Genomic DNA, 115,343 nt, shown 5'->3' on the forward strand with positions numbered 1-115,343 from the left:
TAACAGCTCGGCCGGGACTCACCGTGTGGCGAGGCGCATATCGGTCAACAGCCGGCGCCGTTGGGGTTTTCGATGCAGTTGTCGGCGTAGAGGGATGTCTCGGAGGTCCAGATACTCATCAAGTGCGGGTCTGAGGGCACCGCCGCCTCGCCCGCAACCGGCCGCCAAGGGCCACCGTCGACCGAATAATCGCCGGCGAAATACGTCACCAGCGACACGTTATAGTCACCGGTTTCGGTATACCGGTGGCTGGTGGCCGTTTCGGTATTCATCGCACCGACATCCAGCTTCGTCCCGCCGGTGGTGGTGGTTTGTCCCGTCCCGTCGCCGTAATTCCACCGGTAGGAGACAGGCCACGCCCGCAACCGAATCTGAGCGTCCTCGAATTCGAAGGTGAACTGCTGCTCCTCGGCAACGGCATACACATTGCTGTGCGCGTTCTTCAGCCCGAAATGCTCCGGCTGCGACACAATCTGAGCCGCCACAATGGGCTGGCTCTCAAACTCGCGCAGAGTAATCACCACCGGCTCATCCCCGGCTGAGTCACCACCGGCCGGCGGCTCCGGAGGCTGACCCGAGTACAGGCAATCCTGCCGCCCCGTCGGCGTCTCGGTCGGAGGACTCGTACTGGTATCGACCTCAATCCACTGGACCAAAATGCCGTCCTCGCCACCAGTGCACCGGGCATCGAGCTCCACACACGTCGCCGGATCCAGATAATCACCGACATTCGCCGTACACACCCGCTCGTAGACATAACGGACGCCATCAGCGGGCGACGACGCCACCTGGTCCCCAATAGTGTCTCCATTTGGCTTGGTCCCTGAATCTGGCTTAGCCCCCGAAGGCTCACTGGGCATAACGCTCCAGCTCACATTGGACGCATTTGCGACGCCACCGTCCTCAATCCCTGCGGACGTTCCATTGCTTCTCGCGTTTGCAGGTGAGGCCGAGAGCAGAGCAGTGGTGAGCAACAATCCACCAATAACAGCCTCGACAGCCGGTCTTCCCCCCTTGGACATGACTTAGGTACCCTCAGGAGAACCGAAATCGAGCATTATCCAATGATCCTCATGGTAGAAGGCGATAACGGAAAACAGTTTTGCCGAAACCGGTTCAGATTCCCCAACTTCCTTCCCGCTTGAATCAAAGTATGTAATTGAATCCTGCCGGACACGCGCGAAGGAATTAATCGAGCCCGCTGTGTTCTCCTCAAACTTCGTGAAGTGGTCGACAAGCGTCAATGTCCCTCCCTTCATCCATCCGCCAGGAGAGTATTGTTCTTGAATGCGACCAGTAATATTGGTGCATGTCTTACATCCTGGATCGGTAACAGCCCAAAACTTCTTCCAGTCATTCGTCACGTACCCGTAGCTGAAGAGTTCGAGCCACCATTTAGTGAACGCCTTAAGTCCGGCCTTGGTGTTCTTATCGGCCAGCGCCGGCTTTTCGGGCACCGGGATGTGGGCTGCGGGGCCGGTCGAGGATGCAGGCGTAGGTTCCGGGGTTGTGGGAGTCGGAGTTGACGTAGGCGTAGGTGTCATCGACCCGGACGGTGACGCGGACGTAGATTGAGAACTCTCTGGCGGCGTCGTCGGGTCCTCTGCCCCACTCGCCTGGCAGCCCGCCAGCGCCAGGGCAACGACGAGAGCGGATGACGCGATCGACATTTTGCACGTGGAAGATCTACGAGACTGGGCCATGAAAGTCCTGGTTCGATGGGCGCTGGCAAATGAGTAGTACTCAGACTAACCCGGCACCAGCCCCAGGAGAAGACTTATCCACAGGGCTACCGCAACACCACTGTCTTGCCGCCGGCCAGGATCACCCGTCCTTCGCAATGCCATTTCACCGCGTTGGACAGCGCCTTGCATTCGGTGTCGCGTCCGGCCGCGGCCAGGTCGTCCGGGCCGTAGGTATGGTCGACTTCGACGACTTGCTGGGAGATGATCGGTCCTTCGTCGAGCTCGCTGTCCACGTAATGCGCGGTCGCGCCAACGGTTTTCACGCCGCGCTGGTACGCCTGATGATACGGTTTCGCGCCCTTGAAGCTGGGCAAAAATGAGTGGTGAATGTTGATGCATTTGCCGCTGAGCCTGGTGCTGAGTTCGTCGCTGAGCACCTGCATGTAACGGGCGAGCACCACGAGTTCGATGTCGAGTTCGTCCAGCACCTCCACCAGCCTGGCTTCGGCTTCGGGCTTCGTGTCGCGGGTGACGGGGATGTGGAAGAACGGGATGCGATGCCATTCGACCAGAGATGCATGGTCGCGATGATTGGACACGACGCCGGCAATCTCGACGGGCAGTGCGCCGGTGGTTGCCTCATACAGCAGGTCGTTGAGGCAGTGCCCATATCGGGACACCATGATCAGGATCCGCCGTTTGGCTCCGGCCGGCTCGAGTTGCCAGCGCATGCCGAATTGCTCCGCCACGGGCGCAAACGCCTCCCGCAGATCCTCGGTTCCGGCGGGCCGGGCGTCTTTCGCGGAGGCCATGTGGACCCGCATATAGAATCGGCCGTTGATGCGGTCGCCGAACTGCTGGTTATCGATGATGTCGCAGTTTTGCTCCACCAGGAAGCCGGAGACGGCGTGGACGATCCCGGGGCTTTCGTCGCAGTCGAGGGTGAGGACGTGTTCGACGTCGGCGGGGCCGTCCGCACGGGATGTCGCCTGGGCGGGGCGACGGTGCAGGTGATCAATCGGGGTCATCTCAACACTCGTTCATCTCAACACTCGTTCGTCTCAACACTCCGTGACATTGACGGCGAGACCGCCGCGGGAGGTTTCCTTGTACTTGGACTTCATATCGGCACCGGTATCGGCCATGGTCTTGATCGCCTGGTCGAGGGAAACCGAGTGCCGGCCGTCGCCTTTCATGGCCAGCCGCGCCGCGTTAATCGCCTTGGAACTGGCGATGGCGTTCCGCTCGATACACGGGATCTGCACCAGCCCGCCGACCGGGTCGCAGGTCAGCCCAAGGTTGTGTTCAATCCCGATTTCGGCAGCGTTCTCCACCTGCTCCACACTGCCGCCAAGCACTTCGCACAGCCCGGCCGCCGCCATCGAACAGGCCGAACCAACTTCGCCCTGGCACCCTACTTCGGCCCCGGAAATGGAGGCGTTCTCCTTGTACAGGATGCCGATGGCGGCGGCGGTGAGCAGGTAGCGCAGCACGCCGTCGTCGTCGGCCCCGTCAATAAACTTCGCGTAATAATGCAGCACAGCGGGCACGATGCCGGCAGCGCCGTTGGTAGGAGCCGTCACCACGCGTCCGCCGGCCGCGTTCTCTTCGTTGACCGCCAACGCGAACAGGTTCACCCAGTCCATCGCACGGATGGGATCCAGCTCGTCGGCCTGCTCGGTCAGTTGCCGGTGCAGTTTCGCTGCCCGCCGCGCAACCTTCATTCCCCCGGGCAGCGTGGTTTCCTCGGTGGTGCAGCCGTTGGTGACGCATTCACGCATCACGTCCCAAATGTGCAGCAGCGCGGCGCGGGTCTGATCGTCGGGGCGCCAGGCCCGTTCATTGGCCAGCATCAGTTCGCTGATCGACAGGCCGTTCTGCCGGCAATGCCGCACCAATTCGGCGGACGTGGTGAAGGGATACGGCAAGGGTGTGTCGTCGTCGACGATTTTGTCCTGCTGCGCTTCCGCCTCGGTAACGACGAACCCGCCGCCGATCGAGTAGTAGATCTCCTCGGCGAGCAGCCCGCCATCCTCGTCGAAGACGCTGAACTTCATCCCGTTGGGGTGGGCCGGAAGCGACTTGCGCCGGTGCAGGACGACGTCGGCAGACCGGTTGAAGCGCACCGGCTGGGTTCCGGCCAGCGACAGTTTTTCCTCGTCGCAGATCTCCCGGACGACGTCGTCGGAGCCGTCGGCCTCCACGGTTTCGGGAGCTTGTCCGGTCAACCCGAGGATGACCGCCTTGTCGGAGCCGTGCCCGAGGCCGGTGGCGCCGAGCGACCCGAACAGCTCGGCCTTAACCCGCTTGACGGTTCCGAGCCCGCGGCCGGCCGCGACCGATTCCACGAACAGCTTGGCCGCCCGCATCGGCCCGACCGTGTGACTGGACGACGGGCCGATGCCGACCGAATAGAGGTCGAGCGCGCTCAGTGCCATCCCGGATCACTCCCCGATTGTGAGTGCGCCGGCAGCGGTTCTGCTGCGAACTCGGCCATTCCGTCCATCAGCCAGCGGCCCAGATGATCGGCAAAAGAAGACCTGGGCAGTAACCGGTAGGTCGGAGCGTCGTCGGTCTGCCACAGCACCACCGGCACGGCGCCGACTGCGGTGGATACCGCAGTGCCCGGGGTGAAGGCCCTGGGGTGCAGGTCGACTGCGCAGCTCTTTTCCAGCACGGCGCGGGCCGATGGTCCGGACAGCTCCAGGGTGGTGCGGTTGGCGGAAAGGTCGACGACGGATCCCGGCGCATCGCCGAGCCGTTCGGTGAGCTGGTCCACCAACGGTGACGCAGCGTCGTCGGTAATGACTAAAAACTCGTCGGGGCCCTGCCACAACACCGTGTGGCCTGCGCCGTGGGTGGTCTGCCCGCAGACGGCCGGCAGCGGTGCGCCGAGCACCTCGCTGAGGGCGGATGCGGCGGCCGATGCAGGATCGACCCGCAGCCCAATCATCGTCACGTACGGTATTTCCCGCAGGCGCACCGCCCGGGAACCTGTTACTTCCGCGGCCCGGAAGGCCTCGTGCAGGTGCTCCACCGGACTGTGCCGCCGCTCAGTCGGCCCGCTCGAGGCAGGGACCTGGATGTTGTCCTCCAACAATGTACTAGCCATCGCGCTTGCTTCCTTCCCGGTCGTACAGCACCGTGTCCGTTACTTCCACTTCCATCAACGTTCCATTCACCGGAGCGACCACCTGCCGGCCGATCCGTTCCCGGCCGCCCTTGATCAGCGCCAGCGCGAAGGACCTACCCAGCGCTTCACTGTGGTAGCTGGAGGTGACGTGTCCCAGCATCGGCACCGGCGCCTTTTCGGGGGTGATTGGCGTTCCTTGTTCGACCAGGTGCGCCCCTTCGGGCAGCCGGAAGGTCTTGTCCGCGGGCAGCAGGCCCACCAATTGTTTGCGGTCGCCGCGCTGCTGGTCCAGCCGCGCGTAGGACCGCTTGCCCAAAAAATCCTTCCGCTTGGAGACCACCCATTCCATGCCGGCGTCCTGCGGGGTGACCGTTCCGTCGGTGTCCTGCCCGGCGATGATGAAGCCCTTCTCCGCGCGGAGCACGTGCATGGTTTCCGTGCCGTAGGGGGTGATGTTGAATTCCGCCCCGGCCGCGGTCACCTGCTCCCACACGTCCAGCCCGAACCAGCCGGAGACGTTGATCTCGAAGGCCAGTTCGCCGGAGAAGGAGATCCGGCAGATCCGCGCCGGAATCCCGGAGGCCAGCGTGGTGTGCCGGAAATGCATGAACTCGAAGGCTTCCTGCGACACATCCAGGTCCGGTGCCAGCTTGGCGATCACCTCACGGGATTTGGGCCCGACGACGGCAACGGTCGACCACTGTTCGGTCACCGACGTGCACATCACGTCCAGCTCCGGCCATTCGGTCTGCAGCCATTCCTCCAGCCATTCCAGCACCTTGGCGGCGCCGCCGGTGGTGGCGGTCATGAAGTACCGGTCCTCGTCGACCCGCAAGGTGACGCCGTCGTCGAACACCATCCCGTCCGTGGTGCACATGACGCCGTAGCGGCCCTTGCCCCGGGGCAGTTTCTTGAAGCCGTTGGTGTAGATCCGGTTCAGGAACTCGCCGGCGTCGGCACCGGCGATCTCGATCTTGCCCAGCGTGCTGGCATCCTGGAAGCCGACCGAAGTCCGGGCCGCGCGGCATTCGCGCCACACTGCGGCGTCCATGTCTTCCCCGGGCTGCGGGTAATAGCGCGGACGCTTCCACTGGCCGACGTCCTCGAACACCGCGCCATGGTCCAGGTGCCAGGGGTGCATGGAGGTCAATCGGGCCGGGTCGAACAGGTCTCCACGTTCCCGGCCGGCGAGTGCCGCGAACGGCACCGGCATGTAGGGGGCGCGGAAGGTGGTGGTGCCGACCTGGCCGGGCCCCTGCCCCTCCAGCGCTTCGGCGATGACACCGATGGCATTGACCGCCGACGTCTTGCCCTGGTCCGCGGCGGTGCTCAGCGAGGTGTAGCGCTTGACCAGTTCCACGCTGCGCATTCCGGCGCCGGTGGCCCGGAGCACGTCGGCGACGGTGGAGTCGCGCTGCAGGTCGATGAAGTGCGTGTCCCAGCCGGCCGGTTCGCCGTCCAGCGCGGGGGTGAGCCACAGCGGCCGGGTGGGCGAAGCATCGGCGGCCGGGTCCGCCAGCACCGGCCATTCGGCCTGGCCGAAGCCGGTCTGCGCGGCCGCGGCGGCGCCGGCGAGTGCGCCGTCGTTGACGCATCCGTCCAGTGCGTAATTGCCCCGGGCAGCCCCGACGACCTGCTGGTCCTCGACCTGGTCCGCAGGCACGAATCCGACCAGCGTCTCGTCGAAGCGAAGCTTGCCTTGCCGCTGGCTGTGCAGGTGCACCACCGGGCTGAATCCGCCGGAAACGGCGAGCAGGTCGCATTCGATCTGCTCAACCGGACCGGCGAGGCTGCCGTCGTCGGCCAGGCCACTGACCGTGACGCCGGAAAGTTGCCCGCCGGCAGCGTCCCCGTCACCGGCGGTCGGGTCGGCGGCGTCGGTGTCCACGACGGCGGAGCCGGTGAGGATCCGCAGTCCCTGGACCTGTTCAGCGGCGGCGCGGGCTGCGTCCGACAGTTCGGGACGGGCGTCGACGACGGCGGCCACCTCCACTCCGGCGCGGGCCAGGTCGGTAACGAGCCCGTAGACGCTGTCGTTCGTCGTCGTCACCACTGCCTTGCGCCCGGCGGCGACGCCGTAGCGGTTCAGGTAGCTGCGCACGGCCGAAGCGAGCATGATGCCGGGACGGTCGTTGTTGGCGAACACCAGCGGGCGTTCGTGGGCGCCGGTGGCGACGATGACCTGCCCGGCACGGATGTGCCAGACCCGCTGCCGGGAGACATTCGCCGGGGCCTGCTCCCCCAGGTGGTCAGTCCGGTTTTCGACGGCGAGCACAAAGTTGTCGTCGTAGCTGCCAAACGCCGTGGTGCGGTGCAGCACGGTGCATTCTTCCGCTGCGTCCAATGCGTTCCGCGCCGTCTCGATCCACTCCGGAGCACCGGCCCCGTCGATCGTCTCGTCCGGCGAGGCCAGCAGCGACCCGCCCAGCTCCGGCTGGTCGTCGACCAGGATCACCCGGGCATCCGTCGCTGCGGCCGCCTGTGCGGCGGCCAGCCCGGCGGGACCTCCCCCGATCACGAGCACGTCGGTGTGCACGTACTTCTTGTCGTAGAGGGAGTCGTCCTCGGCCGGGTCCAGCCGGCCCTTGCCGGAGAGCAGCTCCATGTCCAGGCCGTCGATGGCCTCGACCATGGACGACTGCAGCATCGATTCGGCCACGCCGGTTTTCCCGGGCCTGTCGACCCGGATCAGCGCGTTCGGCTCGGCCACGCCGTCGGCGAAGATGCCGCGCGGCCGGCCCAGGTACAGCGAGGGGGCAGCTTCGGTCCGGCCGGAAGCCAGCATGGCCGAGGCAACGGTATCTCCGGGGTGTGCGTCGAGCTTTTCGCCGTCGATGCTCAATTGCAGCGCCCTGCTGCGGTCGATCCGGCCGCCGTCGGGGACGCGGTGTGCGTTGCTCATGCCGAGACCTCCTTGGTGTCGGGCTGTGTCTGCGGCTGTGTCTGTGGCGCGGCCCAGCCCATCGGGTAGGTGGTGATGATCTTGTAGCTGTAGGTGTCGCGCACGGCGTTGAACCAGCGCCGGCACCCCAACCCGTGCATCCAGCGCTCGGCGAATTCGCCCAACGGATTGTCGCGGTAGAAGAGGAACCCGGCCCACTCGGCGTCGGTCAACTCGTCGGGGTTCGCCGGGTAGGGCACATGCGCCTGGCCCCCATAGGTGAATTCGTCTTCGTTGCGCGGGCCGCAGTGCGGGCAGTCGATCAAAATCATCTTTGGTCCTTTTAGCTTTAGTGGGCGACGGCGGCGGCGCCGTGCTCGTCGATCAGGGCGCCGCTGACAAACCGATCCAGGGCGAAGGGTTCGTTCAATTCGTGCGGCTCGTCGTGGGCAATAGTGTGGGCGAACGTGTAGCCGGCCGCCGGGGTCCCCTTGAACCCGCCGGTGCCCCAACCGCAGTTCACGTAGAGGTTGTCCACCGGCGTCTTGCCGATAATCGGCGAGGCATCCAGGGTGACGTCGACGACCCCGCCCCAGGTGCGCAAGACATGTGCCCGGGAGAACATCGGGAAGAGCTCGACGGCGGCAGCCATCTGTTCCTCGATGACGTGGAAGGAACCGCGCTGCCCGTACCCGTTGTACGAATCCACCCCGGCGCCGAGTACCAGTTCGCCCTTGTGCGCCTGGGAACAGTAGACGTGGACGTGGTTGGACATCACCACGGTGGGGTGCACCTTTTCGTGCAGCTCGGAGACCAGTGCCTGCAACGGATGCGACTGGATGGGCAGCCGGAATCCGGCCATTTCGGCCAGCAGCGAGCTGTGCCCGGCGGCGGCCATCCCGACCTTGCCGGCGTTGATCCGGCCCAGGTTGGTTTCGACGCCGGTGACCCGGTTGCCGTCCTTGATGAACCCGGTGACTTCGCAGCCCTGGATGATATCCACGCCCATCGCATCGCAGGCCCGGGCGAAGGCCCATGCCACATGGTCGTGCTTGGCGATGCCCGCCCGCGGCTGCCAGGTGGCGCCCATCACCGGATAGCGGATGTTGTCGGAGGTGTTCAGCACCGGGCAGATCTCTTTGATCTCGTCCGGCTCCACCCAGTGCGAGTCAACGCCGTTAAGCTGGTTGGCGAAGACCCGGCGGGTGCTGTCGCGCACTTCCTGCAGGGTGTGGGCCAGGTTCAGCACCCCGCGCTGGCTGAACAGGAAGTCGTAGTCGAGTTCCTCGGGCAGTCCCTCCCACAGGTTCAGCGCGGTGTTGTAGATCGCCGCGCTCTCGTCCCAGAGGTAATTCGAGCGGATGATGGTGGTGTTGCGGGCCATGTTGCCGCCGGCCAGCCAGCCGCGCTCCAGGATGGCGATGTTGGTCATCCCGTGGTTCCTGGCCAGGTAGTACGCGGTGGCGAGTCCGTGTCCGCCACCGCCGATGATCACGGCGTCATAGGAGGATTTCGGCTCGGCATTGCGCCACAGGAATTCCTTGTGCTCGCCCAGCGAATCGTGGCTCATCGTGGTGGTCATTTTCCGGCTCCGTCCTGGTAGAGGGGGAACTGGCGTGCCAGGTGCTCCACCCGGCCGCGCAGGGGCGCAAGTTCTGCCGCTGTTAGCAGGGCGCTTCCGACGTCGTCGTCCGTGCCGGCCGCGCCCGCCGCCATGGCCAAGGCGGTGGCCAGGATGTCGGCGACCTCGGTGAACTCCGCGTCGCCGAATCCCCGGGTGGCCAGCGCCGGGGTGCCGATCCGCAGGCCCGACGAGACCATCGGCGGCCGCGGGTCGAACGGAATGGAATTGCGGTTCACCGTGATGCCGATGGCGTGCAACAGGTCCTCGCCCTGCTTGCCATTGAGCGCCGAGTTTCGCAGATCCGCCAGCACCAGGTGGACGTCGGTGCCGCCCGAGAGAACCGTGATGCCGGCGTCGGCCACGTCGTCGGCGAGCAGCCGGTCGGCGAGGATCCGTGCGCCGTCGAGCGTGCGCCGCTGGCGCTGCCGGAACTCGTCCGAAGCTGCCAGCTTGAACGCCACTGCCTTGGCGGCGATCACGTGCTCCAGCGGTCCGCCCTGCTGGCCGGGGAACACGGCACTGTTGATCTTTTTGGCGTATTCGGCCTTGCTGAGAATGACTCCGCCGCGCGGGCCGCCAAGGGTCTTGTGCGTGGTGGTGGTGACGACGTCGGCATAGGGCACCGGACTGGGGTGCAGTCCCGCGGCCACCAGCCCCGCGAAGTGGGCCATGTCGACCATCAGGTACGCTCCGACGTCGTCGGCGATCTGCCGGAAGCGGGCGAAATCCAGCTGCCGGGAGTAGGCCGACCAGCCGGCGACGATCATCCGCGGCCTGTGCTCGCGGGCCAGCCGCTCCACCTCGTCCATCTCCACGCGATAGTCGGTTTCATCCACGTGGTACGGAACCACGTTGTAGAGCTTGCCGGAGAAATTGATCCGCATCCCGTGAGTGAGGTGGCCGCCGTGGGCCAGATCCAGGCCCAGGATGGTGTCGCCCGGATCGAGCAGCGCGAACATGGCTGCGGCGTTGGCCTGGGCGCCGGAATGCGGCTGCACGTTCGCTGCCTCGGCGCCGAACAGCTCCTTGATCCGGTCGATGGCCAGCTGCTCGACGACGTCGACATGTTCGCAGCCGCCGTAGTAGCGCCGGCCCGGATAGCCTTCGGCATATTTGTTGGTCAGCACCGATCCCTGGGCGGCCATCACCGCGGCCGGGGCGAAGTTTTCCGAAGCGATCATCTCCAGCGTGGTCTGCTGGCGGTTCAGCTCGGCGTCGATCGCGGCAGTGATCTCCGGATCCGCGTCCGCCAGCGTCCGGCCGAGCCCAGCTGCCTCGGTGGGAACCTCCGGCAGAGGCTCGGTGTGCAGGGCCGTACTCATGAAACCTCCCGTTGAAATATGTTTAGTAAACTATTGATATATCAGATTGATAGCTACGATATGCTTAAGCTCACACGGGAGTCAATGGTGACGGAGAAAAATATCCCGCCACGCTCGATGGAAGGCGATGACGGCAGCATCATGAACGAGGCACCAGACTTACTTGAGGCGCACGACGTCGGACTCTCCATGGCCGAAAGTGCGTACCGGAAGGTGCGCGACAAGCTGATCACCCTGGACATCCGCCCCGGAGCGCCCATCAACGAGGCGGAGCTGGCCACCGAACTCGCGATCGGCCGCACCCCGCTGCGGGAAGGGCTCAAGCGGCTGGAGCGCGACCACCTGGTGGTCTCCTACCCCCGCCGCGGGACCTTTGCCACCATGGTGGACATCACCGAACTGGCCCAGATTTCGGACATCCGCCTCTCGCTGGAGCCGCTGGCCGCGCGGCGCGCCGCCGAGGACGCCACGGACGAGGCACGCGACGAACTGAGGCGGCTGGCCGCATCGATCGCGGAACTGGACGGCGACTCCTCGGACCCGCGGGCGCTGATGCGCTTCGACATTGCCGTACACCGCGCCATCTATCACGCCGCCGGCAACCCGCACCTGGAAGACGTGCTGATCCGCTACGACAACCTCGCCGTGCGGATCTGGTTCCTGGTGCTCAACAAGCTGCCCCATGTCTCCGCGCACATCACCGAACACGCGGAACTGCTCCACGCCATTGCCGACGGCGATGCGGACCGGGCCGCCAAACTCACCCGCCAGCACGTGGCAGACTTCGAAAACTCCATCCGCACCGTGCTCTAAGGCGAACCCGCGGAAAGCACCGCCACGCACCAGGAAGGACCGGGGGAAGTCTCCATCAACACACATAAAATGTGACGTAAACCATCCCTGTTGGTAGACTCGGTTTACGGAGTTTACAAGGTGGGATTGCGGTGGAAGCAGGAGAAGGCGGCGAGTGGGTCGCCGCTGCGGGAAATGAAGGAAACGCCCTCCGACAGTCAGGCGAAACCGTCGACGTATCCAGCGCGGACGGCTCCAACGGTGTCGACTCGTTCCTCAGCGAACTCCGACTGTCCCTGCAGAGACAGGGCAAGACTCTTAGAGAAGTCAATGTCAAAGTATTGGCTGAATCATTGGCACGTGGCTTGCCGGCCGACGACGAGACAAACCAGCTCTTGAACAAGGTCGGCCCATACTACGACACCCGGGGGCTACAGGAGTGGCTGAGACTCAGCAGGCAAGCCCTTCGGAAAAGGGCGAAAGCCCATAAACTGCTTGCCTGCAAAACCGACGACAACGTACTGCTCTATCCAGTGTGGCAATTCCTGGATGACGGGAGCGTCCTCCCCCACTTGGACGAGGTGCTGACGATTTTGGCCTCCGGTTCGCCGGAGGCGCCCTGGAGTTGGGGCGCATGGCTCACCGCCGTTGTGGATGACGAGCTCGACGGTAAATCCGCAGCCCAGTGGCTTCGGGACGGTTACGACCCAGAAAGTGTAAAAGCGCTGGCGCGGGAAGATGCTGCAAGTTGGGCCGCTTGAGCGGCGATCCGGGACTGGCAGAACCCCCGCCGGACTTGACGGGATTTCCATCGGTGGCGTTCGAGCCAACAATGGAGCTTTATCGGGCAGTTACGCCGGGACGGGGCGCGTGCTGGTTTGGCTCAAACGGATCGCAACGCTTTGACCTCCGCCCTCCGAGAGGCACCTGCTATGCCGCAACGACTATCGAAACCGCAATACGCGAGAAGATGCGGCGCCGGATCCTTGGCCACGGAATCCCTCCAGATGTCATCCCCACCATCGAAGTCCATCGCATTCACCTGCCTCGGCCAGGCGAATATGCGAACACTGCTCATGCACATGCCGTACGCCATGGCGCCAATAGAGAGCTGTCCGCCTCCACTGACTACGAGCTCACCCGGCAATGGGCAGAAGCGTTCGCTGCCGCCCAATTCGACGGCATCTTCTATGCCTCCCGGTTCACCTCCGAAATGGCTTGCAATTCCGTTGCAGTTTTCGGCGATGCGGGCGAAACAGATGATGGATCCGAAGAGGTCTTGAAAGGCCTCGACGCCATTCACGCCGCTGGTATGCAAGACATGCTCACCCCGCCAATACGCTCAAGGCAGGCCGCAATTCGCAGACCGCCACCGATCTGAGGTTTGTCATGGCCCCCTGCAAGGGCCGTGGCTGTGCTCTACAAGAGTTCTGAGGACGCCCCCTGCATCCTTGACAGTTATCCACTGACCGGATGAGGGTAACTGATACGCAACCAGAGACAGGCGGTCATGACAAGGCGAACGAGCCGGGTGATCAACCGAGCGCGACCCGTCGCGCGCACCTTGGCATGCACCATCTGCTTCGGCATTGCCGGATTGGTCTGGTCCACGCCCCGCTTTCACGTCCATCGGCTGCGCAAAGCCGCGACGTGCACCACCTGCGCCTCCCACCGGCGCATGCGGGCAGGTGTGATCTATGTGGTCGCGCTGCTCCTGCTCGCGGGGGCAAGCGCCCGCCCGCTGGAGGCGCTCTCGCCTGAGATCCCCTGCGGCAGCCGCATCACCCGGGACGGGGAGATCGAGCAGGAGCCCCGGCTGCGAATCTCGCCGCCACCGGTGTGGAACGCTGCCCGTCACGTGCTGGTCGCGCCCATCAGCGGCGTGGGACTCCTCGCCGGACGCGCTCTCGGTATGGAGCCATGTTCCAGGCCGCCCATGCTGGTGATGTTCTGGCCGCCACCACGCACCAGTGCCGGCGGCACGATGCTCGGCGACGTGTTCGTCGCATGGATGCCCGGCAGTCCGGCCAGCAGCCAGGCGTACGGCATCGGGAATGAAGGTACGTACATACGCTACGGCCCGAACATCGCCCAACGCCGCATCAAAGAGCGGCAGCTGAGCGTGCACGAGTCGCGACATGTGAACCAGTGGGCGGTGACCAACTTCCTGGCCGGCCCGGCCGCGTTCCCGGTTGCCTATGCCGTCGACGGTGTGTTGTTCCCCGGTTCGCGTAACCATTTCGAACGAGCCGCTGGTTTATCTGACGGGGGCTACCCGCCGGCGCCGGACAACTGGCCGGCCCCGCTTTGGCCGCAGACAGCGGCCCTTGCCCTCCTCGTGCTCATCATCCTGCGGCGCCGAATCCGCTGGCTCGCTCGCATCGTCGTCGCGGGCCGCTCACAGCTGAAGGCGCACGCGCCGCGGCACTGCCCGGTCCACACCCGCGGCTGGTCGGCCGTGCGGGCCTCCCGGCACTAAACAGCGAAAAATACCTCGCTGGCGCTGGGGCAACGGTGCTAGCGTAGTTGCAACAATGTCGCAGCAACTGCGCCCCTGTCGACGGCGGTCATGCTGCAGCAGCCCGGCTCACGCAGGAGGCAAGATTGAGCGTCGGAGTGCTCCGCGGCAGCACCGCGGCCCGGTCGGATTCCGCTCAGCTGACCGCCGGGATGCGCCGCCGTACCCACGTCTGGACTACGTGCCTGCTGCTCGCCGTCGTCGTCAGCGCGGTGCTGTGCATCGGCATCGGTCCTGCCGACATCGACCCGGTCACCGTGCTGGCGATCATCGGCCACCACGTGGGGCTGCCGCTGGACGGCGCGCTAAATGGTGTGCAGCTCTGGACGCCCGCCCAGGACGCCATCGTGTGGGGCCTGCGCACTCCCCGGGTGCTGCTGGGGCTTGCCGTAGGCGCGGCGCTGGCCATCTGCGGCGCCGCCTTGCAGGCCATGGTCCGCAACGTGTTGGCCGATCCCTACGTGCTGGGCATCTCCTCGGGAGCATCGACGGGCGCGGCCGGCGCGATTCTGTTCGGCTATGCGGCCGGGGCCGGACAATACGCCCTGCCGGTGAGTGCCTTTATCGGCGCGCTGCTGGCGTCGCTGCTGGTCTTCGCGCTCGCCCGCACGAACGGGCAGGTCACCTCCGTGCGCCTGCTGCTGTCGGGCATCGCGATCGGCTACGCGCTCTCTGCCGCGACCAGCTTCCTGATCTTCATGTCCGACGACGTCGCCGGCGCCCGGTCGGTGATGTTCTGGATGCTCGGCTCGCTGACGCTGGCCCGGTGGGGCGCGCTGCTGGCGCTCGTGTTCATCGTCGTCGTGCTCAGCGCGGGGTTTATGTATCTGTGGGCTCCCCGGCTCGATGCGCTCACTGCCGGCGATGAGACAGCGCGGACGCTGGGGGTGCGGCCGGACACCACACGCATCCAGCTGCTGCTCGTCGTCTCGCTGTGCACCGGCCTGGCCGTGGCCGCCTCGGGGGCGATTGGTTTCGTCGGCCTGGTGGTGCCGCATCTGGGCCGACGCATGGTCGGCGCCGCCCACGCCCGCCTGATTCCGGTGACCGCGCTGCTGGGTGCCGTGCTGCTGGTGTGGGCCGACGCGCTGGCACGGGTGCTGATGGAGCCGCGGGAGCTGCCGATCGGCATCATCACGGCCCTGGTCGGTGCGCCGTTCCTCATCGTGCTCATCCGCCGGATGACGGCGCAGCGGGCTTAACCGTGATCCGTATTCCGTTCGTCGTTAACGAAAGGTCTGCCATGCGTTTCTTCGGTCGGCGTGCCGTGCGCCCGGCGCTGCCAACCACTGCCCTGCTGGCCACCGCACTGCTGATGGTTTCGGGCTGCTCCGGTGCCGGTCCGAAGCAAAACCAGCATGACCGGGAGGCAGCATCCGCAGGATTCCCTGTCATAGTGGAGAACTGCGGCACCGAGGTCACTTTCGAGGCGCCGCCCGAACGCGTCATGCTGCTGGAGAGCGCGCCGGTGACAATACTCGACGGTATCGGTGTGTTCGACCGGGTCGTTGCCCGCGCCGGTTCCTTCCCGCCGGGGTATTACGATGCGGGGCTGTCCCAGGCAGTCGAGTCGGTACCGTCGGTGTCGGATGAACTCAATGCTTCGGGGCATCTGATGATCTCCCAGGAGGCAGTCATTGGCCAGACTCCCGACCTGGTGCTCGGGCTGCCCGAAGGCTTCTCGCGCCAGTCGCTGTCCGCGGCGGGAATCAACGTGCTCACCCAGGAGCTCTACTGCCCCGGCGGCGCCGACGGCGCCGACGAGGCAACATTCGCCACGCTCTATGACGAGATCAGGCGCTACGGGGTGGTCTTCGACCGCCGCGGCGCGGCCGCCGGGCTGATCAAGGACCTGAAGTCCCGGGTGGAAGCGGTCAAGCAGCGCACCGCAGACGGCAAGGACCTCACGGCCGCCGTGCTGTATCCCACCGTCGGAGGCGGCCCGCTCTACGCCTATGGCAGCGCCAGCATGGCACAGCCGCAACTCGAGGCGGCCGGGCTGGCGAACGTATTCGCCGACTCGGACGAACGGGTCTTCGAAGTACAGGCCGAACAGCTCATCGCCGCCGACCCCGATGTGCTCATCCTGCTCTACCAGGGCCGGGAGCAGGGCACGAAGCGGGCCGTCACGTCGCTGCCGGGGGCGCAGACCATCGATGCGGTGGCCGAAGACCGGATCATGACACAGCTGTTCAACTTCACCGAACCGGCCTCCCCGCTGACCGTGAAGGGCCTGGAGATGATTGCCGAACAGCTTGACCGGAGCACCGGCTGATGCTCTCCGCCGCCGGTATCTCACATGCCTACGGTTCCACGCCCGTGCTGCGCGATGTCTCGCTCACCGCCCGCAACGGGGAGATACTCGGGCTCATCGGTCCCAACGGCAGCGGCAAGACCACACTGCTGCGCACGCTCTATGGTGCCCTCACCCCGGACACCGGCATGGTGACCTTCGACGGCGTCGATGTCCGCACGATCTCCGCCCGGCAGATCGCCCGGCAGATCGCCGTCGTCGTCCAGGAGCCTGCGGGAGACCTGATGCAGACCGTCGCCGACACGGTGCTGATGGGACGGACCCCGCACCGCGGCCTGTTCGCCCGGCACTCGGCTCGGGACGAGAGGCTCGCCGTCTCAGCCCTGGAACGGGTCGGGGCACTGCATCTGGCCTCCCGCGGCCTCGACGAGCTCTCCGGCGGCGAGAAGCAGCGGGTTCTGATGGCCCGGGCGCTCGTGCAGCAGGCGCAGTGCCTGCTGCTGGACGAGCCGACCAACCATCTGGACATCAGCTACCAGCATCAGGTGCTGCAACTGGTCCGGGAACTGGCGCTGACGACCGTCGTCGTACTTCACGACCTCAATCTCGCCGCGCGATACTGCGATTCGATCGTGCTGCTCTCAGCCGGGAACGTCCACGCCACCGGCACGCCGTCCGAGGTGCTCACCGCCGACACGGTGAAATCGGTCTACGGCGTCGAGGCCGACGACGTGCTGGCGGCGGATGGAACGCTGCAGCTACTCTTCCGCGGACAAGGATGACGCTGCACGGCAGGAGTCGCAGGTGCCCATGATCGAGCTGCGGTTGGGGTCGAAAGCGAACCCGCGCTGCCGCAGCATCCGGTCCGCTGCATCGTCGAACACGTCGGAGGGCAGGGCAATGACCTTCTGGCACACCACGCAGTGCCCATGGAGGTGGGTCGACGTCGCCAGGTGGTAGGCGGTCGCGCCTCCGGGCAGTTGCCGGTGCGCCACGATTCCCGTCGCGGCGAACAGCTCCAGGGAGCGGTAGACCGTTGCACGATGGACCCCGTCGTCGTCCGTCCGGGCGGCGACATCGTCGGCCGTCAGGTGCTCGGCGTGTGCTGCCAGCAGCTGGAGTATCCGGCGGCGGCCTGCGGTGACCCGCTCGCCGTGGGCACGCAGCTCCTGGATCGCCCGGCCGACGAGGACATCCGCGTCTTCGGCGTGATGCTCGACGTGCCTGTTCACCGTCAACGTTCCCCGTCCCGGTCGCCGATTTATTCGTGCGTGTGGACGTACCCGCCGTCTTCGTCGGCGTGGAAATGAGGCGCCATCGGACCCGGATCGGTCGGCACGTGCTCTCCGCTATGGTACTTGCCCTTGAGCTGGCGGACCCAGTCGCTGAGTTCATCGATGCTCTGCTGCCGCTTGCGGGACAGCGCCAGCACCGGTTTGCCGTCCCGGGCCGCCGTCGCATCGGCAACCATCTGCTCGACGTCAACGTCGACATATTCGGCCAGGTCGATCTTGTTGATCACCAGCAGGTCCGCCCGTCCGATCCCGGGGCCTCCCTTCCTGGCCACGTCGCCGCCGCCGGCGACGTCGAGCACGAACAGCTGGGCGTCGATCAGCGATGGGGAAAAGGTGGCAGTGAGGTTGTCACCGCCGCTTTCGACCAGCACGATATCCAGCGGCGCGAAGTCCTGTTCCATGTCTTCGACGGCCAGCAGGTTCATGGTCACGTCGTCGCGGATGGCGGTGTGCGGGCAGGCGCCGGTCTCCACGGCACGGATGCGCTCGGCAGGCAGCACCCCTTCGGCGCGCAGGAACCTGGCGTCCTCGTCGGTGTAGATGTCGTTGGTGATCACGCCGATCCGGTACTCGTCCGACAGCGCGCGGCACAGGGTCGCGATCGTCGAGCTCTTCCCGGTGCCTACCGGGCCGGCCACGCCAATGCGCAGCGAGCGGGTCTGTGGCGCCGACGTCGGACTCGGTGCGGTTTCTTCAGCAGTCATTTCTTCTCCTCGGTTATTGGGTCGTTGGTCTTGCCCCGGACGGGGGCCGCGTCGAAACCGCCGCCGGGAAATGGCGGCGGCCCCGGGCCTACCGCGACCACGGCGGGCCCAGCCGGTTGAGCACCTCGTCCAGCGCATGCGAGAGGGCGAGGCTGTCCGCCGCGACCGCGCTGGCCTGGACGACGTCGTCGTCGAGGCCGACGCCGACGGTGTTGGCCTCGATCAAGTCGGCACGGTTGGTGCCGATCCCGGACGCCGGGTCGACGATCAGCATATTGCCCACGGCTTTGCTCCGGTCCGCCACTGAGGGGCTGTCCCATCCCTGGTACCGGTCGCCGAGCCGCAGATTCTGGTCATAGATGGGTCGATCGTCACGGACTACCCGGACGTGCTGGGCGATATTGCCTGGAGCCTCATTGTGCCGGCCGACGATCAGTTCCTCGCGCAGCAGGAACCGGGCGCTGGCCGCCAACGACACGCGGATGTCCTGCCGGTGGTCGCAATTACGCGCAGCGATGACGGGCTCGGGCAGCCAGATCAGCGTGGCGCCGTCGTCGACGCGCACCGTGAAAGTAATGACCGACTGTTCGCCGCTGGTGCCCGGCAGCGCCAGGGTCGCCGAAATCTCGTTGAGCACCAGCACCGCACCAGGCCCCACATACACGTCCAGCGACAGCCGGTCGCCGCCCAGGGGCCCGGCCGTTCCCGCGGACACCGAGACCCGGCCTGCTGCCGCGGCACCGTGGGCCCACGGTTCGAAGCCTTTGGGGTGGGTGGGGCGCAGCACGAACTGCCCCTCGGAGCGCAGCCGGGTCAGCCGGTTGGCGGCCCCGTCGACGTTCTGGCAGCTGACGGCCGCTCGGGCGGTCATGGCCGCGGCGTCGACCGGCGCGGCTGCCGGCGGGGCATGGGCCCCTGCCGTCGCGTCCGGATGGCTCTCACGAAGCAAAGAGGCGCACCTCCTCGGCGGCATGGTGCTCGGCGACGACGTCGGACAGTGGTGCGCCGAAGGCGGGCAGCGTGGCCGGGTCGGCATCAGCGTACGTGGCGGCGTCGCCGGCGATCGTGTCGAGCAGCGGGACGAGTTCGGCCAGCGCGCGATGGGCGTCGAACGGATCCACGCTCATCAGTTTCACCACCGCCATCGCCGGTCCCATCAGCGTCTCGTGCAGCACACCGCGCGCCGCGTCGTCCGGCTCAAGGTCCAGCATCGCCGCGGCCGCGCCGAAGGCCACCGGATGGTTGAGCCGGCGTGGCAGGCGCTGTTGCAGCTGATGCGGGTGGATGGCCGTCATGGCCCGCAGCAACTGGCGTCCCAGTGTCCGGGACACCTGCCGCAGCGCCGGCGACGGGGTCCGCGCCTGGAACTCATCATCGAGGACGGAGACGTCCTCGAGCCGGTCGCCGAGGCACGCGCCGCAGGCAGCAGCGGCGAAGGCCGCGGCGACGGCCCCGCTGGTGGTGGCCCGGCCCGTGAGGAACCGCTTCAGGTCTTCGATGTCATTGACACGGCCCATCCTGATCGCCGATTCCAGGCCGCCGGAATGGGCATATCCTCCTGCGGGAAGCCGCCCATCGGACAGCAGCAGCAGCGCCTCAGTTCCGCGTGCCATTCAGAAGAGGAAGTACCGCTGGCCCATGGGGACCTCGGCCGCGGGCTGATGCTCGATCAGCTCCCCATCGACCGTGACCCCATAGGTGTCCGGATCCACCTCGATCGATGGCATCGCGGAGTTCTGCGGCATATCGGCCTTGCCCCGGTCCCGGACGTTCTCGACGGCGACCAGGTCACGCTCCACATTCAGCCGGTCGGCCAACCCGTCGTCGATCGCGGCCTGGGCGACGAAGGCCACGCTGGTGGCCGACGCCGTCGGGCTGTGGTGGTTGAATCCGGGCCTCGGCAGCACCGGTTGCGGCGTCGGGATCGACGCGTTCGGATCTCCGAGCGCAGCCGATGCGGCCATACCGCCCTTGATGACGGTGTGTGGCCGGATCCCGAACAGCGCAGGCTGCCACAGCACCAGGTCAGCCATCTTGCCGACTTCGACCGAGCCGATATGTGGTTCCAGGCCGTGGGCGACTGCCGGGCAGATCGTGTATTTGGCGACGTACCGACGGGCCCGGTTATTGTCGGCCCGGTCGTCTCCGGGCAGGGAGCCGCGCAGCCGCTTCATCCGGTGCGCCGTCTGCCAGGTGCGCAGGGCGACCTCCCCGATCCGGCCCATCGCCTGGGCATCGGAGGACATGATCGACAGCGCGCCGACATCCTGGAGCACGTCCTCGGCGGCGATGGTCCCGGCCCGCACCCGGCTTTCGGCGAACGCCAGGTCGTTGGGCACCTGCGGGTTGAGGTGATGGGCAACCATCACCATGTCGAGATGCTCATCGACGGTGTTGACCGTGAAGGGACGTGTCGGGTTGGTCGATGCCGGCAGCACGTTGGACTCCGCGGCGATACGGATGATGTCGGGGGCGTGGCCGCCGCCCGCACCTTCGGTATGGTACGAGTGGAAGGTCCTGCCGTCGACGGCCCGCAGCAGGTCTTCGACGAACCCCGCCTCGTTGAGGGTGTCGGAGTGGATGGCCACCTGCACGCCTGAGTCATCGGCCACCCGCAGGGCGGCGTCGACCGCGGCCGGTGTGGCGCCCCAGTCCTCGTGGACCTTGAAACCACCGGCGCCGCCGCGCAGCTGCTCCCGCATGGCTTCCTCGGAGACGGTGTTGCCGCGTCCGAGCATCAGGTAGTTGACCGGAAGCGGTTCCATGCTCTCGAACATGCGCGCCAGCCACCATGAGCCGGGAGTGGCCAGCGTGGCCTTCGATCCCTCGAAGGGGCCGGTGCCGCCGCCAACCATCGTAGTGGTGCCCACGGCCAAGGCCAGGTTGAACATATCGGGACCCACGTAGTGGACGTGGGTGTCGATGGTGCCGGCCGTGAGGATCGTGCCGTTGCCGGCCATGATCTCCGTCGACGGGCCTATCACCAGGTTCGGGTCGATGCCGTCCATGGTGTCCGGGTTGCCGGACTTGCCAATGCCGCAGATCCGCCCGTCGCGGACGCCGACGTCGGCCTTAATGATTCCCCAATGGTCGAGAATGACTGCGCCGGTGATGACCAGGTCCGGTGTGCCCTCGGCGCGCGTCGCGCAGGACTGGCCCATCGACTCGCGGATCGACTTGCCGCCGCCGAAGACGGATTCGTCGCCGCCGCCGGAGAGATCCTCGGTGACCTCGATCAGCAGATTGGTGTCGGCCAGCCGGATCCTGTCCCCGGTGGTCGGCCCATACGAGGAGACGTACTCGGACCGTGAAATCCTAACCATCAAGCGCTCCTTTGCAAAGACCCCGCAACCCCCACACGATGCGGCGCCCGCGGATCGGAACCAGCTGTACTTCGGCGACTGCACCGGGTTCGAACCGCACGGCGCCGCCGGACAGGACGTTGAGCCGTTGGCCCCACGCCGTGTCGCGGTCGAATTCGAGGGCAGCGTTGACTTCGGCGAAGTGGAAGTGCGATCCGACCTGGATGGGGCGGTCGGCGGTGTTGGCAACGCGCATCGTGGTGGCCTCAAGGCCTTCGTTGATGGCGACGTCGTCGGGCGCCATCAGGATCTCGCCCGGAATGATCGGGGTCGTGTCCTCCACCTCAGGGCCGCTGCGCAGCGGGGCCTGCCGTTCGCCGGTGCCCGGCCTGCGCGGCTCGCTGGGGCTGTGGGTGCCCGAGGAGTGGGAACGCTCGGCATGGGAGTCGAACGAGGACCGATCGGGGCTGTCCTGGTCGGGATACTCGCGCCCCGGATAATCCGACGGGTGCGTGGCGTCGAGTGGTTGATTTTGGTCCTTGCCTGCTTCGCTCATTGGATCGGTCCTGTCACTGTCACGAGCTTGGTTCCGTCGGGGAAGGTGGCTTCGATCTGGACCTGGGCCAGCATTTCGGGCACGCCGTCCATCACATCACCGCGGGACAGTATGGTGCGCCCATGCTCCATCAGGTCCGCGACCGATTTCCCGTCGCGGGCGCCCTCGTAGAGCGCGGACGATATGACGGCTGTCGCTTCCGGCAGATTGAGTTTGAGCCCGCGCTCCCTGCGCTCCCAGGCGAGGTTGCTCGCGAGGTAGATCATGAGTCGCTCTTGTTCGTGCTGATTGAGGAACACGCACACCCCTTGATCACTGAGATTGGTCAGCCAGCTGACTTATTCAGACGCTACCAGTTTCCTCCCTCCAAATCACCGGCTCGCTGAATTTCCCGGATGCCCCGGGTGGAACCCTGACCTATGGCAGGCCTCGTCCGCTCACGGTTGACGCCTTGGCCGCCCGGGCGGCCTGTGCGGAGCCGAAGTCCGAGAAGTCCGCGTGGCCTGGAGGACCCCAGATCATCAGGATCCGCAGCGGCCCGTCGCCGGTATTGAGCAGGTCGTGCTCCGCCCCCGGGCGGGCCAGCACCGAATCGCCGCGGTCGACGTCGTAGACCGCGTCGCCAACGTGCATCCGGCCGGTTCCGTCGAGGACAAGATACAGCTCCTCCAGTTCACCGTCACCGGAGTGCGCGTGCCGGCCCTCGCTGCCGCCGGGGGCCAGTTCCCACGTCTGCACCGCCACGGGAAGCCGCGACTGCTCGAAGAAGTGCCACTGCATGGTCACCGGCCCATGGCCACCATGCAGGTCATATTCGAAGGTGTCCGCTCCTGCCCGTTCCAGCATGTTTCTCCTTCTTTCTCTGGTATCGCGTGAACCAGTTGTCACTTGTCCCGCAGCGGCGCCCCGCAGGTTTCCTTGGCGCACAGCACCGCGCTCAGTGCTATGGCCGCGGCTGCCATCAGGTACCAGCCGGGTGCGAGGCTGGTGTTCAGTACGCCGATCAACAGCGTGGCCATGAAGGGCGCCGTGCCGCCGAAGAGCGCATTGGACAGGTTGAAGCTGACCGCGAACCCGCTGTAGCGGATGGAGGTGGGGAACATTTCAGCCAGGAAGCTGGGCAGCGTTCCATCGTTCAGGGTCAGCATGGCTCCCAGTGCCATCTGGACCAGCACCACCACGGCGAAGCTTCCGGTGTCGAGCAGCATGAACGCCGGCACGGTGAAGACGATGAACAGCACCGAGGCGCTGATCAGCATTTTCTTCCGTCCAAAGCGATCGGAGGCATGCCCGGTCAGGAAAATGAAGCCAATGTAGGCGATCAATGCGAACGTGGTCGCCATAAAGGCCTGTGTGGAATCGAACCCGAGTTCCTGGGTCATGTACGTCGGCATGTAGCTGAGCAGCATGTAGAACCCGACGGCGTTGAGCAGCACTGCGCCGATGGCAATCAGCAGGGTCCGCCAGTGATTGCGGAACATGGCACGCACGGGGGCCTTGACGACGTCGTCCTCCTGGGCCAGATTGCGGAAGGCGGGCGTATCTTCCAGCCGGGTGCGGATGAACCGTCCGATAATGCCCATCGGCGCGGCGAGGAAGAACGGAATCCGCCATCCCCAGCTCTCCATGGCCTCGGCCGGCAACACACCGTAGAGCATCGCGGCCATCAGCGAACCGAGTAGCAGACCAGTGGCAGTGCTGGCCGGAACGACGGCGGCAAACAGGCCGCGCTTGCCTTTGGGCGCGTATTCGACCAGGAAGACGGAGGCACCTGCATATTCGCCGGCAGCGGAGAACCCCTGCACAATCCGCACCGCCAGCAGCAGCAACGGCGCCAGCACGCCGACGGCGGCGTAGCTGGGCAGCAGGCCGATGGCGAAGGTCGACATCGACATAATCAGGATGGACAGCGACAGCGCGGTCCGCCGTCCCACCTTGTCGCCAATATGGCCCCAGATAAAGCCTCCGGCCGGACGCACGATAAAGGAGACCGCGAACAACCCGAAGGTGGCCAGCAGAGCCGTCTCGCCGGCTGATTCGGGAAAGAATACGGCCGCTATAGTTGCCGCGAGGTAGCCGTAGACCGCGTAGTCGAACCATTCAACGAAGTTACCGATGAAGCTGGCAGCAACCACGCGGCGCCGGGTCTTCCCGTCCACGATCTCCGGTGCCTGCTGCGGTGCCTGCTGTGCCGCCTGCCCCGGATCATCCGCTTTCCGCCGATGCGCAGTCGCAGCCGTTGGAGTTGATTGTTCACTCATAGTTCTACCCATCTTCGGTGGAGTTGCAATAGTCGCAACTGAGTTGCACCAACCGTAGATGTGGCTCCCGTCACTGTCAATGGGTCAGGGCAGACAGTGCCGGGGCTTCACAGTGCAGAAGTGCAGGCTGGATCTGACGCGCAGGATGCGCCCATCAGGCAGGCGGGCCGGAGCAATCGAGCGCGAGGAACAGGCTGAAACCGGGCGCGGGCCACGTTGCCCGGTCGCCCGGCGTGAGACCTGTGAGGCCGGTCAGGCGGTGGCGAATCGCTGCGCGGAGCGGGCCTTATGCTTGGCCGCCTCCTCTTCGCGATTCTTGGGCGGGGCCGACGTCGTCAGCCGGCCGAGGAGGTCGGCAGTCACCGCTGCCACCTCCTCCACGGCGTCATCAAAGGCCTGCTGATTCGCCCGCGACGGCTTGGTACCGCCGCTGACCTTGCGCACATACTGCAGTGCGGCCGCGTGGATCTCTTCGTCGGTCGCCGCCGGTTCGAAGTTATGGAGTGTCCGAATATTCCTGCACATACACCAAGGCTAGGCACCGGGCGCAGCGAACGGAATAGATCCTTCACTCCATTCACCCGGCTATGTGCCGCCGAGCCGCTGGGTGACCTGACGGGCGGCGCGGACGCAGGCCTCGCCAATAGTTTTCACATTGTCCTCTTCGATCCGGAACTTGGGCGCCGGCGTCATCACGGCCGCCACGGTCGCCCCCCGGTGATCCTGCACCGGCGCCGCTATTCCCACTTCCTGGGGCGACGTTTCGCCGAAATTGACGGCATATCCGCGCCTGGACACTTCGTGCAGCCGTTCGAGATAGGCGTCCAGCTGGTCATCACCACCGGGAACATTGTTCACGGTGTGGTCCTGGAGCAATTCACGCGTCCGTTGTTCACCTTCGGCCGCCAGGAACACCTGCACGGAGGAACTGGAGGCGGTGTTGTAGCGGGTTCCCAGGTCGGAGGTGTGCTTCACCTCGAACCTGCTGGGCACCTGCTCCACGGAAATCGCCTCGGCGCCGTTCCACACCAGCAGCGCGCTGGTTTCGCCGGTGGTTTCGGACAGTTCCTGCAGCACCGGATAAGCGGCGCGCCGCACATCCATGTCGGCCAGCAACGGCCCGGCGAGCGCAATGATACCCAGTCCGAGCCGGTAGCGGCGGCTCGAGTCGCGCTCCACGACATTCTCCCGCTCCAGGGCGGCAAGAATTCTCGAGACAGTGCTCTTGTGCAGCCCGACAACCGGGGCAATCTCCGTCACACCAAGCAGCGGCGACGCGCTGCTGAAACAGCGCAGCACGGCAATGGTGTTCTCGATGACGGAGGTTCCGCGGGTGTCGGAACCGGTGCTGGGTGCGGCATCAGGCTGTGGATTCATAGTGCCATTCATCGTATCGGCATCCTGATTCGACCCACCTATTGACAGTGACCCCGATCACTCGTAATCTGATGCAACCGAGTTGCGGTGATTGCAACTTAATACCGAACTGCCCGGACTGAATGGCAGCCAGGATTGTGCGAATGTCGAAAGAGGATTAACAAACATGACAACCGTGGATGAACGCATCACCAGTGTTTCCGAGCTGGAGCGCCTCAAGGTGCTGCACAACGGCAGCAAGCAGCCGCTGACCTTCTCCGATTCCGAGTTCGAGCGCCGCCTGAGCGGGCTGCGCCGGATCATGGCCGCCAAGGACCTCGACGCCGTCGTGCTGACCAGCTACCACGGCATCAAGTATTATTCTGACTTCCTGTACACGACGTTCGGCCGGAACTACGCACTGGTCGTCACCGCCGAAGACTCTGTCTCCGTCACGGCGAACATCGACGCCGGCATGCCGTGGCGCACCAGCTACGGCGCGAACATCGTCTACACCGACTGGAAGCGCGACAACTTCTACTTCGGCCTGCAGGAGGCCCTGCGCGAGCGCGGCGTCAAGGCCCGCCGGCTGGGTGTCGAGGACGACTTCCTGCCGCTGCTGACGCGCCAGAAGATCCAGGGCGCCTTCGAGGGTGCGGAGCTGGTCGACGTCTCCCAGGACGCGATGCGCCAGCGGATGTTCAAGTCCGCCGAGGAGATCGAGGTCATCAAGCACGGCGCCCGCATCGGCGACCTTGGCGGCGAGGCGATCAAGGCCGCCATCCGCGAGGGCATCTCCGAGTACGAGGTCGCGCTGATCGGCACCGAGGCCATGGTCCACGAGATCGCGGCCACCTTCCCGGATCAGGAGGTCCGCGACACCTGGGTCTGGTTCCAGTCCGGCATCAACACCGACGGCGCTCACAACTGGGCGACCACCCGTAAGCTGCAGCGCGGCGACATCCTGTCGTTGAACTGCTTCCCGATGACCTCGGGATACTACACGGCGCTGGAACGGACCATGTTCCTGGGCCAGCCCGATCAGCGTTCCCTCGAACTGTGGAACATCAACGTCGAGGTCCATAACCGCGGACAGGAACTGATCAAGCCCGGCGCGGTCTGCAAGGACATCGCGGCCGAGCTGAACGAAATCTACGTCTCCCACGGACTGCTGCCCAACCGCACCTTCGGTTACGGACACTCCTTCGGCGTGCTCAGCCATTACTACGGCCGGGAAGCCGGCCTGGAGCTGCGCGAGGACATCGACACCGTGCTGGAACCGGGAATGGTCGTGTCCATGGAACCGATGATCACCGTGGCCGATGGCCAGCCGGGCGCCGGCGGCTACCGCGAACACGACATCCTGGTGGTCGGCGAGGAAGATGTAGAGAACATCACCAAGTTCGGCTACGGCCCGGAACACAACATCATCGAAGCCTAGAGCTGCAACGACGACGGCGGCAGCACGGCAACTGCCCAAGCTGCCGCCGTCGTCATAGCCGTCACAGCCGAGAACACCGGAGGCAAAAATGCCCGCCACCACGAACGTATACCTGGACGAACTCGACGCATTCACCTACCAGCAGCGGCTCTCCGCCAACGGAGGCGTGGTGCTTATACCCGCCGGTGCCATCGAGCAGCACGGGCCCCACCTGCCCCTGAACGTCGATGCGCTGCTATCCCGCCGGATGGCCGGCGCCACCGCGGAGCAGATGGACGGGCTGGTGGCCTCCCCCATCACCTATGGCTACAAGTCCCAGCAGCGTTCCGGCGGCGGCAATCACCTGCCCGGAACCACCAGCCTGGACGGGGCAATCGTCACAGCCATCGCCCGCTCCCTGACCGCCGAATTCGCCCGGCACGGCGCGCGGAAGCTCGCCTTCATTAATGGACACTTCGAGAACTACCAGTTCCTCTACGAGGGCGTGGACCTGGCCCTTCGCCAACTCCGCGCCGAGGGTGTGGAAAACCTGAAGGTCGTGTTGCTCTCCTACTGGGATTTTGTCGACGACATCACAATCAATGAGCTCTACCCCAACGGTTTCACCGGATGGGACCTCGAACATGGCGGCGTCCTCGAGACGTCGCTGATGCTGCACCTCTACCCGCAAATGGTCAACATGGACCGGGTGGAGGACATCGCCCCGGCCCAATTGCCCAACTACGACGTGCTTCCGGTCCGGCCGGAACTCACGCCGGCATCGGGGTGCCTCTCGTCCGCGGCCGACGCCACCGCCGACAAGGGAGAAATTCTGCTCAAGCGTGCCTCCACAGGAATGGCGTCGGCACTGCAGAAAGAACTAAGGAACGATCAACGATGATCCAAAACCAAAAGGAACAGGTGCCCGCCCGCAGCGACGCCCCGGGCCCCCACGAGCCCCAAGCCGACGCGCCCGATGGCGACATACTCGAAACCGAGCCGCCAGTTGCGAGGAAGCAGCGTGCCGTCGACGACACAATCATCAAATGGCTTGCCGTCATCGGCATCATCGCCATCCTGACCTTCGCCATCGTGGTGCCGGATGTGGCGGCATAGGCGATCAGCGCCGGGCGCACCTTCGTGACCGAATACTTCACCTGGTTCTTTGTGCTCTACTCGGTGCTGGCCCTTGGCATCTGCGGGTGGCTGGCCTTCGGCCGGTTTGGACGCGTCCGGCTGGGCGGACCGAAAGCGAAACCGGACTACAGCAAGTTCGCCTGGTACTCGATGTTGTTCGCCTGCGGGCAGGGCATCGGGCTGATCTTCTGGTCCGTGGCCGAGCCCATCATGCTCCAGGGCGGCAGCCCGCTCTTTTCGGGCAATGAAGCCAATACCGGCGACGGCGCCGTCGCCTGGGCCTATTTCCACTGGGGACTGACCGCCTGGGCCATGTACTGCATCGTGGCCATCTGCCTGGCCTATTCGCACTTCAATCTGGGCAAGAAGCTCACGTTCCGGGACGCTGTGGTGGACTTCTTCCCGGCCAAGTCCCGCCGCGCCGTCGGCCTCGTCCTCGAACTGCTTGCCATCCTGGCCTGCGTGCTCGGGCTCGCCACATCCTTTGGCTTCGCCACCTTGCAGTTCACCTACGGGCTGACATCCTTCACCGGGATCGAGTCAACGATGCCGGTGTGGATCGGCGTCATCGTCGCCTTCGGCGCCCTGACAGCAGTCTCGGTCTACTTCGGGATCAGCAAGGGGATGAAACGGATCAGCGAAATCAACTCCGTGCTGAGTATCGTGCTCGTTATCGCGGTGCTGGTCTTTGGCCCGCTGGTGTTCCTGGCCTCGACCCTGCTGCAAACCTTCGGGGTCTTCTTCCAGAACTTCCTGTCAATGAGCCTGTGGTCGGAATCATCGGTCGCGGCCGAAGGGATCAGCGCCTGGCAGGACAGCTGGGCCGGCTGGTGGACCGTCTTTATTTGGTGCTGGGTGATTGCCTTCTCGGCCTTCGTCGGCCCGTTCATCGCCCGCATCTCAAGGGGCCGGACCATCAAGGAATTCATCCTCGGAGTGACGGTGGTGCCGTCGCTGATCGTGATGGTCTGGATCGGCATCCTCGGGGGCGCGGCGCTGTACTACGACAATAACGACGACGGCGCGATCTCGGACGAGGTCGCCGAAAGCACGGAGAGCGGGTTGTTCGCCATGCTCGACTACGTGCCGGTGGTTGGAACGGTGCTGCTGGTCATCGCCACAATCTTGGTGGCCACTTACTACATCACCTCCCTGGACTCCGGGGTCCACGCATTGTCCAGCTTCGTGGCCTCATCGAAGAGTCCCAGCAAGGGCTTCCGGGTGCTGCTGGTGGCCAGTATCGCCGCCATCACCGTGGCGCTGCTGACGCTCGGCGGGGTTTCGGTCATTGGCACAGTGCAGACCGGAACCATCATCGGGGCATTTCCGCTGGCCTTTATCCTGATCATCATGTTCGTCAATCTGATCAGGCGGCTGCGGCGCAATGAGGCTATTCTGCGGGTGGCCCAGGACCAGGTGCAGGAGGCATCCGCGCCTTCAGACGCGCCCCGGGCACCAGGATCTGACGGCGCGGTTGGCTCGGACGGTGCCAGCCGTGAATGAGCATCATTTCGACGCCGCCGTGGCCGCCGCGCGGAGCAGCTACCAGGGCGGCGGGCTCCCCATCGGCTCGGCTTTGGCCCGGGGTGGACGACTGCTGGCCTCGGCGCATAACGAGCGGGTGCAGCAGGGCGATCCCACCGCGCACGCCGAAATCGCGTGCCTGCGGCAGGCCGGCCGGCAGAGCAGCTACGCCGACACTGTCCTGTACACCACCTTGGCGCCGTGCGCGATGTGTACGGGAGCAATCCTGCAGTTCAAGATCCCCACGGTTGTGATCGGCGAAGCCGAAACGTTCGAAGGTGACCTGGCCCGGCTGCGGCAGGCCGGAGTGGAAGTCACGGTGCTCGATAACCGCGAATGCATCGAACTAATGGGCCGTTTCATCGGGGAGCAACCACAGCTCTGGGCCGAAGACATCGGCGAGTAGCAAGCTCAAGGCCCTTGCCCCACCTCGTTACGTCCGTTCCGCAACTATTGCGGGACGGACGTAACTTTGCGCAATGAAACCAGCCCACCGCCGTCGTCGGCTATAGTGACAAACAGCTTCACGAGATGCGGCCCGCTCCCTTGGGCAACAAGCTCCGACTTGGCCGCACACCAACCCCATGTTCGACGGGTGGTTCGGATGACGAAGCGGCCTGCATCAACCGTTGCGGGCAAGAGCAACGTGCGAAAGGAGCTGGCCATGTCCAGCGAAACTTCCGTCCTCCCCCACCGTGATTCCGCGGACTACTGCATCGACCCGGCCGACCTGAACCCCGCTGAGCGGTCCACGCCGGTCCCGCGGCCCACGCCCACCTCATCGGCCCCTTCGGCTCCATCCGGCGCTTCGGCCACTCCGCCCGCGCCTGCGCCCGCCAAGCAGATCGGCGTGCTGCCCGCCGTGAACCTCTACAACGGGACGGTCGGTTTCGCGCTGCCCCGCGGATGGGCGGAGTATTTCCACCCGGAGCCGTGGCGGATCGAAGGCGCGTTGCGCCAAGCAGTCAAGCCGGCGCAATGGAGCCCCTACCTCGAGGTGCTGACCATCACGGTCGCCAGTGCTGAAAACCGCACGGGCGAGCCGGTGCATTTCAGCCTGGTTCCGCTAATACACGGACGGGCGGGCTGAACCGTGGAACAGGAGCTGGTTGAGTTCGCGGCGTCGAGCCGGACCGGCAGTTGCATCCTTCACTGGCCGGGCCACACCGTACACATCGCCCAGGCAAGGCGCGGGAGCACCGAAATTGCCGCCCCGGTGCACCCCAAGGTGGAACCTGACTGGGGAACTGTCCACTTCATAGTTGCCGGGACGCCGAAGCTCATGTGGAACCATGACGCCGGTCGGTTGAGCGCAGCCCTCGCCGCGTCCACCGGACAGGTCGCCTGGCGGCCACGAAACCGGTGCCTCGCAGTTCCCCGGATCGACGAGTCCGGGCTGTTCCGGTACACACTGTTCAGCCTCACCCCGCTCGAACACGCCGGGCTGTGCCGGCGCACCATCGAGGTATGAAGACCCGGGCCTGAGCCGCTGACCAGCCCCTGCCGGCGCCCTGTCCTGTAGAATGGAGACGGCGAAGGGGAGTAGCTCCCACTGCCTGAGTTCCGCCCACGGGCCGAATCAGGCGCAGAGGTCTGTCGACATACTGGCCGCCACGGCCCGGCAGCCCACCCGGCGGAACCGGGCGAGCGAGACCTTCGGTCAGAACGGGCGCACCTGCCACACGCGGTGCGTCACTGGCCGGAGTGCAGCATTTTGGCCAGTTTTGCCGATCAGGAGAAGCTGTGACCGAAACATCCCACCACGGACCGGAAGAGAAACCCCGTCCGTCCGACATTCGCCGCTGGCAGCAGTACCTGGCGGATGAACAGGCAGAGGCGGCCGTGTACCGCCATCTGGCCCGCAAGCGCACCGGCGAGGAACGGGCCATCCTGCTGGAACTGGCCGGCGCCGAGGGCCGGCACGAAGAGCACTGGTATCGGCTGCTCGGCGAACATGCGAACGCCACCCGCCGCCCCTCACTGCGCAACCAAGTACTCGGCTTTCTCGCCAAACGCTTTGGATCCGTCTTTGTGCTCGCCCTGGCCCAGCGCGCAGAAGGCCGCTCGCCTTACTTCGAGGACGACGACGCCACGCGCGCCATGGCGGCCGACGAACAGATCCACGAAGAAGTGGTCCGCGGTTTGGCCACCCGGGGGCGGAACCGACTGTCGGGATCCTTCCGCGCGGCAGTGTTCGGAGCCAACGACGGACTGGTCTCCAACCTCGCCTTGGTGATCGGGATGAGCGCCACCGGCGTGGGCAGCGGAATCGTCCTGGCGGCTGGCATCTCGGGGCTGTTGGCCGGTGCGCTGTCCATGGGCGCGGGCGAATACGTCTCGGTCCGCTCGCAGCGTGAACTGCTGCGAGCATCCCGCCCCACCCAGATCACGCTCACGGCGGCGAAGCAGCTGGACATCGACGCCAACGAACTGGTCCTCGTCTACCGTGCCCGCGGCATGACGCAGGAAGCGGCCGAACACCGGGCCGCCGAGCGCATGGGCGTGTACGACTGCGACTGCGATCCCAGCCTCTCACTGCAGGAACCCGAAGAGGAGGAGAATCAACAGGAGCACCAGGCCGTGGGCACGGGCTGGGGAGCCGCGCTGTCCAGCTTCTGCTTCTTCGCCTCCGGGGCGATCATCCCGGTGCTGCCCTACATTTTCGGCATGCAGGGCCTGGCGGCCGCCGTCGTCGCCGCAGCCCTGGTGGGACTGGCACTGCTGGCGACCGGCGCCGTCGTCGGCCTGCTCTCCGGTGCCCCGCCGGTCAAGCGGGCCTTGCGCCAGCTGGGGATTGGTTACGGCGCCGCAGCAGTCACGTATGTGCTGGGGCTGCTGTTCGGGGTCACTGTTGCCTGAGCGCGTAGGATTGAGCATCTAACCAGTCCTTGGGGGACAGATGACTGAAGGGCCGACGCCGCCGGCTGGCGATGATCACGGACGGCAGACACCCGGGGGGCCACCCGACGAGCCGGCCCCCGGGCAATTTGGCGTGCGCCGTTCCCCCTCCGGCAGGGTGCCACAATGGGCATTGGACGAAGCAGTCGGGTTCGAACGGCCGGAGCCCGACCACTGGCGTGACCACTCGCCGCAGCCGGCGCCGGCTTTCGGATACGCCCGCCCGCGTCGTCGGTCGCACTGGTTACGGAACATCCTCGTCCTGGCCACAGTGGTCTCGCTGGCCATCGGCGCCTGGTTCTATTCGGGACAGTCGCTGCTGCCGCAGCCCGGTGCCCCGGAGCAGGATCGCCCGGTGGCCGGGGGCAATCTGCTGGAGCCGGCTGATTCGGGCGCGACCAGCTTCCAGGTGGAACCGCCGCCGCCCGGGCAGGAAATGCAGGGCGAACCGCTGGGAACACCGGCCCCGCTGGCCGAACGCAGCGACTCCTACCGGTTCATGAATGCCGGACAGGGAGCCCAGGACTATGTTGCCTACGACCCCTGCCGCCCGGTGCACTATGTAGTCCGGGGTAAAAACATGCCCGACGACGGCATGCAGATGATCGAGGAAGCGATCGCCAGTGTCTCGAACGCCACGGGACTGCAGTTCGTCTACGACGGCATGACCACAGAAAACCCTGTCGACCGGCGCAACCTGGTGCAGAAGCAGCGGTACGGCGACCGCTGGGCTCCGGTGCTCATTGCCTGGGTCACCGAACAGGAGGAGCCGGACGTCGCCGGCGGGACGATTGGCCTGGGCGGCAGCTCATACGTCTCCACCGGCGGCTCGCCCACCGCCTACGTCAGCGGCTCCATGCTGCTGGACGCCCCGCAGATTGAGCACCTGACCCGGTTCCCCGGCGGATACTCACGGGCCCGGGCGATCGTGATGCACGAACTCGGCCATGTGGTGGGGCTGGACCATGTCAGCGATCCAGACCAGCTGATGTATGCCGAATCGAACCTCGAAGTGACCGAGTTCGGTGCCGGAGACCTGACCGGGCTGGCCAAGCTGGGACGCGGGGAGTGCGTACCGGCGCTGTAGGCGGGCCCTGGGGGCGATGCCCGCTTCTGCTGCGTTTCGGGATTCTCCATCCAGCGCGCGCATGGTGCAAAATCCCGAATCGCAGCAAGACCGGATTCGGAAGACTAATGATCCGATAGAATGTCAGGACATACTTACATCAGTTTTATTCTGGGGACTCAACCAGGAAGCAGGGAATACATGCCGGAACTGAACCTCGGCCTCGTCGGACTGGGCCGAATCGGCCAGATGCACGCCGCCAACATCACCTCCACTGCCGGAATCGGCACGCTCAGCGTCTTCGACCTCAGCGAGGAACAGCTGAGCAAGGCAGTTGCCGATTTTGGCGCGACGGCATACGACTCCCTGCAAGAGCTGATCGGCTCCGGCATTGACGGGCTGGTCATCGCCGCCGGAACCTCGGCGCATGCCAGCCTCATCCGGGCAGGGGTCGACGCCGGAATTCCGGTGTTCTGCGAGAAGCCATTGGCCCCCGCCGCCGAGGTGCCCGAGCTCCTCGAATACATCCGCCACCGGAATGGCGTGGTGCAGATTGGCCACCAACGGCGGCTCGACTCCGGCTACCTTGAGGCCAAACGTGCCTTCGAGGCCGGTGAGCTCGGATGGATCCACACCCTCCGTGCCGTGACCTGCGATGCCCGACCTCCTGCCATCGAGTTCCTGGCTACTTCTGGAGGCCTGTTCCGGGATTGCAGCGTCCACGACTTCGATATTCTCCACTGGCTCACCGGCCGGGAAATCACCTCGGTGTTTGCCCGCGGCAGCAACCGGGGCGACCCCCGGATCGGCGAAGTCGGCGACGTGGATACCGCCATGGCCATGATTACGTTCGACGACGGCACGCTGGGTTCGGTCACAGCTTCGAGGTACAACGGGGCCGGCCACGATGTACGACTGGAAGTGCAGGGGTCCGAATCGACCATGGTGGTCGGGCTGGACGAGCGCAGCGCGTTCCGTTCCGCCGAGGCCGACATCGGCTTCCCGACAGGGACATCCCACGCCGAGTTCATGAACCGGTTCGAAGATGCCTACCTCAGGGAGATGGAAGCATTCACTGAAGTGATCCGCGGAGTGCGATCCAATCCCTGCACGCCCGAAGACGCGGTTGCGGCCTCCGCCATCGCCGACGCCGCCCAGCAATCGCTGGAAACCGGACAACCGGTCGCGGTGCATCCAGTGGGACAGTAGGGCTGCCCGAAGCACCCTCCACTGCTAGCCTGTAAGTAAGTTTTCTTGTCCTATCAACCAAACAAACAGGTTGGCTCACAACACGTCAGGAGACGCAGATGTCCCTAGCTATGAATCTGCATATCGACCGCGGCTCACCGGTACCCCTCTATCACCAGGTGGTGCAGGGCATTGAGCACGCTATCCACAGTGGCGACCTGGAACCGGGCGCCAAGCTGCAAAATGAGATCGACTTAGCCAAGCACTTGAACCTTTCACGTCCCACCATGCGCAAGGCGATGGACGAGCTGGTCCGTTCCGGGCTGCTGGTGCGCAAGCGCGGTGTCGGAACCCAGGTGGTGGCCAACCAGGTCCGCCGTCCACTCGAACTGTCCAGCCTCTTCGATGACCTGAACCGCGGCGGCTCCAAACCGACCACCGATGTTCTCGCTTTCTCGCATACCGAAGCCGACAAGCACGAGCGGGAGTTGCTGCACGTGGAGCCCGACGCTTCCGTTTACCGCTTCACCCGACTGCGCAGCGTCGATGGCAAACCCCTGGCACTGATGGAAAACCAGGTGCGCGACGACATCACCGAACTCGATGAGGCAATGCTGAAGGAGCACGGGCTGTATGAACTGCTCCGCTCGGCCGGGGTGAATTTCCGCCTGGCCCAGCAACGCATCGGTGCGGTGATCGCCAACGAGTACCAAGCCGAGCAATTACAGGTCGAGCCTGGTGCCGCGCTGGTGACGATGGAGCGCACTGCTTTTGACGACACCGGACGCGCGGTGGAAACCGGACGCCATGTCTACCGCGGCGATTCGTACAGCTTTGAACTGACGCTGGTCGAGCGCTGAGGCGCCGGCCGAACGACCGATGGAAAGGGACACCACATGACCAACTGGTTCTACCCGGCGGGCACCGCCTCCGCCGAAGCATGGAACGTATCCCTGGGCGCCGACGAATCAAGCGCCCACGTGGATGGCTGGAAGCATACGGGCATCAGGGTCGGCGCGTTCGACGCCGGGCAGCAGACTGAGCTGGCCGCCTCCGCTGAGGAGCGCATCGTCATCCCGCTGAGCGGCTCGTTCACCGTGTCCACGGCCACCGGCACGCATCAGCTCGACGGGCGCGCCTCGGTCTTCGCCGGCCCGACCGACGTCTTCTATTCAGGCACCAGCACCGCCATCACCATCGGATCCGACGACGGCGGCCGGGTCGCAGTCGCGTCGGCACCGGCGTCGAACACGTACCCGGAACGGCTGATCAAGGCCGCAGACATCCCCGTCGAACTGCGCGGCGCCGGCAATTGCTCCCGCGAAGTGCACAACTTCGGCACCCCCGCGGCCCTGGAGGCCGACCGGTTCATAGTGTGTGAAGTCCTCACACCATCCGGCAACTGGTCCTCCTACCCGCCGCACAAACACGACGAAGAGGCCGAAGGCGAAACCCAGCTCGAGGAGATCTACTACTTCGAAACCCAGGTCGCCAAGGACTCCCCCGCACCGTCCGACGCCGATGCCATGGGCTACCAGCGGGTCTACGCTTCCGACGACCGGCCCATCGACGTCAACGCGGAAGTACGCACCGGCGACGTCGTCCTCGTGCCGTATGGCTGGCACGGTCCGGCCATGGCGACACCGGGATACGACATGTATTACCTCAACGTGATGGCCGGCCCCGGTCCGATCCGCAAATGGCTCATCAGCGACGACCCGGCACACGGTTGGATCCGCCGGACCTGGGAGGACCAGGACATCGACCCCCGGCTGCCCTTCACCGGCTGACGCCGGGACTGAAACCCGTCGGCTCCGCGGCAGCACCCCCTACGCGGAGCGCGGCGGTGCGGTGGATGAGCGTGCCACCAGATGGGGCGTGACATACTTTTCCCGCGGTTTGCGCTCCGGCGAATCCATCCGGGACAGCAGGAATCGGGCGGCCTCATCCCCCACCCGTTCGCTATGGTCGTCGACAGTTGTCAGATCCAGCAGGTGGGAACCAGCCAGCGGGGAATTGTCGTACCCGATGATGGACAGGTCCTCGGGGACACGGCGTCCTGCTTCCCTAGCGGCGGCCAACGCCCCCATCGCCATGGTGTCGTTGGAGGCGAATACCGCGGTCAGCTCCGGGAAGGAATCGAGCAGTTCCCGGGCGGTCCGATACCCATTCTCCTCGCTCGCACCGCCGCCGGCATGCACCATCGGCGCGTCCAGGCCGGCGGAATCCATGCATTCGGCGTACGCCCGGGCGCGCAGCCGTGCCGACTCGCCGTCGGCCGTCATATGACCAATGTGCCGATGCCCCAACCCCAAGAGGTGGTCGGTGGCCATCCGGCCACCGGCGAAGTCGTCGTCGGCCACCGCGTCGGAACCGGCCACCCTGCTGGCACGATTGCCGGCCATCACAACGGGGATGCCCTCAACCGGCCGCATATTTTCCGTTGGCTCGGCGGCGATCACGATCCCGTCGACGCGCAGGGAGATGAAACCGTCCAACGGCGAGGCGTCCACCTGCGAATTCAGCTCGCTGTCGACCACCGCGATCCGGAATCCGCGTTGCTCCAGGACGCCTTGCAGCCCGCGCAGCAGGTCCACGAACCAGAGGTTCCTGTAGTCGTCGATCACGACGCCGATGGTCCGTGTCGCTGCGCCGGCCAGGGTGCTGGCGGCCCTGCTGGGCTGGTATCCGAGCTTGTCGATGGCGTGCTGCACGGCCTCGCGACGGGATTCACTGACTCTCGGCGACCCTTGCAGCACCAGGGAGACCAGTGACTTGGAAACGCCTGCCGCCTGCGCCACGTCGTAAATCGTGGGGCGGCCACCTGCCGTGGAACTCATTGCCCCTTCACCACCGTTCCACCTTCCAAAACAAGAAAATGCTATTGACAGGACATTAACACGATCCTACGCTCGATGGAGCGCTCCAATCATGCGCTGCATCCAGATTAGTCGGTCCTTTGCATGCCGGCGCCCCCGTCAAAGGAGAAATACATGCCAGAAGGTATTGGAGTTGCGGTAATTGGCGCAGGCATGGCCGGCAAGGCCCATGCCTCCGCCTACCGCACCGCTCCCACCCTGTTCAAGCCGACGCTGCCCCCGGTACGCCTGGTGTCCATCGGCGACATCAATCCCGAATTCGGTTCGGCGGCGGCGCGGCGCTTTGGCTATGAACGCACGGATTCGTCATGGCAGGCGATTGCGGAGGCCGACGATATCGACGTCGTCAGCGTGGTGATTGCCAACTCGCTGCACCGCGAAGCCGTCGATGGGCTGCTCGCGGCCGGCAAGCATGTGCTGTGCGAGAAGCCGCTCAGCGACAATCTGGATGACTCCCGAGCCATGGCCGCCACCGCCGCGGCGTCGTCGGCCATCGCCCGCGTTGGATTCACCTTCCGCCGCACACCGGGAATCGCCTACATTCGCGAACTCATTCAAAGCGGCGTACTGGGCAAGGTGCTGCACTTCAGCGGACGGTACTGGACGGACTACGCCTCCGATCCGCAGGCTCCGATGAGCTGGCGCTATCAGGGCGCGGCCGGATCAGGGGCGCTGTCCGACGTCGGGAGCCACCTCAGTTACATCGCCGAGTTCCTCAGTGGCAGCACCGTCTCGGTGCAGGGTGGCCAGCTGAGCACGACCATCGGCAGCCGACCGAAGCCGCTCGGCGCCGTGATGGGCCATGACCATGCGGAGGTCAGCGACGAATATGCCGACGTCGAGAATGACGACTACGCGGCATTCTCCGCCGAATTCGAACACGGTGTCGGCGCGTTGGAGGTCTCGCGGGTTGCCGCCGGACACGCCAATTCGCTGAACTTCGAGGTGTTCTGCGAGAACGGCGCAGCACGTTTCGACCAGCGGCGCCCGGCGGAAATCGAACTGTTCCTCAATGAGGGCCCGTCCTCGCGGAATGGTTACCGCCAGGTCGTGCTGGGGCCGGAACACCCGTACCTCTCGGGTGGTCTGGCCATGGACGCACCCAGCACCGGTTTCGGCCAGAACGAGGCCTTCGCCTACCAGGCACGGTCCTTCCTGGATGAGGTCGCAGGAGTCGACGCCGCTGAGGCGCTGCCGGTGTGCGCCTCCTTCGACGAGGGAGTGCACAACATGGAAATGCTGGCAGCGGTCGCCGAATCGGCCCGCGCCGACGGAAAGAAGGTATCACTGTGAAACTCGGCGTCTACACAGCCATCCTGCACGACCGGCCGCTGCCCCAGGCCCTTGATGTAATTAAGTCCCTGGGGCTCGAAGCGGCCGAGATCAACTCCGGCGGGTTCCTGCCACCGGTGCACATTCCGATCGACGACATCCTCAGCAGCCAGTCCGCACGAGACGACTACCTGGGAATCTTCGCCGACAAGGGCATCTCCCTGGCGGGGCTGAATGCCAACGGCAATCCGCTTCACCCCAACCCGGCCATCGGGAAGCCGCAGGCGGACAGCCTGCGCCGCACCATCCGGGCCGCCGGTGCGCTGGGCCAGACCCGGGTGGTGACCATGTCCGGCCTGCCCGGTGGCGATCCTGCTTCGTCGGTGCCGAACTGGATTGTCAACGCTTGGAATTCCGGTGCGCTCGATGTGCTCGAGTACCAGTGGAATGAGGTCGCCGTCCCGTTCTGGCGGGAGATCGACCAGCTGGCCGCGGACAATGGCGTGAAGGTCGCCATCGAAATGCACCCGCAGAACCTCGTCTTCAGCCCTCCGACCATGCTCGAACTGATCGAACGGACCGGGGCGGAGAACATTGGCGCCGAGATGGACCCCAGCCATCTGTTTTGGCAGGGGATGGATCCCGTGGCTGCGGTGAAGCACCTGGGACCTGTGGTGTTCCATGCCGCGGCGAAGGATGTGAGGATCAACCGGAACGCGAATATCTACGGTGTGCTGGACAACCGGTTTCGGCGCCTCGGAGTCGATGAAGAGCGGACATCACTGGGCGGCCACGAATACGCTAACGAGTGGCCGAAAGACTCCGCCTGGGACTTCGTGGCGCTCGGGCGCGGCCACGACACGGCCTTCTGGACGGATTTCCTCCACGCGCTCCATGACGTGGATCCGGAAATGGCCGTGAACATCGAGCACGAGGATGTCTCCCTCGGCGCGATCGAGGGCCTCGAGGTCGCCGCGGGCGTGCTCCGGGAAGCTGCTGCTTCCGTGCGGCAATAGCAACAGACAGGCACGACGGCGGCTGCCGGCCAGTGATTGCGCTGGCCGGCAGCCAAGATCCGATACAATAGAAGAGCCTGAAAGATGCTGGCTGGTGTGGTTATTCCAGCCCTCGATACTCCCGAGATGAAGTCGCGCCACACGGCGCGAACCCGAGGCGCCCAATCCCTCAACGCAGGGTCGGCGGCGCCCCCGGTGAGCATCGATGGCGCCGTCGTCCCGGACAAGGAACGGACGATGAACAAGAAGAGTGTCTTTCTCTCCCAGGTTATTATGACCTTCATTATGGCCGCCACGATGTCGGGCATCATGGGCCTCATATTCGCGGGACCATCTATGGAGTGGCTGACCGGATGGCCCCGGCAGTTCATTATCGCGTGGCCCATCGCGTTCGCACTCACGATGGTCGCCTGGCCCGCGTCGATGGCACTGACCGGGACGATCCTTCGGTCCCGGGATGACAAGCATGCGACTGAAAATGCTTGACCGAAGTCGGCTGCATGCCTGTTCAGTGCGGGGCATGGAATGTAGTTCTTCGCCCCGGAGCTCCCCCGGGCTCAATCCGCGGAAGTGTGAAAGAGAGGGCCGCCAGCAAATCCTTTGCAGCGCTGACGCGGATCATCAAGACTTTCGATTTCCTCGAGGTAGGCCATCACACGACGTTGGACCGCGCCGTCAAGCTTCTTGTACTCACGATCGAACTCTACGGTGGTCTCAACATGCCACCGTGGGGTCACTGGTGCGTCTCAGCCTTCAACCCGGGCAATGGCCTGCTACGGCGGCCACCTGCCTCGAACGCGTCGATGGCCGAATCAGCTTCAAACGCATCCTCAAGGTCCGGCAAATACTCATGAAGCGCAGTCCGCACGTAGAAGCTCTTCGAGCGTCCTGTTCGCTGTGCGAGACCATCAAGGCGGGCTTCTTCCTCAGGCGTAAGCCGGATCGAGATAGTCATAACTGCACCTTCCTGAACATTCTAAGACAAGTTTAGACCCGCCAGTATGAGGAACCGTCGATCTGCGCTCAGCGCATAGGCCCGCACGCCGAGCGTCTGACTGGCCGATCCCTTAACCACAGACTCACCTCATCGGGTTTCCGCTCTTAGTTACCTGGTTCAGGTTTGACCGCCAGCACTGGAACGGGCGATTCCAACAGCAGCCGCTGGCTGACACTGCCCAGCAGTGCCTTCCCCACCCGGCTGCGGCGCTTCAGGCCGATCACCAGGCGGTCCGGGTGGTGAGTGTCTATTTCGTCGAGGACCGCGTCGACCGGGTCCCGGTCTTCGCGTCCGCTGCGATCGACCACTTGCACGTTCACGCCGTCGCCGGCCCCTGAAAGGTCCAGCGAACCGAGGGTGAGATTGACGGCGATCAGGTCCGTTGTCAGTGACCGCGCCTCGGCGACGGCCGACTCCAGGGCATTCGTGCCTTCGGGGCTGTCCGTGACGGCAACCATTACTGTCATTGTGCCAAGCCTTTCTCGAAGTATTGCAGCCGTTATCGTGAGTGCTCGTAGCGGAAATCATCCTCGAACTGCTCAAGGGTCTTGTGCCTGGTCTCAGGGACCATCTTATAGACGAAGAGGATCGCCAACACGCCGACACCGGCGAAGATGAAGAACGTCGAGCCGATTCCCAGCGCCTCCACCGTCGGCGGGAACGCGAACGCAACGATGGCGTTGGCAATCCAGAGCATGAACACGCAAACACCCATGGCGAAGCTGCGGATCTTGAGGGGGAAGATCTCGGATAGAAGCAGCCAGACGAGCGGCCCCATGGTGCCCTGCATGCAGAAGACGAAGGCGACGACAAATACGAGAATCAAATACGACTTGAACGTGCTCTCCGGGAGCAGCACCGACGACAGCCCCACCAGGATGTGGAAGGTGGTGGTGAGCATGAAACCGCCGAGAAGCATCTTGCGCCGGTCGATTTTGTTGATCAGCAAGATGCCGACGGTGATGCCCAGCACGCCGAACAGGCCGTTGAGCGTGTTGAAAATGATGGCTCCGTTGCCGGAGAATCCTGCACGTTCCAGCAGTTGCGTGCCGTAGTACATGATCGAATTGATGCCAGTCAGCTGCTGGAACACGCCGAGCCCAATGCCGATGATGATGAGCCGGCGGATCCACGGTACCGCCAGATCTGCCCAGCCACCGGTCTGTGCTTCCTTTTCCTCTTCGGCCAACGCGTGGACTTCTGCCATTTCGGCGTCGGCGCGCTCTGGGTCGCGCACTTGCATCAGCACTGCGCGTGCCTCGTCGTCTCGGCCTTGGGACAGCAGCCAGCGGGGGCTCTCTGGCATCCTCAGCATTCCGATGAACAGTGCGATAGCGGGCAGGAGCGCAACGGCCAGCATGTAGCGCCATACGGCGTCGTGCTCACCCCAGAACTGGAAGATCAGTGCATTGATCACGAAGGCCGCGAACTGGCCGGACACGATCATTACCTCATTACGGGTCACGAGGCTGCCGCGGCGTTCCACTGGGGAGACTTCCGCCAAGTACACCGGCACCGTCGCCGACGCACCGCCGACAGCCAGGCCAAGGATAAATCGGAACACGGCGAGCAGTTCCCAATTCGGCGCCAGCACGCAACCGAGGGTTCCCGCCATGAAAATCACCGCGAGCACCACGATGTTGTGCCGTCTGCCGTAGGCGTCCGAAAGCCGGCCGCCTGCCAGTGCACCAATGGCAGCACCGAAAATCAGGATGCTGACGACGAGACCCGTTGTAAAGTCCGTAAGCCCCAAATCCTGTTCCATCGGCCCAATGGCGCCGTTGATGACCCCTGTGTCGTACCCGAACAACAGGCCACCGAAGGTGGCGATGACCGCGACAAGCCCCAGGCGCTTGTTATGCGGTCCCGGAGTGTTCGGGGGCAATTTCAGATGTTGCGTTTGTCCAGCTTCCTGGCTCATGTCCGTCCTCCAATGAATCTTTCGCCGTTCGGGGTGCCGCCAGTTCAGCTCCGGTGGCCGGGCCGCGTCAGCCCGCCTGCTGCACCCGGCCGATGTAGTCGTTAATGGATTTCATTTGGTAGCGGGAGACCTCTTCGGCGTTTTCGTTTTCCGCGAAGACGCAGGAGGCCATCACCGTCTCTTCCCGATCCAGGAACCCGTTTTCGGCCAGCCCGGAGAAGAGCTCGTCGAAGTTCACATCCCCGTCGCCGACCTTCAGATGCTGATGCACCCGCGCCGGGCTGCCGGCCGGATTGGTGATGTACCGCAGCCCGTTGGAACGGTGATGATCCATCGTGTCGGCGATGTGGACCACCTGCAGCCGGTTTCCGGCAGCCCGGATAATGTCCAGCGGCGCGTCCTGCATGTGGAACGTGTGGGGCGCGACGTATGCCATCCCGATGTTCGGCGAGTTCACCCCGCGGATCACCCGCAGCGCGGCCAGGCCCTGCTCCACGTAGTCGTCGGGATGAGGGTCGATGGCAACCTGCATTCCTTCCCGCTCGATGACGGGCAGCAGCTCCTCCATCGAGCGGTAGAAGGCCCGCTCGGATTCTTCGGGCTGCTCCGGGCGGCCGCTGAATTCGGTGTTCATCTGGTTCACGCCCAGGTCGGCCGTCATCCGGATGGCGCGCTTCCAATACCTGACCGCGGCTTCCCGGGCATCAGGGTCCGGCCCGGACCAGCGCTGGACCGGGAGCACGGAGGCGATTTCGACGCCGGCCTTCCGGCAGGCAGCCTTCAGGTCTGCCACCAACTCGTCATCGGCCTTGGGGTGGTTGTAGAACGGAATGAAATCCTGGTGGGGCGTCAGCTGCAGATGCTTGTATCCAAGGTCTGCAGCGAGCTGCGGAAATTCCAGTAACCCGTGGGTGTGGTGGAAAGGGGTGGGGTCCAAAGCTATCTTCATGGCGATCACTCCACTGTGTTGCAGGTCATAGGGAAAAGTGGCTAAAAATGTGGGGCCGGCCATCGTGCTCAGCCGGCCCCATGGGGTCGTGATTGGTGTTAGCGGTACAGCGCCGGTTTCTGCTCCAGCTTGATGGAGACTCTCTCCCGACCGGCCTGTGCCTGCACGCCGGCTTCGCAGCATGCGGCCGTGGCATAGCCGTCCCAGGCACTCGGGCCGCCGATTTCTCCACGTTTGGCGGCGTCCACCCAGGACTGCACCTCGGCATCGAAGGCCGCCCCGAAACGTTGCTCAAAGCCGGGCGTGACTTGTCCTCCCCAGCGTCCGCCGGAGCGCACGTACGGACCGCCGTCGCCGCCGATGTTGACGATGCCGTCCTCGAAGGCGACCTGGGTGGTGACCTGGTAGCCGAACTTGGCATTGACGAAGATTTCGACGTCGGCCAGCACCCCGGACTCGGTCTCCAGCAGCACATGCTGGGGATCGTGCTGGCCGTTGGGCGCGCTGGATGTCTTACGGCCCAGCCGCACCTGCACCGAGGTGATTTCCTCGCCGCTGAGGTAACGGACGACGTCGAACTCGTGGACAACCGAGTCGTTGATCAGCATCTCGTTGGTGAATCCCTCAGGAGTTGCTGGATTGCGGTGGGCGCAATGGATCATCAGGGTCTCGCCCAGCTCCTTGCGGTCAATCATCGACCCCAGGGCGGCGTATTCGGTGTCGAAGCGGCGCATGAAGCCGACCTGGATCCGTTTCCGTCCGAGCTTTTCTTCGGCGCGCACCACGTTGTAGGCCGATGCGGAATCGGGGGTCAGCGGCTTCTCGCACAGGATCGGGATGTCCCGTTCCAGGGCCTTGTAGAGGATGTCCTCATGCAGGAATCCCGGCGTGGCAATGAGTACTGCGTTGATATCGTCCCGGGCAAAGGCCTCGTCTGCGGCGCCAAGGGCGACGGCGTTGTGGGAACCTGCCGGCAGCGCATCGATGGCGGCTTGTGCCCGCTGGAGATCGACGTCGACGACGGCGGCCACCTCGGCCCCGACGATCCGGTGGTGGAGGCGCTGGACGTGATCGGAGCCCATGCGTCCGGCGCCGATGATGGCGACACGGAGATTGTCGGTCATGGTTATCTTCCTTACTGGCTTCGGTGCTAGGCGACAGTGGTGCGCGAGCCGCAGCTGAGCAGATATGTGCGGGTGCGGTCGGCGATGGGCATCGGCACGTCGAAGGCGACCGGATACATGTCCTGTTCGACGATGCCGAAGATGGGCCGGTCCAGGGCCTCGGCAGCCTCGATGACGGCGCGCAGGTCGGGCAGCCCGTCGGGCGGTTCAACCATGACGCCGGCCAGGTTCGCCTCGGCCCAGGTCATGTTTTGCGCCTTGACCCGGGAGAGCACGTCCGGGTTGACCTGCTTCAGGTGCAGGTAGCCGATACGCTCGGGGTACTTGTGGATCAGGTCGAGGCTGTTGGCACCGCAGTACTCTGCGTGCCCGGTATCGAGGCACAGGTTGAGCACGTCCGGTGTGGACTCGGCGAGCAGGTGTTCGATGTCCTTTTGTGCTCCGACATGGGCGTCGGCGTGCGGATGGAACTGCTGCTTCAGCCCGTAGTACTCGGCAAGGACCTTGCCGAGCTTATTGTGCCCGGCGAGCAGGTCGCTCCACTGCTTGCCGTCGAGGTGTTCATTTTCGACTGCTTCACCGGTAACGTCGTCGCGCCACATGGCGGGTATGACGACAATGTGCTCACCGCCCATCGCCGCCGTCAGTTCGGCCACCCGCCGGGCCGGTTCCCACGCGGCATCCCACTGGTCCAGGCCACGGTGGAAGGCCGTGAAGACGGTGCCGGCGGAGACCTTCAGGTCCCGCTGGGCCAGCTCGTCGGCCAGCCGGGACGGATCGGTGGGCAGGTAGCCGTACGGGCCGAGTTCGATCCACTTGTGGCCGGATTCGGCGGCTTCATCGAGGAAACGTTGCCACGGCGTTTGCTTGGGATCGTCCGGGAACCAGACACCCCACGAATCGGGCGCAGTGCCGATAATCAGCTTGTTCTCAATCTCGTTCATGAGAGCTGGCTCCTAGTTGGAGGGGAAGTTGAAGGTGGCGTTGGAGGTGTGGGCTGGTTCGGGCCAGCGTTGGGTGATGACTTTGTTGCGGGTGTAGAAGCGAATGCCGTCGGGTCCGTAGATGTGCAGGTCCCCGAACAGGGAATCGTTCCACCCGCCGAAGGAGTGCCAGGCCACCGGTACCGGCAGCGGGATGTTGACCCCGACCATGCCGACCTGCACCGAACGCTGGAACTTCCGGGCGTAGGCACCCGAGGAGGTGAACACCGCGGTGCCGTTACCGTACGGGTTGGCGTTGATCAGCCCGATCGCCTCGTCCAGGTCCGCGGCGCGGACCACGACGAGGACGGGTCCGAAGATTTCCTCGGTGTAGGCACTCATGTCGGTCTTCACCCGGTCGATGACGGTGGGCCCGACGAAGAACCCCTCCTCATTACCCTCCACGACCAGATCCCGGCCGTCCACGACCAGGGCGGCACCATCGGCCTCGGCCTCACCCACAATCCGGGTGACCTTCTCCCGCGCGGCGGGGGTGATCACCGGGCCCATATCCGAACCCGGATCAGTGCCCTCAGCGACAGTGACGTTGTTCGCGCATTCGGCGACCTTCTCCACCAGGGCATCGGCGGCATCGCCGACCGCGACCGCGACGGAGATCGCCATGCACCGTTGGCCGGCCGACCCGAACGCCGCCGCGTTCAAATGATCCGCGGCCAGGTCCAAGTCGCCGTCGGGAAGGACGACGGCGTGGTTCTTCGCCCCGCCCAGGGCCTGGACCCGCTTACCATGGGCCGTGGCCGTCTCATGCACATACTTCGCGATCGGCGTCGAACCCACAAACGAGACACCGTCCACCTCCGGGTGGGTCAACAGACCGTCGACGGCCTCCTTATCCCCGTGCAGCACATTGAACACCCCGTCCGGCAGGCCCGCCTCCTGCCACAACCGGGCCATCAGCATTGAGGCCGACGGGTCCCGCTCCGATGGTTTGAGGATGAAGGCGTTACCGGTGGCGATCGCGACCGGAGCCATCCACAACGGCACCATCACCGGGAAATTGAACGGAGTAATACCGGCCACCACGCCCAGCGGCTGCCGGAACGAATACACATCAATACCGGTCGAAACCTGATCCGAATACTCACCCTTGAGGTGCTCGACAATGCCGCAGGCGAACTCGACGACCTCCAGGCCGCGGCCGATCTCACCGGCGGCATCGGAGAGGACCTTGCCATGCTCGGCCGTGACCAACTCCGCCAACTCATCCACATGGGCCGACAACAACTCCCGGAACCGGAACAACACCGCCGTCCGCTTCGACAACGACACCTCAGCCCACGCATCAGCAGCAGCACGGGCAGCCGACACCACACTCTTAATATCGTCCTGGTTCGCCAACCGCAACTCACCAGTGACCTGCCCCGTGGCCGGGTTAAACACATCCTGCGACCGCGACCCCGAACCAGCAGTCACCTCACCATTAATAAAATGCGCAATCGTACTCGCCATTTCGTTTCTCCTCACGTTCTTAGCCCAGCAGCGGGCGCTGTGTTGCCTTGTGGTCTGAATAGGTCTTGTATGCCTGTTGGGTGGATTCCAGTTCCGACGTTTCTGCCACCGGAACGTCCCACCAGGATTCCGAGTCCGGAGCGGGAATCAGCGGATCGGAATTGATGTGCACCAGCACCGGTCCATCGGCAGGATCCGAGGCCTTGGCCTGGCGGAGAGCCTCTTCGAAGTCGCTGATGGTGTTCTCTCCGGGTTCGACGCGGAGCACCTTCACGCCCAGCGATTCGGCGTTGGCAGCCAGGTCGACCGGTAGCGTGTCGCCGGCGTCGAAACTGTGCTGTTCCTCATCGAGGTAGCGGTACTTGGTGCCGAAGCGCTCCGAGCCCAGTTCCTCCGACAGGGAGCCGATGGACTGGTATCCGTGGTTCTGGATCAGCACCACGATGACCTTGATCTTCTCCGCAACAGCGGTGACCAGTTCGGTGTGCATCATCAGGTATGAACCGTCGCCGACCATGATGAACACGTCCCGGTCCGGCGCTCCCCTGCGGACCCCGATGCCGCCGGCGATTTCGTACCCCATGCAGGAGTAGCCGTACTCCACGTGGTAGCCGGACGGATCGCGGACCCGCCACATCTTGTGCAGGTCGCCGGGCAGTGAACCGGCGGCGCAGACGACGACGTCGCGTGGCTCGGAAATGCTGTTGACCGCACCGATGATTTCGGCCTGGGCCGGCAGTGGGGTGTGCCGGGTGCTGTGTGCGGCGTCGACGATGCCGTCCCACGTCTGCTTCTCGGCGGCCACGGCCTGTTCCAGGTCCGCGCCGGTGCGATAACCGTCCAGCAGACCGGTCAGCTTCACCAGTGCCTTGCGAGCATCCGCCACCACGGGGACCGAGGTGCCGTTCTTATAGGCGTCCAGCGGGGCGACGTTAATGTTGACGAAACTGACGTCGGGGTTGGCGAAGGCGGTGCGCGAAGCAGTGGTGAAGTCCTCGTAGCGGGTGCCGATCCCGATCACCAGGTCCGCTTCGGCCGCCAGCCTGTTGGCCGCCGTCGTGCCCGTTGAACCGATGGCACCCAGCGAGAACGGATGGTCCCACGGCAGTACTCCCACTCCTGCCTGGGTGGAGCCCACCGGGATTCCGGTGGTTTCGACGAAAGCGGCCAGCTGCTCGGTCGCGAAGGCGTAGAGCACGCCGCCGCCGGCGACAATCAGCGGCCGCTTGGCGGTCTTGATTGCTTCCGCGGCCGCTGCCAGGTCGGCCTCTTCCGGCTCGGGACGGCGGATCCGCCAGTCGCGTGCGGCGAGGAACTCTTCGGGGACCTGCATAGTTTCGGCCTGCACGTCCTGCGGCAGCGAGATCGTCACGGTGCCGGTCTCTGCCGGGTCCGTCAGCGTCCGCAGCCCATTGAACATGGCGGAGAACAACTGCTCCGGGCGGGTGACCCGGTCGAAGTATTTGGACAACGGCCGGAATGCATCGTTGACGGAGATGTCATAGGCATCCGGGCGTTCGAGCTGCTGGAGTACCGGGTCCGGCGCACGGGTGGCGAAGGTGTCGCTGGGCAGCAGCAGCACCGGCAGCCGGTTGATGGTGGCCAGCGCGGCGCCGGTCAGCATGTTAGTCGCACCGGGACCGATCGACGCGGTGACCGCATAGGTGGACCGACGGCGCTGCATTCTGGTGTAGCCCACGGCCTGGTGGACCAGCCCCTGCTCGTTGCGGCCCTGGTAATAAGGCATGGCCGCCGGATCCGCTGCCTGGTACTGCTTCAGTGCCTGGCCCACTCCTGCCACGTTTCCGTGCCCGAAGATCCCGAACATGCCGGGGATGAGCCGCTCGCGGTATTCCTCGCTGCCGATCCGGTCCACGGTGTACTGCTTGGACAGGAATTCGACCAAAGCCTGTCCCACTGACATGGTGCGGTGTGCCATTGTTACTCCGTTATTCCCTCTGCCTGGGCGTTGCCGCCGGTCGGATGGTGGTTGAGCAGTGAGGCGGCGGTGGCCACGGCGGCCGCCACGTCGCCGTCCCGGGGGTATAGCAGTGTGCGGCCGACGGTCAGCCCCTGGACCCCGGGAAGCGCCAGCGCCGCTTCCCAGCTGGCGAAGACGTCGTCGGGCGCGCCGGTTGGATCGCCGCCCAGGAGCACCGTCGGCATCGTCGTCGCCGCCATCACCCGTTCCATGTCGGCTACGACGGGCAGCTTCATCCAGGTGTACGCGCTGGTGGATCCAAGTGCGGAGGCAATGGCCACCGATTTAATCACGGCGTCGGTGCTCAGGTCGTTGCGGACCTTGCCGTTGTCCCTGACGGAAAGGAACGGCTCGACCATTGCCACGAGCTTTCGCGCTGCGAGTTCGTCGACGGCCCGCGCCGAAGCCTCCAATGCCGAAGCCGTGTCGGGGTCGTCCAGGCAGATCCGGGTCAGCATTTTGCCGCCGGTTGCGCCGATCCCGGCGAGCGCCTTCGCGGTATGGCCGGTGAAACGGTCGTCAATCTCGTTGACCAGTCCGGTGAGTCCGCCACGGTTCATGGAGCCAAAGATCAGCTTGCCATCGAGCGCACCCAGCAGCAGCAGATCGTCGAGAATGTCCGGGGACGCGAGGACGCCGTCCACGGCCGGGTTCGCCAGAGCGTTCTGCAGCCGGTCGAGCAGGTCATGCCGGTCGGCCATCGCGGCTGGATTGTCGCGCACCGCGAGCGCTCCCCGGGCCGGATGATCCGCCGCCACGATAAAGTTCTGGCGTCCAGGCAGGAGTCCTGGGTGCGGGCGCCGGCCCAAGGCGGCACGGCGGACCGCGTCCGGATCCTGCAACCGGATATCGCTCAACTCCCGGTAGCGCTGCGGGTCGGCCGCCTTGTTCACCACTGGATTTGCCGTCACGCCAGCACCGTGCGTCCGCGCTCGGCCAACAAGGCTTTCACCTCGTCGGGCGTGGGCATCGCATCGGCGCAGGAGAGCCGGGAGGCAACAATGGCGCCGGAGGCATTGGCATAGTCGAGCACCTGCTCCAGCGGCCAGCCGGAGAGTAGTCCATGGCAGAAGGCGCCGCCAAAGGCGTCGCCGGCGCCCAATCCGTTGACCGTTTCCACGGGGACGGGTGCGGAGATCACCCGCTCGTCCTTGGTCGCTGCCATCACTCCCTCGGATCCGAGCTTGACGACGGCGATTTCGACGCCGGCTTCCAGCAGCCGGTCTGCCTGCTCATCAGGAGTGCCTTGGCCGACGGCGACCGCGCATTCCGTGTCGTTGCCGATGGCTACGGTCACCTCGGGGAGGACATGGGCGACGGCGTCGCGGGCTTCCTGCTCCGAGTCCCAGAACATCGGCCGGTAGTCGAGGTCGAGGACGGTGAACTGGCCGGGTTGCAGATCCTTGCGCCGCCGGGCGGCATGGGCCTGAACGTGGGCCGCCCGGCTGGGCTCCTGCGCGAGTCCGGTGACGGTTGACCAGAAAATCCGGGCGCTGCGGATGGCTTCGAGGTCCAGCTCTTCGGCCTTGATTTGCCAGTCCGGGGCAGTGGGCGTCCGGTAGAAGTACAGCGGGAAATCTTCGGGCGGCTGGATGGCGCAGAACGTGACAGGAGTGGGCCAGACGTCCACCTCGGTGACGAAGCGGTCGTCGACGGCGAACTTGGCCAGCTCACGGTGGAGGTACGTGGCGAAGGGGTCCTTTCCGGTGCGGGTGATCACCGCGGAGTCGCTGCCGTGCCGGGCGGCAGCGACTGCTACGTTGGTCGGCGAACCGCCCAGATACTTCCGGAATGTCGCCACATCTTCCAAAGCCGCGCCGATCTGCTCCGGGTAGATGTCGACGCTGATCCGACCGATGGTCAGTACATCGTGGGCCACGTTGTCCGCCTCTCTCTTCTGCCATATCTGGTCCGGCAAGAGCCTCGGGCCCTGTGATCCGAAGCACAGAACCACTCTGCAATACCGGCATATGTCCTGTCAAATGTTTGTGCTGACATACTTACAACATAGTTCCGATTCAGAATACCGGCACGCCAAGCTCTCCGGTTACGTACTGGGCCCGGCCGAAACCGAAGGACCAGTCGCCGGGCGAGTTTTCGAGGTACCCAATGAATACATCCTCACCGGCGACTCCCACTTCCGAGAGCCCTGAGGCAATGCGCGCAAACAGCGCATTCTTCGCTTCCTGGCTCCGGCCGGCCTGGGTGAAAATCTGGATCATCACCACATCGTTGCTGCGCTCGAAGCCCAGCCCGGCATCCTGGGCGCGGAGCTGCCCTGCTGGATGCTCGGTGAGGATATGGAACAGGTCGCGCGACGGAATTCCGTACTCATCGACGATGGCCCCGTGGATCCGGTCGCTGACTGCCTCAAGCTCGGCGACACTGCGCCCGGCATTGATATCGATACGCACTAAAGGCATAGCATCCTCTCGATAGTTTGTCTTTACATGCTAACAAACTGTCGAACTGGCTTCCAGAGTGCGCATCCCTCTACTCCCGCACGGAACCTTCCAGCATCCCGCGGATGAAATGCCGCTGCAGCAGCAGGTACACGACGACGACGGGCAGCGCCACCAGCACGGCGGCGGCGGCCAGCAGCGCGGTTTCCTGCACATGCTGACCCTGGAAGAACGCCAGCGCCAACGGTGCGGTGCGCAGGTCCCCGTTGGGTGACATCACCAACGGGATCAGGAATTCGTTCCAGGTCCACATGAACGTCAGCACCACCAGGGTGACGACGGCCGGCCGTGCCACGGGCAGCAGCACCGAGATCAGCGTGCGGAAGGATCCCGCGCCGTCCAGGGTGGCTGCTTCAATCAGTGACGTGCTGGAGGCCCGGAAGCTGGCCCGCATCCAGAAGGTGCCGAATGCCACCGATTGGGCGATCTGCGGCAAGGCGATGGCCCACAGCGTGTTGGTCAGTCCTACGGCGCGGAAGTCGAAGAACAGCGGCACCACGATGGCCTCGGCCGGGACCATGATGCCGAGCAGGAACAGGTAGAACAGCACCTGGGATCCGCGGAAGGTCATGGTGCCGAAGGCGTAGCCGGCCAGGATGGACAACACGGCCGCGCTGACCACCACGATGGCGGCGACTGCAACGGAGGTGAGCATATAACTGGAGAAGTTGCCCTGTTGCCAGGCATCGACGAAATTGCCCGGATGCAGCCCCAGGAAACCTCCGCCGGCGTCGGCGCTTTGTGGCGCGAACGCGTTGGCCAGGATGATCAGCACCGGCCCCAGGGCCATCGCCGCGAACAGGAACAGCACCACGTAGTTCATCAGCCGTTCGGAACGTGAAATCATGCATCCTCCCGTTCGCCGATCCGGTTCACGGCCAGGTTGATCAAGAAGATCATCACCGTCAGCACGATCGCGATGGCCGCCGCGGACCCGACCTGGCCGAGTTCAAACGCCCGGCGGAACACTTCATAGGACGGCACCGACGTCGAATTGCCCGGGCCTCCGCCGGTCGTGACGTAGATCAGGTCGAACGTCTTCAGCGCCGCGATGATGGTCAGCGTCAGTGCCACCACAATCTCTCCGCGCACCGCCGGCAGGGTGACGGCGAAGAACTCCCGCACCGGCCCCGCGCCATCCAGCCGGGCTGCCTCATACAGGTCCCCCGGGATGCGGCTCATGCCGGCCAGCAGCAACACGGTCACCAGTCCGGTCTGCACCCAGGTTCCGATCAGTCCCACGGCGGGCAGCGCCAGCAGGTAGTCTCCCAGCCAGGGCCGCGCCAGCTCCTGGAGGCCGAGCGAGGTCAGCACCGAATTGAGGGTGCCGTCCGGGGCGTAGATCTGCCGCCAGGCGATGGCGACCACGACCAGGGCGATCACCTGCGGCAGGAACACAATGGTGCGGAAGGCGGCCAACCCGCGCACCCGGGCGCGTTGCAGCACGGCGCCGAGGGCCAGTCCGATGATAACGGGCAGCACGGCGTAAAAGAAGATCAGCACCAGGGCATGCACAAACGAGGCACGCAATTCAGGATCGGTCAGCACCTCAACGTAGTTGTCGAAACCAACGAAGGTCGCCAGCGACAACCCGTCCCACTCGTACAGCGAGATCTGCCCGGCACGAATCAGCGGATACAGCAGGAACGCCGCATAGGCCACAAAGGCCGGCAGCAGGTACAGATACGGCGTGAGTCCGGACCGTGAATTCACTGATGGGCGACGGCGACGGCGCTGCCGGGCCACGCCGGCCGCGGCGCCCAACTCAGCTGCCTGAGTTGATGAACTCTTCATAATCGGCTTGCGCCTTCTGCAGGAATTCTTTGGCGGTCAGGCGGCCGGCGATCAGCCCTTGCAACCCGGCTCCGAGGGTCTCTGCCATGGTGGGGGTTGCGTAATCGAGGTACGGCAGGATACTTCCCTCAGTGGTGACTTCGCCGTACACCTCGAAGACATCCTTCAGTACGCCTGACTCCGGCGCATAGGAGGCTGTGTCCAGCACGGGGACGTTGCCGGTGTCGGCGAGGACCTGCATTGCCTCATCGGAGGTGATGAAGTCGATGTATGCCGCGGCGGCGTCGGGATGGTCGCTGCCGCTGGTGATGGCGAAAGGCAGGCCGGTGCCACCGGTGGTGACCGGCGGGTCCCCGGCCTCGACCGGCGGCGGAGCCATGAAGCCGACATTGCTGCCCATTTCGCTGTCCAGCCCGGCGGCCAGCCACGAGCCGGCGACCAGGAACACGCCCTCGCCTGAGGCGAACTGGTTCCAGGCATCGTTGTAGGCCGTGCCGTTGGGAGCCTTGCCCAGGTAGCCTTTGGCGGCCCAGCGTCCCAGCTGCTTGGCGGCCTGGCGGTTTTCCGGCGTCGTCCAGGAGACGCCCTCATTGCCCAGCGCCAACGTCGTAATCACATCGACGGGCACGTGGGCTCCCTGCACCGGGCCAAACACGTGCAGCGCCGGCCACTGCTCCAGGTTGCCCAGATTGATCGGCACTTCCCCGGCCTTCTTCGCCGTGGCCAGGGCATCCTCGAACTCCGCCCAGGTCTTCGGCGGCTCGAGGCCCAGCTTGTCCAGTTTGCTCTTGGAATAGAAGATCCCCACGACTTCGCCCACTTGGGGCAGCCCGTAGAGATTGCCTTCACCGAAGGTTTTCCCGTCCGCACTGTAGGTCGAGTACTGCAGGATCGACTCCGGGTAGCGGTCCTTCCAGCCGTACGCTTCGGCGTACGGCTCCAGGCTGATGATCTGGTTGGCCTTGACGAAGGCTCCCATATCGGACCGACCGTTGTTGGCCTGCACGACGTCGGGAGCGTCTTTACCGGACAGAGCCAGCCGCAGGGTGGTGCCCAGATCATCGAAGGATTGGGAGTTCCGGTCGATGGTGACGTTGGGATATTTCTCTTCGAAGGCGGCATTGAGCCGGGTGATCTGCTTGTTCTGCCCGCCGCGCACCTCCTGGTCCCACACCGACAGGGTGATCTCGCCCAGGCTGGCGATATCGGTGGTGACCTCCGCGCCGCCGGCGGAGGTTTCCTGGCTCGATTCGATGTTCGACCCCGGCGTACAGGCTGACAGGGCCAGGGTGGAAACCGCCGCCAAGGACACGACCTTGGCGATGGGGCTGGGCTGGCGTTTCATTGGCACTCCTCGGTTTACTCCATTTCATTGTCGCGCAGAAACGCCGGACGATGGTGGATCAGCGCCAGTGTTCCGGCCACTGTACTCATGGCAACCAGCAGCGGGGCATAGAAAAACCCCGGGACCCGGCGATGCCGGCTCCCGGGGTTCTCTGTGCCCCGTTGGACGTCAGGACCCCTGGACGATATTGCGCAGCAGCTGGGCAGTCTCGGACGGCGTCTTGCCGACCTTGACGCCGGCGGCCTCAAGCGCTTCCTTCTTCGCGGATGCGGTTCCGGCGGATCCGGAGACGATGGCGCCGGCATGGCCCATCGTCTTGCCCTCAGGCGCGGTGAACCCTGCGACGTAGCCGACGACCGGTTTGGACATGTTCGCCTTGATGTAGTCGGCGGCGCGTTCCTCGGCATCGCCTCCGATTTCGCCGATCATCACGACGGCCTCGGTCTCCGGGTCGGCTTCGAATGCAGCCAGGGCGCCGATATGGGTGGTGCCGACCACCGGGTCGCCGCCAATGCCGATGGCGGTGGAGAAGCCCAGGTCACGCAATTCGTACATCATCTGGTAGGTCAGCGTGCCGGACTTGGAAACCAGCCCGATCGGTCCCTTGCCCGTGATGTTCGCCGGGGTAATGCCGGCCAGCGACTCTTCCGGGGTGATGATGCCGGGACAGTTCGGGCCGATGATGCGGGTGATCTGGTTGCCGTCGGCGTCGACCTTCGACTGTGCCAGTGCCCAGAACTCGGCGGTGTCCTGCACCGGTACGCCCTCGGTAATGACGACGACGAGGCCGATGCCGGCTTCGATCGCCTCCTCGACGGCGCTCTTGGTGAAGGCCGGCGGGACGAAGACGACTGACACGTTGGCGCCGGTTTCCTCCATGGCCTCGGCCACTTTGCCGTAGACGGGCAGTTCCGTCTCACCGTGGGTGACAGTGGTTCCTGCCTTGCGGGCGTTGACGCCACCGACAATGTTGGAGCCGGCCTTGAGCATCAGCGCCGTGTGCTTGGACCCTTCACCGCCGGTGATGCCCTGGACGATGATCTTGGAGTCGTTGTTCAAGAAGATTGACATGTGTTTGGTTCCTTAGATCTCGACCGGCTCGATCAGCGAGCGGAGAAAGCGAGCTCGGCGGCCTTGTCGGCGCCCTCGTCCATGGTTTGGGCCAGTGTGACCAGCGGGTGGTTGGCATCGGACAGAATCCGGCGGCCCTCTTCGACGTTATTGCCATCCAGCCGGACAACCAGCGGCTTGTTCGCCTCGTCGCCGAGGATCTTCAGCGCACTGACGATGCCGTTGGCCACGGCGTCGCAGGCGGTGATGCCACCGAAGACGTTGACGAACACACTCTTGACCTGGTCGTCATTGAGGATGACGTCGAGTCCTGCGGCCATGATCTCGGCCGAGGCGCCCCCGCCGATGTCCAGGAAGTTGGCCGGTGCCGCATCCCCGTGTTTCTCGCCGGCGTAGGCGACAACGTCGAGAGTGGACATGACCAGTCCGGCTCCGTTGCCAATGATTCCCACTTCGCCGTCGAGCTTGACGTAGTTCAGGCCCGCGGCCTTTGCCTTGGCTTCCAGCGGATCCGCGGACTCTTTGTCCTCCAGCTCCGCGTGATCTTCATGGCGGAAGGCGGCATTCTCGTCGATGGTGACCTTGCCGTCGAGGGCAATGATCGTGCCATCGCCGGTCTTCACCAGCGGGTTGACCTCGACCAGCGTGGTGTCTTCGGCGGTGAAAACATCCCACAGCTTGACGATGGTGTTGATGATTCCTTCGCGGACATCGGCCTCGAACCCGGCTGCCTCGACGATTTCGGCCGCCTTGGCCGCATCGACGCCTTTGCCGGGGTCGATGGCGATCTTCGCCAGCGCCTCGGGACGCTCCTCGGCCAGCTGCTCGATCTCCACGCCGCCTTCGACGGAGCACAGTGCCAGGTAGTTGCGGTTGGCCCGGTCCAGCAGGATGGAAAAGTAGTACTCCTCGGCGATGTCCGCGCCCTGGGCGATCATCACCTGATGGACGGTGTGGCCCTTGATGTCCATCCCCAGAATGTCAGTGGCATACTGGAATGCTTCGTCAGCGCTCTTGGCAACTTTGACGCCGCCGGCCTTGCCGCGGCCACCCACCTTCACCTGGGCTTTGACGACAACGACTCCGCCGATTTTTTCGGCAGCCGCTTTGGCTTCTTCGGGGGTATGGGCCACGATCCCAGCAAGCACGGGCACACCGTGTGCTTCGAATAGATCGCGTGCCTGGTATTCAAACAGGTCCACGGATTTACTGTCCTTCTACGTCGAAGTCGATGGTTAGTTCCACAGGGAACAATAGTTCAGTCTGGCGCGCAGCCGGTCCTACATTACCGCTTTCGTGAGTAACCACACAGTTCTATATGTTGTAGAAAAGCTGGTTCCTGCGCTAAGCAGCCGCGGCCGAGGCCGACTCTTAGCGGTGGGTTCCGGCAGCGGCGCGGTGCCTCAGGACCACAAAGGACGCAGCGCCCACCAGCACCAGCAGTCCCAGCAGCAATGGCAAGACCACCACTCGGGAGTCGGCCTGAGCAGCAGCGGCCTCCTCACCGGCGTCGTCGGCCAGCTGCTCCGGCGGAGCGAGTTGTGCACTGTCAGCGGAGTTAATCGGAACGGCCTCACCGTCGCTGAGGACCGTTATGGTCATCTGCTGCTTCGCCGTCGATCCGTACCGGTCGGTGCTGACGATGGTGAAGGTGTATACACCCGCGGCTTCCGGCTTCGGCGTGCCGGTCAGCACACCGCCATCCAAGTGCATCCCGGCCGGCAGGTTTCCGACTTGGCTGCCGCCATGTCCGGCACCAGCTCCGCCTTCGCTGTCGGCCACCGACTGGGTCACCGGTCCAACACCCTGCAGTCTCGACGATCCCCTCAGCACATCGGCCACCGAGATCGAGTCCCCCGCGGGCCAGGGGGCCGTCTTCAGGGACGGGTTGCCTCCGCCTGTTCCGCTCAATTCGGAACCGGCGACCGTATAGGTAAACGGCCCCGACCCACCGTCAGTATGCAATGCCACGGCCTTATATGGTTCGCCCGCCTGCGCCGGCTCCAGCGGCGGCATCTCGATGTCGACGTCACGCGCTTCGATCCTGATGGTGTAGCTCTGCATCGAACTCTGATGCTTCGTAAAGTACTCAACGGTGAACGAGTACGTCCCGACGTGCTGGGCGGTACCGGCAATTTCGCCGGTCTCCGAGTCCAGCATGAGTCCCGGCGGAAGTTCGCCGGAGACGACCCTGTACTTTCCATCCCCGTCGACGCCCTCCAGTTCGGCGGACACCTGGGATCCGGCGAGGACACTGGCGGTCTTGCTGCTGCCGGGCACCAGCACCAGCTTTTCCACCTTCGGCTCGGTGCCGGCGTCGCCTGACTTATCATTGCCGCCGCCCGACGGCGTCGTTGGCATTGTGGTCTCTGCGCCGCCCGGGCCGGCGCCCCCGCTGCTGCCGCCGTTGTCCGGGACCGGGGCGTCGGAGGGCACATCGACCGTTGGATAATCGGGCTCCGGGCTGTCGGATGGCGTCGGCTGCGGGGGTGGCGACGGCGAAGTCGGGCCGGTGTTCGTTCCGCCATCGGATGAGCCGGTTCCTGCACCACTTCCGTTGCCACCGTCTCCGCTGCCGCCGGTTCCACCATCGTTGGTGCCACTGCCGTCATCTGCAGGACTGTCGTTGCCGGTTCCATCATCGGCGGTGCCGCCGCCGTCACCGGTGGCGCCGTCGTCGTTCCCGCCGTCACTCGCACCGTCGTCGTTGGTGGAACCATCGTTGGTGGAGCCGTCGCCATTTGCGCCGCCGCCGCCGCCGTCGTTGCCGCCCTCTCCGGGCGTGCTGTCGGCGCCGCCATCCCCGCCCGGCTCCGTGGCCTGCCCGCCGCCGGATGTATCGCCTGGTGAAGGGGGCGAACTTTCCAAACCACCCACGGGGACGTTCACCGATTCGTCGCTCGAACTGGCGCCGGCGGGCGAGGCCATGGACGTCGCCGCGGCGGGCGCCGAGGCATGCCAAACGAGGCCCATTGCCATCACAAGAAGTGACAGCAAGATCGCATACCATACAGGCATGCGCTCCGCCGAGCGGTACATTGTCTTTCCCCTGTGCGAGTGAATTCCTGGTGCGAGGTGCCTGGAAAGGCGCTTCTTATTCAGTTGGTGCCGTTATATTCAGGTGGTGCTGGAGACTGACCCCTCGACCTTGCTCAGCGGCGCATACCGGAGCAAGAGACGCTTCTCCCCTTCGTCAAACTTTACCTTGGCGACGGTCTTGTCTCCAGATCCTTCCAAGGATATAACAATTCCATTACCAAAGCTGCTATGACTCACTTTATCCCCGGTTGTCAAGGCCGGGATTTCCTTGTTTGGCTGCACCCGCCCGGCCGCCGGTGCGGATCGGGCGCCTGAGCCGCCCGCAGCGCCTGCTCCCCAGTAGGAACCGCCGGACTGGTCTCGTCCGGATGTGGCGCCCCAACCACTGCCGGCCAGGTTCCGGACTTTGCCTTCACGCTTCCACTGGACCAGCTCCTGCGGCACTTCCTCAATGAACTGGCTGGCCGGGTTGAACTGGCTCTGGCCCCACATACTCCGCCGTTCAGACCGTGTGAGGTAAAGCCGCTGGCGTGCCCGCGTCAGCCCGACGTACGCCAGCCGGCGCTCCTCGGCCAGCTCAGCGGGGTCGGCCATGGACCGCTGATGAGGGAAGATACCGTGCTCCAGCCCGGTGAGGAACACCACCGGGAATTCCAGTCCCTTTGCGGTGTGCAAGGTCATCAGCGTGACCACTCCCTGGCGCCTGGCTTCTTCGGCCTGCGCCGCGATTTCCTCCTCCGTGGCGCCGTCGGCCGGCTGATCCGGGATCTGGTCGGCGTCGGCCACCAGCGACACCTGCTCCAGGAACGCCCCCAGCGTTCCGTCCGGGTTGTCCTGTTCATACTCACGGACAACTGCCACCAATTCGGCCAGGTTCTCCACCCGGGATTCGTCCTGCGGGTCGGTGCTCTGCCGCAGCCCGGCCAGGTATCCGGTCTGTTCCAGCACGGCTTCCAACGCCGCTGCCGCTCCCGATCCGTCGGCCACTTCCCGGAGGTCGTCGAGCAGTTTGACGAAGGAGGTGACCGCCTTGATGGCCCGGGTCGCCAATGGCGGCGCTTCGTCGCACCGGCGCATAGCCTCCATGAAGCTGATGCGTTCCCGTTCCGACAGTGCCACCAAGGCACCTTCGGCCCGGTCGCCGATGCCGCGCTTGGGCTCGTTCAGGATCCGGCGCAGATTCACGACGTCGTCCGGGTTCACCAGCACGCGAAGGTAGGCCAGCGCGTCCTTGATTTCTTTCCGTTCGTAGAAGCGGGTGCCTCCCACCACCTTGTACGGCAATCCCACGCGCATCAGGATTTCCTCCAGCGAACGGGACTGCGCGTTGGTGCGATAGAAGATGGCTATATCTCCCGGACGTACGCCGTCTTCATCCTGCAGCCGGTCGATTTCCTCAGTGATGAAACGTGCCTCTTCATGCTCGTTCTCACCGACGTAGCCGATGATCCCTTCCCCTTCACCCTCGGCGGTCCAGAGGCGTTTCACGGGCCGGTCCGGGTTGCGGGAAATGACGGCGTTGGCGGCGGACAGAATGGTCTGGCTGGAACGGTAATTCTGTTCCAGCAGGATGGTCCGTGCGTCCGGATAATCTTTCTCGAATTCGACGATGTTCCGCACATCGGCGCCCCGGAAGGCATAGATGGACTGGTCAGAGTCGCCGACCACCGTCAATTCCGAGCGGTCCGTGGCCTCTGCGGCGCCGACGAGTTCGCGCACCAACGCGTATTGGGCGTGGTTGGTGTCCTGGTATTCGTCGACCAGCACATGGCGGAAACGACGGCGGTAGGAGTCGGCAATTGCCGGAAAGGCCCGGAACATGTATACGGTCTGGGCAATCAGATCGTCGAAATCCATCGCGTTGGCCGCCCGCAGCCGTTGGGTGTACCCCTTGTAGACCTCCGCGACCGCCTGCTCAAACGGGTCCGCGTAGTTGGCCGAGGAGGCGAAATCGTCGTCGTCAATCAGTTCATTCTTCAGCGCCGAGATCTTGTGCTGGATGGTCCGCGGCGTGAACCGTTTGGAATCCAACTCGTGCTGTTTGGCCACCTGGGTGATCAGCCGGAGGGAATCGGCTGCATCGTAGATAGAGAAGTTGGAATTGATTCCAATGCTCTTGGCCTCTCGCCGGAGGATACGCACGCAGGAGGAGTGGAACGTGGAGATCCACATATTGTTGGCGGCCCCGCCGACCAGCGAACCGATACGTTCACGCATTTCCGCAGCGGCCTTGTTGGTGAAGGTAATGGCCAGGACCTCGCCCGACCGGGCCCGGTGCGTCGCCAGCAGGTAGGCGATGCGGTGGCTGAGCACCCGTGTCTTTCCGGATCCCGCGCCGGCGACAATCAGCAGCGGCGAGCCCGCGTGCTTGACGGCCTCCTCCTGTTGCGGGTTCATACCGGCCAACAGCTCATGCTGAGTGGGCAAGGGTGCCCCCTGCCGGGCGTCGGGCTCTGCCAGTTCCGAGTAGAGAGAATTCATGGTGCTTTAAGTCTAGGCGCTGCCGGTGACAGAACCTTATCCGCCGCTCGTGGCGGACGGCTTTGAGCTGATGGCGAAGTATCCGCCGACGGAACCCCTGAGGCTTAACGAGGTGGAGCCGGCGGACATTCGGCCCGCCGGCTCCACCTCTTCACTCCTGTTCAGCAGCGTCTCAGTGTGTCACTCCGGGATGTTCGTCTCGTCGACCGGGGTGCGGCGGATGTAGTCCGCCGCGCGCTGGGCGGGGAGCCGCCAGTGCACGCCGAGGTAGTACACCGCAATGGAGAAGATGGCGCAGGCAAGCGCGCCGGTGCTGAGGGTCAGCGGCCCGGCATCGCCGTTGAGGAAGATGCCTTGTTCCGCTTGTCCGTCCCCGTTGATGTCTCCGAAGTAGCTGATCACCATCAGGCCGGCGGTCCAAATGGGGAACCAGAGTCCTGACTTAATATCGAGCGGTGGGAGTTTGATCTTGGCCGTGAAGTGATAGATCACGTAGACGACGTATCCCAGAAGCAGGGCGATGAGCATCTTCTCGTTGATCGCCCACCCGGCCCAGTACACCAGCAGGCTGGAGCTGATAAAGGCGATGATCGGCAGAATGTCGCCGCCGGGCAGCTTGAACGGCCGCTCCTGGTCGGGCAGCTGCCGGCGCAGGGCCCCGACCGCCACCGGACCGGAACCGAAGGAGAGAGCGAATGCGGAGGTGATGAAGCCGATGAACAACTGCCAACTGGGGAACGGAAGGAAGAAAATACAGCCGACGACGAACGTCAGCACCACCGAAGGCCACGGGATGCCGCGGCTGTTCAGGATGGTCAGCCACTGCGGGAAGTTCTCGTTGCGCGCATTGGCGTAGGACAACCGGCTGGTCACGCCGGCATAGATCAACCCGGTGTCAGCGGGCGAAATGATCGCATCCAGCCGCAACAGCCAGGCCAGCCATACCGCACCGAGCACCAGCGCCAGTCCAGCCAAGGGGCCGGCAGCCTCATCGAAGGTCAGGGCGGACCACCCCTCGGAGAGCAACTCGGACGGCAGGGCGGTGATGAAGGCAATCTGCAGCAGTACATAGACAGCCATGGTGATCACGATCGAACCGATCAGCGCGAACGGGATGTTCTTCTTGGGATTGTCGCTCTCGCCGGCGTACTCGACGGCGTTGCGGAACCCGAGGTAGGAGAAGCCGATTCCGGCCGCCGGAATAGCGACCAGTACGGCGCCCCAGCCTTCGGGCGCGAAGCCGTGGGCGCTCAGGTTCCCCGGGTTGAACTCAAGGAAGAAGAGCATGGCGATTAGCAAGGCGATGACCGCGAGCTTCCACCACACCAGGACGTTGTTGAACTTGGTGAACAACCTGACGCCCATAATGTTGATCAGGCTGTAGAGGAACATCAAGCCGACGGCCACTGCACCGCCGGGAGCGGTCAGCAGGAACGGCCCTTCTTCTGACTGGTACATCAGCCATGGGATGTAAGGATTGGCGTACTGCACTGTCGCCAGCACTTCGACCGGCGTCACAGCCGCAGCCGCCAGCCAGCTGATCCACCCCGAGCCATAACTGGCGAAGGAACCAAAGGCGTAATGCGGGAATCGGACAATACCGCCGGAAACCGGGAACATGGTGGCAAGTTCGGCGTAGACGAAGCCAATCATCATCACCATGATGCCGCCCAGGATCCACGAGAAAATGGCGGCGGGCCCGGCAATTTGGGAAGCGTACAACGCGCCGAACAGCCAGCCGGAGCCAATGATGGCCCCCACGCCGGTAAATAGCAGGCTGAGCTTGGACACGTGTTTCTTCAGCCCGGTATCGAGCTGAACTTCAACGTGTCCGAGCCTCGGTTTCATCTCGGTCATGCTTGTAACTCCTCTTTGAGCTCCTGTGGGAGCCGTCCCCTGCGGCCCTGGTCAGGCCTTTCGACTGGTGGATGGCATCGTGGGCGTAGTCACATTATCAGCTTACGCCGGGTCTGCTCCATCCGAAGCAGGATGCTCCCCTCGGAGTGTTGCAGGCCCGCTGATGCACGTCGGGACGACGCAAGGTTGTAAGCTGGATGGCGCGTCCGGCCGCGGGCGCGCCAGGCGTGAGTAGCTCAGCTGGATAGAGCATCCCTCTCCTAAAGGGAAGGCCGCGGGTTCGAATCCCGCCTCGCGCACTATCGACAGCGCGGCGCGCCCTCGACGGCACAGTGTTGCACCTGGTGGCACCGTCTGCATACACGAGGCAGCGGAGGGAGAGGCCCCGGAAGGAGCGGGAACGGACGTGGACACTGACGCCCACTCCACAGCTGGAGCCACGGATTTATGGGCCTTCCTGACCGGCCGGTGGCAGCTCACCCGACGACTCGTGGACCGGTCCACGGCTGTCGAGGGCCGGTTCGACGGCGTCGTACGGTTTGCTCCTGATGTTGACGCGCTGCTCCACGATGAAAGCGGTGTGCTGGCCTGGCCGGGACGGGACAAAGTTCCGGCCACCCGGCAATTGCGGTGGCTGCCGGCGTCGTCGCCATGGGCCGCGGACGTCTGCTTTGATGACGGCCGCCCCTTCCATCATCTGGATTTGTCGTCGGGTCCAGACCAGCCGAGCCATGATTGCCGGCCGGATATCTACCGGGGACACTTTGAAATACTCGCCCCCGATGAGTGGATGTACGAGTGGGAGGTCACCGGACCGCAGAAGAATCTGTTGCTCGTCAGCCGGCTGTCCCGCCTTCCGCATGAAGGCTTGCCGGAATAATCACCGCCAGTGCCGCGGTTCCACCCACAGTCCATCTGTAGAACCGAACGAAGGGATCGCAAATGTCGAAGATCGCAATTATCGGTGGCCACGGCAAGATCGCCATGTCGCTGACCCGGCAGCTCGCAGCCCGCGGGGACGAGGTACTGAGCGTCTTCCGCAATCCGGATCACGGACAGGACGTGCTGGAGGCCGGCGGAACCCCCTTGGTATTCGACGTGGAAACATCGGACGCCGAATCGCTGGCAGAGAATCTGGACGGCTTCGACGCGGTGGTGTTCGCCGCCGGCGGCGGACCTGAATCCGGAGTGGAACGCAAGAAGACAGTGGACCACGGCGGATCGGTGTTGTCCGCCAAGGCAGCCGCAAAGGCCGGGGTCAGCCGCTTCGTGCAAGTCTCGGCGATCAGCGTCGACGAACCAGTCCCGGCCGACGCGGGCGAACAGTGGGCAGCCTACGTGGAAGCCAAACGGAGCGCCGATGAGGAGCTCAAGAAGACGTCCCTGGACTGGACCATCCTGCGCCCCGGCGGCTTGACCAATGACAGCGGCACCGGCAGCATCCAGCTCGCCGAAAAGCTCGAGCGGGGCCAGGTCCCCCGCGAAGACGTGGCCGCAACGATCATCGCTGTGCTGGATGAGCCCGGCTCGGCCGGCAAGGTCTGGGAACTAGTGGGCGGCGACACCCCGATCGCCGAGGCCGTCCGCTCGCTCAGCTAAGTTCGCCGAAGTTGCCGCCGTCGGTGCTCAGTACACCTCGGCGGCAACTTCGTCTGCTCCGGCGTCGTCGACGTCGATTGTGTCGGCTTCGGCGGTGCCGTCTTCGGCCCGGCCCTCCGCAAACTGGGTCCGGTACAGTTCCGCGTACCGCCCGTCCGCGGCGAGCAGCTCGCTGTGGGTGCCCCGTTCGACGATCCGCCCGTCTTCCACCACCAGGATGGCGTCGACGGCCCTCACAGTTGACAGCCGGTGGGCAATGACGACGGCGGTGCGCCCTTGAAGCGCCTCAGCCAGGGCGGCCTGCACCGCCGCTTCCGAGGTGGAATCCAGTGCCGCGGTCGCCTCATCCAGGATGACCACCCGCGGTTGGGCCAGCAGCAGCCGCGCAATGGTCATCCGCTGGCGCTCACCGCCGGAGAGCCGGTACCCCCGCTCCCCCACGACGGTGTCGAGGCCTTCCGGCATGGACCGGATCAGGTCCTCCAGCCGCGCCCGGCCAATGACCTCCCAAATGTGCTCGTCGGTGGCGTCGGGAGCGGCGAGCGCCAGGTTGGCCCGGATGGTGTCGTGGAAAAGGTGCCCGTCCTGGGTCACCATACCCAGCGTGTTCCGCAGCGATTCGAAGGTGGTGTCCCGCAGGTCCGTGCCGGCCAGCCGCACCGATCCGCCGTCGACGTCGTAGAGCCGGGCCGTCAGTGCTGCGATAGTCGATTTTCCTGCACCCGAGGACCCGACCAAGGCGACCGTCTGTCCGGGCTCAACGTGGAAATTGATGCCGTGCAACACGTCCTCACCGCCGCGGGCATCCAGGGTGGCGACTTCCTCGAGGGAAGCCAGCGACACCTTTTCCGCCGAGGGGTAGGCGAAGGTGACGTCGTCGAAGTCCACTCCGACCGGGCCTTCCGGGATCGGCGCCGCATCGTCCTTTTCGTCGATCAGCGGCTTCAGATCCAGCACCTCGAAGACCCGTTCAAAACTGACCAGCGCGCTCATCACTTCCACCCGGGCGCTGGCCAGCGCCGTCAGCGGTGCGTACATCCGGGTCAGCAGCATGGCAAGCGTAACCACCGTGCCGGCGTCGAGCTGCCCGATCACCGCGTAGAAGCCGCCCAACCCGTAGACCAGGGCCAGTGCCACTGCCGAGGCGAGCGTCAAGGCGGTGACGAAGGTGAACTGCACCATCGCCGTCTTGACTCCGATATTGCGCACCCGGGCCGCACGCGTTTCGAATTCAGCCGACTCCTCTGCAGGACGGCCAAACAGCTTGATCAAGGTGGCTCCCGGGGCGGAAAACCGCTCGGTCATCTGGTTGCCCATGGCCGCATTGTGGTCGGCTGCCTCCCGCTGCAGCACCGCAAGCCGCTTGCCCATCCGGCGGGCCGGAAGGATAAAGGCCGGCAGCAGGATCAGGGCCAGCACCGTGATCTGCCAGGATGCCAATGCCATGATGACCAGCGTCATGATCAGCATGACCAGGTTGCTGACCACACCGGACAGCGTGCCGCTGAAGGCCCGCTGGGCACCGATGACGTCGTTGTTCAGCCGGCTGACCAACGCGCCCGTGCGGGTGCGGGTGAAGAATGCGATCGGCATCTTCAGCACGTGATCAAAGACAGCCGTACGTAAGTCCAGAATCAAGGCTTCGCCGAGCTGCGAGGACAACCAACGGCTGACCAGGCTCAGGCCGGCGTCGGCGACGGCGATCACTGCCATCAACACGGCCAGCCAGATGATGACGTTGATCCCGGCGGACCCGGTGATGGCGTTGACGACTTCGCCGGCCAGGATTGGAGTCGTCACGGCAAGCCCGGCCGTGGCGACCGAGAGGATCATAAACCAGATCAGCTTGGTCCGGTGCGGAGACGCGAAACTCAGGATACGTTTGAGGGTCGCCTTGTTGAAGGGCCGCTCGCCCTTCTTGGCGTACACCATGCTGTGCAGCGAACTCCACGCTGCGCCTTCCATGCTCATCTGAACTCCTTCGTCGTCGTGAGCAAGCCTACGACCGCAACAGGGACATGCGGCATATCATTCCGGACATTTACCGTCCGAGTTCTTTGTTCACTGCCGGAAGAATTTCCGTTCCCAGCAGTTCGATGGATTCCAGCACCTGCTGCTGCGGGATGGAGGAGAAATCGAGCTGGAAAATCTGCCGGTCGTGGCCCATGAATTCGTGCAGCCGCAGGATCTTTTCGGTGATCTGCTCGGCGTTTCCCACAAACAGCGCGCCCCGGTCCGAGGCCTGCATATCGTAGGACTGCCGGTCCGGGGCGGGGAAGCCGCGCTCGGCCGAGATCCTGCTCATCGAATCCATCCAGTACGGGTAGTAGGTCTCGTGCGCATCGTGGCGCAGTATCAGCCCGACACTGCTGACGCCGACCTTCAGATGGTCTGCGTCATGGCCCTGTTCGACGGCGGTACGCCGGTAGAGCTGCTGGTGCTGGGAGAAACTATTGATGGCCCCGCCGAGCATTGCATACATCACCGGCTTGCCCAATACCGCGGCGCGGGCCGTGGATTCCGGCGTGCCCCCGGTGGCGATCCAGATATCGAGATTCTCCTGCACCGTGCGTGGCAGGATCCTGGCGTTCTCCAGCGCCGGGCGGAACTTGCCGCTCCAGGTGACGTATTCATGCCGGTCCAGCTCCAGCAGCAGTTGGATCTTCTCGTTGTAGAGCTCGTCGTAGTCTTGCAGCCGCGCGCCAAACAACGGATAGGACTCGATAAACGAGCCCCGCCCGGCCGTCAGTTCCGCCCGGCCGCCGGAGAGCTGGTCCAGGGTGGCGAACTGCTGGTACACCCTCACCGGGTCCTCGGTGCTCAGCACGGTCACGGCGCTGCCGATGCGGATATGCTTCGTCTGCGCGGCCGCTGACGCAAGCACCATGGCCGGAGCCGAGACCGCGTAATCGGGCCGGTGATGCTCGCCGATCCCGAAATAGTGCAGCCCCACCTCATCGGCCAGTCGGGCCCGTTCCAACAGGTCAGCCATGCGCTGTTGCACCGACGTCCTCTCCCCGGTGACCGGGTTGGGGTGGATGTCACCAAAACTGAAGATACCGAGTTCCATGACCACTCCAACACCGGACCCGGCGGGGCTATTTCCCCGCTCTGGCGGGGGCCCGGGGGCGGGGTGAGGCCGGAAGCGCTCCGGGCCTGAATGACGCAAGGGCGCGGCGTGCCACCATGCGCACGTCCGACCAGCTGGGCGGCGTGCTGCGCCCGGTTTCCACGCCAACCGACAATGTTCTACGATGTGTAGAAGACAAATTTCTACAACACGTAGAAGAAAGCCGGCGCTCGTATACCGAACGGTATCTGCCGCCACCGGTTCTAAGGACTGCTGATGGAAGCTCTCGAACTTGCCCGCTGGCAATTCGGCATCACCACGGTCTACCACTTCCTGATGGTGCCGCTGACCATCGGGCTGGGATTGACCGTCGCCTGTATGCAGACCATGTGGGTGCGCACGGGCAAGGAGCAGTACCTGCGGATGACCAAGTTCTGGGGCAAGCTGTTCCTGATCAACTTCATCCTCGGGGTGGCCACCGGGCTGGTGCAGGAATTCCAGTTCGGCATGGCCTGGAGCGAGTACTCCCGATTCGTCGGCGATGTCTTCGGCGCCCCGCTGGCGATGGAGGCCCTGCTGGCCTTCTTTGTGGAATCGGTCTTCCTGGGCCTGTGGATCTTCGGCTGGGACCGGCTGCCCAAAAAACTGCACCTGGCGACGATCTGGGCGGCCAGCACCGCTTCCATCGGCTCAGCGTATTTCATCCTTGCGGCCAACTCATGGATGCAGCATCCGGTCGGTGTGGAGATGATCGACGGCCGACCGGTGATGGTGGACGTGTGGGCCGTGCTGACCAACAGCACCCTGCTGGTCGCCTTCCCGCACACCATCTTCGGCGCCTTCGCCGTGGCCGGTGCTTTCCTGCTGGGGATCAGCTGGTACCACCTGTGGAAGCGGCGCTCCGATGGCATCGATACGGTCGACGACGGCGGCAAGGTGGTCGTTGGTGAAGGCACCGACAACCAGCCCGGGCGGGACAAGTCCGACCACAAGGTGTGGCTGCAGTCGCTGCGGATCGGGGCCGCCGTCGCCGTCGTCTCCTTTGCCGGGGTGGCCGTCACCGGCGACCTGCAGGCGAAGCTGATGTTCGAGCAGCAGCCGATGAAGATGGCCGCCGCCGAAGCCGCCTGCCACGACGGCACCGGTTTTTCCGTGCTCTCGGTGGGCAACCTCGGCTCCGAAAGCTGTGACGACATTACCGCCGTCGTCGAGATCCCCGGGCTGCTCTCCTTCATGGCAAACGGTGACTTCAAGACCGAGGTCGATGGGGTGAAGTCCTTGATACCGCAGTACAAGGAGGCGTACGGGACCCACATCCCGGACCTGCCCAAATACGGCGAGCGCGGCGGCACCAAGATCGACTACGTACCGGTGATGGAAGTGACCTATTGGGGCTTCCGCATCATGATCGGGTTCGGCGCCCTGGCGGCAGGCGCTGCGGCGGTGGCGCTGTTCGTGGTGCGCAAGGGCACCGTGCCGCGGTCCAAGTGGCTGATGCGGCTGGCCGTGTTCGGCATTCTCGCTCCGTTCGGCGCCAACTCGGCCGGGTGGATCTTCACCGAAATGGGCCGGCAACCGTTTGTGGTCGCGCCCAACCCGGATCCCAACGGCATCGACAACGTCTTCATGTTCACGGCCGCCGCCGTCTCCCCCGGCGTCTCAACCGCGGAGCTGATCACGTCGCTGGTCGCGTTCACGCTGGTCTACGGCGGGCTGCTCGTCGTGGAGGTGAAGCTGCTCTTCCGGTACGTGCGCGGCGGCGTCCCCTCTGCCATGCCTGAGCTGGCGCATGCAGATGACGGGGATGACGACGGCGATGGGAAGGACAAGGACGATGTGCTGGCCTTCGCCTACTGACCGGCGCGCCACCTACGAACTAATGGAGAGCTGACATGGATTTCCTTCCCACCCTGTGGTTCATCATTGTTGCCTACCTGTGGACCGGCTACCTGCTGCTGGAAGGGTTCGACCTCGGCGTCGGAATGCTGATGAAGCTCTTCGCCCGCAACAACCGGGAACGGAGGGTGCTGCTGAATACAGTCGGACCGGTCTGGGACGGTAACGAGGTCTGGCTGATCACCGCCGGCGCCGCGACGTTCGCGGCGTTCCCGTTCTGGTACGCATCCCTGTTCTCCACCCTGTACCTGCCGCTGCTGGTGGTGCTGATCGGGCTGATCTTCCGTGCCGTGGCGTTCGAGTACCGCGGGAAGGTGGATTCGGCGAGCTGGCGCAACCGGTGGGACTGGGCCATCTTCCTGGGCTCATTCGTCTCGGCCTTCGGCGTCGGCGCCGCGCTGGCGCTGACCACCACCGGGCTGCCGATCAATGCCAACGGCGACCGCGCGGGCGGCCCGTTCTCCTGGTTCAATGGGTATGCGCTGCTGGGCGGGGCCGCCGTCGTGCTGTTCTGCCTGGTGCACGCAGCCGCGTTCCTGATGCTCAAAACCGACGGTGATATCAGGGCACGCGCACGCCGTCTGCTGCTGGCCGGGCTCCCCGCGGGCGTGCTGCCGATGGTCATCTGGGCGTTTGCAGTCCACCGCGACGGTGGTGGAACCGCCACCTGGATCACCCTGGCCGTCGCCGCCTTCGGTGCAGTGCTCGCCTGGTTGATGGCCGCGAAGAACCGCGACGGCTACACCTTTACAGCCATGGCATTGTTCCTCGTCGCCGGGACCGCCACCATTTTCACCGCCCTCTTCCCCAAAGTGCTGCCGTCCACCATCAACGATGCGTTCGACCTGACCGTGGCCAACGCCTCGTCGTCGGACTACACCCTCGGCGTCATGAGCGTGGTGGGACTGATCGGACTGCCCGCCGTGCTGGTCTACCAGGGGTGGACCTACTGGGTATTCCGCAAGCGGGTCAGCGCCAGCCACATCCCCGACGCGCACTCGGTGACAGCCCAATGAAGCCGGTTATACCCGTCGGTCCCACCAGCCGGAAGGCCCTCTATGTGCTGGGGCTGTTCGCGGCCCTGAAGGCGGCAGGGCTGGTCCTGCTTGCCCAGGCCGTTGCCGCGGGGATCGCCATGCTGGCCGGTGCCGGGGGCGACTGGACCGGCGTGCTGGCCGAAGGCGCCGCCGGTGCGCTGCTGCGGGCCGCTGCGGTGTGGGGATTGGAGTCGAGCGCCCAGCGCGCTGCCGCCGGGGTCAAGGAAGAGTTGCGGCACGGTTTAATCGGCCGGGTGATGGACGACGGCGGGACGGTGCCGTCGATGGGCACCGGAAGCCTCAGTGTGCTGGTCACCCGCGGGCTGGACGGGGTGGACAACTACTTCGCCAAATACCTGCCCGCGCTGGTGACCTGCGCCGTTGTTCCCTTGCTGGTCGGTGCCCGGATCCTGTTCGCGGACTGGATCAGCGCCGTGGTGATTGTGCTGACCGTGCCGCTGGTCCCGGTGTTTATGGTGCTGATCGGACTGCACACCCGGGACAACGTACGGCAGGCATCGGCGGCACTGGACCGGCTGTCCGAACACCTGCTGGAACTGGCCCGCGGCCTGCCCGTGCTGGTGGGACTCGGCCGGGCAGGCGCACAGACCCGGGCGCTGCGGGACGTGGCCCACCAGTACCGGGTGAAAACCATGGAGACCCTGCGGGTTGCGTTCCTGTCCTCGCTGGCCCTGGAGCTGATTGCCACCATCTCGGTGGCAATCGTCGCCGTGTTCATCGGCGTCCGGCTGATTAACGGCGACATGAGCCTGGAGCTGGGACTGCTGGCGCTGATCCTCGCCCCCGAGTGCTACCAGCCGCTGCGCGAACTGGGTGCGGCCCACCATGCCAGTGAGGACGGGATCGACGCCTTGGGACGGTCCCGCCAGGTCACGGACGCTCCCCGCCCTCGCCGGCTGGTGCCCGATGGTGCGGATTCGGGCACCACCGGCGGCGGCGCTGATGCCGCTGCCGGTGCCGGCGGCTCCCACGCGGAAGCCGACACTGACGGCGGTGCGGGCAGCACCGCTGGTGCGGAGGGCTCTGCCGGCGACTTCCGGAGATCCACCGACTTCCCGGCTGACCTGGCCGTGCAATCGCTGACCATCAGGTACCACGGCCGGGCCATCCCCGCCGTCGACCAGTTGGACTTCACCGTCGCCGCAGGCAGTATCGCCGCGTTGGCAGGCCCGAGCGGGTGTGGCAAAAGCTCCGTGTTGCATGTGCTGGCCGGCCTGCTCGGGGACGGTCCGGACTGCCATGTTGGTGGCACGGTCCGCGGTGTCCGGCCGGGAGCGACGGCATGGATTCCGCAGCACCCGGTGCTCACCGCCGGCACTGTGTGGGATGAGATCGGGATGTACTCCGCGCTGCCGGGCGAAGCCGAGCAGCGCACCGCAGCCCAGGCCGTGCTGGACCAGGTGGAATCAGCGCACTTGATCGACGTTCCGACCGGCGAGTTGAGTCCCGGGGAACTGAGGCGCGTCGCCGTTGCCCGGGCGCTGGCGAGGGTCGAATACGCCGGTGCCGCGCTGGTGCTCGCCGACGAACCCACCGCTCACCTCGACGCGGACAGCGCCCGGGCGATCGAGATGGCGCTGTCCGGCCTGTGCGGACGTGCCACGGTGCTGCTGGTGGCGCACAACGCGGCCACTCGGACCCTGGCGGACACCCTGATCCCGGTGGGGCATCGCGGCGCTGGCCCGGCCGAGTCTCCCGTGCCGGACGGTTCTCCGGCACCAACCACGACAGCCGCGGTGCCGGCCACGACGGTCGGCACCGCTCCGGCACCAGCGGTGGTGCCGGCCACAACGGCCACCGCAGCCGACCCGGCCACGGCTGCACCTGCCGATTCGCCGTCCGCCCCGCACCAAGGGCCAGCCGGAAATCCCGACGCCGCGGACCAAACGCACCGGGAACACCCTCGGCGGACCCAAGGAGACCGACCGGCGGAGGCGCCCCGGCGACAATCGCTGGCCAGCAACATCTCCCTGCTCAAGCCATGGAGCGGGAACTTCTCCGCCGCACTGTTCTTCGGCTCCGGCTCCGCGCTGTTCGCCGTCGCCCTCACGGCCTTGTCGGGATGGCTGATTGTCCGGGCGAGCGAACAGCCGCCCATCATGTACCTGTTGACCGCGATCGTCGGAGTGCGGTTCTTTGGTATAGGCCGGTCTGTGCTGGGTTATTGGGAGCGGCTGCGGCTGCACGATGCCGTCTTCGCCAGCACCAACGCCCTGCGGTTGCGGCTGTGGAACGGGTTGCTGGAACGGCCCGCTGCCTGGCGGGTATTGGCACGCGGCGGCGCCGTGCTGGAGAAACTGGTCGGCGACGTGGATGAATTGCGCGATGCCGCGCCGCGCGCCGTCTTTGCCCCGATGGTGGGATTGGCGACGGCGGCAGCAGCCTGCACTGCCACCTGGCTGCTGGTCCCGGCCGGACTGCCGGTGCAGATCCTGCTGTCCGTGGTGTGCCTGGTCGTGTCACCGGCGTTGGTCCTGGCGGCGGACCGGGCAGCACGGCGGGCAACTGTCGAGCTGCGGGCCGGCATGCTGGAACAGACCTCACGCATGGTGTCGGCCGCCGCAGACCTGACGTCCAACAACGCCGCCGGCACCATCCGTTCGACCGTGTCCCGGCTGGATGCGCGGCTCACCGCGGCGCTGCAGCGAAGCGCCTGGGCGCAGGGTCTGGCGAACGCAGTCACAGTGTTGGCGTGTTCGGCCAGTGCGCTGCTCATGTTCACCGTCGTCGACGGCGTTGATCCGACGGTTGCCGCCGTCGTCGTACTGATGCAGTTGGGGCTCGTCGAGCCATTCTCGGCCGTCAATACCGCCGCACAGCAGTTCTCCGGCTGGCGTGCCGTGGGCGACCGGGTGATTGGCGAGTTGGGCAGCGACCGCGTCGAAGAGCAGGACACGACGTCGGACGAGAGCCGCGTGACTGCCGCGGAGCGCGATGGCTCTCCGGCCAAGGACCGGGGCGGCTCTACGGCCCAGGGCGAGCAGGCAAAGGGGGAACCGGAAACCAGTACTGCACCCCTGGAACGGGTGGAAACACTCCAACTGCGGAACGCCTCCTACACCTACCCGGAACAGGAACGGCCGGTGTTTTCTTCACTATCATTGACCCTGCGCCGGGGGCACTGGCTGGCGGTGACCGGACCTTCGGGCAGCGGAAAATCCACGCTGCTTGGAGTGCTGCTCGGTTTCCTCCCCCTGGCCGGCGGTGAATATTTGATCAATGAGACCGCTGCCCGCCAGGAGCAATCAGGGAGCCGCCGGAAGGAACCGGGGCACCGCCGGAAGGAACCGAAAACCCGACAGGACGGCCCGAAAACGGTCAAGACCCTGCCGCAGATCGCCTGGTGTCCCCAGGAAGCACACCTGTTCAATTCCAGCATCCGGGCGAACCTGCTGCTGGCCCGCGGCGTGGACGCCCCTCCCGCGGACAGCGAGATCCATGCTGCCCTTGAACAGGTCGGGCTCGGCGCGTTCATCGCCCAGCTGCCGGAGGGCCTGGACACCAGGATCGGGCCGGGCGGCGCCTGGCTGTCCGGCGGGCAGCGGCAGCGGCTCGCGGTCGCTCGCGCGCTGCTGACTCAAGCCGACGTCGTACTGCTGGACGAGCCCACCGCCCACTTGGACCGCGAGTCGGCGACCGCACTACTGGCCGACCTGCGCCGCGGCTTGTCCGGCAAATCCGTGGTGATGGTCACCCACCACCCGCAGGACGCGGCGGTGTGCGACGAAGAACTGCTGCTGGACGGCGGGGCACCGTACTCCTTGGATTCTGTGGGGCCGTCCGGTTCCGTCAGGACCTCGGATCCTTCGGGGACCCCGGATCCTGCTCCGCTTGGGGTGTTTGCATCCTGAGCGCGCACGATGCAAAGTCCCCGATCGCAGCAGGCCCCACCCCGGCCGACCGGGGTAGCGCCGGGTCCTTCCACTTCCCTCCGGTTTGGGACATCCTGCCGCCGGCGCCGCCGGTCAGATGTCCCAAACCGGAGCGAAACGAAAAGGGAGCGGCCTACGCGCTGGTATGGCCGGCGATCAGTCCAGCCGGCGCCAGTCCGAGCCCACGGTCAGTCCCGGCATCAGTCCTCGCCAGCGGTCAGTCCCAGCCCCGCGCTCAGTCCTCGTCGGCGTGGATCCGGTCCGCGCGGGTGTAGGCGTTCAAACTGGTCCCCCGGCTGAACCCGACCAGGGTCATCCCCACCGAACCGGCCAGGTCCACGGCAAGCGAGGACGGGGCGCTGACGGCGGCGAGCGCCGGGATGCCGGCCAGGTACGCCTTCTGCACCAGCTCGAAGGAGGCCCGTCCCGAGACTTGCAGCACGGTCCGGTCCAGCGGCAGCCGCCCCTCGCGCAGCGCCCACCCGATCAGTTTGTCCACGGCATTGTGCCGGCCGACGTCCTCGCGCAGGCACAGCAATTCGCCGTCGGCGGTGAAGAGTCCGGCCGCATGGACGCCTCCGGTGCGGTCGAAGACCTTCTGCCGTTCGCGCAGCGCGTCGGGCAGCCCGGCGAGCACTTCCAGGTCGATCCGCAGCGGATCCGGCTCAATCTCGAAACGCGAGGTCCGCTGTACCGCATCGATCGACGCCGTGCCGCAAATGCCGCAGGAGCTGCTGGTGTAGACGTGGCGGGCCAGATCCGTGTCGGGCGGCTCCACCCCGGCGGCCAGCTGCGCTTCAATCACGTTGAACGTCTGCCGACCGAACTCGTCTTCGCCGGCACAGTAGCGCATCGTGGCCAAGTCCCCTGCAGCGCCAATGATCGATTCCGAGACGAGGAAGCCGGCCACCAGGTCGAAGTCATCGCCCGGGGTGCGCATGGTGACCGAGAACGGCGTGCCGTCCACCCGGATCTCCAACGGCTCCTCGGCGGCGGTGGTATCCACGCGGGCCCGGGCCGGACCGCCGACGGTGAACTTCGTCAGCTTGACCCGCTGCGTCACTCTGCCCATTGTTCCTCCTGCGGAGCTGCCTTACTCAGTTGGGATCTTCCACGGCAACGGGATCGTCGTCGTGGTCTGTCCGGCGCCGATCCCCTCGGACGGTATCACCATGACGCCGTCGGCCGTCGCCAGTCCGCGCATCATCCCGGACCCCTGCCAGGGAGAAGGCACCGCCATGCCGTCGGCCAGCATAAAGGAGATCAACCGGTCGCGGCCGGGCAGTCCGGCTATGTCCTGGCCGACGACGACGGCGCCCAGCAGCGGCTGCGGCGCGCCTTGGATGCCTGCCAGCAAGGGCCTGACCAGTGTCAGCACCGTCATCATGGCCGCCAACGGGTTGCCTGGCAGTCCCACCAGGTAACGTCCGTCCTGCAGCAGGGCCAGCAGGCCGGGGTGGCCGGGCCGGATGGAGAGCCCGTCGATGAGGATGTCGGCTTCCAGTTCATTCAACGCGGCTCGCAGGTGGTCGGCGTCGGAGATGCCGGTACCGCCGGTGGTGATGACGACGTCGGCGGCAGCTTCGCGGATAGAGGCCACCGTGCTGGCCTGGCCGGCCAGAGCCTGCACCACGTGGTGCAGGTTGTCCGAAATCCGGTGCCGGGCGACGACATGTCCACCGAGCATCGCGATGAATTCCGGCAACTGCGGCCCAAACGTATCGCGCACCTGCCCCGGTTCCGGGATCCCGGATTCAACCACTTCGTCTCCGGTCAGCACCAGCGCCACCTGCGGCATACGCAAAGTGGGCAAATCGTCGTGCCCGCAGACGGCGGCCAGCGCCACGTGGGCCGGGGATATCACGGTTCCGGCAGGCAGGATGGTTTCGCCCTTTGACGCTTCTTCGCCCGCAGGGCGGATGTGCTGGCCCGGCTCGGGTTCGCCGGGCCGGGCCTGGTCATTGAGAAGCAGCATGGCTTCGTCGATGCGTGCATGTTCGCTGCGCAGCACGGACGTCGCGCCACCGGGTATCAGTCCGCCGGTGACAATGGAACATGCCTGGCCCGGCTCCAGTTCGCGGGCATCCTCGCGCAGCTCCCATGGACCGTGTCCGCAGACGGCCCATCCGTCCATCGCCGCGGAATCATAGTGCGGCACTTCGATCAAGGCCGGCATGTCCTCGGCCAGCGTGTGGCCGATAGTGTCGGCCAACGGCAGGCTCTGCGGAACTTTGGACTCCGGGATGCGGAAGGCGTGGTCGAACGCCTCGCTCCACGTCGGGCCGGCCAGCCGGTCAGTCATCGCCGCTCCTCCCCTTCCGGCCTGTCCGGCCCGTCCGAGCCGTCAGAGCCGTCAGAGCCGTCAGAGAGGGCTTCCGGCCAGAATGTGGCCTGCACCGCCTCCTGGGCCTGTGCGGCCGAGGCCCCCTCGCCTTCCGTATCCAGTCCGCTGCGGCGCGCGGATGTCCGGGCGGCGCGACGACCTGTGGCCTGCCGCCCGGGCTCTGTGTCGCTGGATCCGCCGTCAGCTGCTTCGTTGCCGTCACGGGCGCGGACCAGCCGCCGCGCCACGGCACCGGCTGACGTCATGGCCACCCTGTCCGAAGCCTGATCCGTCGCGGAAGCACATCCGGCGGCGAACCCGACGATAAAGGTGGTCAGCGGAGCCGCGGGACGGACCACGCCGTGGGCAGCTTCCCCGGCGAGGCTGAGGACATCATCGATATCGATTTCAAGGCCCTCCAGCTCCAAGGCAGTGACCAGTTCGTGACACCACGACTCGAGGACTTCCTGCTGATCGGACATGACCATCTCCTTAACTTAAGCCGGCGTGGAACCCGTGCCGGCTGCGCCGCCCGCCTCCGGCTCAGCCCGGACCGCGGATGCCGAAGGTCCGGGCATCCTCCCACGTATCAATGTCCTGGGTGGCCGGGGCCGAAACCGGAACTGGCACTACTTGCAGACTAGCAACCAGCCGGAAGACTGACATCCCCGCCAGCTGTGAATGTGCTCCACGTTCGCGCACAGCACCGTCCAACGCACGGGTTTCGTACAGTGCTGCAAGCGGTTGCAGCTTGTCCGACCCGTCTTGGGCCATCAAGGCCGACGCCGGAGCGCCGTCCTGCCGCAAGGACGCGGCCACGTCCAGCAGCCGCTGCACCGTCGAGCCGACATATGGCATATCGCAGGCCAGCACTGCCGTGTATTCGGCACGTCCGGCATGGGTTCGAAGGGCAGCGAGACCCGCAGCGATGGCAGCGGCAGGTCCGGCGTAAGGTGGATCTTCGCGTGCCTGCAGCACTGACGCCGGCAGCCCGGCACCAGGTGCGGGGCCGACGACGACGGTCTGCCCCGCGCCGGAAACAGCCTGCAGGGTGCGCTGCAGCAAGGTCGATCCGTCGAACTCCAGCGACGCTTTATCGACTCCGCCCAGCCTCGAGGAGCGTCCACCGGCCAGCACCACGGCGTCGAACCGGACCGGTTCCGGCTCAGGCGGCATGGGTGAGGAATTCCGTCCACTGCGGCGCCGGACGCTCCAGTTCCTTGATCCGCCATTGCGGTCCGCGCGGGGGTTTGGGCACCACGCGCAGGTCCCAGCCCATTTGGGCGAGGGTGTGATCATCCTTGGCGTTGTTGCACCGGAGGCAGCAGGCGACAAGGTTCTCCCAGGACTCCCCGCCGCCGCGGGATTTCGGCTGGATATGGTCAATGGTGCTGGCGGGTTTTCCGCAATAACCGCACAGGTGGTTGTCCCGGCGCAGCACTCCGCGGCGGGTCACGGCGGCACCATCGCGGTAGGGAACCTTGACGTACCGGTTGAGCAATATGACGGACGGACGGCCCAGAATTTCGCCGGGACCGATGACGGGTTCGCCGGCTTCCGCGATCGTGCTGGCCTTGCCATCGAGCACAAGAACGATCGCCCGGCGGAAGGTGACAACCGCCAGCGGCTCATATCCAGCATTTAGAACGAGAGTGCGCATGCACATACCTCTTCGCGCCGGACCCGCGCGCATCCCGGTCGCTGGCCGGACGTTACGCCCTGGTCGTGGATCAACATGCCAAGAGTAAACGACCGCCGGGCGGGTTTGCCAATCACACGCCGGAGGCCCCCGCCGCAGCGGGCGCCTCCGGTCAAAGCGTAATACGGTGCGCCGACGACGCGCCGTGGTCAGCCATTGACGCGGATGTACACCGGTCCGGAACCGACATTGACCGAAGCGAGGACGGTCTGGCCGCCTTCCCAGCCGCCGTGGACGGCCTGTCCACTGCCGACGTAAACAGCGATGTGGGCCATACCGGTTCCGCCGTCTGCGTAGTAGACCAGGTCGCCGGGGCGTGCCTGGCCGGCACTGACCTGGGTGCCCAGCGAGAAGTAAGAATCGGGCCATCCGTGGTGGTCAATACCGACGGCGGCCAGTGCGTTGGTGACCAGCATGGTGCAGTCCTGGGTCACGCCCAGCTGCGCACGAGCCGCGGAGGCGATGCCGGCTGAGACGGAGCCCGACGAGCCGGCGGGCTGCTGATTCGACGTGGACTGCTCCCGGGCCTGCGACCCGCCCTGTGGCTGGGCCTCACCCTGGCCCTGTGGCTGCGCCTCGCCCTGGGCCTGTGGCTGCGCCTCGCCCTGGGCCTGTGGCTGCGCTTGCGTCCGGGTCCGGGAGGTGGCCTGCTGCCCGGCGGTGTTGCTTGCCGGCTGCGGGCTCTGCGCCTGCTGCTGGAGCGGGGCCTGCTGCCCGGAGACAGCAGCAGCTTCCGAGACGGTCTCGGCCTGGTTGACCCGTGGGTCCACTACCGGTTCCGGCTCTGCGGAACCGGACGATTCGGGGGCGACAGAGCGCACGTCGGGGCGGTCGAAGCTGACCTCGGCTTTCTCCGGCGCGCTGATCCTGGTGTCGGCAACCGTTTGAACCTGCAGCTCGGAGGCTGCGGAGGCGTCCCGGTCCACCGTTGCGCCGGCAGTCGAGGGGATCCCGGTGGTCAGCACCATTCCGGATGCGGCAGCGATAACTGCGGCCTGCAGGCCCATGCTGCCGGCGTTGGTGCTGACAGCCTTGGCAATCGTGCCAAGGGACTGGGTCTCGGCACGATGACGGGCAATAGATTGGGACGACATATGCTCTCTTTCGCTTCAGGCGCTCAGGCGGCTCTAGGGCAGGGTGTAGAAACCGGAGACGGACATGGCGCTCACCGAGTGCAGCTGCGTGCCGTCCGAGGGGTTCAATGCGGAAATCATCTGGCCGTTGCCAACGTAGATACCGACGTGGCTGCCACCGTTCTGCACCACCAGGTCGCCCGGCTTCGGGTCGCTGGTGGGCGTCATCGAGTGCCACTGGAAGGTGCGGGGGACACTGATACCGGCCTGGGCGTAGGCCCACTGCACAAAGCCCGAGCAGTCCCAGCCGGTGACCGGGCTGGTTCCCCCAAGGACGTACGGGTTGCCGATACCGGCGTGAGCGGCCGCAGCCACGGCGGAGTTGCCGCTGGACGCGTGGGTGGTCCCCGGCTTTGATTCCGGCTTCGGCGCGTCGGTCCCGGGCTGCGCAGCAGTGGTGGCGGGCTCCGGGGCAGCTGGCTCGTTGTGCCCCGCGGTGGCGGGCTCCGCGGTGGCGGGCTCCGCGGTGGCGGGCTCCGCGGTGGCCGCTTTGGCCTCTTTTTCGACGGAGGCCGTGTCCGCAGCGGCCGCGTCAGCGGTCGGAACGGATTCGGTCGTCTCGTCCTGCACTGTCGTTGTGGGTCCGAGGGCGTTAGCCGCCTCGGATCCGACCGAAGCGCGGTCGAAGGTCAGCTTCACGTTGGCGGGAACACTGACCTTGGTGGCCGACTCTGCGGTCACAGCCGTCGGTGCGTTCGCCTCCCGGCCGGCGCTGCCTGCCTCGGCCGGCATCCCTACGCTGAGCACCAGGCCCGAAGCCGCGGCGATGACGGCTGCCTGGCGTCCCACCGAGCCGGCATTGGACGATACAGCCCGTGAAATGTTCGCCAGCGGGTTGCGGCGAACACCGGCGGCGCGATGACGCCCCGCAGCAGCACTTGAAGACATAGCCTCTCCCATAGCCTGCGGGGTGAGCTGTCGGATTCGGATGGGAGTCACCCGGCCGCGCGGCATCGCCGAATTTCAAGCGATAACACTGCGACTTAACCCCAAGGGCTTGCTGATGAAGCCCGAAATTGGTTCCCCCGCCTCTGCCAGACGAATATCTGCGAACGTCCCCGCGACAGTGGCAGAGTTAAGCAATCTGTCCGGAGCGCCAATCCCCTCGTGGAACCGGCTCGGCTCTGACGCTACCGGAGTTCGTTATCGAAGTCACGCTGAGGTCACGGCATGTCGCTGCTTGGAAACGGTACGATAACGGCCGCACGACCCGGCCGAAGGAGAAAGTGCAGGTCAGAACGGGCACCGGGGCCGGCTCATCGGGTGCCGACGACGTCGAAAACTTCTCCTCCACAGCCGGCGGCCGGGCGTGCCGGATTCCGGGACATGGACATCGCTGTGCAGACGATGAAGGCACCGCCGGAGAAGATCCGACGGTGCCTTCATCAACGGTGCCGCCAAAGGCGGCGGACCGTGGCCGTAATGGCGTTCTTACATGGTGTAGAAGCCCATGGTCGACATCGCGCTGACGTCGTGGACCAGGGTGTCCTGGGTCGAGTTCAGCGCGCTGACCATCTTGCCGCCGCCGATGTAGATACCCACGTGAGTGCCGCCGTTCTGCACCACCAGGTCGCCCGGCTGCGGGTTGCTGGTCGGCGTCATGGCGTGCCACTGGAACGTGCGGGGCAGGTCGATGCCATGCTGCGCGTAGACCCACTGCACGAAACCGGAGCAATCCCAGCCGGCGCTCGCGCTGGTGCCGCCATAGACGTACGGGGAGCCCACCTGGGACTGAGCCGTGCCGGCAATGCCGGCAGTCGAGGCTGAGCCGCCGACGGTCTGGCTGGCAGTTGAGGCCGTGGTGACGTCTGAGCCACTGTCCGGGGCGGGAGCGGGCGCGGGGGCCGGCTCAGGTTCCGGAGCGGGGGCGGGTGCCGGGGTGGCAGCTTCGGAAGCCTCGACCGATCCTGCGGCACTGTAATTCGCGCCGCCGGAGAGCTTGATGGTGTCGCCCGGGTAGATAACGGTGTTCCAGCCCATGTCGTTCAGGCCGAAGACGGTCTGCAGGCTGACGTTGTTCGCTGCGGCAATCTTGCCCAGCGTGTCACCGGACTTCACGGTGTAGGTTCCGGCCGAGCTGTCGGCGCTGGAGGACGCGGTTTCCGCCTTGGCAGAGCCCGACACCTTGATGGTGTCGCCCGGGTAGATGATGGAGTTGGCCGACAGGCCGTTCAGCTCGAAGACCGAGTTCAGGTTGACGTCGTGCTGAGCCGCGATCTCGCTCAGGGTGTCGCCGGACTCGACTTTGTGCTGCTCAGCGGCACTGGCAGGGGCACTCATGCCCAGCATCAGGCCTGACGCAGCTGCTACAACCACTGCGGGGCGGCCGATGCTGCCCGCATTGGAGGAAACGGCTTTGGAAATGGTCTTCAGCCCGCTGTCAGGGGCTGCACGGTGGCGCGCAAGATGTGCATTCTTGGACATGTTTTGCCTCTCCCAATGCCTACGGAGTTAGCTGTCGGGTTCGGATGGGAGCCACCCGGACACACCTGCACAACTCAATCCCGCATGGGATCTGCTGAGGTCCTGTGTGTCTTCACCCCAAGGATTTCGCGGACGAAACCCGCTATCTGGTTCCCCCGTCTCTGCCTGATGATCAATTGCGAACGGACCTTGGAACAGTGGCAGAGTTAGGCAATCTGACCAAGGGCGCCGACACTACTGGACGTCGGCACGCGTTACACGCTACATCACGATAGAATAACTTGTCACATTTCAGTCACGGCGTGGCGCGCGGGGCCTGTGGAGGCTTCTGATTGATAACGAAACCGTCGGGTCAGAGCCCACCCGAAGCCAGCTCAGTACCAGCCCGAAGCCAGCTCAGAGCCAGCCAAGAGGGTCGACTTTTTCGCCCTTGAGCACGACTTCGAAGTGCAAATGGCATCCCGTTGACGCACCGGTCGTCCCGCTCATTCCGACCAGCTGCCCCCTGTCGACCTTCTGGCCCGGCGAAACCGTCATGGAGGACAAGTGGTTGTAGGTCGTCTTCAGGCCACCGCCGTGATCGATTACCACCCGGTTGCCGCCGCCGAGCCGGTGCCAGCCGGCCTTTTCAACAGTCCCGCCGGCAGCTGCCATCACATCGGTGCCGCAGGCTATACCAAAGTCCTGGCCGCTGTGCATTTGCCCGGCGTATCCGGTCAATGGATTCACTCTGTGTCCAAACCCGGATGTCATATCCGAGGCCGTCACCGGCTTATCGAGGGTCCCGTCGGCCGCGGCCGGTTCGATACCTCCGGCAGCTGTGACCACGTTCTGCAGTTTCTCATCCGGATCGGCACCGCTGCCCACGCCGGCACGGTCAAACGTGACACTGGCTGTTGCGGGGGCTGTAACGGTCGAAGACTCGCTGCCGGCAGCTGCCGCCGTCGACACTGTGGAACTGACGGAGGTCTCTGCTTCCGGCGGGGCCAACGAGACCGCGGGCACCGTGACGGCCATGGCCAGGCCGGACGCGGCCACAACGACCGCCGCCCGCTGCCCGAGCCCTTCCACCGACGAGCCGGCGGACCGGGATATCCGGATCAGCTGGTTCCGGTTGCGCCGTGCCGCCCGGTGGGCATCGCGTGGTCGCGCTTCACTGACCGGACCGGACGCGCGGCGTCGCCCGTGTGCCTTATGGCTCGACAAAATAATCCTCTCTCCAGCTGCCTGCGAAGTTAGCTGTCGGGTTCGGGCCGGAGAGCGGCCCGGCCCGGTGCCAACGCGTTCAGCCCGCCTCAGCTGGAGGCCGCAGATACGCCGGTGCCGAGCTTCACCCCAAGGCGAAGCAACGCGCATCAGTGCTGTGCACTGGCGCGCCCATTCACCATCCGGTGGTTCCCCCGCCCCCGCCGTCATCGTTTTCGTCACTGATTCCGCCGGCAGGGCTGGGCATACGGATCAGATGGCACCTCGGCTCCCGGCGCCAGTCACCCACTATAGATGTTGGGATAGCAAAGTCACACTCGGTGACGAAATCACCCGGGCGTGTTGTGGATAACCAGCCTGAAGTTCGCATCAGCCGGCGCCCGGGCCCGGTTATGACATTGAGACAAAAACGTGGGCGGCAACCTCCGGCGGCAGCTCCAGGGCACCTTCAATGCCGGCCACCCTTACCGCAATATACTCGCCGGACTGTTCCACGGTGATTTCGGCACCGGGGCGGATCCCGCCGTCGTCGAGCTGGCCAAGCAGCTCCGGCTCCACCTGAATCGGTTCGGAGAGGCGGCACACCACCACCGTGGAATCGGTGGCGCAGTGGGGCATGGCCTCCACCAGGTTGATCACGCCGTCGGAGAATGATCCCGTGGATTGCCCGCCGATGGCCTCCAAGCCCGGAATGGGGTTGCCGTACGGGGAATCGGTGGGCCGTTCCAGCAGGTCGTAGAGCCGGCGTTCCACCCGTTCGCTCATCACGTGTTCCCATCGGCACGCCTCGTCATGCACATAGGCCCAGTCAAGTCCGATGACGTCGAACAGCAACCGTTCGGCCAGCCGGTGCTTGCGCATCACCTCGGTGGCGCGGCGGCGGCCCAGCTCGGTTAATTCGAGGTGGCGATCGCCGGTGACCACCACCAGTCCGTCGCGCTCCATCCGTCCGATAGTCTGGGATACTGTCGGCCCGGAGTGGCGCAGGCGCTCTGCAATCCGGGCCCGAAGCGCAATGATCTTCTCTTCTTCCAGCTCCAGAATGGTCCGCAGATACATCTCGGTGGTATCGATCAAATCCGTCACAGATGACTCCTTGGATGCGCCGGCGGAAGTAAGACTGCTACCAGCCTAGCTTATTTGGACAGAGTACAGATAATCGCCACGGCCGCCCCGCGTCACGGTTTGGCCGCCGGCTGCCCCGGTGGGCAAAATGTTGTGCACCCACCGCAAACTATCGACGCTACAGTAACGGAGCCGACGACGTGAACGAGAACGCGCTGAATATCCCCAAAGATCTGCTGCCCGGGGACGGACGCTTCGGTGCCGGCCCCTCCAAAGTGCGTCCCGAGCAGGTGCGCGCTCTCGGTGAAGCGGGAACGTCGCTGCTGGGCACCTCCCACCGCCAGGCGCCGGTCAAGAATCTGGTGGGAAGCGTCCGTGAGGGGATCAGCGAACTGTTCTCAGCGCCGGAAGGCTATGAGGTGGTCATCGGCGTCGGCGGCTCCACCGCATTCTGGGATACGGCCGCGTTCGGACTGGTGGAGCAGAAGGCCCAGCACCTGTCCTTCGGGGAATTCGGGGCCAAGTTCGCCAAGGCCACCGACCAGGCCCCCTTCCTGGCGCCGTCGTCCATCATTGAATCGGCACCCGGAACCCGGCCCGCTCCCCGGCCGGAGTCCGGCGTGGACGTTTACGCCTGGCCGCAGAATGAAACGTCCACCGGCGTCGCCGCACCGGTGCAGCGGGTGGAGGGCGCCGACGACGGGTCGCTGATGCTGATCGATGCCACCTCGGCGGCGGGCGGGCTGGACGTCGATGTCAGCGCCTCGGATGTGTACTACTTCGCGCCGCAGAAGAATTTCGCCTCCGACGGCGGCCTGTGGCTGGGCTTGTTTTCCCCGGCCGCGCTGGAACGGGCAGCGAAAATCACCGCAAGCGGCCGCTGGGTTCCTGACTTCCTGAACCTGTCCACCGCCATCGACAATTCGAAGAAGAACCAGACCTACAACACCCCCGCCATCGGCACCTTGGTGAGCCTGGATGCGCAGCTGCAGTGGCTCAACGGAAACGGCGGGCTGCCCTTCGCAACCCGCCGCACAGCGGATTCTGCGGCCCGTTTGTACGACTGGGCGTCCGCTTCCACCGTGGCCACGCCCTTCGTCGCCGATCCTGCGGACCGCTCCAACGTCATCGTCACACTTGATTTCGATGACACGGTCGACGCCGCGCAGGTCGCCAAAGTGCTGCGGGCCAACGGCATCGTCGACGTCGAGCCGTACCGCAAACTCGGCCGTAACCAGTTGCGGGTGGCCACCTTTGTGGCGATCGACCCCGAGGATGTCTCGGCCTTGATCAACTGCATCGACTACGTGATCGAGAACCTGCACTAACCTGCGTTAACCTGCGCTGACCTGCACAACGCCGCTTCAGCTGCCGTCGTAGGAGATATGCAGCTTGCGGGCCGCCGTCCGGTCGAAACGGATCCGCAGGTGCTTGGTCCTGACCACCCAGACCAGCCCGATGACGGCGGCCATGATGCCCGACGCCGCCGCGACGCCCAGCCCCCACCGGGCCCCCATCACATCGGCCACGGCACCGACGACGGGGGCGCCGATCGGCGTTCCGCCCATGAAAATCGCCATGTAGACCGCCATCACCCGCCCCCGCATCACCGGATCCGTCGTCGTCTGCACGTATCCATTGGCGCTGGTCATCAATGTCAGCGCGGCCAGCCCAACCGGCACCAGCGCAATGGCGAACATCCAGTAGTTGGGCGCCAGTGCGGCCAGCAGACACGCCAGTCCAAAGGCACCGGCGGCACCGAAAATAAACCGCAGCCTCGGCCGCTCCCGCCGTGCCGCCAGCAACGCACCGGAGACCGAACCGACGGCCATAATCGAGGACAACAGCCCGAAGGCCCCGGCCGCTTTCCCATACTCGGTCACCGCCATCGAAGCGATGAAGACGGCGAAATTAAACCCGAATGTGCCGACGAGGAAGATCGTGATCAGCACCATCACAATATCCGGCCGGTAACGCACGTAGCGGAACCCCTCGCGAATCCGCCCCTTCCCTTTCGGGGATTTGGGCAGCTTGCGGAGCTTGTCGGAACGGATCTTCAGCAGCGCGACGATCATGGCAGCAAACGTGGCCACGTTAATGATGAAGACCCACCCCGGTCCGACCCAGGCCGTCAGCGCACCGGCGACGGCGGGACCGAGCATCCTGGCGCCATTAAAGGAGGCGGAATTCAGTGCGACGGCGTTCGGCAGGTAATCGTCCTGGACCAGCTCTGAAACAAAGGTCGTCCGCGCGGGTGCGTCGATGGCCGATACCAGACCGAGGGCGAGCGCGAAGCCGTACACATGCCACAGCTCGGCGACGCCGGTAATCACCATCAGCCCGAGCGCCAAGGCCAGGAACGCCATCGACGACTGGGTCGCCATCACCAGTTTCTTCCGGTTGAACGTGTCGGCGATCAGTCCCGACCACGGCACCAGCAGCAACTGCGGACCGAGCTGGAGGGCCATGACGATCCCCATGGCCGACGCGTTTTGTTCGGTGAGGATGTCGTAGACCAGCCAGTCCTGGGCGGTGCGCTGCATCCAGGTGCCGATATTCGACACCAGCGCGCCGACGAACCAGATCCGGAAATTGAGGACGGCCAGGGAGCGGAACATGCCTGCCCGTAGCCTCCTCCTGCTGTCGGTCGGACCGCACGCTGGCGGCGTCGTTGCCTGAATTTGCTGGTACTGAGCGGCTATGCGCCGCCCGAATCACCGTCCCGCCCGGCATCGTCGCCGGACTGTTCGGCTTCGGCCTGCTGCTTCTCTTCGGGGCGGACCCGTTCGGCCCACGGAATCCATTCCGGTGACAGCAGCGAGCGCTCCGACGGCAGCAGTCCCACCTCGGACACGGTCGCGGTCTTGCCCCGGGGCACCCGCGCGAGCACGGCGAACCACTGCCATCCCTTATACCCGCGGACATCGGACTCGAAGAGGTGGGTGACGACCCTGTCGTCCTCGGCCCTCGCACCGGCGTGTTCGCCCACTTGGACCTGGGGGGCAACCTCCAGCACTGCCGTGCGGGCCGTCTCCACATCGGCCGCAAGCAACGCGTCCAATTTGGGAGCACGGCGGCGCTTGGCCGGCTTGGCGGCTTCCGGCCCGGCTGGTTCTGGCTCGGCTGTCTCCGGCCGGGCTGATTCCGGCTTGGCGGCTTCCGGCTTGGCATCCGGTTCTTTGTCCGTATCCGCTGCGGCCAGAGCGGCACTGTCGGCGGCTGGAACGCTGTCGGCGTCGGCGGGGCTTGCGGCGGCTTCGGCGTCCGCGGCTTCGGCGTCCGCGGCCTGTTCGGCCGATTCGACCGCCGCGGCGCGCTCAGCGGCGGCAGCCGTATCCTCCGCCACGGAGTCGTCCGGGGCCGGTTTCGATTCGGGGGCGCTTGCTTTCCGCGCTGATCTTCTCGCCACGAGCTTCTTAAGTGTCCAGATCATCCGCTACAGCCCGCAGCACAGAGGCGACCTTTTTCGCCACCCTCTTGTCCGGGTAACGGCCGTTGCGGAACCCATTGGACACCGAATCCAGCAGCTTGATCAGGTCCTCGGTGATGACGGCCATTTCGTCGGCTGGTTTGCGCTGGGCGCGGGCGACAGACGGCGGGGTATCGAGTATCCGCACGGAGAGCGCCTGGGCGCCCTTGCGTCCTGCGGCGACCCCGAACTCCATCCGGGTGCCGGCCTTGACCTCGGTTGTCCCCGCAGGCAGGGCGGATGCATGCAGGAACACCTCTTCACCGTCTTCGGCTTGCAGGAAGCCGAAGCCCTTCTCAGTGTCGTACCACTTAACCTTGCCGATAGGCACTTGAAACCTCTTCGCTGTTCAAAAGACTGAATACGTACAGGTTATCCCGGCCTGTCCAATCGGCCCGTGTTGTTTCACACTTAGCGAATCGGCAACTATGCCGGCTTGGTACCTTTAACGCATGGTTCCAGCTTCCTCGCCGAATGGCTTTGGCACAGCCCGCACCGGCTCCGCCGCCCAGGATGCGACCGGGCACGATCACGGCACCGGGGCCTTCGCCCGCGCGTTCTCCGCGGTGACCGCTACCGCCGTCGCGCTTGCCGCCGTGTCGATCCTGGCGCTGGTGGTGATCCTCGCCATCAACCTGTCCGGGGGCACGGCGTGGCCGGCCCTGACCTGGGTTCCGATGGCGGGACTGCCGATTGCTTTCGTGCTGATGGCCGTGCTGGTCATTGCCGCGGTCCGCCGGCGCCTCGGTTAGTACAGCCAAGCATCCGGCCCGTCCGTCCCAATGGGCGTGCCCCGGGCCGTCGCCGGCACACGCGGTAACGTTAATCTGATGTCCTCTATCCGTGCCCTGGCAGCTGACCTGGCCGACCGCAGCGACGCGTCGCTGCGGGAACTCTTCGCTGCCCGCCCGGACCTGATTTCCCCGCCGGTGCCGGACTTCGCCGCCTTGGCGGCCCGCGCCTCCACCAGGATCAGCGTGCAACGGGCGCTGGAAGACCTGCCCGTACCGCAAACCCGGGTGCTTGAGGCGGTGCATCTGCTCGCCGACGAAGACACCGGACGCGCCGTTTCCACCTCTGACCTGGATCCCATGATCTCCGGCGTTCCACCGGAGATCATCGACGACATCCTTTCCACCCTCCACCGGTTGGCCCTGACCTTCCGGACGGAGGCCGGCCGCTTCCTGCCCGTGTCCAGCCTCAAGGAAGTGGTCGGCCCCTACCCCCTCGGCCTGGGGCGAAGCTACCAGAACCTTGCGGCCAACCAGCCGGAATTCAACCGCAATGCCGTGGACCTGGTCGCGGCGTTGATCGAATACGGCTATACGGTGGAGCCCGCCGACACTCCACGGGCCGCGGCCGACAGCCTCCAGCGATGGGTTTCGGACCACTGGGAGGCCCTGTTGGCCGCCGCCCCGCCGCAGACCAACGACCTACTCGACCGGTTCCGGCACTCGGCCATCGGAACCGTCCCCCACGCCTCCCGCTCGCAGGAAAATCCGCCGCACTTACAGGAGTCCGGCGGGCCGCTGCGCTGGCTGCTGGCGCGAGGCCTGCTGGTGCCATTGGACGCCGAACATGTGGAACTCCCGCGACCGGTGGGGGCGGCCGCGCGGGGGAATCTGTTCATCGACCACCTGCAGCTGCAGCCGCCCGTTCCGGAGCTGGGCGCTGTGTCCGCGGCCCGGCGGGACAACGCCGCTTATGGGTCTGTGGCCGAGATCCTCCGAGTGCTGGCCGAAATGGTGTCCAGCATCGAGGAGCAGCCGGTCGCCACGGTCCGTTCGGGAGGGGTCGGCGTCCGGGAAGTGCGCCGGCTCAGCGAACGGCTGAGGATTGCCGAACAGCAGACCTCGCTGTTCCTGGAGCTGGCGGCCATGGCGTCGCTGACGTTCCTGGATCCGGATACTTCGCGGTGGGTGGCGGCCCCGCTGGCGGCGAAGTGGCTCGATTCTCCGCGGCCGGAACAATGGGCGCAGGTGGCAGGTGGCTGGCTGGCCAGCGGGCGGGCGCCTTCGCTGGTCGGTGGACAGCTCGCGGGCGGAGCCCTGATCAACCCGCTGTCGGCCGACGTCGCCCGCCCCGAAGCCCCGGCCGTCAGGCGCCGCACCCTGGAGGCTTTGTCCGCGTTAACGGCCGAATACGCCGGCGGCCACGCCGACGGGAAGCTGCCCGTACTGGACGAAGAGTCCGTGCTGGCCCGGATGATCTGGCACCAGCCACGGCTGCGGCTCCGCTTCCACCGGCTGGTTCCCGGGATCCTCAGGGAGGCGGAGCTGCTCGGGCTCACCGGTTCCGGGGCCATCACCGACGTCGGGCAGTCCACTGCAGGCGGCGACCTGCCCGCCGCCGTCGAACAACTGGCCGCCGCGCTGCCCAAACCGGTCGATTACGTGCTGCTGCAAGCCGACCTGACCGCCGTCGCCCCCGGTTACCTGCAGCCCGCGCTCAGCCGTGAACTGGCGCTGCTCTCCGACGCCGAAGGGCAGGGTCCCGCCACCACCTTCCGCTTTTCCGCCTCCTCGATCCGCCGGGCGCTCGACGCCGGACGGGACGGCGCCGGCATCCTTGAATTCCTGCGCGCCCATTCGGCCACCGAAGTGCCGCAACCGTTGATGTACCTGATTAATGACACCGCCTCCCGGCATGGCACGCTGCGGATCGGCGCGGCCGGAAGCTACCTGCGCAGCGACGACGAGGACGCACTGACCGTGCTGATGTCCAACGACGAGGCGTCCCTGCTGGGGCTGCGGCGGCTGGCTCCCACCGTCGTCGTCAGCCGTGCCAGCGCACGGGAAGTGGCGGTGGTGCTTCAGGATTTGGGGCTGGCACCGTTGATCGAGAACGACGACGGCAGCGCAGTGTCCGCCGGTGGCCCTGGTGGCACAGCAGGGGCCACCACTGGTCGGGGCGGCAGCCCCGGTGCCACAGCCCGTGCGGACGGGCCGGCAGGATGGTCGAAGACGGCGGTGGACGTCGAAGACGGCGGTGGGCAGCACCGTTTTGGACACGGAGCGCCGTTTTCGATGTCTCCGGCCGGGAACGCCGGGGCGGCCGGCGACCAGGACGAAGCCGCGGCGTCGCAGATAGCCACGCTGCGCTCGGCGGCACCCGAACGGTCCGTCAGCAGCGGCGAAAGCGGACCGATGCTGAACATGGAGACGCTGAACAAGGCCATTAGGCTGAAGGCGCCAGTGTGCCTGTCAATCGTGGACGCGGCCGGGAATCACATGCAGCAGCGCCTTGTTCCACTCTCGGCCGGTGGTGGCCGGGTGCGTGGCTACGACCCCGGAAAAGAGGTGGAGCGGGTGATATCGATCCACCGTGTGATGGACGTTGAAATGGCTTCAAACCCGGAGGGACGATGACTGACGGACCGCTGATTGTGCAAAGCGACAAGACCATCCTGCTGGAGGTCGACCACGAGCAGGCCACCGAGGCGCGGCATGCGATCGCCGCCTTCGCCGAGCTGGAGCGTGCCCCGGAGCACATGCACAGCTACCGGCTGACACCGCTGGGGCTGTGGAATGCCCGCGCTGCCGGGCTGGACGCCGAACAGGTGCTGGACACCCTGCTGGCCTATTCCCGGTTCCCGGTGCCGCACTCCCTGCTGGTCGACGTCGAAGAGACCATGTCCCGCTACGGCAGGCTGTGGCTGGAGAAGGATGAGCTGCACGGACTGGTGATGCGCACCAACGACCACCCGGTGCTCGAGGAGGTGCTGCACGCCAAGAAGATCGAGCCGTTGCTGGGCCCGCGCATCGACGGCAATACCGTCGTCGTGCACTCCTCCCAGCGCGGCCAGGTCAAGCAGCTGCTGCTCAAGCTCGGGTGGCCGGCCGAGGACTTCGCCGGATATGTCGATGGCGCGCCGCACCCCATCGCCCTGGACGAAACGGACTGGCAGCTGCGCCCCTACCAGAACCTGGCGGTGGAGAATTTCTTTTCCGGCGGTTCCGGGGTCGTAGTGCTGCCCTGCGGTGCCGGCAAGACGCTGGTCGGGGCCGGTGCCATGGCCACCAGCGGCACCACCACGCTGATCCTGGTCACCAACACCGTTGCCGCCCGGCAGTGGAAAGACGAGCTGATCAAGCGGACAACCCTGACCGCCGACGAAATCGGCGAATACACCGGCACCACCAAGGAGGTCCGTCCGGTCACCATCGCCACGTACCAGGTGCTGACCCGCAAACGCGGCGGCCTGTATCCGCATCTGGAGCTGCTGGACGCCAACGACTGGGGCCTGATCATTTACGACGAGGTGCACCTGCTGCCGGCCCCCATCTTCCGGATGACCGCCGATCTGCAGGCGCGCCGCCGCCTGGGATTGACGGCTACCCTGGTGCGCGAGGACGGTCGGGAAGGCGAAGTCTTTTCACTGATCGGACCGAAGCGCTACGACGCGCCGTGGAAAGACATTGAAGCGCAGGGCTACATCGCCCCGGCCGATTGCGTGGAAGTGCGGGTGGACCTGCCCCGCGATGAGCGGGTGGCCTACGCGATGGCTGAGGACGCGGACAAGTACCGGTTATGTTCGACGTCGGAAACCAAGACTTCGGTCGTGGATCAGTTGGTGGCATCGCACGCCGGCGAGCAGTTGCTGGTGATTGGTCAGTACATCGACCAATTGGACGAGGTCGGCGACCGCCTCGATGCGCCGGTGATCAAGGGCGACACCCCGGTGAAGGAGCGGCAGCGGCTGTTCAACGAATTCCGCGCCGGAGCGCTGCAGACCCTGGTGGTGTCCAAGGTGGCCAACTTCTCCATCGACCTGCCCGAGGCCTCGGTGGCGGTCCAGATTTCCGGGTCGTTCGGCTCGCGGCAGGAAGAGGCGCAGCGCCTCGGCAGGCTGCTGCGCCCCAAAGCGGATGGCCGTTCGGCCCGCTTCTACACGATTGTTGCCCGTGACACGCTGGACCAAGAGTACGCCGCGCGGCGGCAGCGGTTCCTGGCCGAGCAGGGGTACGCCTACACCATCATGGATTCGACCGATATCGCAGCAGCGTAATCCCCACGGGGCGGGCAGACGGAACGCGCAGACGGGGCTCACAGACGGGACGCACAAGAGGCGTTCAGCGAATTCCCAGAAACCGGGAGGAATATGGGTAGCGTGAAGAAAACTGATACTGAAGCTAAGTTGCTGGTTGTTGACGACGAACCGAACATCCGGGAGTTATTGGCGACGTCGCTGCGGTTCGCGGGTTTCGACGTCGTCGCCGCCGCCAATGGACGGGACGCGTTGACCGCGGTTGAGGAACACAATCCCGACTTGGCGGTGATGGATGTCATGCTTCCGGACATGGACGGTTTCACCGTCACCAGGAAGCTCCGCGCCACCGGACGGCACTTCCCGGTGCTTTTCCTCACCGCCAAGGACGACACCGAGGACAAGGTCACCGGCTTGACCGTCGGCGGGGACGACTACGTGACCAAGCCATTCAGCCTTGACGAAGTGGTGGCCAGGATCCGTGCGGTACTGCGCCGCACCGCGCCGCTGGAGGAAGACGATGCCATTATCCGGGTCGATGACCTGGAGCTCGACGACGACGCTCATGAAGTGCGTCGAGCCGGCGAGGACATCGACCTCTCCCCCACCGAATTCAAGCTGCTGCGGTACCTGATGCTCAATCCCAACCGGGTGCTGTCCAAGTCGCAGATCCTCGACCATGTATGGGAATACGATTTCAACGGCGACGCCTCGATCGTGGAATCCTACATTTCCTACCTTCGCCGCAAGATTGACGCCGATCCGGATGCGCCGGCGTTGATCCAGACCAAGCGCGGGGTCGGATATTTGCTGCGGACGGCAGAGAAGCGCTAGCCCTTGGTAGCTTTCTGGAGATCGTTCTCGCTGCGCGCCCAGCTGATCACCATCTTGTCTTTGCTGATGGTGGTCGTTGTCGGCGTTACGTGTGCTCTGACCATCTCTTTCCTGCGCGGCTTCCTGATTGAGCAGCTCGACGATAATCTGAGCAACAACAGGCAGGCTGTCTCCAACCGGTTGTTCGGCATGACCGACTCGCAGTCGGTGGAGCTGACCAATTATTACGGTGCGCTGTTCACACCCGGCGGCGAGCAGATCATCGCGTTTGAGTCCGACGATGCGCCGGTGCTTGACCGTCCCACCCTCGCCGAGGTCAAGTCCCTCTCCGGCCGGGCGAGGACTGTTCCCGGCACCGCGGATAACAGTGACGGCTGGCGGGTCCGGATCTACCCGCTGGAAAGCGGAGAGGGCAGTGTTGCCGTTGCGCTGCCGATGGAAGACACCGCCGAGCTGCTCGGCGAAGCCACTGAGCGCATCCTGATTGGCGGGTTATTGGCCACTGCCGTGGCGGCCGGCGTCGCTTATCTTGCAGTCACCCGGGCTTTCAAGCCGCTGACGCGGATGGAGAAGACCGCTGCCGCCATTGCCGCCGGAGACCTGACTCAACGCGTCCGGGTGGAGAACCCGTATACCGAAGTGGGCCGGCTCAGTAAGTCGCTCAATGCGATGCTGGCCCACATTGAAGGCGCCTTCGCCAGCCGATCGGCCTCTGAAAAGAAAATGCGGCAGTTTGTCGCTGACGCGTCCCACGAGCTGCGCACGCCGCTGGTGACCATCCGCGGCTTCTCCGAATTGCACCGCCATGGCGCGCTGCAGACCGAGGAAGACGTGTCGACTGCGATGGTCCGGATCGAGAACGAGGCCAAACGCATGGGGCGGATGGTCGAAGACTTGCTCATGCTGGCCCGGATCGATGAGCAGCGGCCGCTGGAAATGCAGCCCGTTGACCTGTTGCTGCTGGCCAACGACGCTGCGACAGATGCCATGGCGGGAGCGCCTGACCGGCAGATCCGGGTGATTTCGCTCGATGGCGGCTGCCCCTCCAGCGCACCGACGGCAGGCGACGAGCCCCGACTGCGGCAGGTGGTGGGCAACCTGGTGGCCAATGCGCTGCGCTATACGCCCGAGGGGTCGCCGATTGAAATCGCCGTCGGCACTCAACGGGTGATCGACGAGAGGAAAGATTCGATCCTGCAGGTCCGCGACCACGGGCCTGGAATCTCGGAAGAAGAGGCCGGGCGGGTGTTCGAACGGTTCTACCGGGCCGATACCTCCCGGACCCGTGAAACCGGCGGTTCCGGCCTGGGGCTGGCCATCGTTGCGGCAATAGTCGCCCAGCACGACGGAACGGTCCGGCTCGACGACACCGAAGGCGGAGGAGCCACCATGTGGATCCGGTTGCCATACGTGGACCCCCCAGCCGAAACGGGCGAGTCCGGCGAGTCCGGTGAGTCGGATGACGAGACAGCGGAGATCACCGAAGTCACGGATTCCCAGTCCGGGTCCGTGGATTCGGAGCGGTGACCGGCAGGGTTATCCACATCCGGGCCAATGCCCCTCGCGGACGTCGTGTCCGCACCGCTAGCCTCAACTTACATCAACCAATCTGATGCAAGTTCAGGAGGCACATCATGGCACAGTTCAATGTCGACAGCGAAGCACTTCAGGTCAAGAGCGCCGCAGTGCGGGGATCAGTCGAACGGATCCGCGCCGAGGTGGAGACGATGCAACGGTCCCTGCAGGAACTGCAGGGCAGCTGGACCGGTGCCGCTTCCACCACCTTCCAGGGGTTGATCGTGGAGTGGCGCGGCACCCAGGTGAAGGTGGAGTCGTCACTGGAAAGTATCAACACTGCACTGTCTGCCGCTGCCACCCAGTACGCCCAGACGGAGCAGGCAAACACCCGGATGTTCACCGCCGGGTGACAGGGCGCCAGGGGCACCTGCAGTCGACCTTACCGCCTGCGGTTGCGCTTGGCCTCCGGCCCCTCGGCGCCGGTGAACGGCCTCACGAGGGTGTCGCCCAGCACCACTCCGCCCGCAATGGAGAACGTGACCGTCAACGCGTTGAACAGTCCGACGAACGCTTCCACCGAAGCTATGGATTCGACCGTCATGCCATACAAGGACCGGAACAACATCAGCCCCGGCAGCAGGAAGGTCACGCCGGGGACGGCGATGACCAGTTGTGGCACATGCAGCCAGTGGCCGACCAGTCGCGCCCCTATCCCGACGACTGTGGCACCGACGGCCGGCCCCAGCACCGAGCTGGCGCCCAGGGCCAGATAGCCGTTCATCACCAGCAGTCCCGCCAATCCGACTACAGCGGTGGGCAGCACGTATCCCGGTCGGGTTTGCTCCGCCACTGCCAGCGACGAAGTGGCCACCACCAGTAACGCGCCCAGCAGCAGCGGAGGTACCGCAAGGGGCTCCTCGGTCACGTCGATCCGTCCGATCCCCAGCAAGGCCCCCGTGACCACGGCCAGCGCGATACCCGAAACCAGTCCACTGAGTACGAGGAACGCCGAAGAGAACCGGCCGGCCGCTGTCACGGGGAATCCGTTGATCGCATCCTGGGTGGCGGAGATGACTCGTCCGGTGGGCAGCAGCAGGATAATGCCACCGGCAACGATGAATCCGGTGACCACCGGCAAGCCGGTGCTGTACATGGCGATCGCCGTCAGCGTGATCACCATGGCGCAAGCGGCCATGGTGAAGAACTCCGGCAGCCGCCATCGGCCCAACTGGCGCGCCAAAAATTGCGCCATCAAGGTGTTGAAGAAGGCGACCATGCAGCTGAAGAAACCACCGCCGGTAACGCCCGTCAGCGTGGCGCCGGCGAGAGCGCTGGCTCCTATCACTATCCATTTCGGAAATGGTTTGGGGCTGGTCATGATGGTCTGCAGCTTCTGGCTGGCCTCGTCACGACTGATCTTGCCTTCGGAGATTTCCCGCACGAACTGATGTATACGGGCCAGGCCGCCGTAGTTCTGCGACCAGGAACGCACCACGCGCATCATGCTCACAGGTTCGCCGCTGGTATCGGGGTAATTCACCTTCACCGACTGGTTGGTGATATCGACCTCGATGTCCCGCAACCCATAGGCTGCCGCGATGGCTACAATGCTGGATTCGGCATCCAGCGCACCGCCGCCGAATCGGAACATTCCCTCTGCCACGCGCAATGCCAGGTCGATGGTCTCCCGGGAATCGGCATCCGACACCGCGCGGGTCCTGGCCTGCGAATAGGGGCCTCCGGCCAGGTTCTCCACCAACGACCGCGGCTGCCGGGGGAGCTCCCCCTGCACCAGCTTGCGGACCGCGCGGCGTGCGTCAGCATCCGCCGTGCGGACACTCTGGGCAAGCCTGGCCGGCGTGGGACGCCCCCGGGCGGGGCGTTTCGGCGTAGTTGTTCCGGCCTGGTCTGCCAGCTGGGCCGGAGAGGGCCGGCCATGGCCGGCCAGACGTGCCGGAGAGGGCCTGTTTTCCGACAGCGCCGGGGGCTCTTGGCCCTGGTCCGGCGCCGCCGACTGCTGCCCGGACGCCGCAGATTCCTGTGCGGCCAACGCTGGCTGCTGCCCGGATTCCGCCTCCGGGCCGGGGTGGAGAGTATCCGGATCGGGTCGCTGCTTCCCCGCGGATGTCGTATCTGTGGCGTTCTTTCCGGAGGACTTGTCCGCCACAGGCACTCCCTTCCGATCTCGGGCTGAATTTCGGCCAGCAATACTCCTGATTAAGAGACTAGGCGCATCAGGACACCATCCATGTTAACGACGTCGGGGCGTGACACCCATATTGGATGCCACGCCCCGGGCCGAGCCTGCAAGGCTTGGGGAGGGAGTGGGTGGGGCTAGAAGCCGCCCATTCCTCCCATTCCTGCCATTTCGTCGCCGCCACCGGCTCCGCCGCCGGCATTCTTCTCCGGCTTGTCCGCGACCACGGATTCAGTGGTCAGGAACAGGCCGGCGATCGAACCGGCGTTCTGCAGTGCCGAACGGGTCACCTTGACCGGGTCGGCCACGCCGGCGGCCAGCAGATCCTCGTACTCGCCGGTGGCCGCATTCAGGCCGTGGCCAACCTGCAGGCCGCGGACCTTGTCGGCCACCACGCCGGGCTCGAGGCCGGCGTTGAAGGCAATCTGCTTCATCGGAGCGTCGATCGCAACCTTGACGATATTGGCGCCGGTCGCTTCGTCGCCTTCAAGGTTGAGGCCGTTGAACGCGTTGACGCCGGCCTGGATCAGGGACACGCCGCCGCCGGGGACAATGCCTTCTTCCACAGCAGCCTTGGCGTTGCGGACGGCGTCCTCGATACGGTGCTTGCGTTCGTTGAGCTCCACCTCGGTGGCAGCGCCGGCCTTGATGACTGCCACGCCGCCGGCCAGCTTGGCCAGACGCTCCTGCAACTTCTCGCGGTCGTAGTCCGAATCGGAGTTGTCGATCTCCGCGCGGATCTGGTTGACCCGCCCTGAGATCTCGTCTGCGTTGCCTGCGCCTTCGACGATGGTCGTCTCATCCTTGGTGACAACGACCTTGCGTGCCTGGCCCAACATGTCCAGTTCGGCGGTTTCCAGATTCAGGCCGACCTCTTCGGCGATGACCTGGCCGCCGGTGAGGACGGCGATGTCGGCGAGCTGTGCCTTGCGGCGGTCGCCGAAGCCGGGTGCCTTCACCGCAACGGACTTGAAGGTTCCGCGGATCTTATTGACCACCAGAGTGGCCAGACCTTCACCTTCGACGTCTTCGGCAATGATCAGCAGCGGTTTGTTGGTCTGCATGACCTTCTCGAGGATGGTCACCATGTCCTTGACGCTGGAGATCTTCGAGTTGACGATCAGGATGTAGGGATCCTCGAGGACGGCTTCCTGACGGTCGGCGTCGGTGACGAAGTATCCAGAGATGTAGCCCTTGTCGAACCGCATGCCCTCGGTGAGCTCCAGCTCCAGACCGAAGGTGTTGGACTCCTCAACGGTGACGACGCCTTCCTTGCCCACCTTGTCGAGGGCTTCGGCAATCAGGTCGCCAATTGCGTTGTCGCCGGCGGAGATCGAAGCGGTCGCCGCAATCTGTTCGCGGGTCTCGACTTCCTTGGCGGAGGAGAGCAGTTCGTGGTTCACTGCGTCAACGGCCTTGTCGATGCCGCGCTTCAGGCTCAGCGGGTCGGCTCCGGCTGCGACGTTGCGCAGGCCTTCCTTGACCAGAGCCTGGGCGAGGACGGTCGCCGTCGTCGTGCCGTCGCCGGCAATGTCATCAGTCTTCTTGGCGACTTCCTTGACCAGTTCCGCGCCGATCTTCTCGTACGGATCGTCCAGCTCGATCTCCTTGGCGATGGATACACCATCGTTGGTGATCGTCGGAGCGCCCCACTTCTTTTCAAGGACCACATTGCGGCCACGCGGACCGAGGGTGACCTTGACGGCGTCAGCGAGGGTGTTCAGGCCCCGCTCGAGGCCGCGGCGGGCCTCTTCGTCAAATGCAATCATTTTGGCCATAACGGCTGATGTCCCTCCTGGACAGTTTCACTGTCGGCTATAAAGAGCACAGACCTGGCTGCGATGCCCGCGACGGACGAACAAGCAAGCGGCGATCTCGGTACGCCGCCCACAGGTTCTCACCACAGAGGTTTCCTGTTTCACTCCAGCCGCCACTGCTTAGCAGTCAACAGCTGGGAGTGCTAAGCCAAAAATTAGCACTCCCACCCCTTGAGTGCAAGCCGGTGAGGTTATGCACGGGCCCGTCAGCTACCCAGGCTCCGCCGGCAGGCTCGCCCGAATAGTGCCCCCGATCCGGGGCAGGTTGCCGACGCCGTACTCGTAGAACCGGAATTCGGCGGTGATGATGTCGCCGTCGTTATTGAACGTGACCGGACCGGACTCGCCCCGGTAGTCGATGGTCATACCTTGTCCCAGTATTTCCAGGCACCTCGAGTAGGAGCCACACGGCTCCCCCTGCGGGCTGTCCTGGTGGTGTCCGGAGACCTCCTGCAGGTGTGCAGCGATTGATGAGCCGGCGTCGTCACCGGCGTCGGCGGCTGCCAAGGCGGCGAGAACGACGGCGTCATACGCCTCGGCTGCGAACGTCATGTGTCCCAGGTCGGGCGCCAGTTTCAGCAGCCTCCCCTGGAACTCGTTGTCCGGCACACCTCCTGCCAGCACGCCGTGCACACCGCCGAGTGCGCCGTCGGCGAAATCGCCGCCGAAGGCGGCAGTGGCCCCGCTGCCCAGGAACACTGCCGCCGGATCGACTCCGGTTTCCACCAGCCAGCGCAGCGCTTCGCGCGCTTGTTCACGAGCAACAAGGACGACGGCGTCGGCCGCCTCCGCCTCCTGCACGGCCTGGGCCCGACCCTCGGCCAACGGGATCCGCTTGGAACTGATTCCGCGGGTGGCCAGACCGTCCTGGAGCGCTTCGGTCACCGTCGTGGCGTAGGCCGACCCGCCGTGGAGAACCGCGACGCTTCCCGGCGAGGCCCGCCGCACTTGTTGCGCCAGCGCGCGACCTTCCAAGACCCTGGACGGGAACGTGCGGAAGTAATACCCGTCCGACGGGTACCTGCTGAGCGCGGCCGCGCTATTTGCGGGGGAAATCAGCGCAGTCGAGGCATCGCTGAGCAGATCGATCGCGGCCGGCGCCGAGGACGAGTCGGTGGGGCCGATCACGACGTCGGCTCCTGAGTTGATGAAGTCCCGGGCGGCGATGGCGGCTGCTTCGCCAGCCTGGGTCGGCAGTAACTGCACGGGGCTGCCCTCATACCCTCCGGCATCGTTGATGTCCTGGACCGCGAGCCGGGCCGCCGCCCGCTGGGCCTCGTTGAGGAATTTCTGCTCCCCGGTGCTTTCCAGCAGCAGCCCGACCTTCAGTACGCCGTCGCCTCCGGGGTCCGTGTCCGCGGCCCGCACATTGTCCGGAGACTGGCTGCATCCGGCAGCCGTCACGGCCAACCAGCCGGCGAGGGCAGTCGCTCCCGCCGCCTTCACTGCGCGCGTGCGGGCCTGCATGTGCTCTCCCAACCGCCATTTGTGCGCCGGCCAGTGCCCGGCGCTTTCCAGCTACTGTAGGCGCAGGAGGGCGCGGCCGCAGGGATGGCACGCGGTGCGCACCCGTCGAAGTGCCGGTTATTGAGCGGGAACTGATCCGAACCCGGGGCCGAGCACGATCGTCAACGGTTGGCCGAGCACAGATGTGTCGACCAGCCGGTCAATGCCAAGTTGCCCGGCCAGCGCCTGTGCATTGGCCAGCTGTTCCTGGCCGTCATAGAAGATCACGGAGCTGGGCTGAGTCCGCCCGGACCAGTTGCCGGTGAGGGTGACGTTCCACCCATCGGCGCTCAGGCCGCCGGTGACCTCGCCCGCCAGCCCCGGCACCCCGGTATTATTAAGCACGACGACGGCAGTGGACTTATCGATGGCGGCAGTTTCGGATGACGGCGTCGGGCTCGCCGAAGCTGCACCTGAGGGAGTTGCCCCGGTGGTTTCTTCTGTCGGCCCGGTTCCTTCACTGGCGGCATCGGGGCTGCTGGTCTCCCCGGCCGCCCGGGAAGCATCGTCGATTGCCTCTTCCCGGGACGTTTCGGAAGCACCGGAAGCGGCTTGTCCGGTTTGTCCGGACTGCCCGCCGCCTGGCATCAACAGATATGCCGCCACGCCAATGAGCAGCACCACGACCCCGGCAACGATCAGCGGCGCCAGGCCACGGCTCGCCGCAGGCCCCGGACCCGAACGGTGGACTCCCTGGCGTGCTGAGGATTCCGGGACGCGGTCGAACTCGTCCCGCGGATAATTGCTCATGCTTCGCTGGTGTCCTTGTGCTTGGTCAATGGTCCGGCCTGCGTCCTTTACGCTTCATTCCCCAGCCGCCGGGCGGTCCTGGCGCGCTGGCGGGACGTACGCAGTCTACGCAATCTCTTCACCAGCATCGGATCGTGGGCGAGCGCGGCTTCCGTGTCGATCAGCGCGTTGAGGATCTGGTAGTAGTGCGTGGCGGACAGGTCGAACAGGTCGCGGATCGCCTGCTCCTTGGCACCGGCGTACTTCCACCACTGCCGCTCCAGCGAGAGCATCCGCTGATCCCGTTCGCTCAATGGGCTCTGCGGGTCAAGGTCAGTCTCCAGCGAGAAGGCGGTGCCGGTGTGTGCCGGGCCGTTAACTGCCGGATCCGCACCGGATGCCTCAGCTGCTCCCACGACACACTCCATTCCATCTTCCGCCAATGAGCTACTCCCCCATGGTAATTGCGAATCACACCGTTGTCATTCACGTCCCCGCCAGGCGGTCGTCCAGAATGGAGGGATGAACGACGACGGGATTGACGTTGCAACCGGCCCGGCCCCTCTGGCCGACGTGATGGCGGCGGACTGGGCGGCCGCGCTGGCCCCGGTCGAGGCTGACATTCACGCCATGGGAGAGTTCCTTCGCGGCGAATTGCGCCAAGGTTACCAATACCTGCCCGCCGGAGGACACGTGCTGCGGGCCTTTCAGCGCCCCCTGGCCGAGGTGAAGGTGCTGATCGTCGGCCAGGACCCCTACCCCACTCCCGGGCATTCCATGGGGCTGGCCTTCTCCGTGGAACGGCAGGTGCGTCCAGTGCCCCGGAGCCTGAACAACATGTACAAGGAACTGCACGCGGACCTGGGCATTGAACCAGCCGCCCACGGCGACCTCAGCGCCTGGAGCGACCAAGGAGTGCTGCTGCTGAACCGGGTGCTCACGGTCCGGCCGGGCGAAGCCGGTTCCCACCGGAGGAAGGGCTGGGAGGCCATTACCGAAGCCGCCATCCGGACGCTGGTGGCCCGCCGGCAGCCGCTGGTTGCCATTCTGTGGGGCCGTGACGCCCGCAATCTGACCCCGCTGCTGGGCCAGACACCCCGGATCGAGTCGGCCCACCCCAGTCCGCTGTCGGCGTCCCGGGGGTTCTTCGGCTCCCGGCCGTTCAGCAGGGCCAATGAGCTGCTTCAGGCCCAGGGTACGGGTCCGGTCGACTGGCGGCTGGGATAGCAGCTCCCGGTACAACGGACATCACCCGGCTTATCGCGGAGGGTCTGCGCAGCTGGGGGTCTGCCTTGTTCGGCTGGGGAGTAAACCGCGCCCGTTCAGGTGCAAACGGCCCGTTTTCGGCCCCGCTTACTCCCCGCAGGAACACCGGGTCGCTCCGTGTCAGGGTGCAGGACCATCAGGACCATCACCGGCGTCGGCCGCGGCGCCTTTCATTAGCACCCAGGCCGCGAGTGATCGGATTGGCCAGATTGTCGCCCAGCACCACACCGCCGGCAATCGCCAGGATCACGGTCAGGGCGTTGAAAATCCCCAGCGGACCGTTGAGGCTGCCGGTCGATTCAATGGTGAACACGTACATCGCCCGGAAAATCAGCAGCCCCGGCAGCAGGTAGAGCACAGCCGGCACGGCGACCACCAGCTGCGGGGACTGCAACCGCAGCGCCACGATGCGGGCGGCGAAGCCGATGACGACGGCCGCGATCGCCGGAGCCAGCCTGCTTCCGATGCCTACGGTCATCGCCAGGGTGAACACGAAGTAGCCAAGGACTGCCACAAGACCGGTGGGCAGCAGCAGGCTGACCTTGCTCTGTTCGATCAAGGCGATCATCGAACCGGCCACCAGCACCAGCAGTGTCACCAGCCAGAAATTGTAGACGGGCGAGGAATCCGTCGTGACGTCGAGCCGCGGCAGGCCCAGCAGCACACCGGCGACCAGCCCCACCGAAATCCCCGCGACCACAGCGCCGAAGGTCAGGAAGGCGGAAAGCAAACGGCCGGCCGCAGTGACCGGATAGCCGTTGATCGCATCCTGCACCGCGGATACCAGGCGGCCGGAAGGCAGCAGCAGCAGGATCCCGCCGGCGATCACCAGTCCGGGCGAGATCGGCATGTTGGCCCACCAGCACACCAGCGCGATAAACGTCACGATCGCCGAGCCGGCCGCCGTCGTGAAGAATTCCGGCACCCGCCATTTGCCCAGCTGACGGGTCATCAGGCTGACCAGGATAGTGCTGCCGAAGGCCACCGCCGAGGCGGTCATGCCACCGCCGATAATCGCCACGATGACGGCTCCGAAGATTCCGACGGCGGCGGTGACCATCCACTTGGCGTAGGGCTTGGGCCGGGTGGTGATTTCGGACAGCCTGTTGGCGGCCTCGCCGCGGCCCATGTCACCATCGATGATCTCGGTGACCAGCTGGTGCACCAATGACAGTCCGGCGTAGTTGTTGGTCCACGACCTCACCACCCGCATCACGGTGATCGGCGTGCGGTCACGGGGTGCGTAGTTGATGACCACCGACTGGTTGGTGATATCCACCTCGACGTTCCGCAGGCCCAGAGAGGCGGTGACGGCGATAATGCTCGTTTCGACTTCCAACGCACCGGCGCCGTAGCGGAACATCGATTCGGCCAGGTTCAGCGCAAAATCGAGGGTCTTGCGGGCGTTGGCATCGACGCCACCGACTTGGATAGTTGGATTGGCGTACGGGCTGCCGGCCAGCCGGTCGACGAGGCTCATTGGGGCCGTAGGCGGCGACTCCCCCTGGACCAGCTTGCGCAGCATTTGGCGGGCAGGGTAATTGCTGCGCGGCGCCGAGACGGTCTGCAGCGGCCGGGTGCCGCCGGTGACCGGATTCGCGTCCTGAGGGCTCGCCATTTTGTCGGGGGCGGGCCGCTTGCCCTTCCTGGCGCGGCTGGGTGTCTTGTCCTCCAACAACCCCTCCTCAGTGCTGCTTGGTGCACCGGAGCCACGACTCACCGCCGGTGCGGCCGCTCCAGGTCAGTAGAACGGCTGACGATATTTGCGCCAGTACAACTGCCGCGCGACGCGTTCACCGATGCTGTTGAAAACACGGTACTTCACGCCACTGATCACGTAGTCGTAACAACCTACGAAATCGGTGACAGTCTTAGTGAAGCTGGTCTTGAACAATCCCAGTCCATACTGCGGATGGTCCTTGTCCTTGCGCTTGGCGGCCGGTGGCGTCCCACAGAAATCATACTCTGTCACGCCCAGTTCCTTCAGCTGTTTGATGGCCTCCCATTGCAGCAGATGGGAATCGCCGTACTGCGACCTGCGCGGGGTCGAACCGCCGTCCTTATAGGTGCCTTTATGGCCGTATTGGATGACGAACGCCCCGACTGACGGTTTACCGTCCTCGTAGACGAACAGCAGCCGCCCGTATCCGGCGTCGACGAACTGTTGCCAGAAGTGCCTGTAGTAACCGTAGGAACGCAGCGTCGCCGTCAGCTGCCCCTGCTTCGCCTGGCCCATCAGTTCATACATGGCGCGGAAGTTCGCTTCAGTGGGCTCCATAGTGCGGACTTCGACGCCTTCGCGCTGTGCCCGGCGGATGGCGTTGCGGCCGCGCGAGTGCAGGTTCTTCAGCAGCTCTTCGGAATCGGGGCTGACGTCAAGCAGCGCCGTGGAATCGTTGGGCTGGATATTGAACGTGTCAACCAGCCCGGCCCGTCTCAACATGGCACGGACCTGCTCGCCGGCGACGATGTCGGGCTCGACCTTGATGGCGAATACGTTGAGCTTCAGCCGCTTGACCATGGCCTCGCCCGCGGCCAGCATATCCGGCACGTCGTCCGGGTCAGCAACGCCCGGGCCCTTGATCATGTACCAGAGGCTGCCCAGCAGCGGAAAGGTCTTCTCCAGCACCAGGTTGTAGCTGGTATAGCTGCCCTCGAACACCACGTACACCGGTTTCCAGCCTTGCCTGCCCTTGACTGCCGCGAAGGGTTTCGACTGGAGCATGTTGCCCCCGTTGGGGTTGGCCGTCACGTGGGCATCCCAGTTGGCGATTTCGTCCGCAGTGGCCAGGCGGGCAGAAAATTCGGGCACAGTTCCTCACTTCGCGACTATGGGGCAAATGACGGCGTGGCGGCACGCGGCGGCAGTTCTTCCTTCGCCTGCTAACTCTACTAGGTGCCGGACACCGGGCTGCGGCGGGACCGGCTTATCGCTCCCCGCCGGAGGCCGTCAGCCCGGGCAGGAATTCCCGTGGCAGCTCGGGTACGGGGACAATGACCATATCCTGGACCTTCCAGTCCATGTTGGTGCAGGCTTCACGGGCGTCGATAAGACGCGCCATCGGCGGAGGCCTGCCCGCGGCAGTCACCACGAAAGACTCAACGTGGAATACGTGCCCTTCGTCGCGGATACGCGATTTGGCCTCCACCACCCAGTCAAGACCGGTCAGGTACGTATCGATCCTGTCGGCGATCGGGTGGGGTTCTGCGTCGTCATATGTCCGCGCCTTCGTATCGATCAGCCCGCCGACGGCGCCGCGGAGGTTCTTAATCCCGTCGCGGAGAATGCTGATGGAGATGATCAACGCCGCGACCGCGTCAGCCCACCACAGCCCCAGACCGATCCCGAACACGCCAACCGCCGCCGCCAGCGCCGTCATCCAGTCGGCCTTGTTCATATCAGCATCGGCGTACAGCACCTTGTCGTGCAGCTGCTTGGCCAGCTTCATCTTGGCGTGCCCCAGGAAAACCGGGACGATGCCGGTCATCGCCATCACACCGATCATCAACCATCCCAGCCAGAAGACCTGTCCGAATAGTTCGATCCCGCCAATGGGAGGGTGCTCTGCCTTGATCAGGCCAAGACCCGAGTCCACAATCAGGTAGGTGCCCATCACCACCAGCGCGACTGCGGCAACCAGATGGGCGATGCCAACCGCTCGGTGATAACCGTAGGGGTGCCGCTCAGTGGGACGGCGCCGGATGATCCTGGTGGCCACGAGGAAGGCGATGGGTGGCAGGAAAGAGAGCAGGTCTTCGATCCATGCGGCTTTCATGGCTTGTGAACTTCCCAGCACCAGGAAGACCACGAAGGTGGTCACCGCCAGATAGGCGATGGTGAGCCACTCCAGCTTGACGGCTTTGCTCAGTGCCTTGCTTTGCTCCGGCGGCAGCTCGGTGTGGCCGAACCTGGCCGCATCATCGGCAGAACCACCAGACTTGCCCACCCGACGCACCTCCCGGCTCACGCTTCCGCCGGGCATGGCCGACGGAACCAGCAACAGTAAACGCTGCTTGGCACTCTAGCAGAATTACTCAGCAGGCTTTCTATGACGAGCCGAAATTTAATTCATGGCATGGCCGGGCTTATCGACTGGAGCCGGCCAGAAAGTCGCTCAGGCTCAGCGGCGCCGAACCCGTGACCTTTTCGACGTCCTGCGTGACGCCGTCGAGCTCCCCCTTGCCCACAGCGGTATAGGTGCTGACCCACGCGTCATACTGCCACGGCGGCGCGTCCCACTTCTTCCGGGACTCGTAGGCCTCGTCCACACTCTCGTTGTGGAACCGGACCTGCCGGCTGGTTGCCTCGCCGAGGGCGTCCGCTATTTCGGCAAAAGTCAGCGATTCGGGCCCGGTCAGATTGTAGGTTGCGCCCCGGTGCCCGTCCGGATCCTGCAGCACAGCGGCGGCAACGGCCGCGACGTCGTCCCTGGCCACCGCGGCCATCCGGCCCGAACCGCCGGGTCCGCGGATGACGCCGTCGTCCCCGGCCCATAACGGCATTATGTCCTGATAGAAGTTGTTCCGCAGGAACGTGTAACCCAGGCCGCTGGCACGGATGTACTCTTCCGTCGCCCAGTGCTCCCGGGCGAAGGTGAAGGTCGCGTCTTCGGAGGCGCCGAAGAAGGATGTATAGACGATATGTTCGACGCCGGCATCCGCTGCCGCGTCGATGAACGTGTGCTGCTGGTGCAGCCGGTTTTCGGTTTCGGTGGCCGAGACCATGAACAGCACCCGCACGCCGGACAGGGCGGACTCCGCCGACTCGCGGTCCCCATATTCAGCCCGCACGGTCGCCCCGCCCGGCAATACCGGAGCCCGGGACACGTCACGCACCGGGAGCCGCTGCCTCACTGACGCGTCCGACAGTATCCTGGCAACGCGCCCGCCTACGGCACCAGTGGACCCTGTGACCGCAATGTCCGCTACCCGTTCAACCATCATCAGCACTCTCCTTCCGGTGTTTCAGTGACCAACAAGCCGGGCCGGGAATATGTTCCACGCCCCGGCGGCGCGACACAATTGTGCCTTGACATCGACGCGTGCCGGACAACACTGGAAGTAGGATCCGATATCGGAAGGCGGAGGCCGTGAAGGAACCCGAATCGCCGCGCTTCCTCGCCTCCGGCCAATGGGTGGACCAGGACGAGGAGGAGCCCAAGCGCCCGGTGGCCGGATTGGGGCGCCGGCGCGACCGGAAGGCCAGGACGCAGCGTTCCTGGGAGGAAATGTTCGCCCTCCATGACGAAATCCTGCACCGCTGGTCCGCATACGAACTCGATCCGGCCCGCCTGATCGATTACCCGTTAATGACCGATCTGCGCGAGCCGGTCACGGCGGACATGATCCGCGCGATGCGCCGGGCCACCAGGCTGCGGCCCGACGGGGCATCCGGCCATCGCCGGCCCGCGTCCGACTCCGAATACGGGCAGGCCGTCCATGCGTTTGAGGAAGCGTTCCTGCTGGCCGAAGCCGAGGCGAAACGGGTGAAACGGGGTCATTTCAGCGAACAGGAGCAGCAGCGGTTGCAGACCGCGCGCCAGCTGTTGAACGTCGCCACCGACGAGTCGAGCTCGCCGGCGGAACGGCAGGGCGCCTATCAGCAGCTGCGCCGGGCGGTCGACGGGCTGGTGGCGATACCTGACACGGCCCTGGCCGCCCTCGAGGCCCGCAACGAGTTGCGTCGTCACGCTGCAGACATCCGCCCGACCGCAGGAAGACCCCGCGGCGCGGGGAACAGCAACCCCGAAGGGACAGGCGGCCCGGCATGACGGCGCCAACACGGACCGCGCCGACACGATCCGGGCGGTGGCCGCCGATCATCGCGGGGCTGCAGGTCGCCGGTTTCATCCTGGTGCTCAGCTTCCTGGTGCACACGTTCGGCGTGGCGCCGTTCGCTGCGGCGGCGCAGGCCATCAACGCCGGGGCCATTGTCATCGCGCTGTTGTGCGGATTGACCGCCACCTGGGCGCAAGCCGAGCGGTGGCGCCTGATATGCGGCGGGTACCGGGCCATGCCGACCGCGGCGGAGGCGCTCTTTCAGTGCTACACGGCATCCTTCCTGAACTCCGTGCTGCCCGGAGGCGTGGCGGGGGACGCCGCACGAGCGGTGCGCCACAAGACCTCGCATCGCACCTCCTGGACGGGCAGCATCGGCTCCGTCGCCGGCGAGCGCCTGTCGGGGACGGTGATTGTCTTCTTCGCCGCCGGCCTGGCTCTTTCGGCGGTCGACCGCGTGCCCGCGGCCGTGGCATTCGCGCTCGCGGCAGCCGCCGCTGCCGCGGCGTGGCCCTCGCTGCGCAAGTTGTCCGCCAACGACGTCGCCGCCGTCGCCGCATTGTCCTGGATCCAGTGGGCGGCGCTGGCCTTCATGTTCTGGACCGCCGCCTCGCTGACCAGCGGGGAACTCCCGCTCTCCCACGCCGGCGCGCTGGCTGCCATCTGCCTGGCGAGCATGTTCATCCCGCTGGGCGTCGGCGGGTGGGGCCCGCGGGAGGCAGCCACCGCGGTGGCGTTCGTTGCCTTCGGCTATCCTGCCGGCGCCGGGATTTCGGCCGCCACCGGGTACGGCCTGCTCGCCCTGGTCTCTGTGCTGCCCGGCGCCGTGCTGCTGCTGGCCTCCACACCGCTGGTGATGCAGCTGCGGACCCGAATCTGCCGCTCACTGCACGGACGGAAAGTGCTGACCGGCGCGGGCTGCGGCCAGCTCTGAGCTACCGTTGGAGACGAAATATCCTTCGCACAGCGATTCCGAAGAGGACCCATGCCATTCGACCTGGAACAACTCCGTTCGCACTTTCCGTCGCTGGATTCAGGTATCGCCCACTTCGACGGGCCCGGCGGCACCCAGACCCCCGACGTCGTCGGACTGGCCATCGCCTCGACGCTGACCGGTCCACTCTCCAACCGGGGACGCAATGCGGCGTCGGAGGTGAAGGCCGACGAGGCGGTGCTCCAGTTCCGCCGGGCCTTTGCCGATTTCCTCAACATGGACCGGCGGTCGGTGGTCTACGGCCGCAGTGCCACCCAACTGACCTACGACTTCTCCCGGCACCTGAGCCGGCAGTGGGGCCCGGGCGACGAAATCATCGTCACCCGGCTGGACCATGATTCGAACATCCGCCCCTGGGTGCAAGCCGCGGAGCGCCAGGGTGCGACGGTCCGCTGGGTCGGCTTCGATGCCGGCACCGCCGAACTGAACATGGACGAGCTGGAGCGGTCCCTCACCAGCCGCACCCGGCTGGCGGCGGTCACTGCGGCGTCGAACGTGCTGGGCACGATGCCCGACATCGCCGCCATCGCTGCGAAGGTGCACGACGCCGGCGCGCTGCTGTATGTCGACGGCGTCCACTACGCGGCGCACCACGCCGTCGACCTGCAGGCTCTGGGCGCGGACTTCTTCGTCTGCTCGCCCTACAAGTTCCTCGGCCCGCATTGTGCCGTACTGGCCGCCGCGCCGTCGTTGCTGGAATCCATCCAGCCCGACAAGCTGCTGCCCTCGACCAACATTGTCCCGGAGCGTTTCGAGTTCGGCACCCTGCCATACGAGATCATGGCCGGCGCGACGGCGGCCGTGGACTTCATCGCCTCCCTCGGCTCGGAAGGCTCCCGCCGCGAGCGGCTGGTGACCGCGTTCGAGTCCATCGAATCCCACGAGCAAACCCTGCAGGACGAACTGGAGCGGGCGCTGGAGGCCATGCCCGGGGTCGTACTGCATTCTCTGGCCAAGGCACGCACCTCCACCATGCTGCTGACCTTTGAGGACCACACGGCCGGTGAAGTCGGCAGCTTCCTGGCGGGCCGGAACATTCTTGCCCCGGCCGGCCATTTCTACGCCATCGAGGCCTCCCGCGCACTGGGACTGGGCGACGACGGCGGGCTGCGGATCGGTCTGGCACCGTACACCTCGCGGCAGGACATCCGCCGCCTGATTGACGGCCTCGCCGAGTTTTTGCGCCAGTAGCCGCATACACTGAATCCATGACGACACAGGAAGTCCCGGCGCTGGTGCTGGGACCGATGTTGCGCTACGTCGATGAAACGACGGCCACCATCTGGGTTGAAACCTCTGGCCCCGCCGAAGTCAGCATACTGGGGCACACCAGCGCCACCTTTGCCGTCGGGAGCCACCATTACGCGCTGGTGGTGGTCGATTCGCTGAGCGCCGGGGCCGACGTCGAATACTCAGTCGCGCTTGACGGCACAACAGTGTGGCCGCAACCTGACGATGCCCGCCCCGCGCCGCGGATCCGCACGCTGGAGCCCGGCCGGGAACTGGACATCGTTTTCGGTTCCTGCCGCATCGGCCGCCCGAACATAGAACCTTGGATCCTGGACCCTGGTACAGCTGACGATGCGGTGGGCGTGGACGCACTGCTTGCCTTGGCCTTGCGGTTGCGGCGGAACCCGGGGCAGCTGCCGGATCTGCTGCTGATGCTCGGAGATCAGATCTACGCCGACAAGCCGGTTTCGCCCCGGGCCCTCGACACCATGGACCGTCCGCGGCCGCCCGGAACGCCACCGCCGGACGCTGCCGCCAATTTTGAACAGTTCGCCTGGCTCCACCAGCACAACTGGTCCCAACCTGATGTCCGCTGGCTGCTGTCCACCGTCCCCTCGGCCATGATTTTCGATGACCACGAAGTGCAGAACCACTGGAACATTTCGGCCCGATGGCGCCAGCACGTCATGCAGGAGACGGGATGGGCCGAAAGGATCACCGGCGCCTACCTGGCATATTGGCTCTACCAGCACATGGGGAACCTGCCGCCGTCGGCCCTGGAAGAAGAAGGGCTGTGGCCGGCACTGCTCGCTTCACCGGACGGCGAGCGCAGGTTGCGGGAGTTCGCCGCCCACGCCGACGATGAGGTCAATGGCACCAAACGTTCGCGGTGGAGCTATTGCCGGCAACTGGGACGCACGCGGCTGGTGATGCTCGATACCCGCTCCGGGCGAGTGCTGGAGAATGGCCGGCGGAGTATGCTCGGCGACGCCGAATGGGACATCGTCGAACAATGGCTCCGCGGCGATTGCGATCACTTGCTGATCGGCTCGTCACTGCCCTTCCTGCTTGAACGGTCCGTGCACCACGTCGAGGCCTGGAATGAAGCCGTCGCTGAGGGCATGTGGGGCGAACGCGCGGCGCGCTGGGGCGAACGCATTCGGATCGTGGGGAATCTGGAGCACTGGGCGGCCTTCCAGCGTTCCTTCCGCCGGCTCTCGGACGCGGTGGGTGAAGTGGCCACCGGCCGTCGCGGCGCTGCTCCCGCCACGGTGATGGTGCTTTCCGGGGACGTGCACCATTCCTACGTGGCCCACGTCGACCGCCCCGCGGGCCGACTGCCGGTTGTGCAGCTGGTCAGTTCGCCGCTGCGCAGCCACTATCCAAGCATGCTGAAGCAGGCGTTCATTATCGCCGATTCGCGGTTTGCCCGGTTGCTGGGCCGTATCTTGACGACTATCGCCGGTCTCCCGCCCCATCCGCTGAAATGGAGGGTCACCGCCGGACCGCTGTTTGGCAACCATATCGCGTCGCTGCGGCTCAGTCCGCGGGCCGGAGTACTGCGGATGGAACGGGCCCGGCAGCACAAGGGCGCGGCGGTGCTCCAGTTGGTCCACCAGGAAACCATCGGCACTGACGAGGCCGGCCGCGCGTTCAGGACGGAGGCCGACACCTCCCGTTCGGAAGGAGCGCTACTCCTCGGTCGCCGCCTGCTGGGCAGTGGTATCGACAAGCTGAGGAACATCCGCCCCGGCCCGCCGGATAATGGCTGACACCGAGGCCTACGAACCGTCCCATTCCGCGGGGAAACGAAAATGCTCCGGTATGGGACAAATAACCGGCGGCGCCGGCGGCAGGATGTCCCAAAGCGGAGCGGCGCCGACGGCACGGCGACTGCTCCCGGTGGAAACGCCATCTGACACCGCTGGTAACAGTCCGGACCGCGGTTTTTCGTGGAGCCCCCTGCCGGATTCGAACCGGCGACCTGCTGTTTACAAGGAAACTCGGGGCGATAACCTGCCATAACCGTTAGGGGTCACTTCCGCTTGCTGGTGCGGATTTTCGAGGGTGCGGGTCACCGCCCGTAACCGTGAAATTCCAGCTAAAACCGCCAGAGTGCACAAACAATTGCACAAACAAAGAGGGCCACAGTCAGACCCTATTTACTGACCGTAGCCCTCTCTGCGTCTACCCGGTTATCAGCCGGGAGACTGCCCAACTACTACCTGATCCCCCTGCCATATGGGCAGGGGCTTTATTGCCGCCGCCCTGCCCCAACTGGACGGCGGCAAGTCTCGCTTACGCTGCCGAGAGCGTGATCTTCTGGAGCGCGGCCTCATGCGGGAAGCCGAAGCCAACACGCATGATCGCACGGATCGCGGTACGGTCCGAAGTGAAGTAGGCCGACTTATCAATCTTCAGATCAACATCGTTGCGGCGGACCACAACAGAGCGCAGCTTGGGCAGACCCCAAATGGTCCCGGCGGTCACTGCCGGCGACACCAGCAGCGGCACGCCCTGCAATAGCCGGCGGGATGCGCTGGTCGGATCGGCGGCCAGCAACGGCTTATTGCTGGTGTCCGACTCTTTGAGTTGTGCCAGGATGAGCGCGTCGGCCGGGTTGGCGACAAAGTTGTTCACGTTCAAGCCGAGCCCTTCAGCGTTCGAGGTGGCTTCTGCGAACGGGTCCAGGTTGGCCCACGCGGTGCCGGGATCGACGGCGGTAACTCCGGTCAAGTCTTCCAGCCCGTCCGGCTGCACCGGGTCACTGCCCTTGGAACCGAAGAAAGCCGCATCGAGTTTGCGGCCAATGTCGCGGGTCAGCCCGTCACCAATGACGCTTGCCGCTGCCGGGTCTGTGTCGTCGGCCGACTCGTTGGACAGCACAGTCAGGCCGGCCAGCTTCGCCGGGGTTACCGCGATATCATCCACGGTCGGATCGGATGCGCCGATTTCCTCGTTTTCCGCATACCAGCCGGCCGTAGGGTCAGCCATGACACGCGGGATGCGGGTAACAGTGGCGCTGGTGGGCAGAAGTGTTGACGACTGGATGGCGACAGAAGCGGCCTCCACCGGCCGGACAATCAAGTCTTCGATCTGGTCCGGGGAAATTGCGACAACGTTTGATGTTGAAATAGCCATGAGAAAAGCCTCCTTATAAGGCAATCGAAAGTAAGCCGTAACGAATACGGCGGGAATTACTCGACTGCCCCACATGGAGGCTGTGCGGTGAGCGGTGCAAGACCGGCTCTATTTGTAGTCTAGCACCACTCACCGTCAATTTGTTGTGCAACTGACCTAAGCGCCCGAGGGTACGCGATTTTGCGTACCCCGGCCTTGGGGGTGCAGTTCTCGCACACCCTTTTGCAGGACGTTGGTACTCGCTCAGCGAGTACCCTCTTACCTGAGCACGTCGCCCCAGGACGCCTCCGGCTTCACGTTGCCCTCACCGGAACCGCCGACACGATCCGTTCCCGTCTGCATCGGCGGCCGCTGGAAATAATGCGGCTTCGACTGCTTCAGCTCCTCCAGCGCGGCCGTGGCCTTCTCCTGGTCCACCTGCCCGGACTCATCCAACAACTCGGAGACGTCCAGACTGCCGGCGACGTCATCGACAGCAGAATCCAGCACCCGCTGAGACTTCGCGAAATCCGAAAAAGCGGACTTCTGATACCCGCCCACAGTCTCCGAGAGCTTATCCCGCTCCGCCTCCGTGTCCCGTAGCTTCGTCCGGTAAGTGGCCTCAGCCTTACGCTTGTCCCTCACCATCGCTACCAGCTTCTCCGGCGGCAACTGCAACAGCTGATCGTCCGAAGTCTCGTCGGTCTGTTCGGTCTCTTCCTGGTTCTCTACTTGCTCAGTCATTGTTATTTACCTCCAACAAGGGTTAGTGGATTCTCAATTACATCTGGACGGCCAAACGGGTTATTCCCATACAACGCAAGCGCAAGAGCGCTCACCAGATCGCCGTGACCGTCACCGGCCGACCTCTGATAATCGAACTGCTCCCGCCCGTTCTGCGTGATCTTCAAACGGAAATTCGTCAGCTCCTTCTCCAGCGACTCACCCAACGGCAGACCCTGGGCAACCTTCAGCCGGCCAAGCTGCAGCGGCGCC

106 protein-coding genes, 1 tRNA gene and 4 riboswitches (1 of these 111 running past the window's edge) are annotated in these 115,343 nt (G+C 65.3%); of the genes, 40 read left to right on the forward strand and 67 right to left on the reverse strand.

Features of this window, described 5'->3' with window-relative positions:
* Window positions 1-44 precede the first annotated feature (44 nt).
* From H535_RS27870 to glyA, 9 genes are all read right to left on the reverse strand, one after another.
* The gene (locus H535_RS27870) at window positions 45-860 is read right to left on the reverse strand and encodes a PKD domain-containing protein (protein ID WP_162144887.1); all 816 of its coding nucleotides are present in this window, start codon (window positions 858-860) and stop codon (window positions 45-47) included.
* A 165-nt stretch (window positions 861-1,025) separates the two neighbouring features.
* Window positions 1,026-1,703, reverse strand: coding sequence for a DUF6318 family protein (locus tag H535_RS27875; RefSeq protein WP_342667733.1), 678 nt, complete (start codon window positions 1,701-1,703; stop codon window positions 1,026-1,028).
* Between the two features lie 86 nt (window positions 1,704-1,789).
* Window positions 1,790-2,713 carry a formyltetrahydrofolate deformylase gene (gene purU / locus H535_RS0114340; protein WP_051299329.1) on the reverse strand — a complete coding sequence of 308 codons (924 nt, stop codon included), beginning with the start codon at window positions 2,711-2,713 and terminating at the stop codon, window positions 1,790-1,792.
* A gap of 33 nt (window positions 2,714-2,746) precedes the next feature.
* The gene (locus tag H535_RS0114345; RefSeq protein ID WP_026820098.1) at window positions 2,747-4,123 is read right to left on the reverse strand and encodes an L-serine ammonia-lyase; all 1,377 of its coding nucleotides are present in this window, start codon (window positions 4,121-4,123) and stop codon (window positions 2,747-2,749) included.
* Window positions 4,114-4,797, reverse strand: a complete 684-nt coding sequence (locus tag H535_RS25650; RefSeq protein ID WP_051299331.1) for a sarcosine oxidase subunit gamma — start codon at window positions 4,795-4,797, stop codon at window positions 4,114-4,116. Before H535_RS25650 ends, H535_RS0114345 begins: the two co-directional genes overlap by 10 nt.
* The gene (locus tag H535_RS0114355) at window positions 4,790-7,720 is read right to left on the reverse strand and encodes a glycine cleavage T C-terminal barrel domain-containing protein (RefSeq protein WP_026820099.1); all 2,931 of its coding nucleotides are present in this window, start codon (window positions 7,718-7,720) and stop codon (window positions 4,790-4,792) included. The genes H535_RS25650 and H535_RS0114355 overlap by 8 nt, the downstream gene beginning before the upstream one ends.
* Window positions 7,717-8,031, reverse strand: a complete 315-nt coding sequence (locus tag H535_RS25655) for a sarcosine oxidase subunit delta (RefSeq protein ID WP_051299333.1) — start codon at window positions 8,029-8,031, stop codon at window positions 7,717-7,719. The genes H535_RS0114355 and H535_RS25655 overlap by 4 nt, the downstream gene beginning before the upstream one ends.
* 17 nt (window positions 8,032-8,048) lie before the next feature.
* Window positions 8,049-9,269, reverse strand: a complete 1,221-nt coding sequence (locus H535_RS0114365; RefSeq protein ID WP_026820100.1) for a sarcosine oxidase subunit beta family protein — start codon at window positions 9,267-9,269, stop codon at window positions 8,049-8,051.
* Window positions 9,270-9,277: 8 nt separating this feature from the next.
* Window positions 9,278-10,645, reverse strand: a complete 1,368-nt coding sequence (glyA, locus tag H535_RS0114370) for a serine hydroxymethyltransferase (RefSeq protein WP_026820101.1) — start codon at window positions 10,643-10,645, stop codon at window positions 9,278-9,280.
* Window positions 10,646-10,786: 141 nt separating this feature from the next.
* On the opposite strand from glyA, the gene H535_RS0114375 reads away from it, so the two are divergent.
* The 7 genes from H535_RS0114375 (at window position 10,787) to H535_RS0114405 (ending at window position 16,991) form a co-directional block, all read left to right on the forward strand.
* Window positions 10,787-11,458, forward strand: coding sequence for a GntR family transcriptional regulator (locus tag H535_RS0114375; protein WP_026820102.1), 672 nt, complete (start codon window positions 10,787-10,789; stop codon window positions 11,456-11,458).
* Window positions 11,459-11,589: 131 nt separating this feature from the next.
* Window positions 11,590-12,198 carry a hypothetical protein gene (locus H535_RS0114380; protein ID WP_051299335.1) on the forward strand — a complete coding sequence of 203 codons (609 nt, stop codon included), beginning with the start codon at window positions 11,590-11,592 and terminating at the stop codon, window positions 12,196-12,198.
* Window positions 12,199-12,251: 53 nt separating this feature from the next.
* Window positions 12,252-12,818 (forward strand): RES family NAD+ phosphorylase, encoded by a 567-nt coding sequence (locus H535_RS28480; protein ID WP_162144888.1) that lies wholly within the window; start codon window positions 12,252-12,254, stop codon window positions 12,816-12,818.
* A 129-nt stretch (window positions 12,819-12,947) separates the two neighbouring features.
* A complete protein-coding gene (locus H535_RS25665; protein ID WP_155838706.1) occupies window positions 12,948-13,916 on the forward strand; it encodes a hypothetical protein in 969 nt (322 codons plus the stop codon).
* A gap of 125 nt (window positions 13,917-14,041) precedes the next feature.
* Window positions 14,042-15,157 (forward strand): FecCD family ABC transporter permease, encoded by a 1,116-nt coding sequence (locus H535_RS0114395; RefSeq protein WP_026820104.1) that lies wholly within the window; start codon window positions 14,042-14,044, stop codon window positions 15,155-15,157.
* A 41-nt stretch (window positions 15,158-15,198) separates the two neighbouring features.
* On the forward strand, window positions 15,199-16,230 hold the full coding sequence (locus H535_RS0114400) for an ABC transporter substrate-binding protein (RefSeq protein ID WP_035769758.1): 1,032 nt from the start codon (window positions 15,199-15,201) through the stop codon (window positions 16,228-16,230).
* Entirely contained in the window at window positions 16,230-16,991 is a 762-nt protein-coding gene (locus H535_RS0114405; protein WP_026820106.1) for an ABC transporter ATP-binding protein, read from the forward strand. Before H535_RS0114400 ends, H535_RS0114405 begins: the two co-directional genes overlap by 1 nt.
* Here H535_RS0114405 and H535_RS25670 read toward each other — a convergent pair.
* The 11 genes from H535_RS25670 to H535_RS0114460 form a co-directional block, all read right to left on the reverse strand.
* Window positions 16,968-17,441 (reverse strand): Fur family transcriptional regulator, encoded by a 474-nt coding sequence (locus H535_RS25670; protein WP_051299339.1) that lies wholly within the window; start codon window positions 17,439-17,441, stop codon window positions 16,968-16,970. The two genes, H535_RS0114405 and H535_RS25670, sit on opposite strands and share 24 nt — an antisense overlap.
* Before the next feature lie 29 nt (window positions 17,442-17,470).
* Complete coding sequence (gene ureG, locus H535_RS0114415) at window positions 17,471-18,208, reverse strand: urease accessory protein UreG (RefSeq protein WP_026820107.1); 738 nt, start codon at window positions 18,206-18,208, stop codon at window positions 17,471-17,473.
* Window positions 18,209-18,296: 88 nt separating this feature from the next.
* Window positions 18,297-19,157: an urease accessory protein UreD gene (locus H535_RS25675; protein ID WP_051299341.1), complete on the reverse strand. Its 861-nt coding sequence runs from the start codon at window positions 19,155-19,157 to the stop codon at window positions 18,297-18,299.
* Complete coding sequence (locus H535_RS0114425; RefSeq protein WP_026820108.1) at window positions 19,147-19,821, reverse strand: urease accessory protein UreF; 675 nt, start codon at window positions 19,819-19,821, stop codon at window positions 19,147-19,149. The genes H535_RS25675 and H535_RS0114425 overlap by 11 nt, the downstream gene beginning before the upstream one ends.
* Window positions 19,822-21,531, reverse strand: coding sequence for an urease subunit alpha (locus H535_RS0114430; protein ID WP_026820109.1), 1,710 nt, complete (start codon window positions 21,529-21,531; stop codon window positions 19,822-19,824).
* Window positions 21,524-22,066 carry an urease subunit beta gene (locus H535_RS29655; protein WP_211236601.1) on the reverse strand — a complete coding sequence of 181 codons (543 nt, stop codon included), beginning with the start codon at window positions 22,064-22,066 and terminating at the stop codon, window positions 21,524-21,526. Before H535_RS29655 ends, H535_RS0114430 begins: the two co-directional genes overlap by 8 nt.
* Window positions 22,063-22,365, reverse strand: a complete 303-nt coding sequence (locus H535_RS0114440; protein ID WP_026820111.1) for an urease subunit gamma — start codon at window positions 22,363-22,365, stop codon at window positions 22,063-22,065. The genes H535_RS29655 and H535_RS0114440 overlap by 4 nt, the downstream gene beginning before the upstream one ends.
* A gap of 118 nt (window positions 22,366-22,483) precedes the next feature.
* Window positions 22,484-22,912, reverse strand: coding sequence for a cupin domain-containing protein (locus H535_RS0114445; protein WP_026820112.1), 429 nt, complete (start codon window positions 22,910-22,912; stop codon window positions 22,484-22,486).
* Between the two features lie 38 nt (window positions 22,913-22,950).
* Window positions 22,951-24,327 carry an MFS transporter gene (locus H535_RS0114450; RefSeq protein WP_026820113.1) on the reverse strand — a complete coding sequence of 459 codons (1,377 nt, stop codon included), beginning with the start codon at window positions 24,325-24,327 and terminating at the stop codon, window positions 22,951-22,953.
* A 252-nt stretch (window positions 24,328-24,579) separates the two neighbouring features.
* Window positions 24,580-24,852 (reverse strand): DUF2277 domain-containing protein, encoded by a 273-nt coding sequence (locus tag H535_RS0114455; protein ID WP_026820114.1) that lies wholly within the window; start codon window positions 24,850-24,852, stop codon window positions 24,580-24,582.
* 60 nt (window positions 24,853-24,912) lie between these two features.
* Window positions 24,913-25,704 carry an IclR family transcriptional regulator gene (locus tag H535_RS0114460; protein ID WP_026820115.1) on the reverse strand — a complete coding sequence of 264 codons (792 nt, stop codon included), beginning with the start codon at window positions 25,702-25,704 and terminating at the stop codon, window positions 24,913-24,915.
* A 166-nt stretch (window positions 25,705-25,870) separates the two neighbouring features.
* Between H535_RS0114460 and H535_RS0114465 the strand changes: the two genes are divergently transcribed.
* The 12 genes from H535_RS0114465 (at window position 25,871) to iolB (ending at window position 36,706) form a co-directional block, all read left to right on the forward strand.
* Window positions 25,871-27,124: an aminopeptidase P family protein gene (locus tag H535_RS0114465; protein WP_026820116.1), complete on the forward strand. Its 1,254-nt coding sequence runs from the start codon at window positions 25,871-25,873 to the stop codon at window positions 27,122-27,124.
* Window positions 27,125-27,212: 88 nt separating this feature from the next.
* Window positions 27,213-28,004: a creatininase gene (locus H535_RS0114470; RefSeq protein WP_026820117.1), complete on the forward strand. Its 792-nt coding sequence runs from the start codon at window positions 27,213-27,215 to the stop codon at window positions 28,002-28,004.
* A complete protein-coding gene (locus H535_RS29975; protein ID WP_051299343.1) occupies window positions 28,001-28,219 on the forward strand; it encodes a hypothetical protein in 219 nt (72 codons plus the stop codon). The genes H535_RS0114470 and H535_RS29975 overlap by 4 nt, the downstream gene beginning before the upstream one ends.
* Window positions 28,220-28,222: 3 nt before the next feature.
* Window positions 28,223-29,743 (forward strand): BCCT family transporter, encoded by a 1,521-nt coding sequence (locus H535_RS25680; RefSeq protein WP_342667735.1) that lies wholly within the window; start codon window positions 28,223-28,225, stop codon window positions 29,741-29,743.
* A complete protein-coding gene (locus tag H535_RS0114480) occupies window positions 29,736-30,170 on the forward strand; it encodes a nucleoside deaminase (protein WP_245580327.1) in 435 nt (144 codons plus the stop codon). The genes H535_RS25680 and H535_RS0114480 overlap by 8 nt, the downstream gene beginning before the upstream one ends.
* Before the next feature lie 116 nt (window positions 30,171-30,286).
* Window positions 30,287-30,412, forward strand: a riboswitch (SAM riboswitch).
* Between the two features lie 16 nt (window positions 30,413-30,428).
* The gene (locus H535_RS27890; RefSeq protein ID WP_051299347.1) at window positions 30,429-30,854 is read left to right on the forward strand and encodes a hypothetical protein; all 426 of its coding nucleotides are present in this window, start codon (window positions 30,429-30,431) and stop codon (window positions 30,852-30,854) included.
* Window positions 30,855-30,857: 3 nt separating this feature from the next.
* On the forward strand, window positions 30,858-31,235 hold the full coding sequence (locus tag H535_RS0114490) for a hypothetical protein (RefSeq protein WP_026820119.1): 378 nt from the start codon (window positions 30,858-30,860) through the stop codon (window positions 31,233-31,235).
* Between the two features lie 272 nt (window positions 31,236-31,507).
* Window positions 31,508-32,623 carry a VIT1/CCC1 transporter family protein gene (locus tag H535_RS0114495; RefSeq protein WP_026820120.1) on the forward strand — a complete coding sequence of 372 codons (1,116 nt, stop codon included), beginning with the start codon at window positions 31,508-31,510 and terminating at the stop codon, window positions 32,621-32,623.
* Between the two features lie 40 nt (window positions 32,624-32,663).
* Entirely contained in the window at window positions 32,664-33,749 is a 1,086-nt protein-coding gene (locus H535_RS25690) for a matrixin family metalloprotease (RefSeq protein WP_051299349.1), read from the forward strand.
* Window positions 33,750-33,929: 180 nt separating this feature from the next.
* Window positions 33,930-34,937, forward strand: coding sequence for a Gfo/Idh/MocA family oxidoreductase (locus H535_RS0114505; protein WP_026820121.1), 1,008 nt, complete (start codon window positions 33,930-33,932; stop codon window positions 34,935-34,937).
* Window positions 34,938-35,035: 98 nt separating this feature from the next.
* Window positions 35,036-35,776 carry a GntR family transcriptional regulator gene (locus H535_RS0114510; RefSeq protein ID WP_026820122.1) on the forward strand — a complete coding sequence of 247 codons (741 nt, stop codon included), beginning with the start codon at window positions 35,036-35,038 and terminating at the stop codon, window positions 35,774-35,776.
* Window positions 35,777-35,812: 36 nt separating this feature from the next.
* Window positions 35,813-36,706 (forward strand): 5-deoxy-glucuronate isomerase, encoded by an 894-nt coding sequence (gene iolB, locus H535_RS0114515; RefSeq protein ID WP_026820123.1) that lies wholly within the window; start codon window positions 35,813-35,815, stop codon window positions 36,704-36,706.
* 39 nt (window positions 36,707-36,745) lie between these two features.
* Here the strand turns inward: iolB and H535_RS0114520 are convergent, their stop codons facing one another.
* Window positions 36,746-37,756 carry a LacI family DNA-binding transcriptional regulator gene (locus H535_RS0114520; RefSeq protein ID WP_026820124.1) on the reverse strand — a complete coding sequence of 337 codons (1,011 nt, stop codon included), beginning with the start codon at window positions 37,754-37,756 and terminating at the stop codon, window positions 36,746-36,748.
* Window positions 37,757-37,909: 153 nt separating this feature from the next.
* Between H535_RS0114520 and H535_RS0114525 the strand changes: the two genes are divergently transcribed.
* The 3 genes from H535_RS0114525 (at window position 37,910) to H535_RS29660 (ending at window position 40,569) form a co-directional block, all read left to right on the forward strand.
* On the forward strand, window positions 37,910-39,088 hold the full coding sequence (locus tag H535_RS0114525; RefSeq protein ID WP_026820125.1) for a Gfo/Idh/MocA family protein: 1,179 nt from the start codon (window positions 37,910-37,912) through the stop codon (window positions 39,086-39,088).
* Entirely contained in the window at window positions 39,085-40,083 is a 999-nt protein-coding gene (locus H535_RS0114530; RefSeq protein WP_026820126.1) for a sugar phosphate isomerase/epimerase family protein, read from the forward strand. The genes H535_RS0114525 and H535_RS0114530 overlap by 4 nt, the downstream gene beginning before the upstream one ends.
* 96 nt (window positions 40,084-40,179) lie before the next feature.
* A complete protein-coding gene (locus H535_RS29660; protein ID WP_211236602.1) occupies window positions 40,180-40,569 on the forward strand; it encodes a DUF2798 domain-containing protein in 390 nt (129 codons plus the stop codon).
* Between the two features lie 247 nt (window positions 40,570-40,816).
* Here the strand turns inward: H535_RS29660 and relB are convergent, their stop codons facing one another.
* From relB to H535_RS25705, 19 genes are all read right to left on the reverse strand, one after another.
* The gene (gene relB, locus H535_RS0114540) at window positions 40,817-41,038 is read right to left on the reverse strand and encodes a type II toxin-antitoxin system RelB family antitoxin (protein ID WP_026820128.1); all 222 of its coding nucleotides are present in this window, start codon (window positions 41,036-41,038) and stop codon (window positions 40,817-40,819) included.
* 146 nt (window positions 41,039-41,184) lie between these two features.
* Complete coding sequence (locus tag H535_RS0114545) at window positions 41,185-41,547, reverse strand: universal stress protein (RefSeq protein ID WP_026820129.1); 363 nt, start codon at window positions 41,545-41,547, stop codon at window positions 41,185-41,187.
* A gap of 32 nt (window positions 41,548-41,579) precedes the next feature.
* Entirely contained in the window at window positions 41,580-43,001 is a 1,422-nt protein-coding gene (locus H535_RS0114550) for a sugar porter family MFS transporter (protein WP_051299351.1), read from the reverse strand.
* A gap of 67 nt (window positions 43,002-43,068) precedes the next feature.
* Window positions 43,069-43,950 (reverse strand): sugar phosphate isomerase/epimerase family protein, encoded by an 882-nt coding sequence (locus tag H535_RS0114555; protein WP_026820131.1) that lies wholly within the window; start codon window positions 43,948-43,950, stop codon window positions 43,069-43,071.
* 98 nt (window positions 43,951-44,048) lie between these two features.
* On the reverse strand, window positions 44,049-45,074 hold the full coding sequence (locus H535_RS0114560) for a Gfo/Idh/MocA family protein (RefSeq protein ID WP_026820132.1): 1,026 nt from the start codon (window positions 45,072-45,074) through the stop codon (window positions 44,049-44,051).
* A gap of 26 nt (window positions 45,075-45,100) precedes the next feature.
* The gene (locus H535_RS0114565; protein ID WP_026820133.1) at window positions 45,101-46,018 is read right to left on the reverse strand and encodes a sugar phosphate isomerase/epimerase family protein; all 918 of its coding nucleotides are present in this window, start codon (window positions 46,016-46,018) and stop codon (window positions 45,101-45,103) included.
* A gap of 12 nt (window positions 46,019-46,030) precedes the next feature.
* Entirely contained in the window at window positions 46,031-47,527 is a 1,497-nt protein-coding gene (locus tag H535_RS0114570) for a CoA-acylating methylmalonate-semialdehyde dehydrogenase (RefSeq protein ID WP_026820134.1), read from the reverse strand.
* 19 nt (window positions 47,528-47,546) lie between these two features.
* Entirely contained in the window at window positions 47,547-49,451 is a 1,905-nt protein-coding gene (gene iolD / locus H535_RS0114575) for a 3D-(3,5/4)-trihydroxycyclohexane-1,2-dione acylhydrolase (decyclizing) (RefSeq protein WP_026820135.1), read from the reverse strand.
* A 17-nt stretch (window positions 49,452-49,468) separates the two neighbouring features.
* Window positions 49,469-50,419, reverse strand: a complete 951-nt coding sequence (locus H535_RS0114580) for a Cgl0159 family (beta/alpha)8-fold protein (RefSeq protein ID WP_425387280.1) — start codon at window positions 50,417-50,419, stop codon at window positions 49,469-49,471.
* Window positions 50,416-51,387 (reverse strand): 5-dehydro-2-deoxygluconokinase, encoded by a 972-nt coding sequence (gene iolC, locus H535_RS0114585; protein ID WP_026820137.1) that lies wholly within the window; start codon window positions 51,385-51,387, stop codon window positions 50,416-50,418. Before iolC ends, H535_RS0114580 begins: the two co-directional genes overlap by 4 nt.
* 139 nt (window positions 51,388-51,526) lie before the next feature.
* Window positions 51,527-51,931 carry a tautomerase family protein gene (locus H535_RS0114590; protein ID WP_026820138.1) on the reverse strand — a complete coding sequence of 135 codons (405 nt, stop codon included), beginning with the start codon at window positions 51,929-51,931 and terminating at the stop codon, window positions 51,527-51,529.
* Window positions 51,932-52,001: 70 nt separating this feature from the next.
* Complete coding sequence (locus tag H535_RS0114595) at window positions 52,002-52,817, reverse strand: carbohydrate ABC transporter permease (protein WP_026820139.1); 816 nt, start codon at window positions 52,815-52,817, stop codon at window positions 52,002-52,004.
* On the reverse strand, window positions 52,814-53,764 hold the full coding sequence (locus H535_RS0114600; protein ID WP_081416713.1) for a carbohydrate ABC transporter permease: 951 nt from the start codon (window positions 53,762-53,764) through the stop codon (window positions 52,814-52,816). The genes H535_RS0114595 and H535_RS0114600 overlap by 4 nt, the downstream gene beginning before the upstream one ends.
* Window positions 53,736-55,109: an ABC transporter substrate-binding protein gene (locus H535_RS0114605; protein WP_026820141.1), complete on the reverse strand. Its 1,374-nt coding sequence runs from the start codon at window positions 55,107-55,109 to the stop codon at window positions 53,736-53,738. The genes H535_RS0114600 and H535_RS0114605 overlap by 29 nt, the downstream gene beginning before the upstream one ends.
* 168 nt (window positions 55,110-55,277) lie before the next feature.
* Window positions 55,278-56,180: a succinate--CoA ligase subunit alpha gene (gene sucD, locus H535_RS0114610; protein WP_026820142.1), complete on the reverse strand. Its 903-nt coding sequence runs from the start codon at window positions 56,178-56,180 to the stop codon at window positions 55,278-55,280.
* 32 nt (window positions 56,181-56,212) lie between these two features.
* The gene (gene sucC / locus H535_RS0114615; RefSeq protein WP_026820143.1) at window positions 56,213-57,382 is read right to left on the reverse strand and encodes an ADP-forming succinate--CoA ligase subunit beta; all 1,170 of its coding nucleotides are present in this window, start codon (window positions 57,380-57,382) and stop codon (window positions 56,213-56,215) included.
* 169 nt (window positions 57,383-57,551) lie between these two features.
* The gene (locus H535_RS30210) at window positions 57,552-59,153 is read right to left on the reverse strand and encodes an Ig domain-containing protein (RefSeq protein ID WP_162144889.1); all 1,602 of its coding nucleotides are present in this window, start codon (window positions 59,151-59,153) and stop codon (window positions 57,552-57,554) included.
* A gap of 144 nt (window positions 59,154-59,297) precedes the next feature.
* Window positions 59,298-61,700 carry a DNA helicase PcrA gene (gene pcrA, locus H535_RS25700; RefSeq protein ID WP_051299353.1) on the reverse strand — a complete coding sequence of 801 codons (2,403 nt, stop codon included), beginning with the start codon at window positions 61,698-61,700 and terminating at the stop codon, window positions 59,298-59,300.
* A 180-nt stretch (window positions 61,701-61,880) separates the two neighbouring features.
* Window positions 61,881-63,557, reverse strand: a complete 1,677-nt coding sequence (locus tag H535_RS25705; protein WP_211236603.1) for an APC family permease — start codon at window positions 63,555-63,557, stop codon at window positions 61,881-61,883.
* 225 nt (window positions 63,558-63,782) lie between these two features.
* Here H535_RS25705 and H535_RS0114635 point away from each other — a divergent pair.
* From H535_RS0114635 to H535_RS0114645, 3 genes are all read left to right on the forward strand, one after another.
* Window positions 63,783-63,856, forward strand: a tRNA-Arg gene (locus H535_RS0114635).
* Window positions 63,857-63,963: 107 nt separating this feature from the next.
* Window positions 63,964-64,437, forward strand: a complete 474-nt coding sequence (locus tag H535_RS0114640; protein WP_026820145.1) for a DUF6314 family protein — start codon at window positions 63,964-63,966, stop codon at window positions 64,435-64,437.
* Window positions 64,438-64,499: 62 nt separating this feature from the next.
* Entirely contained in the window at window positions 64,500-65,156 is a 657-nt protein-coding gene (locus tag H535_RS0114645; RefSeq protein ID WP_026820146.1) for an SDR family oxidoreductase, read from the forward strand.
* A 27-nt stretch (window positions 65,157-65,183) separates the two neighbouring features.
* Here the strand turns inward: H535_RS0114645 and H535_RS25710 are convergent, their stop codons facing one another.
* Together H535_RS25710 and H535_RS0114655 are read right to left on the reverse strand one after the other, a co-directional pair.
* Window positions 65,184-67,127: an ABC transporter ATP-binding protein gene (locus tag H535_RS25710; RefSeq protein ID WP_035769763.1), complete on the reverse strand. Its 1,944-nt coding sequence runs from the start codon at window positions 67,125-67,127 to the stop codon at window positions 65,184-65,186.
* Between the two features lie 70 nt (window positions 67,128-67,197).
* Window positions 67,198-68,226: an LLM class flavin-dependent oxidoreductase gene (locus H535_RS0114655; RefSeq protein ID WP_026820147.1), complete on the reverse strand. Its 1,029-nt coding sequence runs from the start codon at window positions 68,224-68,226 to the stop codon at window positions 67,198-67,200.
* Window positions 68,227-68,502: 276 nt separating this feature from the next.
* On the opposite strand from H535_RS0114655, the gene H535_RS0114660 reads away from it, so the two are divergent.
* From H535_RS0114660 to cydD, 3 genes are read left to right on the forward strand one after another with little or no spacing between them, the layout of a single operon-like run.
* Complete coding sequence (locus tag H535_RS0114660; RefSeq protein WP_026820148.1) at window positions 68,503-70,083, forward strand: cytochrome ubiquinol oxidase subunit I; 1,581 nt, start codon at window positions 68,503-68,505, stop codon at window positions 70,081-70,083.
* Window positions 70,084-70,118: 35 nt separating this feature from the next.
* Window positions 70,119-71,138 carry a cytochrome d ubiquinol oxidase subunit II gene (gene cydB / locus H535_RS0114665; protein ID WP_026820149.1) on the forward strand — a complete coding sequence of 340 codons (1,020 nt, stop codon included), beginning with the start codon at window positions 70,119-70,121 and terminating at the stop codon, window positions 71,136-71,138.
* Complete coding sequence (gene cydD, locus H535_RS25715) at window positions 71,135-75,031, forward strand: thiol reductant ABC exporter subunit CydD (RefSeq protein WP_051299355.1); 3,897 nt, start codon at window positions 71,135-71,137, stop codon at window positions 75,029-75,031. Before cydB ends, cydD begins: the two co-directional genes overlap by 4 nt.
* Before the next feature lie 256 nt (window positions 75,032-75,287).
* On the opposite strand, the gene fdhD is transcribed toward cydD, so the two are convergent.
* The 10 genes from fdhD to H535_RS0114720 form a co-directional block, all read right to left on the reverse strand.
* Entirely contained in the window at window positions 75,288-76,124 is an 837-nt protein-coding gene (gene fdhD / locus H535_RS0114675) for a formate dehydrogenase accessory sulfurtransferase FdhD (RefSeq protein ID WP_026820150.1), read from the reverse strand.
* A gap of 21 nt (window positions 76,125-76,145) precedes the next feature.
* Window positions 76,146-77,354 carry a molybdopterin molybdotransferase MoeA gene (locus H535_RS25720; RefSeq protein ID WP_051299357.1) on the reverse strand — a complete coding sequence of 403 codons (1,209 nt, stop codon included), beginning with the start codon at window positions 77,352-77,354 and terminating at the stop codon, window positions 76,146-76,148.
* The gene (locus H535_RS29985) at window positions 77,351-77,857 is read right to left on the reverse strand and encodes a DUF6457 domain-containing protein (protein ID WP_245580328.1); all 507 of its coding nucleotides are present in this window, start codon (window positions 77,855-77,857) and stop codon (window positions 77,351-77,353) included. The genes H535_RS25720 and H535_RS29985 overlap by 4 nt, the downstream gene beginning before the upstream one ends.
* Window positions 77,858-77,918: 61 nt before the next feature.
* Window positions 77,919-78,551 (reverse strand): molybdenum cofactor guanylyltransferase, encoded by a 633-nt coding sequence (gene mobA, locus H535_RS29990; protein WP_026820151.1) that lies wholly within the window; start codon window positions 78,549-78,551, stop codon window positions 77,919-77,921.
* Entirely contained in the window at window positions 78,541-79,035 is a 495-nt protein-coding gene (locus H535_RS0114695) for an HNH endonuclease (RefSeq protein WP_026820152.1), read from the reverse strand. The genes mobA and H535_RS0114695 overlap by 11 nt, the downstream gene beginning before the upstream one ends.
* A gap of 188 nt (window positions 79,036-79,223) precedes the next feature.
* The gene (locus H535_RS0114700) at window positions 79,224-80,168 is read right to left on the reverse strand and encodes an NlpC/P60 family protein (protein WP_026820153.1); all 945 of its coding nucleotides are present in this window, start codon (window positions 80,166-80,168) and stop codon (window positions 79,224-79,226) included.
* Between the two features lie 33 nt (window positions 80,169-80,201).
* Window positions 80,202-81,095, reverse strand: coding sequence for a C40 family peptidase (locus tag H535_RS0114705; RefSeq protein ID WP_245580329.1), 894 nt, complete (start codon window positions 81,093-81,095; stop codon window positions 80,202-80,204).
* Window positions 81,094-81,268: riboswitch (cyclic di-AMP (ydaO/yuaA leader) on the reverse strand. (Overlaps the previous gene by 2 nt.)
* A gap of 370 nt (window positions 81,269-81,638) precedes the next feature.
* Window positions 81,639-82,631, reverse strand: coding sequence for a C40 family peptidase (locus H535_RS0114710; protein ID WP_026820155.1), 993 nt, complete (start codon window positions 82,629-82,631; stop codon window positions 81,639-81,641).
* Window positions 82,632-82,633: 2 nt separating this feature from the next.
* A riboswitch (cyclic di-AMP (ydaO/yuaA leader) is annotated at window positions 82,634-82,836 on the reverse strand.
* Between the two features lie 191 nt (window positions 82,837-83,027).
* Window positions 83,028-83,837 carry a M23 family metallopeptidase gene (locus H535_RS0114715; protein WP_026820156.1) on the reverse strand — a complete coding sequence of 270 codons (810 nt, stop codon included), beginning with the start codon at window positions 83,835-83,837 and terminating at the stop codon, window positions 83,028-83,030.
* 2 nt (window positions 83,838-83,839) lie between these two features.
* Window positions 83,840-84,068: riboswitch (cyclic di-AMP (ydaO/yuaA leader) on the reverse strand.
* A 159-nt stretch (window positions 84,069-84,227) separates the two neighbouring features.
* A complete protein-coding gene (locus H535_RS0114720; protein ID WP_026820157.1) occupies window positions 84,228-84,923 on the reverse strand; it encodes an iron-dependent transcriptional repressor DtxR in 696 nt (231 codons plus the stop codon).
* A gap of 179 nt (window positions 84,924-85,102) precedes the next feature.
* Between H535_RS0114720 and serC the strand changes: the two genes are divergently transcribed.
* Window positions 85,103-86,230: a phosphoserine transaminase gene (gene serC / locus H535_RS0114725; protein ID WP_026820158.1), complete on the forward strand. Its 1,128-nt coding sequence runs from the start codon at window positions 85,103-85,105 to the stop codon at window positions 86,228-86,230.
* A gap of 36 nt (window positions 86,231-86,266) precedes the next feature.
* On the opposite strand, the gene H535_RS25730 is transcribed toward serC, so the two are convergent.
* The 3 genes from H535_RS25730 to H535_RS0114740 form a co-directional block, all read right to left on the reverse strand.
* Window positions 86,267-87,520 carry an MFS transporter gene (locus H535_RS25730; protein WP_035769764.1) on the reverse strand — a complete coding sequence of 418 codons (1,254 nt, stop codon included), beginning with the start codon at window positions 87,518-87,520 and terminating at the stop codon, window positions 86,267-86,269.
* Between the two features lie 80 nt (window positions 87,521-87,600).
* On the reverse strand, window positions 87,601-88,335 hold the full coding sequence (locus tag H535_RS30285; RefSeq protein ID WP_081416715.1) for a DUF3027 domain-containing protein: 735 nt from the start codon (window positions 88,333-88,335) through the stop codon (window positions 87,601-87,603).
* Window positions 88,319-88,702 carry a cold-shock protein gene (locus H535_RS0114740; RefSeq protein ID WP_026820159.1) on the reverse strand — a complete coding sequence of 128 codons (384 nt, stop codon included), beginning with the start codon at window positions 88,700-88,702 and terminating at the stop codon, window positions 88,319-88,321. The genes H535_RS30285 and H535_RS0114740 overlap by 17 nt, the downstream gene beginning before the upstream one ends.
* Window positions 88,703-88,823: 121 nt before the next feature.
* On the opposite strand from H535_RS0114740, the gene H535_RS30000 reads away from it, so the two are divergent.
* The 6 genes from H535_RS30000 (at window position 88,824) to H535_RS0114770 (ending at window position 96,120) form a co-directional block, all read left to right on the forward strand.
* Complete coding sequence (locus tag H535_RS30000; RefSeq protein WP_035769765.1) at window positions 88,824-89,123, forward strand: hypothetical protein; 300 nt, start codon at window positions 88,824-88,826, stop codon at window positions 89,121-89,123.
* Window positions 89,124-89,201: 78 nt separating this feature from the next.
* The gene (locus H535_RS0114750; RefSeq protein WP_026820161.1) at window positions 89,202-91,739 is read left to right on the forward strand and encodes a helicase-associated domain-containing protein; all 2,538 of its coding nucleotides are present in this window, start codon (window positions 89,202-89,204) and stop codon (window positions 91,737-91,739) included.
* On the forward strand, window positions 91,736-93,379 hold the full coding sequence (locus tag H535_RS0114755; protein WP_026820162.1) for a DNA repair helicase XPB: 1,644 nt from the start codon (window positions 91,736-91,738) through the stop codon (window positions 93,377-93,379). The genes H535_RS0114750 and H535_RS0114755 overlap by 4 nt, the downstream gene beginning before the upstream one ends.
* A 93-nt stretch (window positions 93,380-93,472) precedes the next feature.
* On the forward strand, window positions 93,473-94,192 hold the full coding sequence (locus H535_RS0114760) for a response regulator transcription factor (RefSeq protein WP_026820163.1): 720 nt from the start codon (window positions 93,473-93,475) through the stop codon (window positions 94,190-94,192).
* Window positions 94,193-94,195: 3 nt separating this feature from the next.
* Entirely contained in the window at window positions 94,196-95,719 is a 1,524-nt protein-coding gene (locus H535_RS25750) for a sensor histidine kinase (protein WP_051299365.1), read from the forward strand.
* A 107-nt stretch (window positions 95,720-95,826) separates the two neighbouring features.
* A complete protein-coding gene (locus H535_RS0114770) occupies window positions 95,827-96,120 on the forward strand; it encodes a WXG100 family type VII secretion target (protein ID WP_026820164.1) in 294 nt (97 codons plus the stop codon).
* A 29-nt stretch (window positions 96,121-96,149) separates the two neighbouring features.
* Here H535_RS0114770 and H535_RS0114775 read toward each other — a convergent pair whose 3' ends face one another.
* From H535_RS0114775 to H535_RS0114795, 5 genes are all read right to left on the reverse strand, one after another.
* Window positions 96,150-97,877 (reverse strand): threonine/serine exporter family protein, encoded by a 1,728-nt coding sequence (locus H535_RS0114775; protein WP_051299367.1) that lies wholly within the window; start codon window positions 97,875-97,877, stop codon window positions 96,150-96,152.
* Window positions 97,878-98,044: 167 nt separating this feature from the next.
* A complete protein-coding gene (gene groL / locus H535_RS0114780) occupies window positions 98,045-99,685 on the reverse strand; it encodes a chaperonin GroEL (protein WP_026820166.1) in 1,641 nt (546 codons plus the stop codon).
* A 249-nt stretch (window positions 99,686-99,934) separates the two neighbouring features.
* On the reverse strand, window positions 99,935-101,191 hold the full coding sequence (locus tag H535_RS25755; protein ID WP_035769766.1) for an ABC transporter substrate-binding protein: 1,257 nt from the start codon (window positions 101,189-101,191) through the stop codon (window positions 99,935-99,937).
* Window positions 101,192-101,308: 117 nt separating this feature from the next.
* Window positions 101,309-101,980, reverse strand: coding sequence for a LytR C-terminal domain-containing protein (locus tag H535_RS0114790; protein ID WP_026820167.1), 672 nt, complete (start codon window positions 101,978-101,980; stop codon window positions 101,309-101,311).
* 47 nt (window positions 101,981-102,027) lie between these two features.
* Entirely contained in the window at window positions 102,028-102,387 is a 360-nt protein-coding gene (locus H535_RS0114795) for a DUF3263 domain-containing protein (protein ID WP_425387283.1), read from the reverse strand.
* A 94-nt stretch (window positions 102,388-102,481) separates the two neighbouring features.
* On the opposite strand from H535_RS0114795, the gene H535_RS0114800 reads away from it, so the two are divergent.
* A complete protein-coding gene (locus H535_RS0114800) occupies window positions 102,482-103,186 on the forward strand; it encodes a uracil-DNA glycosylase (RefSeq protein WP_051299369.1) in 705 nt (234 codons plus the stop codon).
* 184 nt (window positions 103,187-103,370) lie between these two features.
* Here H535_RS0114800 and H535_RS0114805 read toward each other — a convergent pair whose 3' ends face one another.
* From H535_RS0114805 to H535_RS0114820, 4 genes are all read right to left on the reverse strand, one after another.
* The gene (locus tag H535_RS0114805; protein ID WP_026820170.1) at window positions 103,371-104,843 is read right to left on the reverse strand and encodes a threonine/serine exporter family protein; all 1,473 of its coding nucleotides are present in this window, start codon (window positions 104,841-104,843) and stop codon (window positions 103,371-103,373) included.
* 123 nt (window positions 104,844-104,966) lie between these two features.
* Window positions 104,967-106,037 carry a lipid II:glycine glycyltransferase FemX gene (locus tag H535_RS0114810; protein WP_026820171.1) on the reverse strand — a complete coding sequence of 357 codons (1,071 nt, stop codon included), beginning with the start codon at window positions 106,035-106,037 and terminating at the stop codon, window positions 104,967-104,969.
* A gap of 115 nt (window positions 106,038-106,152) precedes the next feature.
* Window positions 106,153-107,172: a cation diffusion facilitator family transporter gene (locus tag H535_RS0114815; protein ID WP_026820172.1), complete on the reverse strand. Its 1,020-nt coding sequence runs from the start codon at window positions 107,170-107,172 to the stop codon at window positions 106,153-106,155.
* Window positions 107,173-107,311: 139 nt separating this feature from the next.
* Complete coding sequence (locus H535_RS0114820; protein ID WP_342667734.1) at window positions 107,312-108,169, reverse strand: SDR family oxidoreductase; 858 nt, start codon at window positions 108,167-108,169, stop codon at window positions 107,312-107,314.
* Window positions 108,170-108,315: 146 nt separating this feature from the next.
* On the opposite strand from H535_RS0114820, the gene H535_RS25760 reads away from it, so the two are divergent.
* Genes H535_RS25760 through H535_RS25765 form a run of 4 tightly spaced genes read left to right on the forward strand, consistent with a single transcriptional unit; the run spans window position 108,316 to window position 112,999 of the window.
* The gene (locus H535_RS25760; protein WP_051299372.1) at window positions 108,316-108,996 is read left to right on the forward strand and encodes a hypothetical protein; all 681 of its coding nucleotides are present in this window, start codon (window positions 108,316-108,318) and stop codon (window positions 108,994-108,996) included.
* Window positions 108,993-109,937, forward strand: coding sequence for a lysylphosphatidylglycerol synthase transmembrane domain-containing protein (locus tag H535_RS0114830; RefSeq protein WP_026820174.1), 945 nt, complete (start codon window positions 108,993-108,995; stop codon window positions 109,935-109,937). The genes H535_RS25760 and H535_RS0114830 overlap by 4 nt, the downstream gene beginning before the upstream one ends.
* Window positions 109,938-109,988: 51 nt before the next feature.
* A complete protein-coding gene (locus H535_RS0114835; RefSeq protein WP_026820175.1) occupies window positions 109,989-111,188 on the forward strand; it encodes a cysteine desulfurase-like protein in 1,200 nt (399 codons plus the stop codon).
* A gap of 17 nt (window positions 111,189-111,205) precedes the next feature.
* On the forward strand, window positions 111,206-112,999 hold the full coding sequence (locus H535_RS25765) for an alkaline phosphatase D family protein (RefSeq protein WP_051299374.1): 1,794 nt from the start codon (window positions 111,206-111,208) through the stop codon (window positions 112,997-112,999).
* Window positions 113,000-113,525: 526 nt separating this feature from the next.
* On the opposite strand, the gene H535_RS0114845 is transcribed toward H535_RS25765, so the two are convergent.
* The 3 genes from H535_RS0114845 to H535_RS0114855 all read right to left on the reverse strand — a co-directional run.
* A complete protein-coding gene (locus H535_RS0114845) occupies window positions 113,526-114,368 on the reverse strand; it encodes a phage major capsid protein (RefSeq protein WP_026820176.1) in 843 nt (280 codons plus the stop codon).
* 258 nt (window positions 114,369-114,626) lie between these two features.
* Window positions 114,627-115,091 (reverse strand): hypothetical protein, encoded by a 465-nt coding sequence (locus H535_RS0114850; protein ID WP_026820177.1) that lies wholly within the window; start codon window positions 115,089-115,091, stop codon window positions 114,627-114,629.
* A gap of 2 nt (window positions 115,092-115,093) precedes the next feature.
* Window positions 115,094-115,343 carry the 3' end of a hypothetical protein gene (locus H535_RS0114855; protein WP_026820178.1) on the reverse strand. 428 nt of this gene lie beyond the right edge of the window, so only the last 250 of its 678 coding nucleotides appear in the window; the start codon falls outside the window, past its right edge; the stop codon is at window positions 115,094-115,096.

It is taken from the genome of Arthrobacter castelli DSM 16402, from assembly GCF_000430705.1.
In the GTDB taxonomy this organism is placed as follows: domain Bacteria; phylum Actinomycetota; class Actinomycetes; order Actinomycetales; family Micrococcaceae; genus Arthrobacter_C; species Arthrobacter_C castelli.

Bases quoted from the DNA above. Each gene is read 5' to 3' on its own strand.
- H535_RS27870 (WP_162144887.1), bottom strand. From the start codon at position 860: ATGCCCAGTGAGCCTTCGGGGGCTAAGCCAGATTCAGGGACCAAGCCA.
- H535_RS27875 (WP_342667733.1), bottom strand. From the start codon at position 1,703: ATGGCCCAGTCTCGTAGATCTTCCACGTGCAAAATGTCGATCGCGTCA.
- purU (WP_051299329.1), bottom strand. From the start codon at position 2,713: ATGACCCCGATTGATCACCTGCACCGTCGCCCCGCCCAGGCGACATCC.
- H535_RS0114345 (WP_026820098.1), bottom strand. From the start codon at position 4,123: ATGGCACTGAGCGCGCTCGACCTCTATTCGGTCGGCATCGGCCCGTCG.
- H535_RS25650 (WP_051299331.1), bottom strand. From the start codon at position 4,797: ATGGCTAGTACATTGTTGGAGGACAACATCCAGGTCCCTGCCTCGAGC.
- H535_RS0114355 (WP_026820099.1), bottom strand. From the start codon at position 7,720: ATGAGCAACGCACACCGCGTCCCCGACGGCGGCCGGATCGACCGCAGC.
- H535_RS25655 (WP_051299333.1), bottom strand. From the start codon at position 8,031: ATGATTTTGATCGACTGCCCGCACTGCGGCCCGCGCAACGAAGACGAA.
- H535_RS0114365 (WP_026820100.1), bottom strand. From the start codon at position 9,269: ATGAGCCACGATTCGCTGGGCGAGCACAAGGAATTCCTGTGGCGCAAT.
- glyA (WP_026820101.1), bottom strand. From the start codon at position 10,645: ATGAGTACGGCCCTGCACACCGAGCCTCTGCCGGAGGTTCCCACCGAG.
- H535_RS0114375 (WP_026820102.1), top strand. From the start codon at position 10,787: ATGAACGAGGCACCAGACTTACTTGAGGCGCACGACGTCGGACTCTCC.
- H535_RS25665 (WP_155838706.1), top strand. From the start codon at position 12,948: ATGACAAGGCGAACGAGCCGGGTGATCAACCGAGCGCGACCCGTCGCG.
- H535_RS0114400 (WP_035769758.1), top strand. From the start codon at position 15,199: ATGCGTTTCTTCGGTCGGCGTGCCGTGCGCCCGGCGCTGCCAACCACT.
- H535_RS0114405 (WP_026820106.1), top strand. From the start codon at position 16,230: ATGCTCTCCGCCGCCGGTATCTCACATGCCTACGGTTCCACGCCCGTG.
- ureG (WP_026820107.1), bottom strand. From the start codon at position 18,208: ATGACTGCTGAAGAAACCGCACCGAGTCCGACGTCGGCGCCACAGACC.
- H535_RS0114425 (WP_026820108.1), bottom strand. From the start codon at position 19,821: ATGGCACGCGGAACTGAGGCGCTGCTGCTGCTGTCCGATGGGCGGCTT.
- H535_RS0114430 (WP_026820109.1), bottom strand. From the start codon at position 21,531: ATGGTTAGGATTTCACGGTCCGAGTACGTCTCCTCGTATGGGCCGACC.
- H535_RS29655 (WP_211236601.1), bottom strand. From the start codon at position 22,066: ATGAGCGAAGCAGGCAAGGACCAAAATCAACCACTCGACGCCACGCAC.
- H535_RS0114445 (WP_026820112.1), bottom strand. From the start codon at position 22,912: ATGCTGGAACGGGCAGGAGCGGACACCTTCGAATATGACCTGCATGGT.
- H535_RS0114450 (WP_026820113.1), bottom strand. From the start codon at position 24,327: ATGAGTGAACAATCAACTCCAACGGCTGCGACTGCGCATCGGCGGAAA.
- H535_RS0114455 (WP_026820114.1), bottom strand. From the start codon at position 24,852: ATGTGCAGGAATATTCGGACACTCCATAACTTCGAACCGGCGGCGACC.
- H535_RS0114460 (WP_026820115.1), bottom strand. From the start codon at position 25,704: ATGAATCCACAGCCTGATGCCGCACCCAGCACCGGTTCCGACACCCGC.
- H535_RS0114465 (WP_026820116.1), top strand. From the start codon at position 25,871: ATGACAACCGTGGATGAACGCATCACCAGTGTTTCCGAGCTGGAGCGC.
- H535_RS0114470 (WP_026820117.1), top strand. From the start codon at position 27,213: ATGCCCGCCACCACGAACGTATACCTGGACGAACTCGACGCATTCACC.
- H535_RS29975 (WP_051299343.1), top strand. From the start codon at position 28,001: ATGATCCAAAACCAAAAGGAACAGGTGCCCGCCCGCAGCGACGCCCCG.
- H535_RS27890 (WP_051299347.1), top strand. From the start codon at position 30,429: ATGTCCAGCGAAACTTCCGTCCTCCCCCACCGTGATTCCGCGGACTAC.
- H535_RS25690 (WP_051299349.1), top strand. From the start codon at position 32,664: ATGACTGAAGGGCCGACGCCGCCGGCTGGCGATGATCACGGACGGCAG.
- H535_RS0114505 (WP_026820121.1), top strand. From the start codon at position 33,930: ATGCCGGAACTGAACCTCGGCCTCGTCGGACTGGGCCGAATCGGCCAG.
- H535_RS0114510 (WP_026820122.1), top strand. From the start codon at position 35,036: ATGTCCCTAGCTATGAATCTGCATATCGACCGCGGCTCACCGGTACCC.
- iolB (WP_026820123.1), top strand. From the start codon at position 35,813: ATGACCAACTGGTTCTACCCGGCGGGCACCGCCTCCGCCGAAGCATGG.
- H535_RS0114520 (WP_026820124.1), bottom strand. From the start codon at position 37,756: ATGAGTTCCACGGCAGGTGGCCGCCCCACGATTTACGACGTGGCGCAG.
- H535_RS0114525 (WP_026820125.1), top strand. From the start codon at position 37,910: ATGCCAGAAGGTATTGGAGTTGCGGTAATTGGCGCAGGCATGGCCGGC.
- relB (WP_026820128.1), bottom strand. From the start codon at position 41,038: ATGACTATCTCGATCCGGCTTACGCCTGAGGAAGAAGCCCGCCTTGAT.
- H535_RS0114545 (WP_026820129.1), bottom strand. From the start codon at position 41,547: ATGACAGTAATGGTTGCCGTCACGGACAGCCCCGAAGGCACGAATGCC.
- H535_RS0114550 (WP_051299351.1), bottom strand. From the start codon at position 43,001: ATGAGCCAGGAAGCTGGACAAACGCAACATCTGAAATTGCCCCCGAAC.
- H535_RS0114555 (WP_026820131.1), bottom strand. From the start codon at position 43,950: ATGAAGATAGCTTTGGACCCCACCCCTTTCCACCACACCCACGGGTTA.
- H535_RS0114560 (WP_026820132.1), bottom strand. From the start codon at position 45,074: ATGACCGACAATCTCCGTGTCGCCATCATCGGCGCCGGACGCATGGGC.
- H535_RS0114565 (WP_026820133.1), bottom strand. From the start codon at position 46,018: ATGAACGAGATTGAGAACAAGCTGATTATCGGCACTGCGCCCGATTCG.
- H535_RS0114570 (WP_026820134.1), bottom strand. From the start codon at position 47,527: ATGGCGAGTACGATTGCGCATTTTATTAATGGTGAGGTGACTGCTGGT.
- iolD (WP_026820135.1), bottom strand. From the start codon at position 49,451: ATGTCAGTGGGACAGGCTTTGGTCGAATTCCTGTCCAAGCAGTACACC.
- H535_RS0114590 (WP_026820138.1), bottom strand. From the start codon at position 51,931: ATGCCTTTAGTGCGTATCGATATCAATGCCGGGCGCAGTGTCGCCGAG.
- H535_RS0114595 (WP_026820139.1), bottom strand. From the start codon at position 52,817: ATGATTTCACGTTCCGAACGGCTGATGAACTACGTGGTGCTGTTCCTG.
- H535_RS0114600 (WP_081416713.1), bottom strand. From the start codon at position 53,764: ATGAAGAGTTCATCAACTCAGGCAGCTGAGTTGGGCGCCGCGGCCGGC.
- H535_RS0114605 (WP_026820141.1), bottom strand. From the start codon at position 55,109: ATGAAACGCCAGCCCAGCCCCATCGCCAAGGTCGTGTCCTTGGCGGCG.
- sucD (WP_026820142.1), bottom strand. From the start codon at position 56,180: ATGTCAATCTTCTTGAACAACGACTCCAAGATCATCGTCCAGGGCATC.
- H535_RS30210 (WP_162144889.1), bottom strand. From the start codon at position 59,153: ATGGGCCTCGTTTGGCATGCCTCGGCGCCCGCCGCGGCGACGTCCATG.
- pcrA (WP_051299353.1), bottom strand. From the start codon at position 61,700: ATGAATTCTCTCTACTCGGAACTGGCAGAGCCCGACGCCCGGCAGGGG.
- H535_RS25705 (WP_211236603.1), bottom strand. From the start codon at position 63,557: ATGACCGAGATGAAACCGAGGCTCGGACACGTTGAAGTTCAGCTCGAT.
- H535_RS0114645 (WP_026820146.1), top strand. From the start codon at position 64,500: ATGTCGAAGATCGCAATTATCGGTGGCCACGGCAAGATCGCCATGTCG.
- H535_RS25710 (WP_035769763.1), bottom strand. From the start codon at position 67,127: ATGAGCATGGAAGGCGCAGCGTGGAGTTCGCTGCACAGCATGGTGTAC.
- H535_RS0114655 (WP_026820147.1), bottom strand. From the start codon at position 68,226: ATGGAACTCGGTATCTTCAGTTTTGGTGACATCCACCCCAACCCGGTC.
- H535_RS0114660 (WP_026820148.1), top strand. From the start codon at position 68,503: ATGGAAGCTCTCGAACTTGCCCGCTGGCAATTCGGCATCACCACGGTC.
- cydB (WP_026820149.1), top strand. From the start codon at position 70,119: ATGGATTTCCTTCCCACCCTGTGGTTCATCATTGTTGCCTACCTGTGG.
- cydD (WP_051299355.1), top strand. From the start codon at position 71,135: ATGAAGCCGGTTATACCCGTCGGTCCCACCAGCCGGAAGGCCCTCTAT.
- fdhD (WP_026820150.1), bottom strand. From the start codon at position 76,124: ATGGGCAGAGTGACGCAGCGGGTCAAGCTGACGAAGTTCACCGTCGGC.
- H535_RS25720 (WP_051299357.1), bottom strand. From the start codon at position 77,354: ATGACTGACCGGCTGGCCGGCCCGACGTGGAGCGAGGCGTTCGACCAC.
- H535_RS29985 (WP_245580328.1), bottom strand. From the start codon at position 77,857: ATGTCCGATCAGCAGGAAGTCCTCGAGTCGTGGTGTCACGAACTGGTC.
- mobA (WP_026820151.1), bottom strand. From the start codon at position 78,551: ATGCCGCCTGAGCCGGAACCGGTCCGGTTCGACGCCGTGGTGCTGGCC.
- H535_RS0114695 (WP_026820152.1), bottom strand. From the start codon at position 79,035: ATGCGCACTCTCGTTCTAAATGCTGGATATGAGCCGCTGGCGGTTGTC.
- H535_RS0114700 (WP_026820153.1), bottom strand. From the start codon at position 80,168: ATGTCGTCCCAATCTATTGCCCGTCATCGTGCCGAGACCCAGTCCCTT.
- H535_RS0114705 (WP_245580329.1), bottom strand. From the start codon at position 81,095: ATGTCTTCAAGTGCTGCTGCGGGGCGTCATCGCGCCGCCGGTGTTCGC.
- H535_RS0114710 (WP_026820155.1), bottom strand. From the start codon at position 82,631: ATGTCCAAGAATGCACATCTTGCGCGCCACCGTGCAGCCCCTGACAGC.
- H535_RS25730 (WP_035769764.1), bottom strand. From the start codon at position 87,520: ATGTTCCGCTCCCTGGCCGTCCTCAATTTCCGGATCTGGTTCGTCGGC.
- H535_RS30285 (WP_081416715.1), bottom strand. From the start codon at position 88,335: ATGATCTGGACACTTAAGAAGCTCGTGGCGAGAAGATCAGCGCGGAAA.
- H535_RS30000 (WP_035769765.1), top strand. From the start codon at position 88,824: ATGGTTCCAGCTTCCTCGCCGAATGGCTTTGGCACAGCCCGCACCGGC.
- H535_RS0114750 (WP_026820161.1), top strand. From the start codon at position 89,202: ATGTCCTCTATCCGTGCCCTGGCAGCTGACCTGGCCGACCGCAGCGAC.
- H535_RS0114755 (WP_026820162.1), top strand. From the start codon at position 91,736: ATGACTGACGGACCGCTGATTGTGCAAAGCGACAAGACCATCCTGCTG.
- H535_RS0114760 (WP_026820163.1), top strand. From the start codon at position 93,473: ATGGGTAGCGTGAAGAAAACTGATACTGAAGCTAAGTTGCTGGTTGTT.
- H535_RS0114770 (WP_026820164.1), top strand. From the start codon at position 95,827: ATGGCACAGTTCAATGTCGACAGCGAAGCACTTCAGGTCAAGAGCGCC.
- groL (WP_026820166.1), bottom strand. From the start codon at position 99,685: ATGGCCAAAATGATTGCATTTGACGAAGAGGCCCGCCGCGGCCTCGAG.
- H535_RS25755 (WP_035769766.1), bottom strand. From the start codon at position 101,191: ATGCAGGCCCGCACGCGCGCAGTGAAGGCGGCGGGAGCGACTGCCCTC.
- H535_RS0114790 (WP_026820167.1), bottom strand. From the start codon at position 101,980: ATGAGCAATTATCCGCGGGACGAGTTCGACCGCGTCCCGGAATCCTCA.
- H535_RS0114795 (WP_425387283.1), bottom strand. From the start codon at position 102,387: ATGGAGTGTGTCGTGGGAGCAGCTGAGGCATCCGGTGCGGATCCGGCA.
- H535_RS0114800 (WP_051299369.1), top strand. From the start codon at position 102,482: ATGAACGACGACGGGATTGACGTTGCAACCGGCCCGGCCCCTCTGGCC.
- H535_RS0114805 (WP_026820170.1), bottom strand. From the start codon at position 104,843: ATGGCGAGCCCTCAGGACGCGAATCCGGTCACCGGCGGCACCCGGCCG.
- H535_RS0114820 (WP_342667734.1), bottom strand. From the start codon at position 108,169: ATGATGGTTGAACGGGTAGCGGACATTGCGGTCACAGGGTCCACTGGT.
- H535_RS0114830 (WP_026820174.1), top strand. From the start codon at position 108,993: ATGACGGCGCCAACACGGACCGCGCCGACACGATCCGGGCGGTGGCCG.
- H535_RS0114835 (WP_026820175.1), top strand. From the start codon at position 109,989: ATGCCATTCGACCTGGAACAACTCCGTTCGCACTTTCCGTCGCTGGAT.
- H535_RS25765 (WP_051299374.1), top strand. From the start codon at position 111,206: ATGACGACACAGGAAGTCCCGGCGCTGGTGCTGGGACCGATGTTGCGC.
- H535_RS0114845 (WP_026820176.1), bottom strand. From the start codon at position 114,368: ATGGCTATTTCAACATCAAACGTTGTCGCAATTTCCCCGGACCAGATC.
- H535_RS0114850 (WP_026820177.1), bottom strand. From the start codon at position 115,091: ATGACTGAGCAAGTAGAGAACCAGGAAGAGACCGAACAGACCGACGAG.